This is a genomic window from Devosia aquimaris, from assembly GCF_020169335.1.
GTDB classification, from domain to species: domain Bacteria; phylum Pseudomonadota; class Alphaproteobacteria; order Rhizobiales; family Devosiaceae; genus Devosia; species Devosia aquimaris.
On the sequence record NZ_JAIEZN010000002.1, the window covers coordinates 1,013,931 to 1,128,585 of the forward strand.

Annotated in this window: 106 protein-coding genes, 1 other RNA gene, 1 pseudogene and 1 riboswitch (2 of these 109 only partly in view); of the genes and pseudogenes, 70 read left to right on the forward strand and 38 right to left on the reverse strand. The window is 64.1% G+C overall.

The annotated features are described in order from the left end of the window. Positions 1-418, forward strand: the 3' portion of a protein-coding gene (locus tag K1177_RS17660) for an FAD-binding oxidoreductase (RefSeq protein WP_224705443.1). It extends 320 nt beyond the left edge of the window; only the last 418 of its 738 coding nucleotides appear in the window; its start codon lies off the left edge, out of view; it ends in the stop codon at positions 416-418. Positions 419-576: 158 nt separating this feature from the next. Further along, positions 577-1,506: a VOC family protein gene (locus K1177_RS17665; RefSeq protein ID WP_224705444.1), complete on the forward strand. Its 930-nt coding sequence runs from the start codon at positions 577-579 to the stop codon at positions 1,504-1,506. 115 nt (positions 1,507-1,621) lie between these two features. Here the strand turns inward: K1177_RS17665 and uca are convergent, their stop codons facing one another. From uca to K1177_RS17695, 6 genes are all read right to left on the reverse strand, one after another. Continuing rightward, positions 1,622-5,146 carry an urea carboxylase gene (gene uca / locus K1177_RS17670; protein ID WP_224705446.1) on the reverse strand — a complete coding sequence of 1,175 codons (3,525 nt, stop codon included), beginning with the start codon at positions 5,144-5,146 and terminating at the stop codon, positions 1,622-1,624. 41 nt (positions 5,147-5,187) lie between these two features. Then, positions 5,188-5,796 (reverse strand): urea amidolyase associated protein UAAP2, encoded by a 609-nt coding sequence (locus K1177_RS17675; RefSeq protein ID WP_224705448.1) that lies wholly within the window; start codon positions 5,794-5,796, stop codon positions 5,188-5,190. Between the two features lie 14 nt (positions 5,797-5,810). Then, positions 5,811-6,614: an urea amidolyase associated protein UAAP1 gene (locus K1177_RS17680; RefSeq protein ID WP_224705450.1), complete on the reverse strand. Its 804-nt coding sequence runs from the start codon at positions 6,612-6,614 to the stop codon at positions 5,811-5,813. 3 nt (positions 6,615-6,617) lie between these two features. Beyond that, positions 6,618-7,439: an ABC transporter ATP-binding protein gene (locus K1177_RS17685; protein ID WP_224705452.1), complete on the reverse strand. Its 822-nt coding sequence runs from the start codon at positions 7,437-7,439 to the stop codon at positions 6,618-6,620. Beyond that, on the reverse strand, positions 7,439-8,254 hold the full coding sequence (locus K1177_RS17690) for an ABC transporter permease (RefSeq protein WP_224705454.1): 816 nt from the start codon (positions 8,252-8,254) through the stop codon (positions 7,439-7,441). Before K1177_RS17690 ends, K1177_RS17685 begins: the two co-directional genes overlap by 1 nt. Positions 8,255-8,324: 70 nt before the next feature. After that, positions 8,325-9,359 (reverse strand): putative urea ABC transporter substrate-binding protein, encoded by a 1,035-nt coding sequence (locus tag K1177_RS17695; protein ID WP_396120251.1) that lies wholly within the window; start codon positions 9,357-9,359, stop codon positions 8,325-8,327. Positions 9,360-9,469: 110 nt separating this feature from the next. Continuing rightward, positions 9,470-9,575, reverse strand: a riboswitch (guanidine-I (ykkC/yxkD leader). Positions 9,576-9,825: 250 nt separating this feature from the next. Here K1177_RS17695 and K1177_RS17700 point away from each other — a divergent pair. Then, on the forward strand, positions 9,826-10,914 hold the full coding sequence (locus tag K1177_RS17700; protein WP_224705458.1) for a FecR family protein: 1,089 nt from the start codon (positions 9,826-9,828) through the stop codon (positions 10,912-10,914). Positions 10,915-10,945: 31 nt separating this feature from the next. Then, entirely contained in the window at positions 10,946-13,252 is a 2,307-nt protein-coding gene (locus tag K1177_RS17705; protein WP_224705460.1) for a putative bifunctional diguanylate cyclase/phosphodiesterase, read from the forward strand. A 12-nt stretch (positions 13,253-13,264) separates the two neighbouring features. On the opposite strand, the gene K1177_RS17710 is transcribed toward K1177_RS17705, so the two are convergent. The 5 genes from K1177_RS17710 to K1177_RS17730 form a co-directional block, all read right to left on the reverse strand. Then, entirely contained in the window at positions 13,265-14,350 is a 1,086-nt protein-coding gene (locus tag K1177_RS17710) for an ABC transporter ATP-binding protein (protein WP_224705462.1), read from the reverse strand. Between the two features lie 36 nt (positions 14,351-14,386). Continuing rightward, on the reverse strand, positions 14,387-15,214 hold the full coding sequence (locus K1177_RS17715; protein WP_224705464.1) for a carbohydrate ABC transporter permease: 828 nt from the start codon (positions 15,212-15,214) through the stop codon (positions 14,387-14,389). Then, positions 15,211-16,095, reverse strand: coding sequence for a carbohydrate ABC transporter permease (locus K1177_RS17720; RefSeq protein ID WP_224705466.1), 885 nt, complete (start codon positions 16,093-16,095; stop codon positions 15,211-15,213). Before K1177_RS17720 ends, K1177_RS17715 begins: the two co-directional genes overlap by 4 nt. A 75-nt stretch (positions 16,096-16,170) precedes the next feature. Continuing rightward, complete coding sequence (locus tag K1177_RS17725) at positions 16,171-17,460, reverse strand: ABC transporter substrate-binding protein (RefSeq protein ID WP_224705474.1); 1,290 nt, start codon at positions 17,458-17,460, stop codon at positions 16,171-16,173. A 37-nt stretch (positions 17,461-17,497) separates the two neighbouring features. Beyond that, positions 17,498-19,858, reverse strand: coding sequence for an alpha-L-rhamnosidase (locus K1177_RS17730; RefSeq protein WP_224705854.1), 2,361 nt, complete (start codon positions 19,856-19,858; stop codon positions 17,498-17,500). Between the two features lie 158 nt (positions 19,859-20,016). On the opposite strand from K1177_RS17730, the gene K1177_RS17735 reads away from it, so the two are divergent. Beyond that, complete coding sequence (locus K1177_RS17735) at positions 20,017-21,069, forward strand: LacI family DNA-binding transcriptional regulator (protein WP_224705476.1); 1,053 nt, start codon at positions 20,017-20,019, stop codon at positions 21,067-21,069. Positions 21,070-21,107: 38 nt separating this feature from the next. On the opposite strand, the gene K1177_RS17740 is transcribed toward K1177_RS17735, so the two are convergent. The 3 genes from K1177_RS17740 to K1177_RS17750 all read right to left on the reverse strand — a co-directional run bounded on the left by K1177_RS17740 (position 21,108) and on the right by K1177_RS17750 (position 24,396). Then, a complete protein-coding gene (locus tag K1177_RS17740) occupies positions 21,108-22,541 on the reverse strand; it encodes a M81 family metallopeptidase (protein WP_224705486.1) in 1,434 nt (477 codons plus the stop codon). Then, the gene (locus K1177_RS17745; protein WP_224705488.1) at positions 22,541-23,734 is read right to left on the reverse strand and encodes an MFS transporter; all 1,194 of its coding nucleotides are present in this window, start codon (positions 23,732-23,734) and stop codon (positions 22,541-22,543) included. The genes K1177_RS17740 and K1177_RS17745 overlap by 1 nt, the downstream gene beginning before the upstream one ends. A gap of 185 nt (positions 23,735-23,919) precedes the next feature. Beyond that, positions 23,920-24,396, reverse strand: a complete 477-nt coding sequence (locus K1177_RS17750; RefSeq protein ID WP_224705490.1) for a hypothetical protein — start codon at positions 24,394-24,396, stop codon at positions 23,920-23,922. A 395-nt stretch (positions 24,397-24,791) separates the two neighbouring features. Between K1177_RS17750 and K1177_RS17755 the strand changes: the two genes are divergently transcribed. The 7 genes from K1177_RS17755 (at position 24,792) to K1177_RS17785 (ending at position 33,435) form a co-directional block, all read left to right on the forward strand. Next, positions 24,792-25,946: a Gfo/Idh/MocA family protein gene (locus tag K1177_RS17755; protein WP_224705492.1), complete on the forward strand. Its 1,155-nt coding sequence runs from the start codon at positions 24,792-24,794 to the stop codon at positions 25,944-25,946. Between the two features lie 14 nt (positions 25,947-25,960). Next, the gene (locus tag K1177_RS17760) at positions 25,961-26,848 is read left to right on the forward strand and encodes a carbohydrate ABC transporter permease (protein ID WP_224705493.1); all 888 of its coding nucleotides are present in this window, start codon (positions 25,961-25,963) and stop codon (positions 26,846-26,848) included. 92 nt (positions 26,849-26,940) lie between these two features. Further along, positions 26,941-27,783: a carbohydrate ABC transporter permease gene (locus K1177_RS17765; RefSeq protein WP_224705856.1), complete on the forward strand. Its 843-nt coding sequence runs from the start codon at positions 26,941-26,943 to the stop codon at positions 27,781-27,783. 86 nt (positions 27,784-27,869) lie between these two features. Next, entirely contained in the window at positions 27,870-29,087 is a 1,218-nt protein-coding gene (locus K1177_RS17770) for an extracellular solute-binding protein (protein ID WP_224705501.1), read from the forward strand. Between the two features lie 217 nt (positions 29,088-29,304). Beyond that, on the forward strand, positions 29,305-30,381 hold the full coding sequence (locus K1177_RS17775; RefSeq protein ID WP_224705503.1) for an ABC transporter ATP-binding protein: 1,077 nt from the start codon (positions 29,305-29,307) through the stop codon (positions 30,379-30,381). A gap of 32 nt (positions 30,382-30,413) precedes the next feature. Continuing rightward, complete coding sequence (locus K1177_RS17780; RefSeq protein WP_224705506.1) at positions 30,414-31,280, forward strand: MurR/RpiR family transcriptional regulator; 867 nt, start codon at positions 30,414-30,416, stop codon at positions 31,278-31,280. Positions 31,281-31,422: 142 nt separating this feature from the next. Next, a complete protein-coding gene (locus K1177_RS17785; RefSeq protein ID WP_224705508.1) occupies positions 31,423-33,435 on the forward strand; it encodes a beta-N-acetylhexosaminidase in 2,013 nt (670 codons plus the stop codon). A gap of 92 nt (positions 33,436-33,527) precedes the next feature. Here the strand turns inward: K1177_RS17785 and K1177_RS17790 are convergent, their stop codons facing one another. Beyond that, a complete protein-coding gene (locus K1177_RS17790) occupies positions 33,528-34,988 on the reverse strand; it encodes a M81 family metallopeptidase (protein WP_224705509.1) in 1,461 nt (486 codons plus the stop codon). 183 nt (positions 34,989-35,171) lie between these two features. Between K1177_RS17790 and K1177_RS17795 the strand changes: the two genes are divergently transcribed. From K1177_RS17795 to K1177_RS17870, 16 genes are all read left to right on the forward strand, one after another. Continuing rightward, positions 35,172-35,555: a RidA family protein gene (locus K1177_RS17795; protein WP_224705510.1), complete on the forward strand. Its 384-nt coding sequence runs from the start codon at positions 35,172-35,174 to the stop codon at positions 35,553-35,555. Between the two features lies 1 nt (position 35,556). Then, entirely contained in the window at positions 35,557-36,333 is a 777-nt protein-coding gene (locus K1177_RS17800) for an SDR family oxidoreductase (RefSeq protein ID WP_224705511.1), read from the forward strand. Next, positions 36,330-37,391 (forward strand): D-TA family PLP-dependent enzyme, encoded by a 1,062-nt coding sequence (locus K1177_RS17805; RefSeq protein ID WP_224705513.1) that lies wholly within the window; start codon positions 36,330-36,332, stop codon positions 37,389-37,391. Before K1177_RS17800 ends, K1177_RS17805 begins: the two co-directional genes overlap by 4 nt. Positions 37,392-37,421: 30 nt before the next feature. After that, positions 37,422-37,991, forward strand: coding sequence for a DNA-3-methyladenine glycosylase (locus tag K1177_RS17810; RefSeq protein WP_224705515.1), 570 nt, complete (start codon positions 37,422-37,424; stop codon positions 37,989-37,991). Between the two features lie 93 nt (positions 37,992-38,084). Beyond that, positions 38,085-39,914 carry a DNA helicase RecQ gene (recQ, locus tag K1177_RS17815; RefSeq protein WP_224705522.1) on the forward strand — a complete coding sequence of 610 codons (1,830 nt, stop codon included), beginning with the start codon at positions 38,085-38,087 and terminating at the stop codon, positions 39,912-39,914. Continuing rightward, positions 39,911-40,894: a DUF1624 domain-containing protein gene (locus tag K1177_RS17820; protein ID WP_224705524.1), complete on the forward strand. Its 984-nt coding sequence runs from the start codon at positions 39,911-39,913 to the stop codon at positions 40,892-40,894. Before recQ ends, K1177_RS17820 begins: the two co-directional genes overlap by 4 nt. A gap of 151 nt (positions 40,895-41,045) precedes the next feature. Next, positions 41,046-42,902 (forward strand): ABC transporter ATP-binding protein, encoded by a 1,857-nt coding sequence (locus K1177_RS17825; RefSeq protein ID WP_224705526.1) that lies wholly within the window; start codon positions 41,046-41,048, stop codon positions 42,900-42,902. Further along, complete coding sequence (locus tag K1177_RS17830) at positions 42,899-44,797, forward strand: ABC transporter ATP-binding protein (RefSeq protein WP_224705528.1); 1,899 nt, start codon at positions 42,899-42,901, stop codon at positions 44,795-44,797. The genes K1177_RS17825 and K1177_RS17830 overlap by 4 nt, the downstream gene beginning before the upstream one ends. A gap of 71 nt (positions 44,798-44,868) precedes the next feature. Continuing rightward, the gene (locus tag K1177_RS17835) at positions 44,869-46,167 is read left to right on the forward strand and encodes a hypothetical protein (RefSeq protein WP_224705530.1); all 1,299 of its coding nucleotides are present in this window, start codon (positions 44,869-44,871) and stop codon (positions 46,165-46,167) included. A 102-nt stretch (positions 46,168-46,269) separates the two neighbouring features. Next, positions 46,270-47,007, forward strand: coding sequence for a TSUP family transporter (locus tag K1177_RS17840; RefSeq protein WP_224705532.1), 738 nt, complete (start codon positions 46,270-46,272; stop codon positions 47,005-47,007). Positions 47,008-47,039: 32 nt separating this feature from the next. Continuing rightward, entirely contained in the window at positions 47,040-47,951 is a 912-nt protein-coding gene (locus K1177_RS17845; RefSeq protein ID WP_224705542.1) for a LysR family transcriptional regulator, read from the forward strand. 64 nt (positions 47,952-48,015) lie between these two features. Then, positions 48,016-48,399 carry a hypothetical protein gene (locus K1177_RS17850; RefSeq protein WP_224705544.1) on the forward strand — a complete coding sequence of 128 codons (384 nt, stop codon included), beginning with the start codon at positions 48,016-48,018 and terminating at the stop codon, positions 48,397-48,399. A 50-nt stretch (positions 48,400-48,449) separates the two neighbouring features. After that, positions 48,450-48,932 carry a copper chaperone PCu(A)C gene (locus K1177_RS17855; RefSeq protein ID WP_224705546.1) on the forward strand — a complete coding sequence of 161 codons (483 nt, stop codon included), beginning with the start codon at positions 48,450-48,452 and terminating at the stop codon, positions 48,930-48,932. Between the two features lie 7 nt (positions 48,933-48,939). Beyond that, entirely contained in the window at positions 48,940-49,527 is a 588-nt protein-coding gene (locus K1177_RS17860) for an SCO family protein (RefSeq protein WP_318153305.1), read from the forward strand. Between the two features lie 122 nt (positions 49,528-49,649). Beyond that, complete coding sequence (locus tag K1177_RS17865) at positions 49,650-50,048, forward strand: VOC family protein (protein ID WP_224705548.1); 399 nt, start codon at positions 49,650-49,652, stop codon at positions 50,046-50,048. Positions 50,049-50,063: 15 nt separating this feature from the next. Continuing rightward, positions 50,064-50,534, forward strand: a complete 471-nt coding sequence (locus tag K1177_RS17870) for a GNAT family N-acetyltransferase (RefSeq protein WP_224705558.1) — start codon at positions 50,064-50,066, stop codon at positions 50,532-50,534. Here the strand turns inward: K1177_RS17870 and K1177_RS17875 are convergent. Continuing rightward, positions 50,531-50,947: a winged helix-turn-helix transcriptional regulator gene (locus K1177_RS17875; protein ID WP_224705560.1), complete on the reverse strand. Its 417-nt coding sequence runs from the start codon at positions 50,945-50,947 to the stop codon at positions 50,531-50,533. The genes K1177_RS17870 and K1177_RS17875 overlap by 4 nt on opposite strands. Before the next feature lie 102 nt (positions 50,948-51,049). On the opposite strand from K1177_RS17875, the gene K1177_RS17880 reads away from it, so the two are divergent. Next, positions 51,050-51,802: an SDR family oxidoreductase gene (locus K1177_RS17880; protein WP_224705562.1), complete on the forward strand. Its 753-nt coding sequence runs from the start codon at positions 51,050-51,052 to the stop codon at positions 51,800-51,802. Between the two features lie 48 nt (positions 51,803-51,850). Here K1177_RS17880 and K1177_RS17885 read toward each other — a convergent pair whose 3' ends face one another. From K1177_RS17885 to K1177_RS17895, 3 genes are read right to left on the reverse strand one after another with little or no spacing between them, the layout of a single operon-like run. Then, entirely contained in the window at positions 51,851-53,398 is a 1,548-nt protein-coding gene (locus tag K1177_RS17885) for a coiled-coil domain-containing protein (RefSeq protein WP_224705564.1), read from the reverse strand. Positions 53,399-53,402: 4 nt separating this feature from the next. Next, on the reverse strand, positions 53,403-54,341 hold the full coding sequence (locus tag K1177_RS17890) for a DUF6384 family protein (protein WP_224705565.1): 939 nt from the start codon (positions 54,339-54,341) through the stop codon (positions 53,403-53,405). Positions 54,342-54,372: 31 nt separating this feature from the next. Continuing rightward, positions 54,373-55,599 carry a cell surface protein gene (locus K1177_RS17895; protein WP_396120242.1) on the reverse strand — a complete coding sequence of 409 codons (1,227 nt, stop codon included), beginning with the start codon at positions 55,597-55,599 and terminating at the stop codon, positions 54,373-54,375. A 250-nt stretch (positions 55,600-55,849) separates the two neighbouring features. On the opposite strand from K1177_RS17895, the gene K1177_RS17900 reads away from it, so the two are divergent. From K1177_RS17900 to K1177_RS17965, 15 genes and pseudogenes are all read left to right on the forward strand, one after another. Continuing rightward, the gene (locus K1177_RS17900; protein ID WP_224705567.1) at positions 55,850-56,332 is read left to right on the forward strand and encodes a CoxG family protein; all 483 of its coding nucleotides are present in this window, start codon (positions 55,850-55,852) and stop codon (positions 56,330-56,332) included. 105 nt (positions 56,333-56,437) lie between these two features. Beyond that, entirely contained in the window at positions 56,438-56,560 is a 123-nt protein-coding gene (locus tag K1177_RS18455) for a hypothetical protein (RefSeq protein WP_263574999.1), read from the forward strand. Positions 56,561-56,744: 184 nt separating this feature from the next. Further along, positions 56,745-57,746, forward strand: a complete 1,002-nt coding sequence (locus tag K1177_RS17905) for a BMP family lipoprotein (protein ID WP_224705569.1) — start codon at positions 56,745-56,747, stop codon at positions 57,744-57,746. Between the two features lie 22 nt (positions 57,747-57,768). Further along, positions 57,769-59,328: pseudogene (locus K1177_RS17910) on the forward strand (ABC transporter ATP-binding protein); the annotation flags it as partial. Between the two features lie 101 nt (positions 59,329-59,429). Continuing rightward, the gene (locus K1177_RS17915; RefSeq protein WP_224705571.1) at positions 59,430-60,530 is read left to right on the forward strand and encodes an ABC transporter permease; all 1,101 of its coding nucleotides are present in this window, start codon (positions 59,430-59,432) and stop codon (positions 60,528-60,530) included. Next, a complete protein-coding gene (locus K1177_RS17920) occupies positions 60,530-61,501 on the forward strand; it encodes an ABC transporter permease (RefSeq protein WP_224705573.1) in 972 nt (323 codons plus the stop codon). The genes K1177_RS17915 and K1177_RS17920 overlap by 1 nt, the downstream gene beginning before the upstream one ends. A gap of 20 nt (positions 61,502-61,521) precedes the next feature. After that, positions 61,522-61,932, forward strand: a complete 411-nt coding sequence (locus K1177_RS17925; protein ID WP_224705575.1) for a cytidine deaminase — start codon at positions 61,522-61,524, stop codon at positions 61,930-61,932. Continuing rightward, positions 61,929-62,723, forward strand: coding sequence for a purine-nucleoside phosphorylase (locus K1177_RS17930; protein ID WP_224705577.1), 795 nt, complete (start codon positions 61,929-61,931; stop codon positions 62,721-62,723). The genes K1177_RS17925 and K1177_RS17930 overlap by 4 nt, the downstream gene beginning before the upstream one ends. Then, positions 62,720-63,709 (forward strand): deoxyribose-phosphate aldolase, encoded by a 990-nt coding sequence (deoC, locus tag K1177_RS17935; RefSeq protein ID WP_224705579.1) that lies wholly within the window; start codon positions 62,720-62,722, stop codon positions 63,707-63,709. Before K1177_RS17930 ends, deoC begins: the two co-directional genes overlap by 4 nt. A 212-nt stretch (positions 63,710-63,921) precedes the next feature. Next, the gene (locus K1177_RS17940) at positions 63,922-66,288 is read left to right on the forward strand and encodes an aldehyde dehydrogenase family protein (protein WP_224705581.1); all 2,367 of its coding nucleotides are present in this window, start codon (positions 63,922-63,924) and stop codon (positions 66,286-66,288) included. Between the two features lie 2 nt (positions 66,289-66,290). Further along, complete coding sequence (locus tag K1177_RS17945; protein WP_224705583.1) at positions 66,291-66,590, forward strand: DUF6958 family protein; 300 nt, start codon at positions 66,291-66,293, stop codon at positions 66,588-66,590. Next, positions 66,591-67,925: a thymidine phosphorylase gene (gene deoA / locus K1177_RS17950; RefSeq protein ID WP_224705589.1), complete on the forward strand. Its 1,335-nt coding sequence runs from the start codon at positions 66,591-66,593 to the stop codon at positions 67,923-67,925. 3 nt (positions 67,926-67,928) lie between these two features. Next, positions 67,929-69,146, forward strand: coding sequence for a phosphopentomutase (locus K1177_RS17955; RefSeq protein ID WP_224705591.1), 1,218 nt, complete (start codon positions 67,929-67,931; stop codon positions 69,144-69,146). A gap of 15 nt (positions 69,147-69,161) precedes the next feature. Then, on the forward strand, positions 69,162-69,791 hold the full coding sequence (gene upp, locus K1177_RS17960) for a uracil phosphoribosyltransferase (RefSeq protein ID WP_224705593.1): 630 nt from the start codon (positions 69,162-69,164) through the stop codon (positions 69,789-69,791). 75 nt (positions 69,792-69,866) lie between these two features. After that, the gene (locus K1177_RS17965) at positions 69,867-70,262 is read left to right on the forward strand and encodes a VOC family protein (protein WP_224705595.1); all 396 of its coding nucleotides are present in this window, start codon (positions 69,867-69,869) and stop codon (positions 70,260-70,262) included. 6 nt (positions 70,263-70,268) lie between these two features. On the opposite strand, the gene K1177_RS17970 is transcribed toward K1177_RS17965, so the two are convergent. From K1177_RS17970 to K1177_RS17985, 4 genes are all read right to left on the reverse strand, one after another. Further along, a complete protein-coding gene (locus K1177_RS17970; RefSeq protein WP_224705597.1) occupies positions 70,269-70,889 on the reverse strand; it encodes an HAD family hydrolase in 621 nt (206 codons plus the stop codon). Positions 70,890-71,004: 115 nt separating this feature from the next. After that, on the reverse strand, positions 71,005-71,577 hold the full coding sequence (locus tag K1177_RS17975) for a TadE/TadG family type IV pilus assembly protein (RefSeq protein ID WP_224705599.1): 573 nt from the start codon (positions 71,575-71,577) through the stop codon (positions 71,005-71,007). Continuing rightward, positions 71,577-72,143: a TadE/TadG family type IV pilus assembly protein gene (locus tag K1177_RS17980; protein ID WP_224705601.1), complete on the reverse strand. Its 567-nt coding sequence runs from the start codon at positions 72,141-72,143 to the stop codon at positions 71,577-71,579. Before K1177_RS17980 ends, K1177_RS17975 begins: the two co-directional genes overlap by 1 nt. Before the next feature lie 120 nt (positions 72,144-72,263). After that, positions 72,264-72,719, reverse strand: a complete 456-nt coding sequence (locus K1177_RS17985) for a pilus assembly protein N-terminal domain-containing protein (protein ID WP_224705602.1) — start codon at positions 72,717-72,719, stop codon at positions 72,264-72,266. A gap of 391 nt (positions 72,720-73,110) precedes the next feature. Between K1177_RS17985 and K1177_RS17990 the strand changes: the two genes are divergently transcribed. From K1177_RS17990 to K1177_RS18025, 8 genes are all read left to right on the forward strand, one after another. Continuing rightward, positions 73,111-73,293 (forward strand): Flp family type IVb pilin, encoded by a 183-nt coding sequence (locus K1177_RS17990; protein ID WP_224705609.1) that lies wholly within the window; start codon positions 73,111-73,113, stop codon positions 73,291-73,293. 125 nt (positions 73,294-73,418) lie between these two features. Then, positions 73,419-73,943, forward strand: coding sequence for an A24 family peptidase (locus K1177_RS17995; protein WP_224705611.1), 525 nt, complete (start codon positions 73,419-73,421; stop codon positions 73,941-73,943). A gap of 258 nt (positions 73,944-74,201) precedes the next feature. Continuing rightward, positions 74,202-75,179 (forward strand): Flp pilus assembly protein CpaB, encoded by a 978-nt coding sequence (cpaB, locus tag K1177_RS18000; protein ID WP_224705613.1) that lies wholly within the window; start codon positions 74,202-74,204, stop codon positions 75,177-75,179. 13 nt (positions 75,180-75,192) lie between these two features. Beyond that, on the forward strand, positions 75,193-76,596 hold the full coding sequence (locus tag K1177_RS18005; RefSeq protein ID WP_224705614.1) for a type II and III secretion system protein family protein: 1,404 nt from the start codon (positions 75,193-75,195) through the stop codon (positions 76,594-76,596). A gap of 120 nt (positions 76,597-76,716) precedes the next feature. Beyond that, on the forward strand, positions 76,717-77,988 hold the full coding sequence (locus tag K1177_RS18010; RefSeq protein ID WP_224705616.1) for an AAA family ATPase: 1,272 nt from the start codon (positions 76,717-76,719) through the stop codon (positions 77,986-77,988). Between the two features lie 33 nt (positions 77,989-78,021). Then, positions 78,022-79,515, forward strand: a complete 1,494-nt coding sequence (locus tag K1177_RS18015; RefSeq protein ID WP_224705861.1) for a CpaF family protein — start codon at positions 78,022-78,024, stop codon at positions 79,513-79,515. Beyond that, on the forward strand, positions 79,516-80,493 hold the full coding sequence (locus K1177_RS18020; protein WP_224705633.1) for a type II secretion system F family protein: 978 nt from the start codon (positions 79,516-79,518) through the stop codon (positions 80,491-80,493). 19 nt (positions 80,494-80,512) lie between these two features. After that, positions 80,513-81,517: a type II secretion system F family protein gene (locus K1177_RS18025; RefSeq protein WP_224705635.1), complete on the forward strand. Its 1,005-nt coding sequence runs from the start codon at positions 80,513-80,515 to the stop codon at positions 81,515-81,517. Positions 81,518-81,592: 75 nt separating this feature from the next. Here the strand turns inward: K1177_RS18025 and K1177_RS18030 are convergent, their stop codons facing one another. Further along, positions 81,593-82,363 (reverse strand): tetratricopeptide repeat protein, encoded by a 771-nt coding sequence (locus K1177_RS18030; RefSeq protein WP_224705637.1) that lies wholly within the window; start codon positions 82,361-82,363, stop codon positions 81,593-81,595. Between the two features lie 198 nt (positions 82,364-82,561). On the opposite strand from K1177_RS18030, the gene K1177_RS18035 reads away from it, so the two are divergent. Together K1177_RS18035 and K1177_RS18040 are read left to right on the forward strand one after the other, a co-directional pair. After that, complete coding sequence (locus K1177_RS18035) at positions 82,562-83,905, forward strand: leucyl aminopeptidase family protein (RefSeq protein ID WP_224705639.1); 1,344 nt, start codon at positions 82,562-82,564, stop codon at positions 83,903-83,905. 55 nt (positions 83,906-83,960) lie between these two features. Further along, positions 83,961-84,890 carry a bifunctional helix-turn-helix transcriptional regulator/GNAT family N-acetyltransferase gene (locus K1177_RS18040; RefSeq protein WP_224705641.1) on the forward strand — a complete coding sequence of 310 codons (930 nt, stop codon included), beginning with the start codon at positions 83,961-83,963 and terminating at the stop codon, positions 84,888-84,890. Positions 84,891-85,059: 169 nt separating this feature from the next. Here K1177_RS18040 and K1177_RS18045 read toward each other — a convergent pair whose 3' ends face one another. Together K1177_RS18045 and K1177_RS18050 are read right to left on the reverse strand one after the other, a co-directional pair. Further along, complete coding sequence (locus tag K1177_RS18045; RefSeq protein ID WP_224705643.1) at positions 85,060-85,995, reverse strand: 2-hydroxyacid dehydrogenase; 936 nt, start codon at positions 85,993-85,995, stop codon at positions 85,060-85,062. 77 nt (positions 85,996-86,072) lie between these two features. Next, positions 86,073-86,846 (reverse strand): c-type cytochrome, encoded by a 774-nt coding sequence (locus K1177_RS18050; RefSeq protein WP_224705644.1) that lies wholly within the window; start codon positions 86,844-86,846, stop codon positions 86,073-86,075. Positions 86,847-87,105: 259 nt separating this feature from the next. Here K1177_RS18050 and K1177_RS18055 point away from each other — a divergent pair, with 259 nt between their 5' ends. The 6 genes from K1177_RS18055 (at position 87,106) to K1177_RS18080 (ending at position 91,675) form a co-directional block, all read left to right on the forward strand. Continuing rightward, positions 87,106-87,933, forward strand: a complete 828-nt coding sequence (locus K1177_RS18055; protein ID WP_224705652.1) for a prephenate dehydratase — start codon at positions 87,106-87,108, stop codon at positions 87,931-87,933. A gap of 80 nt (positions 87,934-88,013) precedes the next feature. Then, the gene (dapD, locus tag K1177_RS18060; RefSeq protein ID WP_224705654.1) at positions 88,014-88,856 is read left to right on the forward strand and encodes a 2,3,4,5-tetrahydropyridine-2,6-dicarboxylate N-succinyltransferase; all 843 of its coding nucleotides are present in this window, start codon (positions 88,014-88,016) and stop codon (positions 88,854-88,856) included. A gap of 14 nt (positions 88,857-88,870) precedes the next feature. Further along, positions 88,871-89,368: a DUF805 domain-containing protein gene (locus K1177_RS18065; RefSeq protein ID WP_224705656.1), complete on the forward strand. Its 498-nt coding sequence runs from the start codon at positions 88,871-88,873 to the stop codon at positions 89,366-89,368. A 27-nt stretch (positions 89,369-89,395) separates the two neighbouring features. After that, complete coding sequence (gene dapE / locus K1177_RS18070) at positions 89,396-90,553, forward strand: succinyl-diaminopimelate desuccinylase (RefSeq protein WP_224705658.1); 1,158 nt, start codon at positions 89,396-89,398, stop codon at positions 90,551-90,553. Then, positions 90,550-91,092, forward strand: coding sequence for a hypothetical protein (locus tag K1177_RS18075; RefSeq protein ID WP_224705660.1), 543 nt, complete (start codon positions 90,550-90,552; stop codon positions 91,090-91,092). The genes dapE and K1177_RS18075 overlap by 4 nt, the downstream gene beginning before the upstream one ends. A gap of 16 nt (positions 91,093-91,108) precedes the next feature. Then, positions 91,109-91,675, forward strand: coding sequence for a hypothetical protein (locus K1177_RS18080; RefSeq protein WP_224705662.1), 567 nt, complete (start codon positions 91,109-91,111; stop codon positions 91,673-91,675). On the opposite strand, the gene truA is transcribed toward K1177_RS18080, so the two are convergent. Further along, the gene (truA, locus tag K1177_RS18085) at positions 91,669-92,412 is read right to left on the reverse strand and encodes a tRNA pseudouridine(38-40) synthase TruA (protein WP_224705862.1); all 744 of its coding nucleotides are present in this window, start codon (positions 92,410-92,412) and stop codon (positions 91,669-91,671) included. The genes K1177_RS18080 and truA overlap by 7 nt on opposite strands. A gap of 11 nt (positions 92,413-92,423) precedes the next feature. On the opposite strand from truA, the gene K1177_RS18090 reads away from it, so the two are divergent. Then, entirely contained in the window at positions 92,424-92,657 is a 234-nt protein-coding gene (locus tag K1177_RS18090) for a methionyl-tRNA formyltransferase (RefSeq protein ID WP_224705664.1), read from the forward strand. Here K1177_RS18090 and fmt read toward each other — a convergent pair. Both fmt and def read right to left on the reverse strand, forming a co-directional pair. Continuing rightward, positions 92,650-93,570 carry a methionyl-tRNA formyltransferase gene (fmt, locus tag K1177_RS18095; protein ID WP_224705674.1) on the reverse strand — a complete coding sequence of 307 codons (921 nt, stop codon included), beginning with the start codon at positions 93,568-93,570 and terminating at the stop codon, positions 92,650-92,652. The two genes, K1177_RS18090 and fmt, sit on opposite strands and share 8 nt — an antisense overlap. Before the next feature lie 129 nt (positions 93,571-93,699). Continuing rightward, complete coding sequence (def, locus tag K1177_RS18100; protein ID WP_224705676.1) at positions 93,700-94,215, reverse strand: peptide deformylase; 516 nt, start codon at positions 94,213-94,215, stop codon at positions 93,700-93,702. 148 nt (positions 94,216-94,363) lie between these two features. Here def and K1177_RS18105 point away from each other — a divergent pair, with 148 nt between their 5' ends. Beyond that, positions 94,364-95,791: a DNA recombination protein RmuC gene (locus tag K1177_RS18105; RefSeq protein ID WP_224705687.1), complete on the forward strand. Its 1,428-nt coding sequence runs from the start codon at positions 94,364-94,366 to the stop codon at positions 95,789-95,791. Here the strand turns inward: K1177_RS18105 and recR are convergent. The 4 genes from recR to ffs all read right to left on the reverse strand — a co-directional run bounded on the left by recR (position 95,788) and on the right by ffs (position 98,658). Further along, positions 95,788-96,384 (reverse strand): recombination mediator RecR, encoded by a 597-nt coding sequence (gene recR, locus K1177_RS18110; RefSeq protein WP_224705689.1) that lies wholly within the window; start codon positions 96,382-96,384, stop codon positions 95,788-95,790. The two genes, K1177_RS18105 and recR, sit on opposite strands and share 4 nt — an antisense overlap. A gap of 12 nt (positions 96,385-96,396) precedes the next feature. Continuing rightward, positions 96,397-96,720, reverse strand: coding sequence for a YbaB/EbfC family nucleoid-associated protein (locus K1177_RS18115; protein WP_224705691.1), 324 nt, complete (start codon positions 96,718-96,720; stop codon positions 96,397-96,399). After that, the gene (locus K1177_RS18120; protein ID WP_224705700.1) at positions 96,717-98,489 is read right to left on the reverse strand and encodes a DNA polymerase III subunit gamma/tau; all 1,773 of its coding nucleotides are present in this window, start codon (positions 98,487-98,489) and stop codon (positions 96,717-96,719) included. Before K1177_RS18120 ends, K1177_RS18115 begins: the two co-directional genes overlap by 4 nt. A 73-nt stretch (positions 98,490-98,562) precedes the next feature. Next, positions 98,563-98,658: signal recognition particle sRNA small type (gene ffs / locus K1177_RS18125), an RNA gene on the reverse strand. A 122-nt stretch (positions 98,659-98,780) separates the two neighbouring features. Here ffs and K1177_RS18130 point away from each other — a divergent pair. The 3 genes from K1177_RS18130 (at position 98,781) to K1177_RS18140 (ending at position 102,619) form a co-directional block, all read left to right on the forward strand. After that, the gene (locus K1177_RS18130; RefSeq protein WP_224705702.1) at positions 98,781-99,641 is read left to right on the forward strand and encodes an LOG family protein; all 861 of its coding nucleotides are present in this window, start codon (positions 98,781-98,783) and stop codon (positions 99,639-99,641) included. 100 nt (positions 99,642-99,741) lie between these two features. Then, positions 99,742-101,157, forward strand: a complete 1,416-nt coding sequence (sthA, locus tag K1177_RS18135; protein WP_224705704.1) for a Si-specific NAD(P)(+) transhydrogenase — start codon at positions 99,742-99,744, stop codon at positions 101,155-101,157. A 67-nt stretch (positions 101,158-101,224) separates the two neighbouring features. Next, positions 101,225-102,619, forward strand: a complete 1,395-nt coding sequence (locus K1177_RS18140) for an FAD-containing oxidoreductase (protein ID WP_224705706.1) — start codon at positions 101,225-101,227, stop codon at positions 102,617-102,619. Here the strand turns inward: K1177_RS18140 and K1177_RS18145 are convergent. From K1177_RS18145 to K1177_RS18155, 3 genes are all read right to left on the reverse strand, one after another. Then, positions 102,616-104,346: a diguanylate cyclase domain-containing protein gene (locus K1177_RS18145; protein WP_224705716.1), complete on the reverse strand. Its 1,731-nt coding sequence runs from the start codon at positions 104,344-104,346 to the stop codon at positions 102,616-102,618. The genes K1177_RS18140 and K1177_RS18145 overlap by 4 nt on opposite strands. Before the next feature lie 70 nt (positions 104,347-104,416). After that, positions 104,417-105,250: a sugar phosphate isomerase/epimerase family protein gene (locus K1177_RS18150; RefSeq protein ID WP_224705718.1), complete on the reverse strand. Its 834-nt coding sequence runs from the start codon at positions 105,248-105,250 to the stop codon at positions 104,417-104,419. 109 nt (positions 105,251-105,359) lie between these two features. After that, positions 105,360-106,181 carry an amidohydrolase family protein gene (locus tag K1177_RS18155; RefSeq protein ID WP_224705720.1) on the reverse strand — a complete coding sequence of 274 codons (822 nt, stop codon included), beginning with the start codon at positions 106,179-106,181 and terminating at the stop codon, positions 105,360-105,362. A 186-nt stretch (positions 106,182-106,367) separates the two neighbouring features. On the opposite strand from K1177_RS18155, the gene K1177_RS18160 reads away from it, so the two are divergent. Beyond that, positions 106,368-107,099: an SDR family oxidoreductase gene (locus tag K1177_RS18160; RefSeq protein WP_224705722.1), complete on the forward strand. Its 732-nt coding sequence runs from the start codon at positions 106,368-106,370 to the stop codon at positions 107,097-107,099. 63 nt (positions 107,100-107,162) lie between these two features. Here the strand turns inward: K1177_RS18160 and K1177_RS18165 are convergent, their stop codons facing one another. Then, positions 107,163-108,395, reverse strand: a complete 1,233-nt coding sequence (locus K1177_RS18165; protein ID WP_224705724.1) for an aminopeptidase — start codon at positions 108,393-108,395, stop codon at positions 107,163-107,165. Between the two features lie 155 nt (positions 108,396-108,550). Here K1177_RS18165 and K1177_RS18460 point away from each other — a divergent pair, with 155 nt between their 5' ends. The 3 genes from K1177_RS18460 to K1177_RS18175 all read left to right on the forward strand — a co-directional run bounded on the left by K1177_RS18460 (position 108,551) and on the right by K1177_RS18175 (position 111,813). Further along, positions 108,551-108,682 carry a hypothetical protein gene (locus K1177_RS18460; protein WP_263575000.1) on the forward strand — a complete coding sequence of 44 codons (132 nt, stop codon included), beginning with the start codon at positions 108,551-108,553 and terminating at the stop codon, positions 108,680-108,682. Between the two features lie 80 nt (positions 108,683-108,762). Continuing rightward, the gene (locus K1177_RS18170) at positions 108,763-109,656 is read left to right on the forward strand and encodes a lipid kinase (RefSeq protein WP_224705726.1); all 894 of its coding nucleotides are present in this window, start codon (positions 108,763-108,765) and stop codon (positions 109,654-109,656) included. A 348-nt stretch (positions 109,657-110,004) separates the two neighbouring features. Next, the gene (locus K1177_RS18175; RefSeq protein ID WP_224705727.1) at positions 110,005-111,813 is read left to right on the forward strand and encodes an ABC transporter ATP-binding protein; all 1,809 of its coding nucleotides are present in this window, start codon (positions 110,005-110,007) and stop codon (positions 111,811-111,813) included. A gap of 61 nt (positions 111,814-111,874) precedes the next feature. Here K1177_RS18175 and K1177_RS18180 read toward each other — a convergent pair whose 3' ends face one another. After that, complete coding sequence (locus K1177_RS18180) at positions 111,875-113,800, reverse strand: methyl-accepting chemotaxis protein (protein ID WP_224705728.1); 1,926 nt, start codon at positions 113,798-113,800, stop codon at positions 111,875-111,877. Positions 113,801-114,064: 264 nt separating this feature from the next. Here K1177_RS18180 and K1177_RS18185 point away from each other — a divergent pair, with 264 nt between their 5' ends. Continuing rightward, positions 114,065-114,655, forward strand: partial view of a VOC family protein gene (locus K1177_RS18185; protein ID WP_224705736.1) — the 5' portion only. The gene runs 330 nt beyond the window's last position; 591 of the gene's 921 nt are visible here — the first part of the coding sequence; its start codon is at positions 114,065-114,067; its stop codon lies beyond the right edge, outside the window.

Below are 114,655 nucleotides of genomic sequence, written 5' to 3' on the forward strand. Positions count from 1 at the left end.
CTGGCGCCCCACCGACGCCGGCCCGTTGCTGCTGCTCGGCGGCGGTTCCGGCCTTGTGCCGCTGATGGCCATGCTGCGCCAGCGGCGGCAACAGGGTGTTGCCACGCCCACCCTGCTGCTGCAGGCCAGCCGCAGCTGGGACGATGTGCTCTATCGCGACGAACTGCTGGCCGATGCCGCCCGGCCCGATGGCCCGCTGTTGCGCTTTGCGCTCAGCCGCAGTGCGCCTCTGCGCCCCGAGGATTATGGCCGCCGCATCGATGCCGCCATGCTGAGCGAGGCGCTGGCACTGCTGCCCGCGCCGCCGGCCATGAGCTTCATCTGCGGCAGCAATGGCTTCGTCAACACCGCCGCCGATGCCCTGGTCGCCCTGGGCGTCCCGGCCGACACGATCCGCACTGAGCGCTACGGCGGCTGATCTGGCTGACCTGCCGCATCTCCCGATCAATCCGCGGCGTGTGTTCAGAAATCGACAACAATCCGTTGTCCGCGCCTCTGCTTCTGTTGTGCAGGCGCTTCCCCCATCTTGAGGGCAAGCAAACACACGGTCCCTGTGACCGGCATCAGGAGATTGCCATGCTCAACCAGATCAACGGCCTGCACCACGTCACGTCGATGGCTGCAGATGCGGCGGTCAACAACGACTTTTTCACCAACACCCTCGGCCTGCGCCGGGTGAAGAAGACCGTCAATTTCGACGAGCCCAGCGTCTATCACCTCTACTATGGGGATGAGGTCGGCTCGCCCGGTTCGGTGATGACCTATTTCCCCTTCCCCCACATCGCCCGCGGCCGCTTCGGCACCGGCGAGGTCGGCACCACCGTGTTCTCCGTCCCCAAGGGCAGCCTGGGCTTCTGGGCCGAGCGGTTGGAGGCTCAGGGCGTCACCGGTGTCGGCCGCGACGAAAGCTTCGGCCAGCAGCGGCTGACCTTCCGCGGCCCCGATGGCGATTTCTTCGCCCTGGTCGAGACCGAGGATGATGGTCGCGCCGCCTTCGTGGGCAATGGCATTGCCAGCGCCGAGGGCATCCGTGGCTTCCATTCGGCCTCGCTGCGCCTGCGCGACAGCGGCGCCACCGAGGAACTCCTGGGCTTTATGGGCTATCAGCCCGTCGACACCCATGAGGGCATCAAGCGGCTGGCGATTCCCGGCGGCAATGGCGCCGATTTCATCGATATCGAGACCATTCCCGATCTCGGCCGTGGCCAGCTCGGCGCCGGCTCGGTGCATCATATCGCCTTCTCGGTGAAGGATCGGGCTGCCCAGCTGGCGGTGCGCAATGCCCTGCTCGACACCGGCTATCAGGTGACCCCGGTCATCGACCGCGACTACTTCTGGGCCATCTACTTCCGCACCCCCGGCGGCGTGCTGTTCGAGATCGCCACCGACGAGCCCGGCTTTGATCGCGACGAGGATACCGCGCACCTGGGCCAGGCGCTCAAGCTGCCGACCCAGCATGAGCATCTGCGTGGCCGGCTCGAAGCCAGCCTCCAGCCTTTGGCCTGAAGCAACGCAAAGGCGGGGTCATCCCCAATGCCGCCGCCCTTGCCCTCCCTCCCCCTTGAGGGGAGGGCCGGGGAGGGGGGCTTTCAGTGGCCACGTCCTCCCGCGACCCTGCTGCTCAGCCCCCCTCCAACACCAGGATCACATCGCCGGTCCGCACATTGCGGCCCGGTCCGGCCCTCACCTCGCGCACCACGCCGGCCGCCTGTGCCGAGACGGTGATTTCCATCTTCATCGATTCAATGATCGCCACCGCATCGCCCTCGGCCACGCTGTCGCCCGGCGCCACCAGGATCTTCCAGATATTGCCCGGCACGCTGCTGGCCGCGCCAAAGCAGCCCGGCGGCATGTCGCCTTCCACCGCCTGATTGCCGGCATCATCGGCCACAAAGCTATCCAGCCCCTCGGCAGCCCAGCGACTGCGCTCGGCCTCAAAGGCCGCCTGCTGCCCCGCCTTGAACGCGGCAATGCTCTCCGCCTCGCGCTTGAGCGTCGCGGCATAGTCGGCATAGGAGAACTCGGTCTCCTCGATGCGGATCGGATAGGCGCCATGCGGAAACGCTGCCCGCGCCTCGGCCAGTTCCGCCGGGCTCACCGGAAAGAAGCGGATCTGGTCGAAATAGTTGAGCAGCCAGGGCTTGCCCGGCGCAAAGGCCGGCGTGCTGCGCCAGGTGTTCCACACCTGGATGGTGCGCCCGAACAGTTGATAGCCGCCCGGTCCCTCCATGCCATAGATGCACATATAGGCGCCGCCGATGCCCACCGCATTCTCCGGCGTCCAGGTCCGCGCCGGATTATACTTGGTGGTCACCAGCCGGTGGCGCGGATCGATCGGCGTCGCCACCGGCGCGCCGAGATAGACGTCGCCCAACCCCAGCACCAGATAGCTGGCATCAAAGATGGTCTGCCGCACCGCTTCGATGCTTTCGAGCCCGTTGATGCGGCGAATGAACTCGATATTGTCCGGGCACCAGGGCGCATTGGGACGCACCAGCTCCTGATATTTGCGCATCGCCAGCTGGATGTCGGGGTCGTTCCACGACAGCGGCAGATGCACGATGCGGCTGGGCACCACCACATCCTCCGCCGCCGGCAGCCCGGCCTCAATCTCCCCCAGCACGGCCAGCAACCGCCGCCGGCTCAGCTTGCCGCTGTCGTAATGCACCTGCAGCGAGCGGATGCCGGGGGTGAGGTCGATAATGCCCTCGAGCGGCGCCGCCTCCAGTGCCTGCATCAGCAGATGCACCCGCAGCCGCAACGCAATATCGAGCGCCATCGGGCCATATTCGACCAAGAGATTATCGTCGCCCTGGCGGCGATAAACCACCTCCACCGGCCCATCGCTGCGCTGGCCCACAATCGCCGCGCCGCCGCTCGCCAGCGCCGGGCCCGCGATGGGGTCGTCCGGCCGCGCCACCGGGTGGAAGGCAATGGTATCGCCGGGCTTGAACTGGCCCATCTTCCACTGCTCGTCCGCCGCGATCACCGCCGGGCAGACAAAGCCGCCCAGGCTCGGCCCATCCGGCCCCAGGATGATCGGCATGTCGCCGGTGAAGTCGATGGCGCCGATGGCATAGGCATTGTCATGCAGGTTCGATGGATGCAGCCCCGCCTCGCCACCATCGCGCCGCGCCCATTTCGGCGCCGGCCCGATCAGCCGCACGCCCGTGCGGGCGCTGTTGAAATGCACCTCATAGTGCGTCGAGAACAGCGTCTCGATATCCTCGTCGAGGAAAAAGTCCGGCGCGCCATGCGGGCCATAGACCACCCCTACGTCCCAGTGCCGGCTCAGCGGCGCCGGCGCTTCGGCCGCCCGCACATCGCTCTGCGCGGCCCGCGCCAGATGCAGCACTTCGCCGGCCTTGAGCGCCCCGGTGGCATGGCCGCCGAATTGCCCCAGCCCAAAACTGGCCCGCGAGCCCAGCGTCACCGGCGCGTCAAACCCACCAGCCACCGCGAGATAGGCCCGCTGCCCGGCACCATCCACGGCCCCGATGCGCAACACCTGTCCAGCGGCAATGGCAAAGGCCGCGCCATGCGCCACCGGCGCACCATCGAGCGTCATCGGCATGGTCGCGCCAGCCAGCGCCACGGTCGCGGGCGCATGGAAGCGCAGGCTCGGCCCGGCCACGGTCAGTTCCAGCGCAGCGGCGGTGTCACCATTGCCCACCAGCCGATTGGCATGGGCAAAGCTGCGCGCATCCATCGGCCCGCTCGGCGGCACGCCCACATGCCACAGGCCCAGCCGTCCCGGCAGTTCCTGCAGGCTCGATTGCGCCCCTGGGGTCAGCACCTCCACCACATCGGGCACAAAGGCAAAATCGCGCAGCGCCGTCGTTGCCACTCTGCCGCTGGCAAACAGATCCGATGCGGCAATGGCCCGCAGATAGCTCAGATTGGTCTCGATCCCGGCGACGCGCGTCTCGGCCAGCGCCTGGCGCAGGGCGGCAATCGCCGCGGGCCGGTCGGGGGCCGAGACGATGATCTTGGCCAGCATCGGGTCATAGAAGCTGGTGACCTCCGTGCCGGTGGCAATCCAGCCATCAATGCGCGCCGTCTCTGGGAAATGCACCTCGGTCAGTCGCCCGGCGCTGGGCTGAAAATTGGCATGCGGGATTTCGGCATAGAGCCGCACTTCGATGGCCGCGCCCTTGGGCGTCAGCACCCCGGCTGCGCCGATCACATCCTCGCCTGCCGCCTGGCGGATCATCCATTCGACGAGGTCAATGCCGAACACCGCCTCGGTCACCGGATGCTCCACCTGCAGCCGCGTGTTCACCTCAAGGAAATAGAAGTCCGCCCGCACCGGGTCATAGATGAACTCCACCGTGCCGGCCGAGGCATAATTGACGGCCTTGCCCAGATCGGTTGCCGCCTTGTGCAGCCTTGCCCGGGTGTCGTCACTCAGGCCCGGGGCCGGGGTCTCTTCCACCACCTTCTGGTTGCGCCGCTGCAGCGAGCAGTCGCGTTCGCCCAGCGCAATCACCTGGCCCTGGCCATCGCCAAAGATCTGCACTTCCACATGCCGGGCATCGCTGACGAAGCGTTCGACATAGACGCGCGCATCGCCAAAGCTCGCCGTGGCCGTGCGCTGCACGCTGGCAAAGGCCGACTCCAGCGCCTGGGCGTCGGCACACAGCGACATGCCGATGCCGCCGCCGCCCGCCGTGCTCTTGAGCATCACCGGATAGCCAATGGCCTCGGCCGCCGCCAATGCCGCGGCGCTGTCACCGAGCAGCCCACTGCCGGGCAGCAGCGGCACGCCGCTGCTCTGCGCCAGTTCGCGCGCCGTATGCTTGAGCCCGAAGGCCGCGATATTGGCCGCCGTCGGCCCGATGAACACAATGCCCTCGGCCGCCAGCCGCTCGGCAAAGCCGATGTTCTCGCTCAAAAAGCCATAGCCGGGATGCACCGCTTCGGCGCCGGTCGCCTTGCAGGCGGCAATCACCGCCTCGACATCGAGATAGCTCTGGCTGGCTGGCGCTGGCCCCAGCCGCACCGCCTCGTCGGCCAGCGACACAGCGGGGCTGAACCGGTCGGCGTCGGAATAGATGGCCACCGAGGCAATGCCCATCCGACGCAGGGTCGTGATGACCCGCACCGCGATCTCGCCGCGGTTGGCAATCAGGATCTTGCTGAACATGGTCTAGATCTCCCCGCCGGGACGGAGGCTCGACATCGCGCTCATACGGCGTCCCCCGAAATCACCACCCTGATCGGCGTGGGGTTGAAGCCATTGCAGGGATTGTTGATCTGCGGGCAGTTCGAGATCACGCAGAGCACGTCCATCTCGGCCACCATGCTGACACGGTCGCCCGGCGCCGACAGGCCATCGACAATGGTCATCTGCCCGGAGGGAGCGATCGGCACATTCATGAAGAAGTTGATATTGGGCACGATATCGCGCTTGCCCATGCCGTGCTTGCTGACCTCGAGCAGGAAATTGTCGCGGCAGGCGTGCAGATACCGTGTCTCATGGCCAAAGCGCACCGTATTGCTTTCGCACGAACACGCTCCGGCAGACGTATCGTGCCGGCCACAACTGTCGGCGGTCACGGTCAGCATCACCCGGCCTTCGTTGGAGACCAGCCTGGTTCCGATCCCGACATAGGCGCTGCCCTGGGTCCGCAGCGTGTCCTGCGAACTATAGCGCTCGGAAAAATCATCGGCGCGGTAGAACAGCGTATCGACCGCCTGCTGGCCCTCGACATCGATGATGGTGATCGTCTGGCCCTTGCGAACCAGCCCCGACCAGGGCTTTTCGGCGGGGATGAAGTGTTCGGTCGTCGTCATGGCGTTCTCCCCCCTCACGCGATCTGCAGGGCATTGTTGGCAAAGCCGCGCACGGCTTCGGCAGTGGCAGTGCGGCAGAGGTCGTCGGCAGCCACCGGCAGGCGGAAGCGCGTCACGCTCACCGGCTGGGGCGCATAGTCCGGATTGGGGTCGAGCGGATGCGGACAGTTCGACAGCGCGATGGTCAGGTCCATTTCTGCGCGCAGATCGATGAAGTCGCCGGGCCTTTGCAAATCGCTCTGCCAGCTGAACTGGCCCGTCTCGTCCACACGCACCGGTGCAAACAGCGTCAGCACCGAGCCAATGTCGCGCCGATCCAGCCCCAGCTTGCCCGCCACCAGCACCAGATTGTCCCGCGTGTTCCGCGTCTCACCGGGGTAGCGCGCATTGCTCGCCGCGGTCGATCCGCCCATCAAGCCATCATGCCCGCTCGACCCCGCCTCGGTGATCGAGACCATCACCCGCCCCATGTCACTGAACAGCACCCGGCCGCGCTCGATGGCGGTGGTCCACTGCACCTTGATGGTGTCCGGCAGGTTCAGTCGCTCGCTGGCATCGGCCAGGCTCCAGGCCGTCAGGGCAACGCTCGACGCGCCCGCGTCCTGGCTGATGCGCAGGCTCTCGCCCGCGCGCAGCCGGCTCCACCAATACCAGCCGCCCGGCACCGTTTCGCGATGGATCACGGCATCCTCGGCAATCGGCGCCGGCGGGATGGCGCTGGGGCCGGGCAGGGCGCGCGGCGCATTCTCGAGCCCCTTGCGCTGATGCTCCTCATAGCGGGCGCGGTCGGCAGCAATCTGTTGTTCAGTCCGGCTCATGGCCTAACCTCCTTGCGTAGGCGCCAGGTCGTCCTGGCCATGACCCAAGGGTGCGACCAGGTCGTCCTGGTCCGGGGTATTGGAAAGCGGCGCGCCGGCAATGCGCGGCGGCCAGATGTCGATGTCGCGGCTCAGCAGCGCCCCATAGCGCTCGCGCTCCTCCGGCCGGTCGCGCGGCCGCTCGAAGGCGATCACCCGCGTGCCCAGCGTAAAGGCCTCGCGCATGTCATGGGTCACCATCACCACGGTCAGCTCGGTCTCGTGCCACAGCCGCTTCATCAGCACATGGATATCGGCGCGGATGCCGGGGTCGAGCGCGCCGAACGGCTCGTCGAGCAACAGCACTTTGGGCCGCATGATCAGCGCCTGCGCCAGCGCCAGCCGCTGCTGCATGCCACCCGACAGCTGCGCGGGATATTTGTCCTCCGATCCGGCAAGGCCCACCTCGGCAATCAGCGCCATGGCCTCGTCCCGTGCAGCCCGCCGCGCCGCGCCGAACAGCCGCGCCGTCACCGGCGCCGCTCTGAACACCTTGCCCAGCATCACATTGCCCAGCACGGTCAGGTGCGGAAACACCGAATAGCGCTGGAACACCACGCCGCGGTCCGGACCCGGCTCGGCCACCAGCGGCACGCCGTCGATGGTGATCTGCCCCTGCGTCGGCGCCTCTTCGCCTAGCAGCATCTTGAGAAACGTCGTCTTGCCGCAGCCCGATGGCCCCACCAGCGCAACGAACGCGCGCGAGGCGATGCTCAGGCTGATTTTCTCCAGCACGATCTGGTCGCCATATTCCTTCCAGACATTGTCGAAGACGATCTCGCTCATCAGCGCGCCTCCAGATTGGACCAAGGGAAGACGGCGATGCGCAACCGGTCGAGGGCAAAATTGGCGATCACCGCCAACAGCGTGATCCAGGCGACATAGGGAAAGATCACATCCATCGACAGGTAGCGGCGGACGAGGAAGATGCGATAGCCCAGCCCGGAATCGGCCGAGATCGCCTCAGCTGCAATCAGGAACAGCCAGGCCGGCCCCAGCTGCAGCCGCAGGCAGGTGATCAGCCGCGGCAGGATTTGCGGCAGCACCACGCGCAGCGCAATCTGCCAGGACGACGCGCCCAGCGTCTCGGCCTTGGTGATCTGTTCGCGCGGCAGCTCCTGCACCCGCAAGGCGAGGTCGCGGATCATCGCCGGCGCGACGCCGATCACGATCAGCGCAATCTTGGCCGTCTCGCCCAGGCCCAGCACGATGAAGAGGATCGGCAAGAGCGCCAGCGGCGGCACCATCGATATTGTGGCAATGAACGGGGCCAGCAGCGCCCGAACATAGGGCAACATGCCCACCACCATGCCGGTCACCAGCGCGATCAGCGTGGAGAGGCCCAGCGCGATGGACAAGCGCCCCAGGCTCGCGCCGGTGTCGCTCCACAGCACGTACTCGCCGGTGCGCACATCGGGGACAAAGGCCATGCGGTTGATCGCATCGACCATGGTCCCCAGCGCCGGCAACAGCTTGTCGCTGGGGTTGTCGGCCAGCCTCGCCATCGAGCCCAGGCCATAGGCGATCACCAGCAGCACGAACGGCGCCAGCATCAGCAGCGTCCGCACGCCCGGGCTGGGCTTTCGATTGATCCAACGCATCAGGGTTCCCCTCCGGGGCACGCACTCTGGTGCGCCGCCCATGGGCGGACGCACCAGAACTAGCTTGGGACTAGAGCGCGCCGTCCGCCGCCATCTGCATGTAGCTGGTGGTGAAACGCAGCTTCACATTGTTGGCGTCGCCCAGAATGGTTCCATCGGGCAGTTCGATGCCGATCACATCGGCCGACGGCGCACCACTGCCCAACAGGCCCTTGTCGAACAGGAAGGTGCGGACATGGTCCATGGTGGTGCCCAGTTCGGGTGCAGCCGTGAAGGCGACGGCATCGGACGGCGTTGCGAAGAGCTTGGTCGCGGCCAATTGCGCTTCAAAGCCGGCCTGGTCCGTGCCCGAGGCAGCACCCATGGCCGCACGCGCCGCAGCGCCCTCGGGGGTATCGGCGGTCATCACTGCCATGGTGTCATACCAGATGCCCACCAGCGCCTTGCCGAAGTCGGGGTTGTCGGCCAGCACTTCGGTATTGGCCGCCATCAGATCGATGATTTCGCCGGGGATCTTGCTGCTGTCGAACACATTGCTGGCGCCGGGCAGGGCCAGGATTTCCGACACCATCGGGTTCCAGGTGACCATGGCAGTCACATCAGGGGTCTGGAAGGCGCCCACCATGTCCGGGTCCGACGTATTGACCACATTGACGTCGCGCTCGCTCATGCCGGCGCTGTCCAGCGCCCGGGCCAAGAGGTAATGGCTCACCGAGAATTCCACCAGATTGACCGGTTGCCCCTTGATGGCGGCCAGATCGGTCTGGTCTTTCAGGATCACCGCGTCATTGCCATTGGAATAGTCGCCAACGATCACCGCCGTCGTGTCGACGCCACCAGCCGACGGGATGGAGAGCGCATCCATATTGGTCAGCGTCACCGCATCATAGGCGCCGGCGGTATATTGGTTCATCGACTCCACATAGTCGTTGAACTGGGTCACCTCGATGGTGATGCCATATTTGTCGGCCCATTTCTGGACGATGCCGGTGTCGGCGGCATAGCCCCAGGGCATCCAGCCGACATAGATCGACCAGGCGACCTTGAAGTCAGTCTTGGTCTCGGCCTGAGCCACAGGGGCGAGGGCCAGCCCAATCAGGCCCATCAGCGCGGTGTTGGCGAGGAGTTTGGTAAGCTGCTTCATCTCTAGTCCCTTTTGCGCGTTCACAAAAAGGGATCAGCAGAAACCGTCGTGCCAATCCCTTGGCTATCGAGGTCTCCCGGGCTTTTGTCCCGCCGTGCATCCGTCCGGCTCTCCCGGAGGCCGGGTGCTCTCGGACCAGACATATCTTGCGATACCGGAACCCTAGCACCCTACTCGCCCCCTACAATGCAAGGCACATGCCAAGTCCAATCGCCGCCTTTTATGCTGCTCCGGCAGCAGCTCTGGCCGTTGGCTGAATAAATTCTGGGCATTCTGCTGCAATGCTGGACAGCGTTCCTGTTTATCTTTGCTTCACCTTAGGCACATTTCAGTCCGCCGTGGATTGAAAACGCGCGGGCGTCGTAAGGCCTTGGCAACCACCCTGGCGCAGGGTCTCCCCTTGGTATGACACTGCGTGGTGGTCACGATGAAACTCTGGTTTGCCCTCCTGGTCCTGTTTGCGTCCATTCTGCCCGCTGCCGCGGCCGACTGGACCATCGAACGACTGCGTGGCTCCGTCGTGCAGCAGGTCAATGGCAGCTGGCGACCCGTCGCGCGCGGTGATGTCATCCCCAGCAATCGCATAATCCGCACGGGCGCCGATGGACGCGCCGAGCTGCGCCGCAATGCCGAGACGATCGCGCTCTCGGCTGACACCCAGATCCGCCTGGGCGACGCTGGCGATGCCCTGATGACCACGGTCTATCAGGATTTCGGCGTCGTCGCGGTTGAGGCCGAGCGCCGCAATGTGCAGCATTTCTCCGTGCAGACGCCCTATCTCGCAGCAGTCGTCAAGGGCACGCGCTTTGTCGTGCGCGCCGATGAGCGTGGCGCCACGGTCGACGTCCAGCGCGGCGTCGTTCAGGTTCAGGACAAGGAAAACAGCCTCGTCACCGACATCCGCCCGGGCCAGGAAGCCACCGTCGGCCAGGATGAGCCGCTGAGCGTATCTGGATCAGGCAATGTCGCCGTTTACCGCTTCAGCGGCGAGCCCGTCATTCCTGGTACCACCGAGGACTTGCCGGTTGCCGACGAGAGCACGTCTGTTGCCTCCCCGGGCCGCAGCAATGGTGCCGGTAAGAGCGAAAACAGCGCCGCTGCAGACTTCACCGTCGAGAAATCGAACAATGGCAACGGCCGTGGCAGCAGCGGCGACAATGGCAATTCCGTCAATGCCAGTGCCAATGCCAATGCGGGCGGAAACGCCGTATCCGTCAGTGTCAGCCCCGGCAATTCCGGCAACAGCAACGCCGGCGGTAACGGCAATGGCAATTCCGGCGGTAACGGCAATGGCAATTCCGGCAACAGCAATGCCGGCGGCAACGGCAATGGCAATGCCGGCGGCAACGCGCACCTGAGCGTGGACGCGGGGGCATCGGTGGACGTGTCTGTCGACCTTGGCTTGAGCGGTCCAGTCAGCAATGCCGGTGGCAACAGCAATGGCGCTGGCCGAAGCGAGTTCAGCAACGCGGGCGGCAGCGTCACGGGCATTCTCAACCGCAACAAGGATAAATGACCGGTCTCCCAGACCGCCATCGATCAATCCCATGAGCCTCACCCAGCGCACCCTTGTGTTCATCTGCCTGCTGCTCGTCGGCCTGGGCAGCAGCACGCTGGGTTGGTTCCAGCCGGTGGACCAGGCTCTGAAGTCCTTTCGCTACGAACTGGCCTCCAGCCCGGCCAGCGGCGACATCGTGTTTGTCGAAATTGATGCGCCAAGTCTGGCCGAAGTGGGCGTCTGGCCATGGCCGCGCAGCGTCTATGCTGACCTGCTGGATCGGCTGATGGACATGGGCGCCAGCGATGTCGCTTTCGACATTGATTTCAGCGCCGCCTCGACCCCTGCCCAAGACGCCGCTTTCGCCGCCGCGCTCGATCGTGCGGGCGGCTATGCACGGCTGGCTGCCTTCGCCCAGACCACCGCCAGTGGCCAGTTGATCCTCAACACACCGCTGCCTGAATTCGCGCGCCTCGCCGAACCGGTTCTCGTCAATGTGGATGGCGACGGAACCGCGCTTGTCGAGAGCTTTCCCGCCTTCATTCCTGGCGTGGCCATTCCGCCGCTGGCCCTGGCGCTGGCGCACGGCGCGGTGCCCCGCGCGCAATCGATCGGCATCGATTTTGCCATCGATCTGTCGGGCGTTCGGCGGATCTCGGCGCAGGATATCCTGGCCGGCACGCTCGATCCCGAAACCGTGCGCAACCGCCAGGTGGTGGTTGGCGCCAGCGCCGTCGAACTCAAGGACAATTTCCGTGTTCCGCGCTTTGGTGTGCTGCCCGGGGCGCTCATTCAGATTGCCGCCACCGAAACCCTCAAGGCCGATCGCCAGATCGTCGATGCCTCCATCGCGCCGGCGAGCCTTGTCGCCAGTGCGGCCCTGGCCATGCTGCTGCTGCTCGGCCGTCGCCTGTCCCTTGGCAAATTGTCGGCGCTCGGTCTTGCCGTCGGGCTGGCGCTTGAAGTCGTGGCGCTCCTGGCGCTCAAGCTCGACGCCGTCGTCTTCGATACGGTTGTCGTTCACGTGATGATCTTTGCCGGGCTCGCCGTGCTCATGCTCGACGAGCGCGCACTGCGCTGGCGCCAGAGCCGGCAGCAGCAACAGCGCCTCACCTATCTCGCCCATCACGACGCTGCCAGCGGCGCCCTGTCGCGCCAGGGTCTGATTGATGCGCTGGCAGGGGCAGGCGCCCCCACCGAGCCCTATGGGGTCGTCGCTGTGCAGCTGCCCCGCCTCGCCCAGGTTTCGGCAACGCTGGGCAACGAGATTGCCGAGCTGGTGGCCCGTGAAGTGACCCACCGTTTGCAGGCGCTGGGCAATGTACTGCCCAGCCGGTTGAGCACCGATGTCTTTGCCTTTGTGCTGCCGGTCAGCGAGAAGCCCCGGCTGCTCGACTGCGCAACGCGCACGCTCAACGAGCCATTCCTGGTGGATGGCCACACGGTTGTCGCCGATCCGGCCTTTGGCATCACCTCGTCCGAAAATGTCTACAGTGACAGTGCCGAACTGCTGCGCCAGGCCGAAGTCGCCCTTCGTGTCGCGCGCAAGCGGCGCAACGGCATCGCGCGCTACGAGCCGGCCATGAGCGAGCAGATCAAGTCCACCCGCCTGCTGGATCTGTCCCTGCGCAGCGCACTGGATCGCAATGAGCTGCAGCTGATGTTCCAGCCCCAGGTCTGCTTGCGCACCGGCGCGCTGATCGGCACCGAAGCCCTGGTCCGCTGGCACAACACCGAACTGGGCGATGTCTCGCCGGCCCAGTTCATTCCCTTGGCCGAGGAATCGAGCCTGATCGCCCAGATCGGCAACTGGGTGATCAGCGATGCCTGTCACCAGGCCGCCAGCTGGCCCTGGGACGGGCGCCTGTCGGTCAATGTGTCAGCCATGCAGTTCCGCCACGGCGACCTGCTCGCCAGCGTGCGCGAGGCGCTCGCCAGCTCCGGCTTTCCCGCCAATCGACTGGATATCGAGATTACCGAAAGCCTGTGCGCGCACAACGATCCCAAGACCCTGGCAACGCTGGAGGCCCTGCGCGAACTGGGTTGCGCCATTGCGCTGGATGACTTCGGGACGGGCTATTCGTCCCTGAGCTATCTGGCCAAGCTGCCGGTCGACAAGATCAAGATCGACCAGAGCTTTGTGCGCGGCCTGCCCAGCATGGACAGCCAGATCCTGCTCGAGACCACCGTGAGCCTGGGGCGTCGCCTGGGCAAGACGATGGTGGCCGAAGGCATCGAGACCGAAGAGCAGCGTGCCTATCTCGAACGGATCGGTTGCGATGTCGGGCAGGGCTATCTGTTCGGCCGCCCCGGCCCGGCATCGGATTTGCAGTTTGGCGCCCGCGCTGCGGCCTGATGGCCGCCGCGCCTAGCGCGGGGCCAGCAGCGACTGCCCGGTCTTGTCGAACAACACCACCGTTGAACTGTCGACCGCCAGTTGCAGCGCCTGCGAGCCGCGCAGATTGTGATCGCCATCGAGCACCACCAGCCAGGTTGCGCCCGAGGGCAGCTTGAGGCTGACATTGGTTTCATTGCCCAGCCGCTCCACCAGGCTCACCCCGCCCACCAGCGTGCCGCTGGCGTCCAGCGTCAGATGGTGCGGCCGCACGCCCAGGGTCAGCGTATCGCCGACCGACATGCGGCTGGTGTCGGCTGCCACGCTCACCGAGCTGATGTCCTTGCTGGTCACCGTTGCCATGGTGCCGTCGATCGATTGTACGGTCACTTCGGCAAAGTTCATCTTGGGCGAGCCGATGAAGCCGGCAACAAACAGATTGGCCGGGCGCTGGTAGAGGTCGATCGGCGCGCCGACCTGTTGCACCACGCCGCCATTGAGCACCACGATCTTGTCGGCCAGCGTCATGGCCTCCACCTGGTCATGCGTCACATAGATCATGGTCGCGCCCAGGTCCTGGTGCAGCTTGGCCAGTTCCATGCGCATGTCCACGCGCAGCGCCGCGTCAAGGTTGGAGAGCGGTTCGTCGAACAGGAACACCTCGGGCTGGCGCACGATGGCGCGGCCGATGGCGACGCGCTGGCGCTGGCCGCCCGAGAGCTGACTGGGCTTGCGGTCGAGCAGGGCCTCCATCTGCAGGATGCGCGCCGCGTCGCGGATCTTGCGGTCGCGCTCGGCCTTGTCGGTGCGCGCGAGCTTGAGCCCGAAGCCGACATTGTCATAGACGGTCATATGCGGATAGAGCGCGTAGCTCTGGAACACCATGGCGATGCCGCGGTCGCGCGGCTCGACGTCGTTGCACAGCTTGTCGCCGATCCACAGTTCGCCCGAGGTGATGTCTTCCAGCCCGGCAATCATGCGCAGCAGGGTCGATTTCCCGCAGCCTGAGGGCCCCACGAACACAACGAACTCCCCGTGGTCGACGCTCAGGTCAACGCCCTTGATGACGGGTACGGAGCCATAGGTCTTGTGCAGCGCTTTGAACTCGAGTCCGGCCATCTTGCCGCCCTCCCTTGAATTGGATTGGTGTTCCGGTCAGCCCTTGACGGCGCCTGCCGTCATGCCGGCGACGATCTGCCGGTTGAAGAACAGGAACACGATCAGCGGCGGAACGGTGATCAGCAGGATGTTGGTGAACAGCAGATTGTAGGACGTGTTGTACTGGCTCTGGAAATTGTAGAGCGTCAGCTGCACCGTCGCGTTCTGGTTTCCCGGCAGGTAATAGAGCGGGTTGGTGAAGTCGTTGAAGATGCCCACTGATTGCACCACGATATTGGTGACCGTCACCGGCCAGAGCATGGGCAGGATGATGCGGAAGAACACATCGAGCGGCCTTGCGCCATCGATGATGGCCGCCTCATCGAGATCGCGCGGGATGGTGGCGACGAAGGCGCGGTAGAGGATGATCGAGAAGGGCAGGTTATAGGCCACCTCGATCAGGATCATGCCATGCAGCGTGCCGAACAGCTTGAGGCCCTGCATCAGCCAGATGGTCGGCACCACGGCCGGCGGGATCATCAGCCCGGCCAGGATCAGGAACTCGATCAGGCCGTTCATGCGGGTCTTGCGCCGCGCCAGCACGAAGCCGACCATGGCCGCGAGCACCACCAATAGCGTCACGCTGATCACCGTGATCAGCGCGGAGTTGATGAACGCGGTGATCATCATCCAGTTTCGCGTCGTGACGACCTGCACCAGATTGTCCCACAGGTGGAACCCCTGCGGCCAGGAGAAGTCGCGCAGTGCAGACTGCGGCTTGTCCTTGAAGGCCATCAGGATGATGAAGATGAAGGGGATGACGAAGACGACAAAGGAACCGGCGATCGCCGCCACCCCGCCGATGATGGATGCGCGGCGCTTCATTCGTGGCCCTGCTTGCGATTGAGGAACATGGTGAGCGGCACCACGATGATGCCGATGAGCACGAACAGCACCACATTGCCCGCGGTCGACAGGCCATAGAAGCCGGCCTGATATTGCTTGTAGATCACCGAGGCGACGGTGTCCGAGGCAAAGCCGGGCCCGCCCTTGGTCATGGCCCAGATCAGGTCGAACGTGCGCAGGCCGCCGATGAACGACAGGGTGATGACGGTTGCCGTCGCCGGGCGGCTGAGCGGCAGCGTGACATGCCAGAAGTTCTGCCAGGCGGTGGCCCCGTCGATGCGGGCGGCCTCGTAATAGTCGCGCGGAATGGCAACGAGCCCGGCGATATAGATGACCGTGGCCAGGCCCACGCCTTTCCACACGTCCACCAGCGCCACCGAATAGAGCGCCAGGCGCGGGTCGGTGAGCCAGCCGGGTCCCTTGATGCCGATCAGGGCGAGACCCTGGTTGATCATGCCCTGGGTGGGATGCATCAGCACGGTAAAGGTGATGCCGACGCCCACGGTCGACACCAGCACCGGAAAGAACACCACCGAGCGCAGGTAGCCACGGGCGATGATATTGCTGGTCAGCAGCAGCGCCAGCCCCATGCCGAGCACCACCTTCAGGCTCGATGTCACCACCGCGTACATCACGGTGTTCATCAGCCCCTGGATCAGGAACGGCTCCCGGAAGAACTGCGCGAAATTCTCAAAGCCGATGAACACGGAATTGAACAGCGTCCACCGTGTCAGGCTGAAGTAGAGCGAGGCGAAGGTCGGCGCCAGAAACAGTGCGCTATAGATGATCGCCGCCGGCAAGAAGAACCAGACGGGATAGGTCGAAGGGCGGGAGCGCGCCGTTGTGGGGGCACTGGCCATCGCAAAATCCTCTCATGCAACAAGGCCAGTTCCGGGCAGCCAGGCCGCCCGGAACCGAAACAAGGGATCGTCGGCTTACCAGCCGGCAAGGCCGAGCTGCTGGGCCTGCTTGCGCACGTCCTCGTCATAGAGCGCAGCGCCATCGGCGGCAGAGCGGATGCCCGAGCCGACTTCGACCGTGATCTGCTCGAGCGCCGGGCCCTTGATGGGCGAGAGGAACTCGAGGGCAGGGCCATTGTTGCCGCCGTCAGCGAAGTACGGCAGCATGTCCGACACGGCGGGCGGCACTTCGGCGGGCAGTTCGCAGCCCTTGACCAGGTAGGGACCGGTCGGGTTCACCGTTGCATTGCGCACTTCGCACGCTTCGGGGCTGGCAACGAAAGCGACGAACTTCTTGGCGGCTTCCTCATTGCTGACGGTCTTGGGAATATAGACAGCGTCCGGCATCCAGGTGGTCAGGCCATTGGCATCGGCGCTGTTGCCCGGCTGGGCGAAGAAGCCGACATTGGCCGTATTGCCCGGCGAGATTTCCTCGATGGCGCCAACCGCAAAGGTCAGCATCGGGTAGTGCGCGCCTTCGCCGGTGGCCACCATGCGGATGCCGTCGTTGTAGTTGGCGGCGCCGAAGTCTTCGTTCAGATAGCCGGCGTCGTGGACCTGCTGCAGGCGTTCAAAGCCCTGCAGGGCTGCCGGGGTGGACGCATACTTGGCCTCGCCGGCGGTATACTTTTCGGCAAAGTCCGGCACGGCGGCCATGACGTTGTAGAAGTCGGCCAGAACGAACAGCTGGCTGGTCCAGGTGTCCGCATAGGTCTGGATCACGGCAACCTTGCCGGCTGCCTTGATCTTCTCGTTGTTGGCCATGAACTCATCCCAGGTCTTGGGCGGGGTCAGGCCAAGTTCCTTGTAGAGCGGGATGTTGTAGAGGATGCCGCCACCCATGGCCGAGGCATAGGGTGCGCCATAGACGTCGCCGGCCGAGGTCACCACGCTCTTGAAGCTGTCCTGCACATTGGCCTGCCAGGCTTCGTTGGTGAGCGGCAGCAGGTTCTGCTGCGGGTTGATCGCCTGGAACAGCGAGCCCGAGTTATAGGTGAAGATGTCGGCCATGGCGCCGGTGGCCAGGCGCGTCTTGACGATGTTGTCGCCTTCGCCGCCACCCGGACGGGTCTCGATCTCGATATTGATGTCGGGGTTCGCCGCTTCGAACGCCGCCACATAGGCTTCGAACACCGGCACGGTCTGCGGGCCGTTGTCGATCAAAAGCGTCAGCGTGGTCGACTGCGCCTGTGCAGCGCCGCTGGCCAGAAGCACGGCAAGCGCGCCCACCCCGGCCAGTGCCATCGATTTCAGGTTCAGTGTCATTGGTAGTCTCCTCCCTTGGGTAAGGTCACCGGCCCCGTTATGGGGTCCGGGTATGGGCATTGTGCGTGATCGCCTCGCGGCGCTTCGGCACGGCATAGGTGAAGGTGATCTGATGCTGGCCGGCGCTCAGGGCGTGGTCGGCGCCGCTGGCCACCGCTGCGCCGTCCAGCGTGGCCTCGCGATAGGCCGGGTTGAGCCGCAGCGTGCCGCGTGTGCCCTCTGGCACGTCGATGTCATAGACCACCTTGTCGCCGTTCAGTGTCCAGGCGGCGCGAATGGTGCCCGCCGGGCTGTCGTGATGCGCCTTCACGGGCGACAAACCGTCCAGGATCACCGGCTCGAAGATGATCGACTTGAAGCCCGGCGCATCCGCATCGGGCCGGAAGCCTGCCACGGCCTCCAGCAGCCACTGGCACACCGCCCCATAGGCATAGTGGTTGTACGAGTTCATCTGCGGATTGTAGATCGATCCATCCGCCTGGATGGCGTCCCAGCGCTCCCAGATGGTCGTGGCGCCCATCTTGACCTGGTAGAGCCAGCCGGGCACCTCTTCCTGCAGGAACACTTCAGCCGCTAGTCCCAGCTCGCCGATCTTGACCAGCGCCGGCAACAGCGCCGGCGTGCCGATAAAGCCTGTGCCGATGCGGCCATCGCTGCGGGCGATGGCATTCTTGAAATAGGCCTTGGCGCCGTCGATCTTGTCGGCCGGGATCAGGTCATGCAGGAACGCCAGCGCATAGGACGTCTGGTCGTCGCCGGCCACGCGGCCCGATGGCGTGATGAATTCATGGCCAAAGGCCGCCTTGACCTTGCCGGCCATGGCCTCCAGGCGCTCTGCGGTCGCAATGTCCCCGGCGATGCGGGCAATGCGCGCCACCAGCGTCGAGGTGATGAACAGATAAATCGTTGCCGAGGCATCGTCGCTGATGGTCGGCAGCGGCTTGGCGCTGGGCCCGCTCGGCTGCAGCCAGTCGCCGAACGAGAAGCCGCGGGCGCCCCAGACGCGCGGTGGCTTGACGATCGGGCCCTCGCTGATCGACCAGACGAAGTCGACCCATTTGGTCATCGCGGGCAGCGTTTCCGCCAGAACATCGGTGTCGGCATAGTGCAGGTAGACCTGCCACGGCACCACGGCGATGGCATCGCCCCAGCCGGTGCTGCCATAAAAGCCGGGATAGTTAGCCGGCTTCTGCCGGGTCGGATCGGGCACGACATGGGGCACCGCGCCATCGGCGCGCTGGTCGGCCATCACGTCGCGCAGCCACTTACGGAAGAAGCTCTGTGTTTCGGCCAGGTAGCAGGCCGTGCCGGCAAACACCTGGGCGTCGCCCGTCCAGCCCAGGCGCTCGTCGCGCTGCGGGCAGTCGGTGGGCACTTCGATGAAGTTGGAGCGCTGCGACCACACGGTGTTGAGGAACAGCCGGTTGACCAGCGCATTGCCCGAGGTGAACCCGGCCTTGAGTTCGGTCACCGAGCTGATCGGCACCAGCGCGATCTTGCTGATCTCGGCCTTGCCGGTAATGGTCACGCGCGCATAGCGAAAGCCCTGGAAGGTGAAGTGCGGCCGATAGGCCTCGTCGCCTTCGCCCTTGAGCGTATAGTCGATGCGGCATTCGGCGGTGCGCAGATTGCCATTGTAGAACACGCCATCCTTGTCGAGGATTTCGGCATGTTCCACCGTCACGCGGGCACCGGCTTCACCGCGCACGGTAAAGGCAACATAGCCGCCGCAGTTCTGGCCGAAGTCATGCACCGTGCGGCCTTCGGCATCGGTCCAGCTCTTGACCGGTGCCAGTTCGGGCAGTTCCTGCACCGGCGTGGTTTCATGCGCCACCAGTCGCGCCGTGTCGAAGCTGATCGCTTCGCTGCCCGCCGTCACCTGCGGCACGATGCGCGCGTCATAGGTCTCGCCGAAATAAATGCCTGATTTCAGGATCGGCAGCGTGCCGCTCTGCCAGCTGGCGTCGGTGGCCAGCAGCAGTTTGCCCGTGCCGCTGCGCAACTCGGCAATGGCAGCGATCTCGTCGCCCCAGGTGTTGAAGATGGGCGCCTGGCCCCACATCATCTGCGAGCGTAGCCAGCCGTCAGCCAGCCAGATCTCGATGGTGTTCTCGCCCGCCACCAGCAGGTCCGCAACGGCATAGGTCTGGTAGCTCAGCCGCACGTCATAGCTGGTCCAGCCCGGCGTCAGGATATCGTGCCCCACTCGCTTGCCGTTGATGAAGCAGATGTAGAGGCCCAGCGCGCTGATGCGCAGCGTTTCGTCGCCGGCGACATTGGCCAGGGTAAAGCTCTTGCGCAGGAAGGACGATGGGGTGCCGACGCCTGCATCGCTTTGCGGGCGCACCATCTGCGCTTCCCACTGTACCGATGCCATCTGTGTGGATGCGCCATGCATCACTGCTGCGTCGTTCACGCCAAGTCCTCCCAAAAGAGCCGGTTTATCCGGCTGTAGACTGTTCTACGTATATCGTTCTACAAAATCTTCGGCTTGGCAATATGCCCGGCGACAAAAAGATGCGAGACGTTTTCGAGCAATCAGGATATCTCGGGGCCATGAGCGAAAAAGACACCCCCGCCACCCGCCCGGGCGAGCGCATCACCATCCGCGAAGTTGCCCAGGATGCGGGCGTGTCGGTGGCCGCCGTCTCCAAGGTGCTGCGCGATGCCTATGGCGTCAGCGACGCGCTGCGGACAAAAGTGCGCGCCTCCATGGCCAAGCTCAACTACCGGCCGCGGGCGTCGGCGCGCGGCATGCGCGGCCGCACCTATACCATCGGGCTGATCTTCCCCGATCTGCGCAACCCCTTCTTTGCCGACATCTATTCGGGCGTGAACGCCGCGCTGGAGCGGACGCAGTATCAGGCCATGCAGGGCATCAACACCACCTCGGGCGCGGTCAACACCACCTCGAGCGCGCTGATCGAGGCCATGATCGACCGGCAGATGGATGGGCTGATCGTTATCGGTCCCAATATCGACATGCAGGCGCTGATCAATCTCGGCGAGCGCGTGCCGCTGGTCGTGGTCGGCCATCACGACAGGGGCGGCGACGCCTTCGATACGGTCAACAATGATGACCAGCTCGGCGCACGCCTGGTGGTTCGCCATCTGGTGGCCAAGGGCTTCCGCAGGCCGGCCATGCTCAGCCTCACCCCGGCCACCTCATCGATCATCCAGCAGCGCGAAGTCGGCTACCGCCTCGAGATGATGGAGCTCGGCTGCGGCGAGGCGATCAACATCGTTCGCGCCAGCCAGGTCGTGCGCGACGTGCAGGTTGCCGTGCGCCGCCTGTTGTCCGATGCCAACCGTCCCGACGCCATCTTCTGCTGGACCGATTTGATGGCCTTTGAGGCCATTAGCGTCGCCACCGAGATGGGCCTGTCCATTCCCGAAGACCTGGCCATCGTCGGCTATGACAACACCATCTTCTGTGATCTTGCGCAGAATAGCCTCACCAGCGTCGATCAGTCTGGCGAACTGCTCGGACTACAGGCCGCGCGCATGCTGATCGAGCGTATCGACGGCCGCACGAGCGCCGAGCACTTCATCGTGCCGCCGCGCATCGTGGCGCGCGGCAGCGCCAGCGCGACATCGGAGGCGGAGTAAACGGGCCGGACACGCCGCCGGCCCGCCTGTGGTGTTGATCAACCCGCCAGCTTGGACCACTTGACCTCTGGCGACCAGGCAAAGTCCTTGTCGAACGGATATTGCGGCACGCTCTTGTGCTTGCGCTCCAGCCGCTCGACAAACTGGTCCACCACGCCCGGCGACAGCGCCATCAGGCTGGGATTGGCGATGGGGCCGAGGTCGGGCGACAGATAGCCCGATTTGACCACCACGATGCGCGCCGCCTTGGGATCGAGCCCGAGCTTCTTGAAGTCCACCAGATTGTGGAACGGTCGCCGCCGCGCCGTCAGGACCAGGTCGATACCGCCGATGCGCACCACGGCCTCGCGCAGATGCGCGTCCTCGGTCTCGAGCAGGAAGATGACCTCGGCCTCGGTTTCCACGACACTGCTGGATGGGTCGAGCGTGCCGCCGATGCTGAGCTCGACCGTGGCACCGACGCCCGCCGCATAGGCCGCCTCGGTCGCCGGCTTGTCGGCAATACCGGCAAAGATCACCCCTTGCGCGTCATTGGCCATCAATTCGGCCAGCACTTCGGCGCGGTCGCCCACACCACCGCCGGTGGGGTTGTCGCCCGATTCCGCCAGCACCACCGGCGCTGTCTCCGCCTCGATCGCCCAGTCGACGCACTCCTCGATGCTGCCGGTCTTGGTGCCAAACACGAACTGCTCGCGAATGTCCCAATAGTCCTGCGCCAGATGCCGCGCCGCAGCCGCCATGGCGTTGCGGTCCGTCCCGGTCACCACGGCACAGGCCGTGGCGCGCGGCTCGTCGGCCCAGACATAACCCACCTGGAAGGACGCATCCCAGATGCCCGTGGGGTCTTCCACGGCCTGCAACTGGGTGTAGAAGCTGCGCGCCGGCTCGTCCTGCGTGCTGGTGCGTTCGCCCGGCAGCAGCACCGGCACGGGTGCCCAGGCCACGGCCGGACGCTGGCCCGTGCGCAGCGCGCGCACCAGCATGGTCACGGCGCGCCGCATGGTGTCGGGCACATCGATATGCGGCGCCGTGCGATAGGTGGAGAAGATGTCGAGGCTGTCCACAATGGTCTGGCTGACATTGCCGTGCAAATCATAGCTGGCGGCAATCAGCACGTCGGGCCCCACCAGCGCGCGCACCGCGCTGATGAAATCGCCCTCGGCATCGTGCATGCCTTCCACGAACATCGCGCCATGCATGGCCAGATACACGCCATCGAGCGGCAGCGCGGCCTTGATGCCATCAAGGATTTCGCTTTTCCAGCGGGCATAGAGTGCCTGCTCCACCGGCCCGCCGGCAATGGCGCGGGCGTGCAGCACGGTGACGAACTCGGCCGGAAAATGCGTCAGGAAATCGAAATAGGCATCCTTGAGCATGGCGGGGCCACGCAGCACGCGGAAATCGGCCTCGCGGGCCAGCACGGGATTATAGGTGCTGCATTCGGTATGCAGGCCAGCAACAGCAATGCGCATCAGAGTACTCCAGCAATATCGGATTGGGGATTATGGTCGAGCCGACGCCCACGCGCCGGATCGAGCCGCTTGGTCAACGCCAGGCTGGCGATCAGCACCGGCACGAGGCAGGCGATGCCCAACCTTATATCGGTGTGTTCGGCCACAAAGCCGATGACCGGCGGGCCGACCAGAAAGCCGAGCAGGGCCACAAAGCTCAGCACAGCCACATTGGATGCCGCGCTGCGATCGGTCAGGGCGGCAGCGGCCGTCACGGCCAGGGGAAACCCCACCGACACGCCGATACCGATCGTGGCAAATCCCAACAGGGCCACCGGCACAGTCGGCGCGACATAAAGCAGGCCAGCGCCCAGCACGGCCAGCACGCCACAGATCCGAGCAGTCACAACGGCCCCGAAACGACGCTTGAGGCTATCGCCGCCAAACCGCCCCGCCGCCACCAAGGCAGCAAACACGGCATAGCCAAGCCCCACGGTTCCGGCATCGGCCGCCAGCGCGTCGCGGAGGAAAATGGCCGACCAGTCCGCCATCGCGCCCTCGGTCATGGTGATTCCGAACACAAAGCAGCAGATGCCCAGCAGCGCCCAGCTGGGCGGCGTCCAGCGCGGGCGCTCGGTCTTTGACTCAAGTGCCGGTTCGGGCGCAGGCGGCGGCAACCGGCTCGCCGCCAACAGGGCCAGTGGCAGGATGCACACCCCCACCAGGGGAATGGCCAGTTGCGGCGCGAGCCCGATCGCTGCCATGCCTGAGCCGACAAGACTTCCCGCCATGATGCCCACCGACCAGCAGCCATGGGCGGTCGTCATGATGACCGTACCGGTCGCCTTCTCGACGGCGTCTGCCTGCACGTTGAGCCCGAGTTCGACAAAGGAGATCGTCGAACCGGCCAGCATCAGCGCCACAAACAGCAGCGTCGGGTCAGGGGCCAGCGCCGGCAGGCACATGGCCAGCGTATAGAGCACATAGCCGATAAGGATCGCCGCGCGCGGGCCGATCCGGCCCACCAGCGGTCCGGCAAAGGGCAATGTCAGCAAGGTGCCGCAGGGCAGGCCCAGCAGCGCCAGCGCCAGCCCGGATGGTCCCAGTCCAAGCGAAAGCTGCACATCGCCAATGCGTGGCAACCAGGAGCCGAAGGCAATCGGCTGCAGGAAGAACACCATCATGGTCAGGCGCTGCGGGGTGAGAAGAGACATCTTTGCTCGGATCATCCTCAAAGAGATTGTCGGCTCCGGATGACCTCTCCCCTGGGGGGAGAGGTCGGCGCGCAGCGCCGGGTGAGGGGTTCAGCGTTGCCGCTTCTGCCGTGGGCCGCATGTGCCCCACACACTCGGTGTCATCCCGGCCCGAGGCCGGGGGGACATCGTGGTCTGGGCGGCACTCAGCCCATGGAATAGGGCAGGTAGCCGGCAAAGCCGGTCAGCTTCCAGACGCCATCGACCTTGCGGCAGAAGTAGAGCGTCTGCCAGTGCAGCACATCCTTGCCGCCGTTCTTGAGGGCGATCTCACCGTCGAACTTCTTGTGCGCGATGGCGATGTCGCCATTGATCTCGATCTCGGTCAGCGAAGTGGCGCGGTGAATGCCTTCCAGCACATCTTCGGCATATTCCAGCGCCTGGCTTTCCCGGGCCTGGCGGATCCAGTCGTCACGATAGGCCTCAAGCGTCGGGAAGCTGATCTTCCAGTCGTCCGGATTGCCGGACTTGCCGCCGTTGATGCCCAGGAAGCCCTCCTTGATGAAGTCGCCATCCACTTGTGACCAGTCCGCGGCAACGAAGGCGGCGATGTCGCGCTCCACCAGCATGGTCCAGATGGCGCTGCGGTCGGGATCATTGGGAAAGGGGTTCGTCCGGCTCATGAAACTCTCGTCAGGTAAAGTGTTGCTGCTGGCTCTGGCTGCGCCTGGTGTGATCTGCGCCGGTTGCCGCCCCCTCTGTTTGCGATTTTCAGAGTTGTTGTTCCACGGCAGGGGGAAAGGTGAGGCCAGATGAATACCAATTGCAACATGCTGCCCGCTTTTGGCGGGTTTGTCCACAAGCCCTAAGCGTCAAAACCACCGGAAACGCCTAGAAATTTGGCAAAATGGCGCCCGTTTGGGCAAAGTGCGAAAGTGGCTTATATTGGTATTGTTATTGTGTCGGATTCGTGTTGACATTGCTTTCAGAACGATCCTAATCTTGAAAATCGTTTACAAAAAGCACCGACTGACCCGGTAGAGGTTGGCGGCTTCAGAGACAGGGTAACGGGCGGACTATGCGGGTTGGTATCATTGGCCTTGGGTATCGTCTTGGCTATCTGGCGCGGGTGTTTTCCGCCGCGCGCAGCGATTTTTCCATCGCCGGCTATGTCGATCCCGCGCCTGCCGGCCTGCCCTATGCCACCCAGCATGGCGTGTCGCTCGGCACCCAATTTGACTCGCTTGAAGCCATGCTCGACAGCGAGAAGCTTGATCTGCTCATGGTTGGTTCGCCCAACCACCTCCATCTCGATCACATCCGCATCGGCCTTGAGCGCGGCCTGAAGATTTTCACCGAGAAGCCGGTGGTCACCTCGGTCGAGGACACTATGGCTCTGGCCAGGTTGATTGCTCAATATGGCTCGGACAATGTCATGGTCGGCCTGGTGCTGCGCTATGCGCCGCTCTATGTCGATCTGCGCAAGGCTCAGGCCGAGGGGCATCTGGGCGACATCACCTCCATCGAGGCCTCCGAGCACATTCCGCCCTATCACGGCGCCTTCTTCATGCGCGACTGGCGCCGCTACGAGCGCTATTCGGGCAGCTTCATGCTCGAGAAGTGCTGCCACGATCTAGACCTCTACAATGGCGTCATGGGCTGCCGCCCGCAGTATGTGTCCAGCTTCGGCGGTCGCCGCACCTTCATTCCCGCCAATGCGCCCGCCAATGTCGGCATCAACGACATGGAAGTCTATCATCGCAAGCCCAGCGGCTGGCAGGGCAGCGACAAGGTGTTCGACAGCGATGGCGACATCATCGATTTCCAGACCGCCATGGTGCAGTACGAAAATGGCGCGGCGCTGACCTTCCACACCAATCTCAATGTCCCCGACGATTTCCGCCGTTTCGCGGTCCTGGGTGCCAAGGGCATGGCCGAAGGCGACTTCATCCGCAATTTCCTGCGCGTCACCGATAGCCGCACCTCCGACCGGCTGATCGACACCACCTACAAGATGAGCGAGCTCAGCCAGCACTATGGCGCCGACGAGCAGATGGCCGAGGATATCCTCAAGCATGTGCTGGAGGGTGTGCCCCTGCCGGTATCGGTCACCGACGCGCTCGAGGCCGGGCTCCTGGCGCTGACCATGGACGAGGCGATGCGCACCAAGACGGTCATCGACATGACCCCCATCTGGCAGCAGTTCGATAGCGCCCTCGGGCGAGCCGGCTGAAGGAGAACAGGCCAATGACCAGCAACAGAAGCGCCGTCCTTTTTGCTCTCGCATTGCTGGCCCCCGCGCTGGTCTACATCCTGGTCATCGTCGCCTATCCCCTGTTCGACACCATCGTGCTGTCGTTCACCAATGCCGCCCTCAAGCCAACCTATGACTGGGTCGGCTGGGCCAATTACCAGCGCATCTTCACCGCCGGTAATTTCACCGAGGTGATCCTGCGCACCTTCGTGTGGACCTTCTTTTCGGTGAGCTTCAAGATGGTGATCGGCATGGCCGGCGCCGTCATGCTCAATGCCGCCATTCCCGGCCAGACCGTGTTCCGCATCCTCACCATGCCGCCCTGGATCGTGCCCATGGCCATCGGCATCTTCATGTGGGGCTGGATGTACAATGGCCAATTCGGCATGATTTCCGGGCTGCTGCAGAACTTCGGCATCACCAATGGGCCCGTCGCCTGGCTCGCCTATGGGGACACCGCCTTCTGGGCCACCATCATCACCGACGTCTGGATCGGCGTCCCCATGGTCACCATCTATTTCCTGGCCGCCATGCAGTCGATCCCCAAGGATCTCTACGAGGCCGCCTGGACCGATGGGGCAGGCCGCTTCTATCGCTGGCGCCGCATCACCCTGCCCATGATGGTGCCCGCCATCATCACCATGAGCCTGCTCAGCCTCATCGCCACCTTCAATTCCTTCGACATCATCTGGATCCTGACCCAGGGCGGCCCGTCCGGTTCCACCACCACGATGATCATCGATACGTTCAAGACCGCCATCGGCAGCCGCAAATATGGCGAAGGCGCCGCCCGCGCCGTGGTCATCTGCATCTTCGTGTCCATCTTCTGCATCGTCTACTTCCGTGCCGTCCGGAAACTGTCGCAGGGAGAAGCCAAATGAGCCAACTTGCCCGCACCGCCGCGCCCGTCGCCGTCGAAACAGGCGCCATATCCAAGGCAGCGCCCAAGGCGAAGTCGCGCTCGTCCAAGCCGATGATCGACCGCTACAAATGGTATGAGGTGGCGAGCCTTTATGCCGGCATTGCCGTGTTCCTGTTCTTCGTGCTGGCGCCCTTCATCGAAGGCTTCCTGGTCTCGCTCAAGCCCTTGGCGCAGCTGTTCTCCACGCCCTACAGCTTCATCCCCAAGAACGGCTCGTTCGACGCCTATATCAACATGTGGACGTCGGTCCCCATGCTGGGCATGCACATTTTCAACTCCTTCTTCATCTCCACTGTCGTCACCGCCATCGTCGTGGTCATCGTGGTGCCGGCGGCCTATGCCTTCGCCCGCTTCAGCTTCTCGGGCGCCAATGTCATGCTCGGTGGCTTCCTGGCGGTGAACATGTTCTCGGGCGCCGTGCTGCTCATCCCGTTGTTCCGCCTGATGCGCTCGATGGGCCTGCTCAACACCTATTGGGCCATGATCGTGCCAGGCGCCGCCTTTCTCATCCCGTCCTCCATCTGGCTGCTGCGCACCTATATGCTGCGCATTCCGCGCGAGCTGGACGAGGCCGCATGGGTCGATGGTGCATCCCGCCTCTACACCCTGCGCCGGGTCATCCTGCCGCTGGCCATGCCGGGCATCGTGGTGGTCGCCATCATGACCTTCATTGGCGCCTATGCGCAGCAGTTCATCTTCGCGCTGACCTTCAACTCCAAGACCGAGTTCATGCCGCTGCCGATCGGGCTGTTCGCCTTCTTCGGCAAGCAGGAGGTGATCTGGAACGAGCTGATGGCGGCGTCCTTCGTGGGCATCCTGCCAGTCATGATCGTGATCGTGTTCTTGCAGCGCTATCTCGTTGCCGGGCTGACCGCGGGGGCGATCAAGCAATAGACCGGCCATATTGAATTCGGCGCGGATCTGGGATCCGGGCCGTTGGGAGCGCCATCCCCAAAGGCGCAGACAAGGGAGACTACAATATGAGAACAACGACAAAACTGGTTCTGGCGTCTCTGGCGGCGCTCTCCAGCACGACCGCCTTCACGGCCGTTACCCAGGCTGAAGAAATCAGCTTCATCCTGTGCGGTGACGCCATCGAACCGCTGTACCAGGGCTACATTGACGAGTGGGACAAGGCTAACCCTGACTACAAGATCGCCACCGAAGTGGTCGGCTGGGGCCAGTGCCAGGACAAGGTGACCACGCTGGCTGCCGCCGGCACGCCGGTCGCCCTGGCCTACGTCGGTTCGCGCACGCTCAAGCAGTTCGCTGAGAACGATCTGATCGTTCCCGTGCCGATGACCGATGAGGAAAAGGCCGCCTACTACAACTTCGTTCCCGACACCGTGACCTTCGACGGCACCCAGTGGGGCATCCCGGTGGCCTTCTCCACCAAGGCGCTGTTCTGGAACAAGGACCTGTTCGAGGCCGCTGGCCTGGATCCGGAAACCCCGCCCAAGACCTGGGAAGAAAAGATCGCTTTCGCCAAGCAGATCACCGAGAAGACCGACGCTGCCGGCTATGGCCTGGTTGCCAAGACCTTCGACAACACCATGCACCAGTTCCTCCACTGGGTGTACACCAACAACGGTCAGGTCATCGACGCTGACGGCAACATCGTGCTCGACAGCCCGCAGAACCTGGCTGCGCTGCAGGCGGTCAAGGACATCGTTCCCTATTCGGAAGAAGGCCCGACCGCTTACGAGCAGAACGAAGTCCGCGCCATCTGGCTGGACGGCGGCGTTGCCATGATCGAAGCCTCGGCTGGCGCTGCCAACCGCGCCGAAGAAGCCGGCATGAACTGGGGCGTTGCCCCGCTGCCGACCGGTCCGGATGCCAAGGGTCCCGGCACCCTGCTGATCACCGACTCGCTGGCCGTCTTCAAGGGCACCGGCGTCGAGGACAAGGCAATCGAGTTCGCCAAGTTCCTGACCGCGCCCGAGCGCCAGTGGGAATATGACATCTCGCAGGGCCTGACCCCGCTGCGTCCGGTCCACGTCGATGCGCTGCTCGCCGAAAAGCCCTACTGGAAGCCCTTCCTGGACGGCATCGAATTCGGTGGTCCCGAGCCCCTGCTGACCGACTATGTCGGCCTGCAGAACGTGATGATCGAGCTGGTCCAGTCCGTCGTGACCGGCCAGGCCGAGCCCGCTGCCGCCCTCACCAAGGCTGCCGGCGAACTCGAGCAGTACAAGTAAGATCACAGTCACCTCTCCCCTGAGGGGAGCGGTCGACCCGAAAGGGTCGGGTGAGGGGTTCACAATTGCGGTTTCATCCGCGACGGCGCCACCGCGCTGAATCCCTCACCCCAACCCTCTCTCCCGACAACTCGGCCGTCGCTCCATCGAGCGGCGGCCACCCCCAAGCCCCAATGCCTGCCCGCGGGTATCAAGTCCCGCCGACCGGAGAACGACGATGTCCCAGCTCAGCCTCAAGCGCCTGGAAAAATCCTTCAACGAGGCCCGCATCATCAAGGGCATCGATCTGGACGTGTCCGAAGGTGAATTCGTTGTCTTCGTCGGCCCGTCCGGCTGTGGCAAGTCCACCCTACTGCGCATGATTGCTGGCCTCGAGGATGTCTCGGCCGGCGAAATCGAGATCGGCGGCAAGGTCGTCAACGATCTCGCGCCCGTCGAGCGCGGCATTGCCATGGTGTTCCAGAGCTACGCGCTCTATCCGCATATGACGGTGTTTGAGAACATCGCCTTCCCTCTCCGCGTCGAGCGCCTGGCCAATGACGAGGTCAACACCCGCGTCCACGCCGCCGCACGCGTGCTGCAGCTTGAGCCGCGCCTGCAGCACCGGCCCGGTCAGCTCTCGGGCGGCCAGCGCCAGCGCGTTGCCATCGGCCGCGCCATCGTGCGCGAACCCAAGATTTTCCTGTTCGACGAGCCGCTGTCCAACCTGGACGCCGCATTGCGCTCCGAAATGCGCATCGAGCTGATGGAGCTGCACAAGCGCCTGGGCACCACCATGATCTATGTGACCCATGATCAGGTCGAAGCCATGACCATGGCCGACAAGATCGTGGTGCTCGATGCCGGCCAGATTTCCCAGGTCGGCTCCCCGCTCGAGCTTTACCACAAGCCCGACAACCTGTTCGTGGCCGGCTTCATCGGCAGCCCCAAGATGAACTTCATCTCGGGCACGGTTTCGGCCGCTGATGGCACCACCATCACGCTCGACCTGGGCGCTCTGGGTACCATTGCCCTGCCGCGCAGCGCCACGCGCCCCGTGGGTGAAAAGGTGACCCTGGGCATCCGCCCGGAACACCTCAACCTGGGCCAGAGCGACTTCATGCTCAATGTCTCCCCCAACATCGTGGAACATCTGGGCATTCACACCGTGGCCTATTCCAGCCTGCCGGCCGGCGAGAGCTTCATTGCCCTGTTTGAAGGCGCGCCGGACATCAGCGAGGGCGTCACGGCGCCGATCGGTTTCAATCTCGATCAGGTTCATCTGTTCGACTCGGCGGGTCTGGCGATCTACTGACCGCCAACCCGCACGGTGGAGGAGATGTGGACATGCTGGACATCGTTGGACTGCTGCAGACCGAAAAGAACGAGTTCACCCGTTCCGAGCGCGCGCTGACCGAGATCGTCCTGGCCGACGTCGAGGCCGCGCTCAAGCTGTCCATCGTCGATCTGGCCGCCCAGGCCGATGTCTCCCCGCCGACCGTCACCCGCTTCTGCCGGCGGCTGGGCTGCGACTCCTATGCTGATTTCAAGGTGCGCCTGGCCCAGTCCCGCTTTGTCGGCCAGCGCTATTTTGCGCCGGCTGCCGGGCCCTCGAGCGTGCACGAGATTGCCCAGGGCGTCGTCAACGGCATCCAGTCGATCATCTACGAAACCTTTGATCACCTCGATTTCGCCGCCGTGGAGCGCGCGGCCGAGAGCCTGGTCAAATCCAGCTTCGTGCTGGCCTTCGGCTCGGGCGGTGCATCATCGATGATGGCTGGCGAGGTCGAGGCGCGCCTGTTCCGCCTGGGCCTCAAGGTGGCCTCCACCGATGACCATCAGCTGCAGATGATGCGCGCCGCTGCCGCGCCGGCCGGCACGGTCATCGTCGCCTTTTCGCTCTCGGGCAACAATGCCCAGCTGGCCAAGACCCTGGCCGTGGCCGGCGAATACGGGCTGACCCGCATCGTCGTCACCCGCTCGGCCTCGCTGGTCTCGGCGCAGTCCGACATCTTGCTGCCGGTCAATTGGCACGAGAATTCCGACATCCTGCGCCCCACCCCGGGCCGCTATGCTTTCCTGGCCACCGTCGACGTGCTGGCCCAGACCGTGGCCACGCGTCTCGGCCCACCCGCCGTCGCCGCCATGCGCCGCATCAAGCACCAGCTGGTCGTCAACCGCGACGGCGACGATGGCCAGCCCCTGGGGGATTAGCCCACCAAGCCATCCGTCACCCTGACCTCTGCCAAGAACCACCAGTCAGCCTTCCCTCCCCCTTGAGGGGAGGGGTCGAGGGTGGGGGTCGACAGTTTTGCCCCCGTACCCGCCAAGCCAGCAATCACCAACGAGACCATCCATGCCCATGTCCTTCTCTTTCGTCACCACCTGGTCTCCGGCCACCGCCGATGAGCCGCTCGGCTATGGCATCGAGCTGACCAATACCGGCGACACCCCTGTCAGTGACTTCCAGCTCGGCTTTTCCGGTCCGGCCCGCATCGATCCCCATGCCACGCTGGAAAACGGCGTGCTGCTGCGCCGCCTGTCCAATCACACCCTGATCGCGCCGCCCGAAGGCTTCGTCCTCGAACCCGGCGCGACATGGACCGCCGTGGCCCGCGGCCTGTCCTATGGCCTGCGCCATTGGAGTGATGGCGCCAACGCCGCCTATGTCGTGCTGAGCGACGGCAGCATCATCCCGCTGGCCACCGCCCCCACGCGCGGCAAGGGCAACAATGCGCCGCTGCTCAAGGGTGCTGCCCGTTTCCCGGTTCCGGCCAAGGCGCCGGTCGCCGTCTCCATCATTCCCTGGCCGCAGTCGGTGGCCACCACTGGCGCCCGCATTGCCCCGCCCGGCCTCGATCTCAAGCCCGAGGGTAATGACGCCGGCCGCGCCGCGGCTGCCTTTGCTGGCCTGGTCGATGATCTCTTCCCGGTCGAGGCGCTGGTGCGCCCTTCGGCCGAGGGTGGCATGCCCGTCGCCATCTCGCACAAGCCGGGCCTGGGTGATGAAGCCTATGAGCTGAGCTTTGCCGAAAACGCCGCCACGGTCGCCGCCACCACCCGCCAGGGCATGGTCTATGGTCTGATCACCCTGGGCCAGATCCTGCGCGGCGCGCGGCTGCACCCGCAGACCTTCGTCTTCCCCACCGGCGGTGTCATCACCGACGCGCCCGGCTTTGCCTATCGTGGCAGCCATCTCGACGTGGCGCGTCAGTTCTACACCACCGCCGAAGTCAGCCGCTTCCTCAAGATCATGGCCTGGAACAAGCTCAACAAGTTCCATTGGCACTTAAGCGAAGACGAAGCCTGGCGCCTGGAGATCGACGCCTATCCGCAGCTCACCGAGATTGCGGCCTGGCGCGGCCATGGCAAGGCGCTGCCGCCGCTGCTGGGTTCGGGCCCCCAGCCCACCGGCGGCTATTACACCAAGGCGGCCGTCCGCCAGATCGTGGCGCTGGCCGATAGTCTGGCGATTGCAGTCATTCCCGAGATCGACATGCCCGGCCATTTCTATGCCGCGCTGCAGGCTCTGCCCGAGCTGCGCGACCCACAAGAAACCGGCGAATACCAGTCGGTGCAGGGCTTCCCCAACAACAGCCTCAACCCGGCCCATGAGCCGGTCTATCGCTTCGTCGAGACCATTGTGGACGAAGTGCTGGAGCTGTTCCCGGCCGGCATCTTCCATCTCGGTGCCGACGAAGTGCCTCTGGCGGCCTGGTCCGGTTCGCCCCTGGCGCTCGACATGATCGAACGCCTCGGTGGTCCCGAAATGCGCCGCAAGCACGAGAAGCAGTTCAACCAGCTCGGCAACCATCACGGCGCCGATGAGATCGAGGGCTCGCCCACCGCGCTCATCCAGGCCGCCTTCATCCGGCGCGTGCATGACTATATCGCTTCCAAGGGCGCCATCACCGGCGGCTGGGAAGAGGCGGCCCATGGCGACGCCGTCGACAAGACCAAGGCCTTCGTCATCGGCTGGCGCAATGTCGAGATCAACGCGGCCCTCGCCGAGCGCGGCTTCGACATCGTCGTCTCCCCCGGCCAGCGCTACTACCTCGATATGGCCAATGGCGTGCAATGGACCGAGCCGGGCGCCGGCTGGGCCGGCTGGTCCGGCCCGCAGGAGACCTATGAGTTCGAGGCCCGCGCCGGCTTCTCCGAACAGGGCCTCAAACACCTGCTCGGCATCCAGGCCTGCATCTGGAGCGAGTCCATGACCGACCGCGCCATTTTCGACCGTCTGGTCTTCCCGCGCCTGTCGGCCATCGCCGAAGCCGGCTGGACGCTCCCCGAGCGCAAGAGCTGGGATCGCTTCAAGGCGCTGGTCGGCACCATGCCCATTCTCTATGGCCACTGGGCGGCCGATTGACCGTCAACGACCCAACTGCGCGATGCAAAAAGGCCCCGTTACAAAACGGGGCCTTTTCTGTTGTCACCATGTCAGCACTTGGCTGCGAAGTGTCACGCCGAAAAGGGTGACATGTGCATGGGCCAGATGTCCTTGCGCGCCTTGCGATAATGGGTCTCCGCCGGCCGGTTTGGATAGGGTTTCCCGGCCGAGCAATAGACGATCTCCGAGGCGATTTTGCTGAAGCTGTCATAGAAGTGGTTGGTCGATTTGATCAGCAGGATCTTGCGCGATTTCGGGTCGATCCCCATCGCTGAAAACAGTGACGGATCAAAGCTTTGCGCCCGGGTTGAGTTGAGGATCACATCGATCCCGTCAAAGCTGATCCAGGCGGCATCGCCAAAGGGCGCAAAGCTGTCGCCAAAGCGCATCTGCGCATCCCGCACCAACCGTTTGACCGTCACCAGCCGGTCGATCGGATTGCCGGTATCGGGGGCCGATTTGGCCCCAAAACGCAGTGGAATTTCAGCACCTTCGCCGGCCGCCATGCAGATCTGCACCGCAATGGGGTCCCAGATGGTGCCCACCGCCACGTCACTTATCCCCCGGTCCATCAGCTCTGCCAGAATGACCGTTGCATCGCCTGCCGTGCCGCCACCGGGATTGTCCCACACATCGGCGATCACCACCGGCCCCTTCGGCGCTGCCACCGCCATGTCCACGGCGGTTTTTTCGTCCACCTGGGGCACCATGAAGGTGCCGCGCAGGGCAAACAATTCGCGGCCCAGCCGCTCGGCCAGCGCCGCGCCGGCATCGGCATGGCCATCGGTGACGGCAATGACCTTGGTGCCCATTTCCGGCACGTCGCCGGCCATGAAGCCGTGGATCACCGACAGCGACAGCACATGCGGCTCGCTCTTCTCAAGGTCATAGAGCCGGTCGACAAAGCCGCGCATCGGCTGGCGCGAGGTGGGGAACACATCGATCATGCGGCAATCAAACACGCTCATCACCGGCGTGATCTCGCCCTTGAGCGCCCGCACCGCGATGGCCCACAGGTCGCGCGCCCGGTCGACAAAGTCGGTATGGGGGAACTCTTTGAAAACAACAAAGAAATTGGCCGCCGCTGCCCGCTTTGCCGTCAGATGGCTATGCGGATCGAGCTCGGCACAGACCAGCACGTCGGGTCCGACGATGGCCCGCACCCGGCTCAACAGATCCCCCTCGGGGTCGTCATAGCCCTGCGCCACCATGGCGCCATGCAGGCCCAGCACCACGCCATCGACCGGCATCGCCGCCTGCAATTGGGTCAGAATATCGTCGCGCAGCTCTTCATAGGTCGACCGTGCGATCAACCCTGCCGGATCGGCCCAGCTGGCGCTGCCCTCGATCAGCGTCCAGCCCAGCCCGGCACAGACCTCGCGGCCAACGGTGATGGGCGCCGTGCACAGTGTCGGCGTTGCAGGATGCTCTCCGGGCCCGGCGTGCAGCGAGGCCTCAAAGGCGCGCTTGTCGATCGCGATGGGGGAAAATGTATTGGTCTCGGTGGCCAGGGCGGCGGTGAAAACGCGCACGGAAGGTCTCGCAGGAAGGGGCATGCCAGGCAGGCGACTGTGCGGACGTTAGCACGGACACATGGGGGCGATCACGTAACAAATTTTCACTGAAACTGAAAAACTGTCGACCGCCAGCCCGATTTTACGCCATATAATGCTCTCAACCGAAACTGGCTTTCAGAAACGACCTTGGAGTGCGTCATGTCCATCAAACGTTATGGTGCTGAAAAATCGGGTGCGGGCGGACAGAACCTGCCCTTCGCGCGTGCCGTCGAGGCGGGGGGCTGGCTCTATGTTTCCGGCCAGGTGGCCATGAAGGACGGCGAGATCGTGCGCGGTGGCATCGTCGAGGAAACCCACCTCACCATCCAGAACATCATCGCCATCCTTGAGGAGGCTGGCTACGGCCTCGAACATGTGGTGCGTTGTGGCGTCTGGCTCGACGATCCGCGCGACTTCTGGAGCTTCAACGGCGTCTACAAGAGCTATTTCGGCGAGCATCCGCCGGCCCGCGCCTGCGTCCAGAGCCATATGATGGTCGACTGCAAGGTCGAGATCGAATGCGTCGCCTATAAGGGGCCCTGAGATGAGCGCTTCGCCCTTCCGCCTGGACGGCAAGACCGTGCTGATCTCTGGCGCCGGCGGCGGCATTGGTCGGTCGCTGGTTGCCGCCTTCCGGGCGGCAGGCGCCGGTGTCATCGGCGCTGACCGCAGCGCCGAGCTGATGGACGGGCTGGAACTGGCCGGGCAGGTGCTGTTCGACCAGGCCGACGCCAGGGGCACACGCAGCGCCATCGAGCATCATCTCAAGGCCTTTGGCGCCCCCGATGCCGTGGTTTCCAATGCCGGTTTCACCCGCGCCGAAATCCTCGACCACCTCGACGACGACGCCTGGGCCTCCGAGCTCGCCATCAACCTCAATGGCGCCTATGCCATGACCGACCCGATCGTTGCCGCCATGGCCGCGCGGGGGTCGGGGAGCCTCGTCTTCATCGCCTCGGTCAATGCCCTGGGCCACTACGGCAACCCCGCCTATTCGGCCGCCAAGGCCGGCCTCGTCGCCTATGCCAAGGCCATCGCCGTCGAGCGCGGCGGGCGGGGCGTGCGGGCCAATGTGATCTGCCCCGGTTCGGTGCGCACGCCGGCCTGGGATCATCGGCTTGAGGCCGATCCGACCCTCCTCGACAATGTGCTGCCGCATTATCCGCTCGGCCGCATGGTGCTGCCCATGGAAGTGGCCAATGCCGCCGTGTTCTATTGCTCCGATGCCGCTTCGGGCATAACCGGCACGGTGTTGCCGGTCGACGCTGGCCTCACCGCCGGCAATCTGGTGTTCGTTGACGAGGTCCTGAGGGGCAAATGACCGATATTTCTGCGCTCGATACCCCTGCCGTGCTGATCGACATCGACCGGGTCGAGGCCAATCTGGCCCGCGCCCAGAGCTATGCCGATAGCCATGGTCTCAAGCTGCGTCCCCATATCAAGACCCACAAGCTGCCGCGCTTTGCCAAGCGCGCCATGGAACTGGGCGCCGTGGGCATCACCGTGCAGAAGCTGGGCGAAGCCGAGGTGTTTGCCGATGCCGGCATCACCGAAATCTTCCTGCCCTACAACATCATTGGCGCTGCCAAGCTGGCGCGGCTGCGGGCGCTGGCCGAGCGGGTCAATATCAGCGTCACCGCCGACAGCGTCACGACCGTGGCCGGCCTGTCGGACGCTTTTGCCGATGCGGGCAAGCCGCTCACCGTCCTCGTCGAATGCGACACCGGCATGGGCCGCTGCGGCGTGCAGACGCCCGAGGCTGCGGTTGCCCTGGCGCAATTGATCGCCGCCTCGCCTGGCCTGGTGTTTGGCGGGCTGATGACCTATCCGGCTGCCGGCCAGGTCGAAGCCAATGCCGCCTGGCTGGCCATGGCCAAATCCGAACTGGCTGCCGCCGGCCTGCCGGCCGCCGTGATCTCCAATGGCGGTACGCCCGACCTTTGGCGCGCGCACGAGGTCACAGCCGCTACCGAGCATCGCCCCGGCACCTATATCTATATGGACCGCTTCCAGGTGGCCAAAGGCGTCGGCGGGTTCACCGATTGCGCGCTGACCGTGCTGGCCACCGTGGTCAGCCGCCCCACCGAAGACCGCGCCATCATCGATGCCGGCTCCAAGGCGCTGACCAGCGATACGCTGGGCATGACCGGCTTCGGCCTTATCGAGGCCTATCCCGAGGCCGTCATCACCGGGCTCAGCGAAGAGCATGGCACCATTGATCTGTCCAAGTGTGCCACCAAGCCCGTGATCGGCGAGACCCTGCGCATCATTCCCAACCACGCCTGCGTGGTCAGCAATTTGTTCGACACCGTGCATCTGATTTCCGGTGAACAACTGGTCGAGACGGTGGACGTCGCTGCGCGCGGACGGGTCGGGTGACGATCCGGGCATGGCGGCTGGAGTGAGGCCATGCAGGACCTCACCTTCTTTGATCGTCCGCCAGCGGTCGTCGCGCCCGAGCTGATCGGCGCGCGCCTGCTCGTCGACGGTGTCGGCGGGGTGCTGGTGGAAGTTGAAGCCTATGACGAGGCCGATCCGGCGTCGCACAGCTTTCGCGGGCCCACGCTGCGCAACGCCGCCATGTTCGGCCCGCCCGGCCATGTCTATGTCTACAAGATCTATGGCATCCACTGGTGCCTCAATATCGTCTGCCAACGCGGCAGTGCGCTATTGCTGCGTGCGCTTGAACCAACCGACGGGCTGGCCCAGATGCGCGAGCGGCGCGGCGGTGTGCCCGACCGTCACCTGTGCTCGGGGCCAGGAAAGCTTTGTCAGGCGCTGGCGGTGGATCGCGGGCACGACGGGCTGTCGCTGGCGGGCGCGCCCTTTGCTCTGGAGCTGGCCAATCAGCCCGCTGCCATCCTGACCGGCCCACGCATCGGCATCACCAAAGCCGTCGACACCCCCTGGCGCTTCGCTTTGGCCAGCTCGCGCTTTCTCAGCAAGCCCATGTCCGCGGTGGAGAGCCATCAGCGTTGACGCCATGCCGCCTTGCGGCGCACCCCGTGCCTGTGATCCAAGAGCGGCGTGAGCACACTTGAATCGGCATGGGATCTTTTCACGAGTGGCGCGATGGCCCAGCAGCGCGACGCGCTAGCAACGGCACGCGATCCGCTGGCCGTGCTGCGCGAAGTGTTTGGCCACAAGAGCTTCCGGGGTCAGCAGGACCAGGTGGTGCGCCATCTGGTCGATGGCGGCGACGCCGTTGTGCTGTTCCCTACCGGCGCCGGGAAATCGATGTGCTACCAGATCCCGGCCATCTGCCGGCCAGGGGTAGGAATCGTCATCTCGCCGCTGATTGCCCTGATGCGCGACCAGGTCGAGGCGCTGCGCCAGGCTGGCGTCGCCGCTGCCGCGCTCAACTCCTCGCTCAATGCCGAGGAATCCGCCGATGTGCGCCGGCAATTGCGCAATGGCGAGCTGGACCTGCTCTATGTGGCGCCCGAACGCGTGGCCACCCCCGGCTTTGCCAACATGCTGTCGGGCATCGACATTGCCCTTTTCGCCATCGACGAGGCGCATTGCGTGAGCCAGTGGGGTCATGATTTCCGCCCCGAATACCGTGAACTGAGCAAGCTCACCGAACTCTTCCCCGGCGTGCCGCGCATTGCCCTGACCGCAACGGCAGACCCCACTACGCGCGAAGACATCATCGAGCGCCTGGGGCTCGAAACGGCCGAGGTCTTCACCACCAGTTTCGACCGCCCCAATATTTCCTATTCCATCGTCGAGCGCGACAAGGCCCGCGACCAGTTGCTTGCGTTTCTCGCCGCGCACAAGGGCAGCTCGGGCATCGTTTACTGCCTGAGCCGCGCCAAGGTTGAGGATACCGCCGATTGGCTATCCTCCAAGGGCATTCCGGCTTTGCCCTATCATGCCGGCCTGCCCGCCGAGACGCGCAGCGCCAACCAGGATGCCTTCCTCAAGGAAGACAACATCTGCATGGTCGCCACGGTCGCCTTCGGCATGGGGATCGACAAGCCCGACGTGCGCTATGTCGCCCATATGGATCTGCCGGCCTCCATCGAGGCCTATTACCAGGAAACCGGCCGCGCCGGGCGCGACGGCCAGCCCGCCGACGCCTGGATGAGCTATGGCATGGCCGATGTGGTGCAGCGCCGCCGCATGATCGACGAGGGCAATGCCCCCGACGAGGTCAAGCGCCTCGAACATGGCAAGCTCAATGCCCTGCTGGGCGTCTGTGAAACCGCCGAATGCCGCCGCAAGGCGATCCTCAACCACTTCGGCGAGGCCCATCCAGGCAATTGCGGCAATTGCGATACCTGCCGCTCGCCGGTGGAATCCTGGGACGGCACCGAGGCGGCGATCAAGGCGCTGGCCGCCATTTATCGCACCGGCATGCGCTTCGGTGCCGCCCACATCATCGATGTGCTGATGGGCAAGTCGACCGAAAAGGTCGAGCGCTTCGGCCACCACAACCAGAAGGTGTTTGGCGCCGGGGCGGATCTCGACGCCAAGGTGTGGCAATCGGTGCTCCGCCAGCTCACCGCCTCGGGCCTGATCGTGGTCGACCATGCCAATCACGGTGCACTGACGCTGGGGGAGGGGGCGCACGCGGTCTTCAAGCGCGAGCGGCAGGTCATCCTGCGCAAGGACCGGCCCAAAAAGACCGTCGAGGTCCGCCGCTCGCTCGAACGCGCCGCCAATGTGCCGCCCCATGCCCAGCCGCTGTTCGAGGCGCTGCGCGAGGCGCGCACCCGCATTGCCAAGCAGCAGGGCGTGCCGCCCTATGTCATCTTTCATGACGCCACGCTGCGCGCCATGGCCCTGGCTGTGCCGCGTCACCCGCACGACATGCTCAACCTGCCCGGCGTCGGCCAGGCCAAGCTGGATCGATACGGCGAGGCCTTCCTGGCGGTGGTGGCCGAGGTGGCCGCGTGACGGACGCCACAGTCTCGAGCCGCCCGCGCTTTGCGGCAATCGACATTGCCCGTGGCGTCGCCATCATCGCCATGATCGCCTATCACCTGTGCTGGGACCTGAGCTATTTCCGCTTCATCGCACCGGACGTCGGCTATGATCGCGAATGGGTGGTGATCGCCCGCTCGATCCTGGCGGTGTTCCTGTTCCTGGTGGGCGTTGGCCTGGTCCTTGGCCATGGTCGCGGCATCCGCTGGCGCGCCTTCTGGCGGCGCTGGATGTTCGTGGTGGCCGGCGCCCTTGCCATCACCCTGGGCACCTGGATCGTCTTTCCCGAGAGCTTTGTCTATTTCGGCGTGCTGCACGCCATTGCGCTGTTCAGCCTGATGGCCCTGCCGTTCCTCGCCGCGCCCATCTGGGTGGCTGGCCTAGTCGCCGCCATTGTCATTGCCTTGCCCTTCGGCTTCAGCGACGCGCTGTTCAACGAAAAGCCCTACTCCTGGCTCGGCTTCTGGGTGGTGCCGCCACCGACCAACGATCTGGTGCCGGTCTTCCCCTGGTTCGGCGCGGTACTGATCGGCGTGATTGCCATGCGCCTGCTGCTGGCGAGCCGTTGGGCCGCGCGATTGGCCGCCATCCAGCCGCAGGGTCGGTTGCCCCGGCTGCTGGCCACGCTGGGGCGCTGGAGCCTGTTGATCTATCTGCTGCACCAACCGATCCTGCTCGGTATCATTGCTCCGGCGGCGGCCCTGCTGCATCCCGAAATCGCCATGCGCCAGACCGATTTCCTCGCCTCGTGCCAATCGACATGTGTCGATTCCGGCACCTCGGCAGACCTCTGCACCACCTATTGCCAGTGCGGCCTTGAGGGCGTTGAGGCCAATGATCTCTGGCAGGCCATCTATTCGGGTCTGGTTTCCGCCGATGAGCAGGCCAAGCTGGATGCCAGCAATCGCCAATGTTCGGCCCTGATCTATCCCGAACTCAACAGCCCGCAGTAACCGCGCAAACTTGCGTTTTTTGCTCAGATTCCGTCTTGAATGGTAGGGCGAATGGGCATTGAATAATTGTACTACTGATTTGTCCGCACCGCTGTGACGCCTGCCGCACGGCCAGGTCGGACCCCACATTTTTTGACGTCTGGATACTGCCTTGACCCCCCACACGGCTGGCCGCGACCGTTCGCGCGGCGATGCAGGTGCACATCTGGCTGCGGCCCATGCCGGCAAAGGTCAGACCGCCCTGGTGCGGATCGCCATTTTCTCGCTGCGACACCCCTGGCAGGCCTCGGCGGCCATTCTGGCCACCATCATTGCCTCGGTATTGCAACTGCTCATTCCGCGCCTGCTGGGCCATGCGGTCGATCAGGCGCAGGGCATTTTGGCTGTGGGCGCGCCGGGCGCCGAGCAGGCGCTGTTCTGGAGCGCAATGACGCTCCTGACCGTGTCGGTGGCGCGCGGTGTCTTCACCCTGATCCAGAACTATTTCTCGGAATCGGTGGGTCACCATGTCGGCTACGAGCTGCGCCTGGCCTTCTACGACAAGGTCCAGAAGCTCTCCTATTCCTACCACGACAAGATCCACACCGGCGATCTGATCACCGTGGGCCTGCTCGATCTGGACGGCGTGCGCATGTTCTTTGCCACCGGGCTCATCCGCGTGGTGCTGCTGTCCGTCCTGATCGGCGTGGGCGCCTATATGCTGCTCACCACTGATCTGCTGCTCGGCCTCCTGGCCCTGAGCTTTGTGCCCTTCGTCGCCTGGCGCTCATCGGTGGCGCAGCTGACCCTGCGCGCCACCTGGATTGTGCTGCAGCAAAAACTCTCTGGCCTCACCCGGGTGATGGAAGAGAACCTGGGCGGCATTCGCGTCGTCCGCGCCTTCTCCGGCCAGAAGTTCGAGCTGGACAAGTTCGACGCCGCCTCGCGCGAGGCCCTTGCCCTCTCGCATGATCGCGTCGACATCCGCGTGCGAAACACCAGCGCCATGACCCTGTCCTTCTTCGCCGCCATGGGCCTGGTGCTCTGGTTTGGCGGCCTCAAGGTCATCGCCGGCGAAATGAGCGTGGGCACGCTGGCGAGTTTTCTCACTTTCATGACCATCCTGCAGATGCCGGTGCGCCAGCTCGGGCTGATGGTCAATTCCTTTGCCCGTGCCTCCATCTGTGGCGACCGTCTGTTCGCCTTCTTCGATGAGCCCCTGGCCATTGACGATGCCCCCGGCGCCACGGACCTGGTGGTGACCGAAGGCACGCTGCGCTTTGAGGATGTGCACTTTACCTATCCCGGCGCGACCCACGCCACGCTCGACGGCGTCAGTTTCGAGGCCCGCGCAGGCCAGACCATTGGCATCGTCGGCGCGCCTGGCGCCGGCAAGTCGACGCTGGCCCATCTCATTCCGCGCTTTTACGATATCGACTCCGGCCGCATCACCATTGATGGCCAGGACGTGAGCAAGGTGACGCTCCAGTCGCTGCGCCGCGCGGTCGCCGTGGTGCAGCAGGACAGCTTCCTGTTCACCACCACCATCGAGAACAACATTGCCTATGGCGATCCCTGGTCCAAGGAGACCAAGATCGAAAAGGCCGCCGAAAGCGCCCAGCTGCACAATTACATCATGGGCCTGCCCGCCGGTTACGACACCGTGGTGGGCGAACGCGGCATCTCGCTCTCGGGCGGCCAGCGCCAGCGCCTGTCGATCGCGCGCAGCCTCGTGCTCAAGCCCGCCGTCATGGTGTTTGATGATTCCACCGCCGCCATTGACGCGGGGACCGAGCATCGCATCCGCAGCGCCATCCGCCGCTATGCCAAGGATCGGGTCACCCTGGTCATCTCCCATCGCCTGAGTTCGCTCCTGCACGCCGATACCATCCTGTTCCTCGAGAACGGCAAGATCGTTGAGCAGGGCACGCACGAGGCCCTGTTGGCCAAGGGCGGGCGCTACCGCGCGCTCTACGACCTTCAGACCCGCCCCGCCGAAGACATCGACATCGGGAGTGCCGCCCAATGACCAGCATTCAGGATGATGATCGCGACGTCGCCGCCTTCCCCGGCCAGCGCCCGCCGCGCGCCAGCGTGGGCAGCCACCGCATCGAGGAAGAGATCTTCGGCAAGGCCTATGACCCCAAGACGGTGCGCCGTATCTGGGCTTTCGTGCGCCCCTATCGCCTGCGGATCTACCTGTCAGTCGCCGCTGTTTTGGTCTTTACCGCCACGCAACTGGCCATCCCGCTCATCATCGGGCGGGCCATCGACAGCGGCATGACCCAGGGTGGCAATTCGACCAATCTCTTGTGGGCCGTTGCTGCCTTTGCCGTGGCCGTCATTCTGAATTTCGGCGCCTCCTTTGTGCAGGAGACCGAAGTGGGCAAGGTTGCCGAGCATGTGTTGTTCGACATGCGCCGAGCCATGTTCGCGCAACTGCAGCGGGTCTCGCTCAGCTTCATGGACAAGACCGAGGTCGGCCGGCTGATGAGCCGGCTGCAGGGCGACGTCAATTCCATGCAGGAATTCCTCGAAACCTCCGTGATCTCGGTGGGCGACATGGTGCTGCTGGTCGGCATTGTGGTGGTGCTGCTCACGCTCGACTTCCGCCTGGGCCTGTTGACCCTCTCGACCATGCCTATCCTGTTCGTGGTGCGCATCTTCTGGCTGCCGCCGGCCAAGCGCGCCTTCTGGGCAGCCCATGAGACCAATTCGATCACCGCCGGCGCGATGGCCGAAGGCATCAATGGTGTACGCACCGTGCAGAACCTGGATCGCCAGAAGGTCAACTTCGACCTCTTCGACGACAAGGCCTATGCCAATCTGCGCACCCAGCTGACCGGTTCGCGCTATGCCCAGGTCATGGTGCCCATCGTCGATAGCCTCACCGGCATTGCCATGGCCATCGTTGTGGTGGTGGGCGGCTCGCTCGTGCTCAATGGCAGCCTCGAGATCGGCGTCATCGTCGCCTTCCTGTTCTACATTCAGCGCTTCTTTGATCCCATCCGCTCGCTGACCATGCAATATTCCATCATGCAGCGGGCCATGACCTCGGGCCGCCGCATCACCGAAGTGCTCGACATCCCGACCTCGATCACCGACAAGCCCGACGCCATCTCGCTGACGCGCGACATGGATGGTTCGGTCGAGTTCCGCAACGTCAACTTTGCCTACGATCCTGACCGCCCCGTGCTGCGCAATGTCAGCTTCAAGGTGCAGCCGGGCGAGACCGTGGCCCTTGTCGGCCCCACCGGTTCGGGCAAGACCAGCGCCATGGCGCTGGTGCATCGCTTCTACGAAGTGCAGTCCGGCGCCGTGCTGGTCGGCGGGCACGACGTGCGCGATGTGACCCAGGAATCGCTGGGCGAGCAGGTCGCCATGGTGCTGCAGGAGGCCTTCCTGTTCACCGGCTCGGTGTTCGACAACATCCGCTACAACAAGACCTCGGCGACACGCGAGGACGTGATTGCTGCGGCCACTGCCGTGGGCGCACATGAGTTCATCAGCCGCCTGCCACAGGGCTATGACACCATCCTTGAGCAGCGCGGCTCCAATTTGTCCGTGGGCCAGCGGCAGTTGTTGAGCTTTGCCCGCGCGCTGGTTGCCGACGCCAAGATCCTGGTGCTCGACGAGGCCACGGCCAATATCGACAGCTATACAGAGCGGCAGATCCAGAAGGCGCTGCTCATTCTGCTCAAGGGGCGGACGGGCATGGTCATCGCCCATCGCCTGGCGACCATTCGTGGCGCAGACCGCATCATTGTGCTGCAGAATGGCGAGTTGATCGAGACTGGCAACCACGACCAGCTCATGGCGCAGGGCGGGCTCTACGCCAAGCTCTACAACATGAACTACGCCAGCTTCGATGACATTCCCGACGAGCTGGTGGCCCAGGTCAACGCGCGGGCCGCCTCCACCTGAACCGACCCTGATGAACCATCTCGCGGCCGGGCGTACGGCATGCTAGCAAGTTGAAAACTTGGAGATATGTAATGCGCCTCGCCGCCCTTGCCTTGACGAGCCTGAGCCTTGTTTCGCCGGCACTGGCAGTGGATGCCGTGACCTACAAGGGCACCTTGGGCAAGTTCGACATCATCGCCGAACTGGTGGCGTCGCCAGAGGGGGCATTGGCGGGGCGCTACAGCTATCTCGGCAAGGGCGGCGATATACCGCTCGATGCTGCGGGCACCCCGGGCGCCATGGTCGAAGAGGCGCCCTGCACCGAAACGACCTGCATTCAAAATGATGATGGTGTGGTGACCGACCCGCCCATCGGCGCGCACTGGTCCCTGCAGGCGAGCGCCGACGGCGAAACCCTGGCCGGCACCTGGAAAGCAGCAGGCAAGTCCGGCAAAGTCCTGGACGTCAATCTCACGCGTATTGGCCAGCGGTCGCTCCCCGAAGACACGGAGCTGACGCCCTACGGCATCTATGACAGCGTGTGGCAGCTGACCTATGCCGACGGGTTTACCCCCGAGGCAGCGCCCTATGACTTCGCCAAGATGGATGTGGCCCTGGGCGCTAGCCCCGACGAGACGATCGAGGGCTCGCGCTTCCACTACCTCACCGATCCGCGCAGCAAGTTTCCCTTTCCGCGCATCGTTGCGCTCAGCGACGGCAGTTCGCCCAACCTGGCCAATCAGGAACTGGCGCGCCGGCATGCCCAGATCAATTTCTACGCCTTCGATTGCCTGGCCCAGATCTATGCCGGCTTTGGCGCGAACCAGTATAGCGCCGGCCTGGGGCCCGGCACGCTGGGCGATTTCGATAGCGAGTTGATCACCGTGTCATCGTTGACGCCGACGGCGATGAGCTGGGTCCAGTCCGGCAGTACCTTCTGCGGCGGCGCCCATCCCAACAACCACAGCGACAGCTACAATCTCGACGTCAAGGCCGGGCACAGGCTGCCGCTGGCCAAGGTGTTCAAGGACTGGATTGCGATCTCCCGGGCAACCGACTTCGACAATCCAGACCCGATCGATCAGGCGATAGCGGCGGAAAATCCCGATGACTATTATTGGAGTGCCGGCCAGCCCCTGATCGATTTCGCCATTGCCCATCGCGTCCATGACACTGACGCGCAGTTTGAGAGCGATTGCGGTATCGACGAGCTGATCGGCACCAATCTCAATTTTCGCTTTGCGCCTGGGGAGGCGGTTGTCTTTTCGCTCGAGGGCCTGCCCAATGTGGTCGCGGCCTGCGGCGGCGATCTGCTGACCGTCAAGCTCGAAACCATCCCAGAACTGCTGGCGCCGACAGCCGTCGACTATTTCCCCGGCCTGGCTGACTGACGTCATCGCTTCGTCATATCCGGCACCCCGCCTTGCCGGATTGATGATGGCGCCGGCGCTACCGTCAGTCCATGACTGCCTGGACAAGCAGGAGTGAATGGCATGGCGGTTTGGGTCGGTATCGTCCTGGTAGCAGCGGTTTTTTGCACCTCCATGCTGTCGGGCATATTTGGCATGGCTGGTGGGCTCGTGCTGCTGGCTGTACTGCTGGCCATCCTGCCGGTCGGCACGGCTATCGCCGTCCAGGGCGCCATCCAGATCATCTCCAATGGTTCGCGCGCCGTGCTGTCGCGGGCCTATATCGACTGGCCCATCCTGGGGACGATCTGCCTGGGCCTGCTGACGGCTGCGGGCCTGCTGTTCGTCATCCGCTACACGCCCGATCTGGTCACGGTCTGCATCGCGGTGGGGCTGATGCCCATTCTGGTCTGGATCCCCAGGAGCTGGCTGGAGCTGGACGCCAGCAAGCCGCTGCATGCCTTCATCTGCGGCTTCCTGGGCGGCGGGCTCAATCTGGCCATTGGCGTCTCCGGCCCGACGGTCGATATCTTCTTCATTCGCACCCAGATGGATCGGCGCAAGGTGATCGCCACCAAGGCGGCCACCCAGGTGCTCTCCCACAGCGCCAAGGTGGTGTTCTACTGGCAGGCGACCATGGTGCTGACGCCTCTCGAATGGGGCGCAGTCGCTGTTGCCGCGCCCTTTGCCATCGCCGGAACCAGCGCGGGCTATTGGGTCCTGCAACGGCTCACCGATGTGCGCTTCCGCGAACTGACGCGCTGGGTGGTCACCGCCATCGGCATTTTCTATCTGGCGCGCGGCATCAGCTTGCTGATCTGAGCGCGATCAGTATGGTGCCATCAGGAGACACGATGACACCGTTCGACAGCGTTACTGCCCGCCTGATCCTGCTTTTGGCCGAAACCGGCTCCATTGGCCGCGCCGCCGAGCGCGAGGGCATTGCGTCCTCGGCGGTCAGCCGCCGGGTGTCCGACCTGGAAAGCCGTCTCGGCGTGGTGCTGTTTGATCGCTCAGCCCATGGTGTGCGCCTCACCACGGCTGGCCAGGCCTATGCCGAAGGTTGCCGCACCGTGCTGCGCGCCATCGCCGACCTCGATGCCGTCATGGCCGATTTCGGCAGTGGCCAGCGCGGCGCCCTGCGGCTGGCCTGCACCAGTTCGGCCTTGACCGGACGCTTGCCCGAATTGCTGGCCCGCTACACACAAAAGCATGCTGGCATCGACCTCGACGTGCAGGAGATGGGCGCCGCCAAGGCCCTGCTGGCGCTCGATGAGGGACGGGCGGACGTCGCCATCGTCTCGGACAATTACGATTTCAGCCGCTTCGAAATCCGCCCCTTCGAGGACGATCGGGTCTGGGTGCTGGTGCCGCCCGATCACCCACTGGCGGCCAGCATCGAGCCGCGCCGGGATGTTGCCTTCGACGCCGTGCTCGACCATGCCATCGTGGGCATCCATCATGCCGGTTCGCTGGATCGCCTGCTGGGCGATGCGGCGCGCGCGGCCGACAAGCGCCTGCTCGAATCGCTGCGCGTCGAGAGTTTTCCGGCCCTCGTGCGCATGGTGGAGGCCGGTTTCGGCATCGGCTTCCTGCGCTCCACCAGCCTGCACCTGCTGGCTGGCACCGACCTGGTCTGCGCGCCGCTCGCCGAACCCTGGGCACTGCGACAGCTCCTGGTGGCACGGCGCAAGTCGACGCCGTTGTCCGCGGCTATCAAGAGCTTCATAGCCCTGTGCGCCGAGACCTACGTGCCCTCGACATAGGCCGGGCCCAGATTGCGACAATGCAGCCCTTTCGCGCCGCCGCGTCTCGTCCTATCAATGCGCCATGACCCACACCGATAGCATCGCCAGACATATCGGCACGGCCCTGGCCGTGCTCGCGATCTATCTGTTGACGGTGCTCTCGCCCATGCACCAGGCGCGCGCCAGCCAGCTGGCGTTCGAAGCTGTCGGCTACAGCACCATTGCGCCGGGCTGGGCCCTGTGCAGCCAGGCCGGCGACATCGACCAAGATGGTCAAGTGAGCCTGGCCAAGTGCCCCGCTGCTGGCGCCGGCAAGCCGCTGGCCATTGCACCTGGCCTCAACCCGGTCGTGCTCGAAGCCCGCACGCCACTGACCGTGGCCGACTTGCCCTGGCAGGGGCCGGCTAATTTGCCTGACGCCGAGGCTCCGCCCGGCGGCCCACGCGGCCCCCCGTCACGCGCCTGACGCCTCGGGCCCCCGGCTCAAACCTGTCCTGCTCATTTCCGGAGATCATCATGATCGCTCTGTTTCGCGCCGCCCTTGCGGCCAGCCTGCTGCTTGTCGCCCCCGCCTTCGCTCAGGAGGACGCTACCCATGTCGGCGACCTCGCCATTACCCAGCCTTTCGTCCGCGCCACATTGCCAAACGCACCAGTGGGCGGTGGCTTTATGACCATTGAGAACACGGGCAGCGCGGCTGACCGCCTGGTCTCTGCCAGCTCGCCGGCCGCTGCCGACGTCCAGATTCACGAAATGGCCATGGCCGGCGACGTGATGAAGATGCGCCAGCTGCCAGACGGGCTGGAGCTGCCAGCCGGCCAGTCCATCGAGCTCGCACCCGGTGGCTTCCACCTGATGTTCATGGGCCTCAAGCAGGCCTTCGTCGAAGGCGAGAGCGTGCCGGTGACGCTGGTGTTTGAAAAGGCCGGTGCTGTCGATATCGCCGTGCCCGTGCTGGGCGCGGCCGCCAGCGCCGCCCACAGCGCACACAAGATGTAGCCTGGCCATGAACCTGCGCTCCATCCGCATCTGGCTCTGGGTGGCGGTCGTCGCCCTTGGCCTCACCGCCATCACTGCCGCCGCCCTCTTGCGCCAACCCGGCCAGGCCGGCTTTGGCAAGGGCGTCTATAGTCTGGTTGACCAGAATGGCCAGCCGGTTGATCAGTCCATGCTGGTTGGCCATCCCTCGGCGCTGTTCTTCGGTTTCACCCATTGCCCGGACGTTTGCCCCACCACAATGGCCGAGATGTCGTCCTGGTTCGAGAGCCTGGGCGATCAGGGCAAAGACCTGCGCGCCTATTTCGTCACCATCGACCCGGAGCGCGATACGCCCCAGATCCTGGGCGACTATGTCAGCTGGGTGAGCGACCGCATAACCGGCGTCACCGGGACGCCCGAGGAGATCGCCAAGATCGCCAAGGCCTGGGGCATCTACTATCAGAAGGTGCCGCTTGATGGCGGCGGCTACACGATGGACCACACCGCCTCGGTGTTCCTGGTTGATCGGCAGGGCGAATTCCAGGGCACGATTGCCTATGGCGAAAGCCAGGCAACGGCGCTCGAAAAGCTGCGCAACCTCCTGGCCAAGTCCTGATCTCGTGCCCGGCCCGGCGACCGCCCGGCCGGGCATGCGCATTGGTGAAAAACGGCAGTGACAAGGGGTGACGCGGCGGCCGGCAATTGACTACCCTATGCGCCACTGCACAGGAGCCTTCCATGAAGCCGTCGATTTCCATCATCACCATTGGCGTGGACGATCTGGAGCGCGCCTTTGTGTTCTATCGTGCCCTGTTCGAGATCGAGGACGAGCAGATCGCGCCGGGCGAGGATCACGTCGCCTTCTTTTTTGACGACGGCTTTTCCTTCGTGCTGTTTCCCCGCGAGCAGATTGCCCAGACCGCCGGCAAGGATGTTGCCATCGCCGGCACGCCCGGCTTTGTGCTGAGCCACCAGGCTGGCAGTCCGTCCGAGGTGGACGAGATCCTGCGCAAGGTGCTGGCAGCCGGCGGCGGCATCATCACCGCCGGTACGCAATCGGAATGGGGCTATTCGGCCTATTTCGAGGACAGCGAAGGCAATGTCTGGGAACTGATGGCCCAGCCGCCGGCCAACTGAGCCAGGACCTTGCCGATGGTTGAAACCGCGCAGCCACGCTGGCGCCAGGCCACGGCCAGTGACGCGCCCGCCATCACCGCATTGGTGCGTGCCGCCTATGCGCGATGGGTTCCGCTGATCGGTCGCGAGCCCATGCCCATGCGGGTGGATTATGCCGAGGCGCTGACGCGCCACCGTATCGACTTGCTCGTCGTCGATGATGGGCTCGTCGGGCTGATCGAGACCCTGCAGCATCCCGATCATCTCTGGATCGAGAATATCGCCGTTGAGCCCCAATGCCAGGGCAGGGGGCATGGCCGCATGCTGCTGGCGCACGCCGAGCAGCGCGCCCGAGAGGCCGGCTGTGGCGAGCTGCGCCTGCTGACCAACGCTGCCTTTGCAAGCAATGTTGCACTCTATGAGCGGACCGGCTTTCACGTTGGTCGCAGCGAGCCCTTCATGGGCGGTACCACGCTCTACCTCAGCAAGAGACTGGTCGAGGCCTAGTCCTGGCGGGCTCGGAAGGCCGCGCGGCTGGCTTCGATCGCCGCGTGATGCGCCTCGGCCCACAGCCAGACACCGCAGAAGGCGGCGCCCAGGCTCTGCCCCATCTCGGTCAACTGATAGTCGACATGGGGTGGAATAACCGGATGCACGGTGCGGGCAACCAGTCCGTCAGCCTCCATCTGGCGCAGCGTCTTGGTCAGCATCTTCTGGCTGATGTCGCCCAATTTTCGGCCGACATCGGTGAACCGCAGGGTGCCGTGCTCTTCCAGCGCTTCCAGGATCAGCATGGTCCATTTGTCGGCGACCTTGCCGATGATGTCGCGGACCAGCGCTTCAAGCTTGGGATCGACGGGCTTGGCTGCTTGGTGCCCTTCCCAGCGATAGAGAGCCGGCGCGCTGCTGGCATCTGACATCTCTTACTCTCCTTTTGGTGCGTACCGAACTTTCGGGAGCCTACTTTCCAAAGGAGAGCATGAGACATAGGTCTGCATTTGGCAACATCAAAGGAGCCTTCCATGCAGACAACGGGCAATACCATTCTCATCACCGGCGGCGGTTCCGGCATCGGCCGCGGCCTCGCCGAAGCCTTTCATCGGCAGGGCAATCAGGTGATCATCTCGGGTCGCCGGGCAGAGGCGCTGGCCGAAGTCACGGCGGCCAACCCCGGCATGGCCGCCCTGACCGTGGACATGACCGATCCGGCCAGCATCAATGCACTCGCAGCCCAAGCCATTGCGGCCTATCCGGCGCTCAATGCCGTAATCAACAATGCCGGCATCATGGCCGATGAGAACATCCTGGCCGCGCCTGACTATCTCGATACCGCCGAGGCGACCATCGCCACCAACCTGCTTGGCCCGATCCGCCTGACGGCAGCCTTGCTGCCGCATCTGCTGGCCCAGTCGCGGGCCAGCGTGTTGACGGTGTCCTCAGGCCTTGCCTTCGTCCCCATGGCAGCCACGCCCACCTACAGTGCAACCAAGGCGGCCATCCACAGCTATAGCCAGGCGCTGCGCCACCAGTTGCGCACGACCAGTGTGGAGGTCATCGAGATCGCCCCGCCCTATGTTCAGACCTCTTTGCAGGGCGCACACCAGGCCAGCGATCCCAATGCCATGCCATTGGCCGCGTTCATCGAGGAAACCATGGCCCTGCTGGCTGCTGTGCCCGAGCACGGCGAGGTTCTGGTCGAACGCGTCGGCATGTTGCGCTATGCCGAGCAGCGCGGCATGGCTGCCCAGGTCTTTGCCGCCATCAATCCGAATTGATCGGCCCGGGCGCGCCGCGCCAGCGGGGCGCCCACACCAACCCGGAGGCTAGAAGCCGCCGCCGGTCTTGAACCCGCCGGTCTTGCGGGTGCCGCTGCTGCCGGTGCGCGGACGCGAGAAGCCGCCGCCCGAACCACCCGAGGGGCGTCCGCCGCCCAGCCCGCCGCCAAAACCGCCACCGGAGCGATTGCCAGAACCGCCACCAATGCTGCTGTCCGGCCAGGTGAAGCCGCCGCCGGGGGGCCATGGACTGTCGTTGCGCTGCCGCCCGTTGTTGGGCAGGCCCACGCCACCGCCCCAGTCCGATGTGCCGGCGCTCCAGTTCTGGCTGCGCTGCCAACGATCCCAATAGCTGGCAGCAGAAATGCCGCCGCGCAGGAAGTCATTGAGCAGATCGCCCACCAGACGGTCTTCGCGGAAAGTGGAGCGCGGGTCATCGAACCGCTGCTTCTTGAATTCCCACTGGATGTCTTCAAGCTCGCGGCGGCGGGCACCCAGGGTCTTGAGCCGCTCTTTCTGCTCGCGCGTCTCTTCCTCTTCCTCGCGCACCCGCGCTCGGGCATCGTCGATCTGGGCAACGATGGTATCGTCCTGGCTGGTTCGCGTGCGCCGGGCATCGGCAAGAAGCGTCTGGATGTCTTCCCGGCTCAGGGCCGTAGCCAGATCCGCCAGGGCGCCCTCAAAGGCCGGGTTCTGCCCCTGCGACAGGCTTGCCAGGGTCTTGGCCGCGGCGTCGCGCGCATCTTCGCTGGCAACGATCTGCCCGTCCAGCGCGTCGATGCGCTGCTGGGCAGCCATCATGGCCTCGCGCAAAGGCTTGCCGCCCGCTGCGTCGATGGCCTGGGTCTCCAGTTCATCCACCTCGGCCTCGGCGGCCTGGGCAATGGCGATCTGCCGCTCGGCATGTTCGCGCAGGCGAAGCGGGATCTCGTTGAGCATGGCAAAATTGGCGCGCGCCTTCTGGAACCCCACCAGGCCGGCGACCAAACCGTCCAGATAGCGGACCAGATTGTTCGCGCGGTAGTTCGAGGTGCCGTAGCCGGATTCCCACAGATACATGAACAGCGGATCGTCGCGATAAGGCTTGCCCTTGCTGTCGCGGTCGGCCTCGGCCTGCTCCGTCTTGCGCATGGACTGGTTTGCCACCTCGGTGAGCGCAGTGGCGCTGTCGCGCTTGGCGGCAAACGCAGGGTCGCGCGCAATCGAGGCCCCGAGCTTTGCGGCCAGGGCCTTGAGCTCGGCCTGGTGGCCCTCAAACTGCTTGAGCGCCTCGGCCCGCTCGGCATTGAGCCGGGCGACGACCGCGTCCTGTTCGGCAACGGCCTTCTCGGCGGCGCTCAGATCCTTGGAATGGGCCTTCAGCTGCGCCCGTGCCTTGGCTTCGGCGCTGGATATGGCCACATCCAGCTCGCCCTGCACAGCCGGATCGAGCCGGAACTGCGCCAGCTGGCGGAACAGCTCGGCTTCGCCCTCACGGATCTTGCTGATGCGTTCGGCCGAACGCGCCAGGCGCTTGGAGATTTCATCTTCCTCGCGCCGGATGTCGCGCATCGCCTCGTCCAGGCTCGCCAGCGCTTCGGGTCCGCGGATACTCATAGCTCTACCACCGCGTTACCGCTCCGCCGGAGACCGGCACATTGTATTCGACATCCAGGAAGCCGAAGGATTTGCGGCCGATCTCATTGTTCTCGATGATGCCATCGTCCTGCTTGTCGGCAACGACAGCGTCGTACACGGCCTCAGAGACGCGCACGCCCCACACCGAAACCGTTTCGGTCTCGCCATTCTCTTCGTTGAGGATGGGCAGGCTGAGCGCATTGCCGTCGCCGTCCAGCGCCTCCACCACCAGATAGTAATTGGTGGCGTCGGTGTTGATTTCGGGGAAGGTCCAAAAGCCCGAGCGCTCGCCCTGCCTGTTGACGATGCGTAGCGTATAGTCCTGCCGGATGCGGTCGCGCAGCGCCGTCAGGTCGGCCAAGGCCTTCTCGGCTCCGGCGCGGTTGCCCTCGGCGGCCAGCGTCTTGCCACGCGTACGGATGGCCTCGGCGTCGATCACGCCCTGCTGGACCTTGGTTTCTTCGAAAATGGTCTGGTAGAGCGCATCCATCTGCGCCGGCAGGCCTTCGGCCAGCTCCACGCGCGCCTGCTCGGCCTGGCCACGCTGATAGGGCTGCCACACGCCGAAATAGCCCACGCCCAGCGCCAATAGTGCCAGCAGAACGACGCCAACCGGCCGGCCCCAGCGCTTGCGCCCCACATAAAGCCTGGCCAGCGTCCGGCCAAAGCCGGGCGCCGGCGGATCATAGGTGAACCGGCTCTGCGCCAGCGCGGCAACGCCCTCGCGCAGGATCGCATCGGGGACCTCGATACCCTGCTGGCGATAGATGCCGCGCAGCTTGTCGATCAGCTGCTGCTCCTTGGCATCAGTGTCCAGCTCGCGCACGGCCAGGCCCTGCTGGTGACGGAGGGTATCAACCACATCCATCGCCAGCATCACTTCGTCCAGCGGTGCAGCGGCTGGCGCTGTCACGTCACTCATGGTTGGCGTTCACCCGTATGCGTCAGTCGACCTACTTGCTCGTGTCCAGCAGCAGAGCATTGCCCTCGGCAGCCAGCGCCGCCAGGCGCCGCTTGCCATCTTCGACCGCATCGCGGATCTCGGCCGAATTCTTGGTCGAGGCCACGCGCATCTCGTTGATGATCGTGCGGCTCTTCTCCTGGAAGTTCACCACCGAATCCACCAGCTTCTTGACCGCATCGGCGCGCACGGTCGGACCATAGCCGGCCCGCACGGCCTCCTCGGTGACCTTGTCGCCGATTTCCGAAAGGGTCTCGAGGCTCTTGCTCATCCCTTCCTTCATCGCGTTGAGCGTTTCCGTAGATTCATGCAGGCCGAACATGCCGGTAAACGAGGCGCTCAGGGCGGTCAGCACGGTCTCATTGGTGGAGAAGAACGAGATCGACTGCTGATACACCCGCTCCTTGGCATTGGTGGTCTGCATCAGCCGCGCCATCACCACCTCGGAGGTGTTGTAGGAAATCGTCAGATTGTCCGACAGATCCTTGGCGATCTGGTAGCGCGCCTCTTCATTCTGCATCTCGCGCAGCTTCTCGTCGCGGTCCATCTCCAGACGGGCGCGGTCGGCCGGCACGGTGCCGGCATAAGCCGAGACTGCAGCAGACGCAGCCTGCAGCGTGTTCTTCTTGTCATTGAGGCGCTGCTCGGCGGTCTGCAGCACTTCAAGGGCCATCACTTCGGCCTGCTTGAGCGCGCCACGGAAGTCGCGATAGGCCTCCAGAATGGTATGTTCGCGATCGATCTGGTCCTTGGTGTCGGCAGTGACCGACAGATAGGTGTCGCGGATCTTGTTGAAGCGCTGGGCGATGTCGCCGCGGCTGACCTTCATCCACACATTGGATGCGCGCTCGAGCAGGTCCAGCTTGTTGTCGGCCAGCTGGTCGACCATGCCCTTGGCGTCGTCGCGGATCGAGTCGAAGCCCTTGGTGATCTCTTCGTAGCGCTCGCCGATCTTCATGGCGGCGATCTGCTCGCGCACCACCTCGTTGAAGGCGCTGGCCTGGCTCAGCGTGCGGCCGATGAGAATGACGCGGGTCTCGTCCAGCTCGGTGATCTTCTGCAGCAGCCCGGTGATGGGCGCTTCACCCTGCTGTTCGGGCCAGATGCCCAGGTCGCGGATCGCATTGACGGCCTTGTCGAGATACTGGAGCGGCCGTTCCGCCACTGTGGCCGCTGGCGCCATCTGCGTGGGTGTTGCGGTGACAACTTCTTCGGCCATATGTTCGCTCCCGTTTGCCGGCGCCCATCGGCGCGCGCGCCTTGTGTTACGCTAAAGATTGCTGCTGCGCTGCACCCTGACAATTGCAACGGCCTGCCCAGACAACTATTTAGCCCATATTGGTGCGAAAAAGCCGCACGTAAAGGGCCGCGCCGCGGCCTGATTGAAAGCGTGGACACGGGCGCGGGGCTGTATCGCCGCCCGGGTCACGCAGCGCCGCCGCATGTCCGGCAAAGCAGGGAGCCTGTCGATGGATTTTGGTGGACGCTATATCATTGGGGCGCCACGCGTTGCCGTCTGGGCTGCACTCAACGAGGCGCCCATGCTCAAGGCTGCCATACCCGGTTGCCATCGCATCGATTGGACCGGTCCGGATACGCTCGAGCTCGAGATCAAGGTCAATCTCGGCGTGGTCCATCCGGTGTTCAAGGGCGATCTGGCGCTGAGCAATATCGTGCCTGCCGAGCGATACACGCTCTCGGGCAAGGGGCGCGGTGGACTGTTGGGGCTGGCCGAGGGCTCGGCAGACATCGTGCTGTCCGACCAGGGTGACGAGACGCTGCTGGTCTTTGCCGCCCAAGGGGGCGCCTCCGGGCAGTTGATCAAGCTGGGCAAGGCCATGATCGGCAATGCGGCGCAGAAAGTGATCGACGGCTTTTTTGAGCGCTTCGGCGCCGCCATGGGCGCCAGCGTTACCCCCCTGCCGCCACAGGCGCCGCAGGAGCCTGCTTAACCTTTGCTTTACCACGCCGCGTTCGGCCTCACGCCGATCACAACAAAGGCTAAATCGGGCATGATTGGATGGGTGTCCAAACCGGCGCATTTGAAGCAAATTGTCATGACCACCCAGACCCGCGACACCATTGCCCTGTTCTCCATCGCTGCCACTGCCGTGCTGGCAGTGCTCTATGCCGATGTCGATCTCAGCGAGATTTTCCTGCGTCTGCTGGCGCGCCTCTAGGCCCGCATCCGCTGTCATGAGCCCGTCGTAACAAAGCCCGGGGAAATTTGACCATTCGGAAAAATTTCCCCGATTCCCTCTTGCAGCCTCCGCATTTGCACGATTGTATCGTCCGCTAGAGCACGCAGAGTGGGCGCCAAAGCCAGGCTTGAGCGCAGGCGTGTCACACAGGGAGACGACCTCGATGACATTTTCTACCTTCACCAAGGCCATTGCCGGCGGCGTTGCGCTGAGCGCGATCCTCACCGGTGCCGCGCTCGCCGATCCCGCGCTGATCTATGATGGCGGCGGCAAGTTCGACAAATCCTTCAACGAAAGCGCCTACACCGGCGCCGAAAAGTACAAGGCCGAGACCGGCGGCAGCTACTCGGACCTCGAAATCACCGGCGACGCGCAGCGCGAGCAGGCCATCCGCCAGTTCGCCACCAAGGGCTTCTCGCCCATTCTGGTCCCTGGCTTCTCCTGGGCAACGGCGCTGCAGACCGTGGCTCCCGAGTTCCCCGACACCAACTTCGTGATCATCGACAGCGTTGTTGACCTGCCGAACGTCCGTTCGGTGGTCTTCAAGGAACAGGAAGGCTCCTACCTCGTTGGTATCCTGGCTGCCATGAAGTCGGAAACCGGCAAGATCGGCGTTGTGCCGGCGTTCAACTTCGAGCTGCTCGAGAAGTTCGCTTGCGGCTACAAGGAAGGCGCAAAGTCGGTCAATCCCGATATCGAAGTGCTTGAGACCTATGTCGGCGCTGGCTTTGAGGCCTTCAACGATCCGGCAAAGGCCGCTGAAGTGACCCGCTCGCAGCTCGATCAGGGCGTCGACGTGGTGTTCCAGGTGGCTGGCGGCGCTGGCGCAGGCGTCCTGCAGGCAGCTGCCGACGCTGGCAAGTTCGGCATCGGTGTCGACAGCAACCAGAACTATCTGCACCCCGGCAACGTGCTGACCTCGATGCTCAAGCGCGTCGACGTCGCCACCTACAATGCCTTCATGGATGAGAAGAACGGCACCTTCACCCCTGGTGTTGTCACCCTGGGTCTGGCCGAAGCCGGCGTTGGCGCTGCCTTCGACGAATTCAATGCCGACCTGATCACCCCCGAAATGAAGGCAGCCGTCGAGGACGCATCGGCCAAGATCGCCTCCGGCGAAATCGTCGTGCACGACTTCATGTCGGACAAGGCCTGCCCGGTCTGACGGCGCACAGAACGCAGCCATAATGGCGACGCTCACCCCAAACTCGGAGCAGCGGCTGAATTCAGCCGCTGCTCTGCCCGCCGCCATCGAGCTTGATGGCATCAACAAGCATTTCGGCCCCGTGCATGCCAACCGCGATATCCACCTGTCGGTGACGCGCGGCACGGTGCACGGAATCGTCGGCGAAAATGGCGCCGGCAAGTCGACGTTGATGTCCATCCTCTATGGCTTCTATACCGCCGACAGCGGAACCATCCGCGTGGGCGGCAAGGCCGTGACCATCACAGACAGCCGCCATGCGCTGGCCCTGGGGATCGGCATGGTGCACCAGCATTTCATGCTGGTCGACAATTTCACTGTCATCGAGAACATCGTGCTGGGCGCCGAGGATTCCGCGCTGCTCGGCCGCACGCTCAGCAAGGCCAGGGCGCAGCTCAAGCAGCTGGCGACCGACTATGGCCTGGAAGTCGACCCCGATGCGCTGATCGAGGATCTCTCGGTGGGGCAGCAGCAGCGCGTCGAGATCCTCAAGGCGCTCTATCGTGGCGCCGACATCCTTATCCTGGACGAGCCCACGGGCGTGCTGACGCCGGCCGAGGCCGACCATTTGTTCCGCATCCTGCGCAAGCTGCGCGATGAGGGCAAAACCATCATCCTGATCACGCACAAGCTGCGCGAGATCATGGCCATTACCGACGAGGTGTCGGTGATGCGCCAGGGCGCCATGGTCAAGACATTGACCACAAGCCAGACCAATCCGGGCGAACTGGCCGAGCTCATGGTCGGTCGCCGCGTGCTGCTGCGCGTGGAAAAGGGCCCCGCCAACCCCGGCAAGGTCATGCTGGCCGTCGACAAGCTGGTCGTCACCGACGATCTGGGCGTGGAGCGCGTCAAGTCGGTGAGCTTTGAGGTGCGTGCCGGCGAAATCGTGGGCATCGCCGGTGTGGCCGGCAATGGCCAGTCCGAACTGCTCGAAGCCATTTCCGGCATGCGCGATCAGTCCTCGGGTCAGGTGCTCGTCAATGGCCAGCCCGTCTCGGCCTTTGGCGACGACGGCGCGGCGCGCCTGCGTGAAGTCGGTCTCGCCCATGTCCCGGAGGACCGGCTGCGCATGGGTCTGGTGACCAATTTCCTCGAGTGGGAAAACGCCATCCTGGGCTACCAGAATGACTATGGCCAGGGCCTGGGGCTCGACATTGGCAAGGCCAAGGCAGAAGCGCGCGAGCGCATCGCCCAATATGATATCCGCCCGGCCAATACCGACCTCAAGTCGGCCAATTTCTCGGGCGGCAACCAGCAGAAGATCGTGCTGGCCCGCGAGATGGAGCGCAACCCCGATGTGCTGATCGTCGGCCAGCCGACGCGCGGCGTCGATATCGGCGCCATCGAGTTCATCCACAACCAGATCATCAAGATGCGCGACGCGGGCAAGGCCATCCTGCTCGTCTCGGTGGAGCTGGACGAAATCCGCGCCCTGTCGGACCGCATTCTGGTGCTGTTCGATGGTGAAATCGTCGGCGAAGCCGATCCGGCCACCGCCGACGAGGGCGAGCTGGGCCTGCTGATGGCCGGCGTGCACGAGGGCCACGAGCCCGATGCCGCTGCGCGCCTGCCTGAACATGTGACACCGGTGGAGAAGACCCTGACCGAAATGTCGCCTAAGACCGATAGGGATATTCGCTGATGAGCGCCCGCGTGCCCTTGCCCCGCTGGGTCGATATTGCCCTGTTGCCGCTGCTCAATGTGGTGCTCGCCTTTCTGATCGGCGGCATCGTGGTGGTCATGGTCGGCCAGAACCCGCTCGAAGCGGTCGGCATCATGCTCTATGGCGCCTTCGGCTATGGCAGCGGCTTTGGCTATACGCTCTACTACACCACCGACTTCATCTTTGCTGGCCTCGCCGTCTCGCTGGCCTATCATGCGGGCCTGTTCAACATCGGGCCGGAGGGGCAGGCTTATGTTGCCGGCCTCGGCGTGATCCTTGTGGCGCTGGGCCTCAATGGCCAGCCCTGGTTGATCACGGTGCCTGCCATGATCGTTGCCGGTGCGCTGTTTGGCGCGGGCTGGGCGTTCATCCCCGGCTATCTGCAGGCCAAGCGTGGCAGCCACATCGTCATCACCACGATCCTGTTCAACTTCATCGCCGTCTCGATGATGGGCTACATCATCTCCAAGATCTTGAAGCCCGCCAATGTCGGCTCCGACGAGAGCGCGCCCATCGACGCCGTCAGCCGCGTCCCGCAGCTGCGCCTGTTCTGGGACCTGTTCAAGAACTCGCCGGTCAACATCTCGTTCTTTCTGGCGCTGATCGCACTGGTCGCCGTCTACTGGCTGATCTGGCATTCCAAGTTCGGCTTTGCCATGCGGGCGCTGGGCCATAACCCGACGGCCGCACGCTATGCCGGCATTTCCAATGCCAAGGTGATCATGATCACCATGGCCCTGGCTGGCGCGCTCGCCGGCATGGTCGCGGTCAACAATGTGGGCGGCGTCCAGGGTCGTCTTATCCTCAATTTCGTGTCCGGCGCCGGTTTCGTGGGCGTCGCCGTGGCCTTCATGGGCAAGGGCCACCCCATCGGCGTGGCGCTCTCGGCGCTGCTGTTCGGCGCCCTCTACCAGGGAGGGCAGGAGCTGGCTTTCTCCATGCCCGGCATCACCCGCGAGATGATCGTCACCATCCAGGCGCTGGTCATCCTGTTCACCGGTGCGATGGGCGACATGCTGCGCCCGCCGCTGGAGCGCATCTTCGGGCCGCGTGCCCAGGCCAGGGCAGGGGACGTCTGATGGGCTATTATACCGATCTCATCCTGATCCTGGATTCCACCGTCCGGCTGGCCATTCCGCTGATCCTGGCCTGTCTGGCCGGGCTCTATTCGGAACGCGCCGGCATTGTCGACATCGGGCTTGAAGGCAAGCTGCTGGGCTCGGCCTTTGGCGCTGCGGCTACGGCGGCCGTCACCGGCTCGGCCTGGATGGGTCTGTTTGCCGGTGTTGGCGTTGCCCTGGGCATGTCCGCCATCCACGGTATTGCCTCGATCAATCTCAAGGGCAACCAGACCATTTCGGGCGTGGCGCTCAACTTCCTTGCCGCGGGCCTCACCACATTCCTCGGCCAAAGCTGGTTCCATCGCGGTGGCTTCACGCCCCAGCTGAGTGGCGACCAGCGCTTTGGCCCCATCACGCTGCCATTTGCCCCCGAACTGGCCAATGTGCCGGTCATCGGCGGCCTCTATTCCGAGCTGATCTCGGGCCACAATATCCTGGCCTATGTCGCCTTCATCGCCGTGCCGGTGACGGCCTGGGTGCTGTTCTCCACGCGCTTCGGTCTGCGCCTGCGCGCCGTGGGTGAAAACCCCAAGGCGCTCGATACTGCCGGCATCTCGGTGACGCTGCTGCGCTATCAGGCGCTCATTATCACCGCCGTGCTGGTCGGCATCGGCGGCACTTACCTCTCGATCGCCCAGTCGGCGGGCTTTAACAACAACATGTCCGCCGGGCGTGGTTACATCGCGCTGGCCGCGCTGATCTTTGCCAAGTGGAAGCCCTGGCCGGCGCTGGCGACCTGCCTGCTGTTCGGCTTCCTGGACGCGCTGCAGTTCCGTCTGCAGGGCGTGCAGTTCCCCTACATCGGCGAGGTGCCGGTGCAGGCCATACAGGTCCTGCCCTATCTGCTCACGATCATCCTGCTGGCCGGATTTATTGGCCGCGCTGTCGCGCCCAAGGCCAGCGGCATTCCCTATACCAAGGAGCGCTAGCCACGGCTGGCGTCACACAGATGTCGAACACAGTCACCGACCAGGCCCTCTACGAGGCCGCCGAAGCCATTCGCGCCAAGGCCTATGCGCCCTATTCCCGCTTCTCGGTGGGGGCCGCCATTCTCGCCGACGACGGCAAGATCTATTCCGGCTGCAATATCGAGAACGCCGCCTATCCGCAGGGCAATTGCGCCGAGGCCTCGGCCATCGCCGCCATGATCGCCGGCGGCGCCCGGCGCATCACCCGCATCTATGTCACCGGCCCCGGCGCGGCACCCGTCACCCCCTGCGGTGGTTGCCGCCAGCGCATCCGCGAATTCGCTGACCTTGACGTCACGGTGATTTCCCATGGTGTCGAGGGCGCGCCGCTGGCCTGCACGCTCGAACAGCTGCTGCCCCATAGCTTTGGCCCGGAGTACCTGCCGAAATGACCAAGGCCGCCAAGATCATCCAGAAGATCGCCGGCAAGGAGCCCGTGGCCGCTGCCATCGTGCTCGGTTCGGGCCTGTCGGCCATCGGCCACCTGCTCGCCGACAAGCTGACCATCCCCTATTCAGAGCTCAAGGGCTTTCCCGGTGGCGGCGTGTCCGGCCATGGGCGCGACCTGTTGATCGGTACGCTCGGCGGCAAGCGCGTTGCCGTGCTCACCGGGCGCCAGCACTATTACGAACACGGCAATGCTGCCGCCATGCGCCCGGCTCTGGAGGCCATGGCCGAAATTGGCGCCGAGACGCTGCTGCTGACCAATTCGGCCGGCTCGCTTGATGAGCGCTTCCAGCCGGGCGATCTGATGATGCTGTCCGATCACATCAACTACGCCGGCATGAACCCGCTGATCGGCGAGCCCACCGACCGCCGTTTTGTGAACATGGTCAATTGCTATGACCCTGAACTGCGCGACAAGGCGCAGCGCCGTGCTGCCGCGCTCGACATCAAGCTCGGGCAGGGCATCTACCTGTGGTATTCCGGCCCGAGCTTTGAGACCGTGGCCGAGATCCAGATGGCGGTGCGCCTGGGCGCCAATGCGGTCGGCATGTCCACCGCGCCCGAAGTGATCCTGGGACGGTTCCTGGGCCTCAAGGTCTGGGCCTGCTCGTCCATCACCAATATGGGCGCGGGCCTGTCGAGCGAGAACATCAGCCATGAGCATACCAAGATCATGGCGGTACAGGGCGCCGAGAAGCTGAAAAGGCTCATACCGGCGCTGGTGGAGGAGCTATGAGCCTGCGAGTCGTCGATACCAGCCAGACCCACACGCCGCACAAGCGCAATCCCGGCTTCCCGCTCGATCTCGACTGGGTCGAGCGCGTGCGCATGAACCGCTCCGCTCTGGAGCGCCGCGCCGGCGGCATCGGTGCGCGCCGCACCGTCAAGAAGGATTACCAGCTCGCCTGGCTGCTCAAGGCCATCACGCTGATGGACCTGACTACCCTGAATGCAGACGACACCGATGGCCGCGTCGAGCGCCTCTGCGCCAAGGCCCGCCATCCGCTGCGCCAGGATATTCTGGATCGGCTCGACGTGCCCGGCCTGCGCATCCTGCCCGGCGCCGTCTGCGTCTATCATAGCTTCGTCAAGACGGCGGTGAACGCGCTCGAGGGCACCGGCATTCCGGTGGCCGCGGTGTCCACCGCCTTCCCGCATGGCCTGGCGCCGATCGAAACCAAGCTCAAGGAGATCGAGATGTCGGTCGCCGATGGGGCGCAGGAGATCGACATCGTCATCGAACGCGGCATGGTGCTGCGCCAGGACTGGCAGGGGCTCTACGACCAGATCCGCGCCTTCCGCAAGGCCTGCGGCAATGCCCATATCAAGACCATCCTGGGCACGGGCGAGCTGGCCACCCAGACCAATATCGCCAAGGCGAGCCTGGTCTGCATGTTGGCCGGCGCCGACTTCATCAAGACCTCGACCGGCAAGGAAAAGGTCAATGCCAATCTGGTCACCAGCCTGACCATGATCCGCATGATCCGCTGGTTTGCCGAAGAGACCGGCATTGAGATTGGCTACAAGCCCGCCGGCGGCATCGCCAAGGCCGCCGATGCCCTCAAATACATGGCGCTGATGAAGGAAGAGCTGGGGACGCATTGGCTACAGCCCCATCTGTTCCGTTTCGGCGCCAGCTCGCTGCTGACCGATATCGAACGGCAGCTCGAGCATGGGCTGACCGGCCACTACGCGGCAGATTATCGCCAGCCGATGGTGTGATGAGTGTTGGGCGCCGTGCGCCCACAAAACAGTCCGGTGGACTGTTTTGAACGAAGAACGCCCGGAGAGCTATGCTCGTAGGGCCCAGACACGCCGCAGACGCGATCCTTCTCCTTTCTCCCCATGCGGGAGAAAGTGCCTGAAGGGTCACCGAAATCGCGACAGCGAACTTCGGTTGGATGAGGGGGCGCCTGACGGCGCAGGAGAACCAGATGAACAAGATCGCGCAAATCTTCGAAAGTCTCGACTACGGCACGGCGCCCGAAGGCCCAGAGCAGGCCAATGCCTGGCTCGATAGCCACGGTCGCAAGTTCGGCCATTTCATCGATGGCGCCTTCACCAAGCCGGGCAAGACCTTCGCCAGCGACAATCCTGCGACGAGCGAGACCCTGGCGCAGATCAGCCATGGCAGCGCCGATGACGTCAACGCGGCGGTCAAGGCTGCCCGCACAGCCTTCAAGGGCTGGTCGGCCCTCTCGGGCTATGAGCGCGGCAAATATCTCTATGCCATCGCCCGCGCCGTCCAGAAGCATGCGCGCCTCTTCGCCGTGCTCGAGACCATGGACAATGGCAAGCCCATCCGCGAAAGCCGCGATGTCGATATTCCGCTGGTCGCGCGCCATTTCTACCACCACGCCGGCTGGGCGCAGCACCTGAGCCGCGAATTCCCCGATGCCGTGCCCTATGGCGTCTGCGGCCAGATCATCCCCTGGAATTTCCCGCTGCTGATGCTGGCCTGGAAGATCGCGCCGGCCCTCGCCGCCGGCAATACCGTCGTGCTCAAGCCCGCCGAATTCACCTCGCTGACCGCGCTCCTGTTCGCCGAGATTTGCGACCGCGTTGGCCTGCCCAAGGGCGTGGTCAATATCGTCACCGGCGAGGGCGACACCGGCCAGGCCATCGTCGGTCATGAGGGCATCGACAAGATCGCCTTCACCGGCTCCACCGAAGTGGGCAAGGCCATCCGCGCCGCCACCGCCGGCAGCGGCAAGGGATTGAGCCTCGAGCTGGGCGGCAAGAGCCCCTACATTGTCTTCGAAGATGCCGATATCGACAGCGCCATCGAGGGCCTGGTCGACGCCATCTGGTTCAACCAGGGCCAGGTCTGCTGCGCCGGCTCGCGCCTTCTGGTGCAGGAGAGCATCGAGGAGCGCTTCATCGCCAAGCTCAAGCTGCGCATGGCGAGCCTGCGCGTCGGCGATCCGCTCGACAAGTCCATCGACATTGGCGCGCTCGTTGCCCCGGTGCAGGTCGAACGCATCCGCGATTTGATGAAGCGCGGCGCCGCCGAAGGCGCGGTGATCTATGAGGCCGATGGTCCGGTGCCCGCCAAGGGCTGTTTCCTCAAGCCGGCGCTGGTCACTCATGTCTCGCCCGCCAATACGCTGGTGGCTGAGGAGGTTTTCGGGCCCGTGCTGGTCGCCATGAGCTTCCGCACGCCCGAAGAGGCGGTGGCGCTGGCCAACAACACCAAATATGGCCTCGCCGCCACCATCTGGAGCGAGAACATCAATCTGGCGCTCGACATCGCGCCGCAGATCAAGGCCGGCGTGGTCTGGATCAATGGCACCAATAATTTCGACGCCGCCGTCGGCTTCGGTGGCTACAAGGAATCCGGCTTTGGCCGCGAAGGTGGCCGCGAGGGCATGAGCGCCTATCTCAAGCCGGCCTGGGAAAAGGATCTCAAGCCCGCGCCAGCGGCCAAGCCCTTGGCCGCCAAGCCGGCCAATCCGCTCGATGCCGGCCATCTCGACCAGACTGCCAAGATGTATATCGGCGGCAAGCAGGCTCGCCCCGATAGCGGCTATTCCCGGCCGGTGCTGGGTCCCAAGGGCGAACTGGTCGGCGAAGTGGGCGACGGCAATCGCAAGGACATCCGCAATGCCGTGGAAGCCGCCCGGGCAGCGCTCGGCTGGTCCACCACGGCCGCACACAGCCGCGCGCAGATCCTCTATTTCCTGGCCGAAAACCTTGACTATCGCCGCGACGAATTTGCTGCCCGCATCAAGGCGCAGACCGGTCAGGATGGCGCCGAGGAAGTCGCGCTCTCCGTCGAACGCCTCTTCGCCTTCGCTGGCTGGGCCGACAAATATGATGGCGCCGTCCACAATCCGCCGCTGCGCGCCGTCGCCGCCGCCATGGTCGAGCCGCTGGGTGTCATGGGCATTGTCGCGCCGCCCTCGCGGCCGCTGCTCGGCTCGATCGCCCTGATCGCCCCGGCCCTGGCCATGGGCAATACCGTGGTGCTGGTGCCGTCCGCGCAGTCGCCGCTCTCGGTCACCGACCTCTACCAGGTCATCGAGACCTCGGACGTGCCCTCTGGCGTGATCAATATCGTCACCGGCGACAGCGTGGCTCTCGCCAAGACGCTGGCCGAGCACGATGGGGTCGATGGGCTGTGGTTTGCCGGCAATGCCGAAGCTTCGGCCATGGTCGAGAAGGCCTCGATCAGCAATCTCAAGCAGACCTGGACCAGTCGCGGCCTCTACTACGATCTGGCTGATCGCCGCTTTGAGGGCGACTATTTCCTGGCCAAGGCAACGCAGGTCAAGAACGTGTGGATCCCATACGGAGCCTGAGCATGGACGATAAGCTCACGGTGGAAAATGTCGGGCAGCCCGGCAAGACCTACCGCGTGGACGCCGCCAAATACCAGGCCATGCGCGACGCGATGCTGATGGTTCTGCCCCAGCAGGCGCCGGGCATGCCGGTCGCCGTGGTGATTGCCGCCGTCCGGCCGAACCTGCCCGATGCATTGTTCCCGGGCGGCGACACCGCCGGTTGGTGGGTCAAATGCGTTCAGCTCGATCTCGAAGCCAAGCGCGTCATTGCGCGCACCCCTTCTCCCGTCAGGCTCTACCGCCTGCAGTCAGGACACTGAATGGTCTTTCTCCCCCAGGAAGTGATCGCCCGGAAACGCGACGGCAAGACGCTGTCCGAAGCCGAGATCGCTGCCTTCATCGATGGCTTCACCCATGGCACGGTGTCCCATGCCCAGGCCGCAGCCTTTGCCATGGCTGTCTACTTCCAGGATATGACCATGCCCGAGCGCGTGGCGTTGACGCTCGCCATGCGCGACAGCGGCGACGTGCTCGACTGGTCCGATCTCGATGGCCCGGTGGCCGACAAGCATTCCACCGGCGGCGTCGGCGATAATGTCAGCCTGATGCTGGCGCCGATCCTGGCGGCCATGGGCATCTATGTGCCCATGATTTCCGGGCGCGGCCTTGGCCACACCGGCGGCACGCTCGACAAGTTCGACGCCATTCCGGGCTACCAGACCCAGCCCGACAATGCGCTGTTTCGCCAGGTGGTGCGCCAGGCCGGCTGCGCCATCATCGGCCAGACGGCCAATCTGGCTCCGGCCGACAAGGCGCTTTACGCCATCCGCGATGTGACCGGAACGGTCGAATCCATCCCGCTGATCACCGCCTCCATTCTGGCCAAGAAACTGGCGGCCGGGCTGGGCGCGCTGGTGCTCGACGTCAAGACTGGCTCGGGCGCCTTCATGCCGACGCTGGATGCCTCGCGTGCGCTGGCCGAGAGCCTGGTGTCCGTTGCCAATGGCGCCGGGCTCAAGACCGGCGCGCTGATCACCGACATGAACGAGCCCCTGGCCAGCGCGGCCGGGAATGGGCTTGAAGTGCGCAACGCCGTCGACTTCCTCACCGGTCGTCACCAGGACAGTCGGCTCCGGGAGGTGACGCTGGCACTGTGCGCTGTGGTGGCCGAGATGACGGGCACGGCTGCCACCATCGAGGCCGGCCGCCTTCTGGCCGAATCCGCGCTCGACAGCGGCCGTGCGGCCGAGCGCTTCTCGGTGATGGTGCATGCCCTGGGTGGGCCAGGTGACTTCATCGACAATATCGATACCCATCTGGCGCCGGCGCCCATTGTCCGCGACGTCTTCGCCGATTCCGAGGGTCTGGTGGCCGAGATCGACACCCGCGGCGTCGGCATGGCGGTGGTGGCCCTGGGCGGCGGCCGCACCATGCCCACGGACAGTATTGACCATCGTGTCGGTTTCGACCGGTTGGCGGGTCTGGGCGCCACGCTCGATCCCACCCGCCCCATTGCCCGACTGCATGCTCGCGACCACGACAGTGCCGCCGAAGCCGAACGCCGCCTCAAGGCGGCTTATCGCCTGGGTGGCGCGGCCACCGTCCATGCGCTGATCGCCGACAGCGTCGTCCCCCTGGCGTCACAGAAAGCCTGATCCATGCCACGTGCCATTCTCTGCATTCTTGATAGCGTCGGTATCGGTGGCGCACCCGATGCTGCCAGCTATGGCGACGTTGGTTCCAACACAGTGGGCCATATCGCCCAATGGGCGGCCGAGGGCCGCGCCGACCGCGATGGCCTGCGCGCCGGCCCCTTGCAGATTCCAAATCTGGACGCGCTGGGCATGGGTGCCGCCATCGGGCTCTCGACGGGCACTGTCCCGCCAGGCCTCTCCAGCACCCCCAGGGGAGGGCGCTTTGGCGTGGGTCGTGAGGTCAGCCGCGGCAAGGATACGCCATCGGGCCATTGGGAAATTGCCGGTGTGCCGGTACCCTTCGATTGGGGCTATTTCCCCCAGACCGAGCCCAGCTTTCCGCCCGATCTGATTGCCGAATTCATCAAGCGGGCCAGGCTCCCCGGCATACTGGGCGACAAGCACGCCTCGGGTACCGATGTCATCGCCGCTCTGGGCGAGGAGCACATCCGCACCGGCAAGCCCATCTGCTACACCTCCATCGACTCGGTGTTCCAGATCGCGGCCCATGAGAGCCACTTCGGGCTCGACCGGCTCTATGAAATCTGCCAGATCGCCTTTGAGCTCACCGCGCCGCTGATGATCGGCCGCGTCATTGCCCGGCCGTTCGTGGGCGAGGACTCAGCCAGCTTCAAGCGTACCGGCAATCGGCGTGACTTCGCCATTGCACCGCCCGAGCCGACGCTGCTCGATCGCAACGCCGCCGCCGGCCACCAGGTCTATGCCATCGGCAAGATTTCGGACATCTATGCCGGCCATGGCGTGACCCACAAGATCAAGGGCACCGGCCTGGCCCAGCTGTTCGACAAGACGCTCGACGCCATGGAAATGGCCGCCGACAACGCCTTCATCATGACTAACTTCGTCGACTTCGACAGTGAATACGGCCATCGCCGCGACGTGCCGGGCTATGCAGCGGCGCTGGAATTCTTCGATGCGCAATTGCCCCGCATTATTGCCGCCATGCGACAGGACGATCTGCTGGTGCTGACCGCCGACCACGGCAACGACCCGACCTGGCCGGGAACCGACCACACGCGCGAACAGGTGCCCATCCTTGTCTTTTCCCCAAGCCTGGTGACAGCAGAGATTGGCATTCGCCCCACCTTCGCTGATATAGGTGAAAGTATCGCCCATTGGCTGGGGCTCGCGCCCGGACGCCATGGCAAGTCCTTTCTCTGAACCACGGGTGTTTTCATGAGCAACGTCACCGTCATCGATCACCCGCTGATCCAGCACAAGCTGACCATCATGCGCAACAAGGAGACCTCCATCGCGGGGTTCCGCCGGCTGCTGCGCGAGATCGCGCATCTGATGTGCTATGAGGTGACGCGCGATCTGGAACTCGAGATGATCCCGATCGAGACGCCGATGTCGCAGATGGACAGTCCCGCCATCAAGGGCAAGAAGCTGGTGTTTGCCTCCATCCTGCGCGCCGGCAATGGCCTGCTCGATGGCATGCTTGACCTGGTGCCCGCCGCCCGCGTGGCCCATATCGGCATCTACCGCGACCACGAGACGCTCGAGCCTGTGGAATACTACTTCAAGGCCCCCAGCCAGCTCGAGGATCGCCTGATCATCGTCGTCGATCCCATGCTGGCCACCGGCAATTCGGCGACGGCGGCGATCGAGAAGCTCAAGGAACGCGGCGCCAACAATATCCGCTTCCTCTGCCTGCTCGCCGCGCCCGAGGGTATCGAGAACTTCTCGGCGGCCCATCCTGACGTCCCGGTGTTTACCGCCTCGATCGACAGCCACCTCAATGAGAAGGGCTATATCGTTCCGGGCCTGGGCGACGCCGGTGACCGCATGTACGGCACCAAGTAAGCCATCCCGCGCGCCGGCCCCGCATCGGGTGAGGCGCTGCCTCTCCCGTCACGATCCAATCACAGGCGGAACGCCATGACCAAGTTCGTCCATTCCATGCTGCGCGTGCTCGACGAGGCCCGCGCCATCGATTTCTACACCCGGGCCTTCGGCCTGCGGATCGCCGACCGCTTGGTCTTCGCCGATTTCACGCTGGTGTATCTGACGGCACAAGATGGCCCGTTCGAGCTGGAGCTGACCATCAACCACGGTCGCACCGAGCCCTATGCGCTGGGTGACGGCTACGGCCACCTGGCGCTTGTGGTCGATGACCTCGATGCCGAGCATGCAAGGCTGGCCGGGCTGGGTCTGGCGCCCGGCAAGCTGATCGATTTCAAGAATGGCGACACACCGGTCGGCCGCTTCTTCTTCATCACCGACCCCGATGGCTACAAGATCGAGGTCATCCAGAAGGGCGGCCGCTTCGGTTAGGGGTGGCTACTTCGCCTTGAGTGGCAGGCCCAGGGCAATCAGCTCCTTGCGCAGCATCACCGGATCCTTGAAGTGGATGCCATGCATGCCGAACTTGCGCGCCGAGATGATATTGGGCTCGCTGTCGTCGATGAACACGCAGTTTTCCGCGGCAATGCCATAGCGCTCGCAGAACACGCGGTAGAGGCGCGGGTCGGGCTTGACCAGGTTTTCCAGGCCCGAGACGACCACGCCGTCGAACTTCTCCAGGAACGGCCATTCGCCCAGGCAGCTCACCCATTTCTCCCAGGAGAAATTGGTGATGGCAAAGGTCGGGATCTCCTGCTCGATCAACTCGTCATGGATGTCGATCGTGCCCTGGATGAAGCCGCCCAGGGTTTCCTTCCAGCGCAGGTCGAAGGCCTGGATTTCGCGCCAGTATTTGGGGAAGCGCGTGATCAGCTTGGCCACGCCCTCGGCATAGATTTCGCCGGCGTCGAATTCGAGGTTCCAGTCCAGCGTGCAGATGTTCTGCTGGAACCAGAGCGCGTCCTCCTCGCTGTCGAACAGCTTGCGGAACAGGTACATCGGGTTCCAGTCGACGAACACGCCGCCAAGATCGAACACGGGGACAAGCGTATCGGTCATAATGCTTCTGCCGCAAATAGGAGGGATCGTGCGCGGCTTTTGGCATGGGGGCACAAGCCGCGCAAGCCTGGCTCAAGCAGGGCTGCCGCGCTTTCGGGGCGAGGCGCGCCGCCGGTCAGTTCAGCACGATCTTCTCGCGGAAGCGGGGAATGAAGAAATTCTCCCGATACAGGGTCACCTTGTCGGTGAACACGATCCCATAGAGCGGTGGATAGCTGTAGCGGCTCTCGGCCACGATGACATAGAGCCCCTTGGAGATGGACACCACATCGGTCGGCAGCGCGTAGGCCGAGCCGACGGCGTGCTCACCCCCCGACACCAGGGACTGGTTCACATAGCGCTTGGACCAGTCCACCTTGGGATTGCCATTGCCATCGACATAGATCTGGCTGACGATCTGTTCGAGCGGTTCCACCGGATAGGGTGTCATCATGCCGCCGGCCACGCGCACGTAGTCGTTCAGCGTCGTCTGGGAAATTTCCCCGTCAGAGCGGGAAACCAGGTCGCCCACCGCGCCCGAAACCGACTGCACCTTGCGGTCCATGGCGATCAGCGAACTGCCCTCCATCATGCCGATGTAGACCAGCAGCATGATGGGCAGGATGAGGGCGAACTCGACCGCGGCGACGCCGCTGCGCTCGGCAGCAAGGCGGCGGAAGCAGCGCTGGAAAGCCTTGAGCGCCCGCATCAGTAGGGCTCGTTGCGGAACACGGTCGCCGCCGACAACAGGCGCTTGCCGTCGGGCAGATTGGCCAGCGACAGCCCACCCAGGTTCAGGATGATGGGCCACTTGTAGTAGACCTCCACCAGCATGATGCTCGAACCTGTGCCGGCCCCATATTGCTCGCTGCGCGTCCAGCCGCATTCGCTGGTACAGCTGTAGTCGATTGGCGGTGAGATGGTGGCCGAAGCAAAGTCCGAGATGGTCTTGACCTCGATATGCAAGCCAGAGCAGTCCGGGAACAGACCATAGAGGCGGTCGCATATGGCGTTGCGGAAGTCGGCCGTGTTCGACATGGTGGTCTTGGCCACGCCGGTGCGGACCAGCCGGCTGGTATCGGCCACGGCACTATCCAGAAACTGGCTGGCCAGGAAGACCACCGAGGTCTCCAGGATTGCGCCCACGATCATGAAGAAGGGCAGGGCAAGCAGGCCCATCTCGACCGCCGTCGCGCCGCTCTGGTCGCGCCGGAACCCGCGCCACCGACGCGGTAGCACGGCTCGGCCGATCAGCGATCCCACAGTGATGGCCATCGATGCCCCTTTGCTTGTGGGGCGAGGCTAGCGGGACATGGCTAATTGAGTGTTATTGCGTCCAATTCCGGTGGAGCGGACTTTTGGCTTGGTTAGCAGCAGGTTAACGCCAGACTGGCGCTAGTTGCCCATATTACTCACGATCTGGGACGAGGCAACGGCGCGCCCCGAGAAGCCCGGATCGTCACCCATCATGATCGTATCCTGGCATATGGGCGCGCAGGACAGCGTGGTGCGCGACTGCCCCTGATAGACCGTGGTCAGGCCCGCCTGCATCTGGATCACCTCGATAAGCGTATCGGCGATCGGATTGCCGGCGGCGTCCAGAACGATCAGATTGGTCTGGCCGTAGCTCTTGCCGGTCAGGATCAGCGTCTGTGGATCCTGGATCGTCACATCGGCGATGCCCGGGTTACCCACAATCACCGTGGCGGCCGAAGCGTTGATCCGCAAGATGCGCGCCATGTTCACGTTCACATTGATCGGGGCGCCGTCCACAGCCCAGGCCGGCGGCGCCATCAGCAGGGGCGCGCACACAAGACCGATGGCAGCGAAGGCAGCGAGAATGGGACGCATGGTACTGTTCCGGCGACACGGGAAATGACCACGCCATTTTCTGCGCGAATGGTGAAGAAAGAGCAAACGTCCCCAAGCTGCCCAAAGCGCGTTACATCTAGACAGAATTTAGTAAAATGTGAAATTCTTCGTCGGCGATTTGCTTGATTGAGCAAGATCTGAAGTTCAAAGCCGGATTTACCAAATAGTAACCATAAGATATAGTTAATAGAGAGATGTAGATTTTCTTGATCAGTTGCTCTATATATCAGAGTGTCTGTCGCTATATGCTTGGGCGGCATTCTAAATTAACGCCTTGTCAATAAATCGGGCATAGCCTCGCTCTCATGTTCGATGTGTCACGTGTCGAACGATGGCGTCACCATGTGGCGTATTTTAATGGAGCCTGGGAATGAACCTCTTCGCACGTTTCGCAAAGGACGAGTCCGGCGCGACCGCTATCGAGTACGGCCTTATTGCCGCTCTCATCTCTGTCGGCATCATCGTTGCCGCTTCCGCTCTGGGCAACAGCCTGAGCAACCTGTTTACCGGTATCTCCGGCAAGCTGAACAACTCGACTTCCGGCAAGCTCTAATCGAGCTGTCGACTGTCCCATGAAGGCAGGGCCCGCTGTTGCGGTCCCTGCCTTTTTCTTTTTTGTTAACCCTTCGACAGCACTATCGCGCCGACCTGAAGCAGCCTTCCGAACTGGACGAGACAATGGACGCGGCGACCATGGGAGTCCTGGCAACTCTGGCCCTGTTCATCTTCCCCTTCGGCATGGCGGTGTCGGCTGCCTATGACCTGCTCACCATGACCATTCCCAACCGGCTTGTGCTTGGGCTGGTTGGCGGCTTCTTTGTCGTGGCGCTGCCAACAGGCGTGCCCTTGCCGGAAATTGGCGTCAACATCCTCATTGCGCTGGCTGTGCTTGTGGTGGGTTTCATCTTTTTTGCCCGGGGCTGGATCGGCGGCGGCGATGCCAAGCTCGCGGCGGCCACCACGCTCTGGCTCGGGCTGCATCTCACAGTGCCCTATCTCGTCTATGCTGCCTTTGGCGGTGGCATTCTGACACTGGCCATCCTGGGTCTGCGCCAGATGCCCATGATGCCGATCATCAGTCGCTATGCCTGGCTCGAGCGCCTGCATGATCGCTCTTCGGGCGTGCCCTATGGCATTGCCCTGGCCGCGGCAGGCCTGCTCACCTTTTCCAGCACCACCATCTTTGAACGCCTCACCAGCTGAACTGGCCTGGTTCGGGCCGCCGATCGCGCTGCACCATCAAGGCAGCGATGGCGCGACGCGCGTCACGCTTTTTTGTCCATCCTGCCGGCGCCAAGCAGACTCCAACCCAATATGTCCAGCATGCTTTCGCAAATCGCGAGAGTTCACAACTTGTTAACCGAAGTTGAAAAGCCCCGGTTAACCAAACTTTGACCCTTTGAGTCCAGAGTTGCCCCGGTGAAGTTGGGCCCTTGCGCCCCAGTGCAACCGGAGTAAGTCATGAAGCCGGCCCGGATGATATTGTTGCTGGTTGCCCTCGTCGCTGGCGGGCTGGCGGCATTTCTGGTCACGCGCGGCGGCGATCCGGTTACCACCACCCAGGTTGTCACCGAGGTCGTGCCCGAGAACAAGACCCAGGTCCTGGTTGCCAAGAGCCCCATCGGCATGGGCGAGCGCCTCTCACCGGAAACCGTCGAATGGCTGGACTGGCCCGAGGGCGCCCTGCGCACGGACTATGTCACCATCTCCGCCATGCCCGAAGCGCCAGCCCAGCTGGCTGGCGCTGTGGCCCGCTACGAGTTCTTCCCCGGCGAACCTATCCGCGAGGCCAAGCTGGTCCGCGCCGATCAGGGCTATCTCTCCGCAGTCCTGTCCGAAGGCATGCGTGGCGTCTCGGTGGGTGTCAGTGCTGTGTCCGCGGCAGGTGGCTTCATCGTGCCCAATGACCACGTCGACGTGGTGCTCACCAGCCAGTCGGAGCTGGGGTCGCGGTCCGAAGTCGTGCTCGCCAACGTCCGTATCCTGGCCATCGGCAAGCGCCTGGGTCAGGTCGGCGCCAGCGGTGGCCAGACCGAAGAAGAGGTCAAGGCCGGTGCAACCCCGGCGGCCGTGACCTTCGATGACGTTGCCATCGCCACTCTTGAGCTCGATCCCACCCAGGCAGAAACCCTGATCAATGCCTCCACACGCGGCCAGCTCTCGCTGACGCTGCGTTCGGTCGCCGATTTTTCCGCCAGCGCCACCATCGCCGAACAGCCCAACAGCAACCAGACGGTGCGCGTCTTCCGCTTCGGCCGCGAACAGAGCGTGCTGTCGGGCAAGGCCACCCAGACCGAGACGATGACCGAAGCCGCACCGGCTGCCGTCGTGACCCCGGTGGTCACCACCTCAAGTTCCACCCCAACCCAATTGCCTTCGGTGTCCGCGCCTGCGTCCGGTCCGGCGCCGGCCGCATCCAATGGCAATGTGCCCCTGTAGGGCGGAGAAGACCATGAACCCGTTTGTGACCATTCTCTCCCGTCCTGCCCGGCTCAGCCTGGGTGCGCTGGTCCTTGGGCTGGCCATGGCCAGTGCCGGTCTGAGCGCCCAGCCGGCGCTGGCGCAGGAAACGCATCTGACAATTTCTCCGGCAGCCTATGGTGCGACCAAAAGGGTCGAACTTGAGCTCAACAAGACTATGCTCGTTGATCTGCCGGCGGGCGCCGCAGAAGTGGTGGTATCGCAGCCCAGTGTTGCTGCGGCGATCATGCGAACCCGGACTCGCGCCCTTGTTCAGGGCGTCACAGGCGGCGATACGAATATCTTTTTCCTCGATGACAATGGCCGCACCATCGCCGTGCTCGACGTGAAGGTGATAAAGGAGCCATCCCAGGTCGGCAACGCGCTTGAGGCAACACTGGCCCGCGTCATCCCCGGATCGCACATTTCCGTCGAGTCCGTCACGCTTGTTGGGGAGACCAATCGCGTCGTGATGACCGGCACAGTCTTGTCGGGGGACGACAAGGACAAGGCCACCCTGGTCGCCGAGCAGTTTGCCGGAGGCATCGGTAATGTCGCCAATATCATCGAGGTGTCGGGAACCCAACAGGTCATGTTGCAGGTCACCGTGTCGGAAGTGAAGCGCGACGTTGCCAAGCAGTTCGGCATCAACCTTTCGGGCACTCTGAGTGTCGGCTCGACCAATCTGAGCTTTAACAACACCACCACCAATGGCACCAATGGCGTGGCGGGCAACTTCGGCCTGGGTGACCTGCAGATAAATGCCGCCATCCGGGCTCTCGAGACGCGCGGCGCACTGCGCATCCTGGCACAGCCGACGCTGACCGCCATTTCCGGCCAGCCGGCCAAGTTCCTCGCGGGTGGCGAACTGCCTTATGTGATGGTCGATCAGACCACCCAGCAGCGCACGGTCATCTTCAAGCCCTACGGTGTCGAGCTGGACTTCACCCCCGTGGTCAAGTCCAACGGCACCATCTCGCTCAAGGTCGACACCTCGGTGTCCGATCCCCAGAGCGATGGCTCGCTCACCAAGCGTCAGGCCAATACTTCGGTGGAACTGGCCGCCGGCACCACGCTGGCCATCGGCGGCCTGCTGCAGGAAACCACGCGCCAGCAGATCAACCAGCTGCCTGGCCTGGGCAATATCCCGATCCTGGGGGCCCTGTTCCGCTCGCGCGATTTCCAGACCCAGCAGACCGAGCTGGTCATTCTGGTGACGCCATATCTGGTGCAGCCGAGCCCGGCCAATGCCATCCCCGTGCCCACGGACAAGATGGCTGTTCCCAGCGACGCTGAGTCCATCTTCCTGGGACGGGTGGAGAACATGTACGGCGTGGCCGGCAGCGGCGAAATCCGCGGCTCCATCAAGGGGTCAGTCGGCTTCGTTCTCGACTAGGCGGGGCCACGCCAGCGTGGCCCCGCGACATATTTGGCAGCGGCGCCCACAGGCAGACTGGATCTGCGACTGCGGGAGCCAGGGGCGGTTTGCCGGCCCCGACGAAGGAGTTTAGGTACGATGAGTTTTCTGACCCCAGATACCAAGAAGGCTGAAGAGCCTGCGGCCGAGATCTCGTCGGGCGCGCGGTTGATTCCGCGCATCACTATCCAGGCCTTTTGCGAGCACTCCCAGACTGCCCAATTGGTGGAGAGCGCGATCCACGATCGCCGCATGTCCAAGGTTGCCCTGACCACCCACAACGGCGGCATCGATGGCGCTGTCGAGACCTACAAGTCCAACCCCACGCCGAACCTGATCATCGTTGAGTCCACCGCGACGCCCGAAGCCCTGCCATTGGAGCTGGAGCGTCTCGCAGAAGTCTGCGACGCCACCACGCGCGTGGTTGTTCTGGGCCATGTCAACGACGTGCTGCTCTATCGCGATCTGATCCGCTCTGGCATCTCCGAATATATCGTGCTGCCGGCGACGGCCAGCCAGATCGTCTCGGCCATCACCGAGCTGTTCGCATCCGAAAATGCAGCCCCCATCGGCCGCACGGTTGGTTTCGTTTCGGCCAAGGGTGGCGCGGGCGGCTCCACCATTGCGCACAATGTCAGCTGGGCCATCGCCAGCGCCCTGCGTCAGGACAGTCTGATCCTGGACATGGACCTGGCCTTCGGCACCGCGGGTCTCAACTTCAACCAGGATCCGCCGCACGGTCTGGCCGATGCCCTTGCCGTGAACCAGAAGGTCGACCAGACCATGCTGGATCGTCTGATGAGCAAGGCGGCCAACCACATCAACCTGCTGACCGCCCCGGTTATGCTGGATCGCACCTATGATTTCGAGGAACGCGAGTTCGAGCAGATCATCGAGCTGTGCCAGAAGTCGATGCCCGTGGTGGTGCTCGATATCCCGCACGCCTGGAACGCCTGGATCCGCCAGACGCTCGCCACGATCGATGAAGTGGTGATCGTGGCCGAGCCCGATCTGGCCAATCTGCGCAATGCCAAGAACCTGGCCGACACCATCAAGTCACTGCGCCCCACTGAGAGCGCGCCGCTCCTTGTGCTCAACAAGGTGGGTGTGCCGCGCCGGCCCGAGATCAATTCGGCCGAGTTCGCCACCTCGGTCGAATGCGAACTTGTCGGCCAGATCCCCTTCGATGCGGCGCTGTTCGGCACGGCCGCCAACAATGGCCAGATGATTGCCGAGGTCGCAGCCAACAACAAGAGCAACGAGGTGTTCCGCTCGATCGGCATGCGGGTGACCGGGCGCCAGGCCAGCCATGCCGGCAATCGCTCGGCCGGCCTGATCAAGCTGCCCGCGTTTCTCAAGAAGCTGGCATGACCGCCCCGGGCGATCTGAAACGGTAGGATGACCATGTTTGGCAAGCGCACTACATTTGGCGGCAATACACCGGGCGTCGGTGAGCCGGCGCGGCCGGTGCAAAGCCCGCCGCGCCCGGCTGCCCCTGCGATCCCCGCCCGCCGTGCCTCCGACACCGACAGCATGGCGGCGCGTATCCGCACGCCGGAGGAAGTGGTGGACGTGCGCGCCCCGGCTCAGGCCCAGCGCGACAAGGAATATTTCCAGACCAAGTCGGCCATCTTCAATGCGCTGATCGACAGTATCGATCTCAGCCAGCTTGCCACCATGGAGCAGGTGGCGGCGCGCGAGGAAATCCGCGACATCGTCGCCGAGATCATCGCGCTCAAGTCGATCATCATGTCCATTTCCGAGCAGGAAGACCTGCTCGAGGACATCTGCAACGACGTGCTCGGCTATGGGCCGCTCGAGCCGCTGCTCGCGCGCGACGACATCGCCGACATCATGGTGAACGGTAGCCAGAAGTGCTACATCGAAGTCGGCGGCAAGGTGCGGCTCACCAATGTCCGCTTCCGCGACGACGCGCATCTGATGAACGTGTGCCAGCGTATCGTCAGCCAGGTCGGTCGCCGTGTGGACGAGAGTTCGCCCATCTGCGACGCCCGCCTGCCCGACGGTTCCCGCGTCAACGTCATCGCCCCGCCGCTCTCGCTCGATGGCGCCACGCTCACCATCCGCAAGTTCAAGAAGGACAAGCTGACCCTCCAGCAGCTGGTCAAATACAACTCCATCTCGCCCGAGGGCGCCGAGGTGCTGCGCATTCTGGGGCGCGTGCGCGCCAATGTGCTGATCTCGGGCGGTACCGGCTCGGGCAAGACCACGCTGCTCAACTGTCTGACCGGTTTCATCGAAAAGGACGAGCGCGTCATCACCTGCGAGGACTCGGCCGAACTGCAGCTGCAGCAGCCCCATGTGGTGCGTCTTGAAACCCGGCCCCCCAACCTCGAGGGCGAAGGCGAGATCACCATGCGTGATCTCATCAAGAACTGCCTGCGCATGCGGCCTGAACGCATCATCGTCGGCGAAGTGCGTGGACCGGAAAGCTTTGACCTGCTGCAGGCGATGAATACCGGTCACGACGGCTCCATGGGCACGTTGCACGCCAACAGCCCGCGCGAAGCTCTCAGCCGTCTTGAATCGATGATCACCATGGGCGGCTATTCGCTGCCCAGCCGCACCATCCGCGAAATGATCACCTCGTCGATCGATGTTGTGGTCCAGGCCGCCCGCCTGCGCGATGGTTCGCGCCGCATCACCCACATCACCGAAGTGCTGGGGATGGAAGGCGATGTCATCGTCACCCAGGACATCTTTGTCTACGACATCCTGGGCGAGGACGCCAATGGCATGCTGATCGGCCGCCACCGCTCCACGGGCATCACCAAGCCCAAGTTCGCCGAGCGCGCCCGCTACTTCAACGAGGAGAGCAATCTCGTCGAGGCGCTCGAGAAGTCCAACGTCGAACAGCGCGAACTACTGGATTCCTAAATGCTCGGTCCGATCCTCATCGCACTTCTGGCCATGCTCTTCGTCGGTGCCCTGGGCTTTGCCCTGGTGCCGTCGACGCTGAGCGATGGCCGGGCGGTGAAGCGGCGCAAGGCCTTCCAGGGCGACATTCGTGTCAATCGCCTTGAGACCGACAATTCCCGTGTTCGCGAGCAGCGTCGCAAGGAAGTCCAGCGGGCCCTCAAGGCGCAGACCAATGCCCTCAATACCAAGCGGCGCGTGACCCTGTCCCAGCTGCTGTTTCAGGCCGGCATGTCCATCAAGCCGGCCGCATTCATCCGCAACAGCGTGATTTTCGGCATCGTGCTGTTCCTCGTCCTGGTCCTGATCCAGGTGCCGCTTTACTTCGCTCCCATATTTGCGCTCGCCGGCGCCTACCTGCTGCCGCGCATGTATGTCGGCCGCAAGCGCAAGAAATACCAGTCCCGGTTCCTGGACGAGTTGCCCAACGCCGTCGAGGCCATTGTGCGCGGCGTCAAGACGGGTCTGCCGCTCAACGATTCCATGCGCGTGGTGGCCAAGGATGCCAAAGAACCGGTCAAGTCCGAGTTCGCCCGTGTGCTCGATCAGCAGGCGGTCGGCATGAGCATGACCGAGGCGGTGACGGTGCTGCTCGAGCGGGTGCCGCTGCCCGAGGTCAATTTCTTCGTCGTCGTGATCACGGTCCAGCAACAGGCTGGCGGCAACCTCAGCGAGGCGCTGACCAACCTGGCCAAGGTGCTGCGCAACCGCAAGAAGATGAAGCAGAAGATCAAGGCCATGTCGTCCGAGGCCAAGGCTTCGGCCGGCATCATTGGTTCGCTGCCCTTTATCGTCGCCATCATGGTCAGCGTGTTCTCGCCCAGCTATCTGGCGCCCCTGTTCTTCACGCCGCTCGGCAACATCTTCCTGGGCATCGCTTTCCTGATGCTGGCAACCGGCGTGTTCATCATGAGCAAGATGGTCAAATTCGACTTCTAGTCCGAAAGGAGAGCTGGCCATGAATCTCATCGAACTGCTGACGCAGCGGGAATTCCTGATCGCCGTGCTGGCTGCGGTGTCGGCCGCCGCCGTGGTTTTCACCTTCGGCTCCAGCTTCATCGTCAAGTCGCAGATGCAGGATCGCATCAAGCGCGTCGCCCTGGAGCGCGAAAAGCTGCGCGCCGAGGAAATGGCGCGCCTGCGCGGTGGCGGCACCACTGTGGCCCCCGGACGCGGCATCCGGCGTGCGGCCGAGACCAAGACCTATATGCGCAACGTCGTGGAGCGCTTTGACCTGCGCAAGGCCTTTCAGGACGATGCGACAGTGGACAAGCTGGCCATGGCCGGCTTCCGCGGGCAGGGGCACCTGACGACCTTCCTCTTCATGCGCCTGGCGACCCCGATCGGCCTGTTTCTGCTGGCTGCGTTCTATCTGCTGCTTCTAGCGCCCGCCGACCGCCCGCTCTATCTCAATCTGACCTATGCCGTGGGCCTGGGCCTTGTCGGTTCGTTCCTGCCCAACCTGATCCTCAAGAACAATATCGACAAGCGCCAGGCCTCGATCCGCCGCGCCTGGCCGGACTGTCTGGATCTGCTGCTGCTCTGCGTCGAGTCGGGCATGTCGGTGGAACACGCCTTCAAGCGCGTCTCCAAGGAAATCGGCGCGCAAAGCCCCGAACTGGCCGAGGAGCTGACCCTGACCACGGCAGAACTGGCCTTCCTGGAGGATCGCACGCGCGCCTACGACAACTTCTCGCGCCGCAGCGGCCTTGATGGCGTCAAGTCGGTGATGACGGCCCTCATCCAGGCAGACCGCTACGGCACCTCCGTGGGCCAGGCGCTGCGCGTGATGGCCGAAGAAGGCCGCGAAACGCGCATGATGGATGCCGAAAAGAAGGCCGCTGCGCTGCCCCCCAAGCTGACGGTACCGCTGATCGTGTTCTTCCTGCCGGTGCTGTTCATCGTCATCATTTCCCCGGCCATGATCGAGGTCTTTGGCCCCGGCGGCGTCATGAACCGCTAGCCGGCTGCGGGGCGACAACGACAAAAGGCGCTGCCCACCGGCAGCGCCTTTGTTCATTTCGATTGGGGTTCGGGCCTAACCCTTGGCGATCATGTCCCAGCGGTTCTGCTGGGTCAGCAAGGCGCGCACATAGGCCATGTTGTTCTCGACCTGCTCGGGCGGCAGTTCGGCCGCATAGATGGCGCGACATTCCTCGAAGCGTCCCTGCAGCCCCACGATCAGGGCCAGGTTCTGCCGGATCTGGCTGGTTGCGCCGCGCATCTGCACGGCGCGGCGCAGATGCTGCTCGGCGGCAGGCAATTCATTGGTCATGGCATAGCTCAGGCCGAGATTGGCTTCGACCGACGCCTCGCCGGGTGCAATCACCAGCGCTTGCGCATAGATCTGGCGCGCCTCGCCGCTGCGACCCATCTGGTCGAGCGTGGCGCCCTTGACCAAAAGGGCGTTCCAGTCCGGCACGTCCGGACGGATCACATTGTCGAGCACCGTCAGCGACTGCTCGAAGCGCCCGTCGGCGGTCAACGCCTTGGCATAGGCCACCGTGATGTCGACGTCCTTGGGAAAATAGCCGATGCCCGCTTCGAGCACCGCGACGGCCTGGCCGCTCTGGCCGGCGGCGCGCAGCGCGGCGGCAAAATGGATCAGATTGAGCTTGTCCTTGGGGTTGGCCTTGTAGCGGGCCGCAAGCTGGGCAATCGTCTGCTTGCCCTGGCTGGCCGACACGCCCGTATAGTCCGGCGACGGCATGCTGCCGCGATTGGAGGCACAGGCGCTCAGGGCCATCGCCGCGACACCCGCCAGCAGCAGGCTGCGCATCCAGGCATGTCGGGGTTTGGGCAAACTCACGGTCAACTCCCAGTGCGGGGCCGGTGTGGACAGCAAATTGCTCCAGCGGTCACGCGACAGACTTTTTGGGGCACGGCCCCATGCCATTGGAATAAATCATTAACCCTAACACCGCGTTAAAGCCCGCGCTGGCGCTGTTGCGGCGCTCCCGACCCACCGATACAAGCGAGGGACAAACCAGCCCAATCGGAGTCGTCCATGCCCGCCGCATTGCCCGTCATCTGCGTGTCTGAAAACGGTCTGGCGGCAGCCGGCTTGACGCCGGACCAGGTCGGCTGGGCGGAGGCCAATGGCTTCTCCGGCCAACGCGGCCGATTGTTGCCGCTGCCGGACGGGCAGGCGGGTCTGGGCGGCTATCTCTTCGGCATGGGCCCGGCGGAAGGGCGCCCGACCATGGTCCTCGGCCTGGCGGCCGCTGCGCTGCCGGCGGGCGACTATGCGCTCGAAGGTGCTTTTGGCGATCCCGGCTTTGCCGCTCTGGCCTTTCGCCTGGGCGCCTATCGCTTCGATCGCTACCGCGCGGCCAAACCCGGCCCGACACTGGTGCTGCCACAGGGTGCCGATGCCGATGAGGTCGATCGCCTCGTCGAGGCGGCTGGCATCGCCCGGGACCTCATCAACACCCCGGCCAATGATCTGGGCCCCGATGCCCTCGAAGCCTTCATTGCCGAATTCGCCGCCGCCCGCGGCATGGATTGCGCCGTGACGCGCGGCGACGACCTGCTGGCGGCCGGATTTCCCATGATTCACGCTGTTGGCCGCGCCGCTGCCGAAGCCCCCCGGCTGGTCGACCTGACATGGGGCGATCCCGCTCACCCCAAGGTCACCCTGGTGGGCAAGGGCGTCACCTTCGACACCGGTGGGCTCGACATCAAGCCGTCCTCGGGCATGCTGCTGATGAAAAAGGACATGGGCGGCGCCGCCAATGTGCTGGGTCTGGCCCACGCCATCGTCTCGGCCGGTCTCAAGCTGCGCCTGCGCGTGCTCATCCCCATTGTCGAGAACGCCATCTCCGCCTCGGCCTTCCGTCCGGGCGACGTCCTGCGCTCGCGCAAGGGCCTCACGGTCGAGATCGGCAACACTGATGCCGAGGGCCGCCTGATCCTGGCTGATGCCTTGGCTCTGGCCGACGAGGAAGCGCCCGAACTGCTGCTCGACATGGCAACGCTGACCGGCGCCGCCCGCGTCGCGCTCGGGCCCGAGCTGCCCCCCCTCTACAGCACCGACGACAGCCTCGCCGCCGCGCTGATGGCCTCCGGCCTGCGTAGCGATGATCCGCTCTGGCACATGCCCCTGTGGTCGCCCTATGACGCCATGATGAATTCGAAGGTTGCCGACGTGAACAACGCGGGCGCCGGCGGCTTTGCTGGCTCTGTGACAGCCGCCCTGTTCCTGCGCCGCTTTGTTGCCAACGCCGCAGCCTGGGTCCATCTCGACATTTATGGCTGGGCGCCCGAGGCTCGCGCCGGGCGCAGCCATGGCGGCACCGACCAGGGCATCCGCGCCGTCTTTGGCTTGTTGTCGGACCGCTATGGAAGATAGTTGACTTTGGCAACTATAATGTTGACCATGTCAGCAAATGGCATGGGGCAACATCATGAGCGACACGACCGGGCAGATCGACGAAATCCGTGCGTTCAACCGCTTCTACACACGCCAGATTGGCCTGCTGGAGGAGCATTTTGCCGACGGGCCGCTCAGCCTGCCAGAGGCGCGGGTGATCTACGAGATCAATGCCAAGGGGTATGTGACAGCCCGGGATCTGGTGCAGGAACTGCGCATGGATGGCGGCTATTTGAGCCGCATGCTGACCAAATTCGTTGAAGCGGGCCTGACCGCCGTATCACCCACGCCCGGCGACAGGCGCAGCAACACCATTGCCCTCACCCCTGATGGCGATCTCATCGCGCGGCGCCTCAATACGCGCTCCCACGATGCGGTTGCCAGTCAGATTCACGGCCTTGCCGACAGCCAGAAGCGCGAACTGGTCGATGCCATGCGCACCGTCCGTCGTCTCCTGCGCGATAGCGCGCTCACGCGCGGGCCGGTGGTGATCCGCGACCACCGCATTGGCGACCTGGGCTGGCTCATCCATCGCCAGGGCATCATCTACAACGAGCAGTTCGGCTGGAATATCGCGTTCGAGGCCCTGATCGCCGGCATCTACAGTGAATTTGAGCGCGCGCCGGATGCGCCGGCCAAGCGGCTGTGGATTGCCGAGCAAGATGACGCCATCATCGGCTCGATCTTTGTCATGCCCTCTGAAGGTCTGGCCGGGTCTGCCCAACTGCGCATGCTCTATGTCGAGCCGGTCGCCCGCGGCCAGGGCGTCGGCGCAGCGCTGGTCGCCCAGGCCGTCGGCTTTGCCCGCCAGAATGGCTACCAGCGCATGCGGCTGTGGACGCATGCCAACCAGGCATCGGCCCGCAAGCTCTATGCCGGCGCTGGCTTCCGTATCGTCGAGACCATGCCCGAGACCAATTTCGGCAAGGACCTTGAGGGCGAGATCTGGGAGCTGACCCTCTGAGCACCAGGCCAGTCCGCTCCGCAGTGGATTTGCGCCTCCTTTGCATCCCTCCCCCTTGAGGGGAGGGACCGAGGGAGGGGGTCCATCGGCGGCGTACAGGCCTCCCAGCCTGCCTTTTCCTCAAGGGAAGGGCGACGATGCAACCCGATCAGTCTGACCTCGAAACGACCTAATAGCCGCGCTGGCGATCCACGACATTGATCAGCGGCTTGCCGGCCTCATGGTCGCGGATCATCTGGCTGAAATAGCGGACGCCGGTCGTCTCGCTGCTGATCGCGGCAATATGGGGCGTGATGTAGCAGTTCTCGATGGCCCACAGCGGGCTGTCCTGCGGCAGTGGTTCGGTCTCGAACACATCAAGGCTCGCAGCGCCCAGCGTGCCGTCTGTGAGGGCAGCGACGATGTCGGCCTCTTTCTGGTGTCCGCCCCGCGCGGCATTGACGATGGCCGGGCCCCCATCGAGCTTGCGCCTTAGCTTGCGGAATGTTTCCAGGTTGAGAATGCCCGTCGTCTCCGGCGTCAGCGGCAGCAGATTGACCAGGATATCGGTACCCGCGAGGAAGTCGTCAAAATTCTCCTGCCCGGCGAAGCCGGTCACGCCGTCGATGGTCTTGGGCGTGCGGCTCCAGCTGCGCAGGGTGAAGCCGAGCGGCAGCAGGCGCTTGGCGGCGTCCTGACCCAATACGCCCATGCCCATGATGCCCACCGTGGTTTCGCTGGCTGCCGGCGGATAGAGCTGCGTCCAGCGCCGCGCCGTCTGGTCCGCCCGGAACCGGGTATAGAGCCGGTGATGCATGGTCACATGGGCCACCACATAGTCGCTCATGCGCTGGCTGAGGTCGGCATCGACAAAACGCACGATGGGTGCGTCGGGCAGGGCCTTGTGCTTGAGCAGGGCATCTACGCCGGCCCCCAGCGACAGGATGGCCCTGAGCCCGGTGAGCCCGTCAAAGGCATCCGCCTTGGGCTTCCATACAAAGATGTAGCGCACTTCCCTGGGGTCGAAATCATCGCCGCGTTGCACCACACGGTAGCCGCCCAGCGCGTCGCGCAGCTTTGTCGCCCAGCTGTTTTCATCGACATCGGACAGGTGCAGCAGCAGCATGATTGGTCTCCTCAAACAACAAAGAGCCGCGCCGTATTCGGGCGCGGCTCTGAATTAAGCTCAGACGACGAACTGTCTTATTGGGCCGTGGTTGCCGGCGCCGCAGCAGCGGGTGCGGCTTCGGTGGTCGCGGCCGGCGCAGCTTCGGTCGCGGCCGCAGGCTCAGCCTCGGTGGTGGCTGCAGGTGCAGCTTCCGTGCTGGCAGCGGGGGCGGCTTCCGTTGCGGCAGCCGGTGCGGCCTCCGTCGTTGCAGCAGGGGCAGCGGCGTCAGCGGCCGGCGCAGCTTCGGCGGCCGGTGCGGCTTCCGGCGCAGGGAACGGCACCGGATTGGCCGACAGGGTCTGCAGATAGGCCAGGATATCGGCGCGCTCTTCGGCAGTGCGGATACCGGCAAAGTTCATCTTGGTGCCCTTCACATAGGCGCTGGGCTTGGTCAGGAAGGCGTTGAGGTTCTCATAGGTCCACACATCGCCATTGGCATTGTGCTCTTTCATGCCATCGGAATAGGCGAAATCGGGAACGCTGCCTTCGGCGCGGCCAACCACATCATACAGATGCGGGCCCTGCTTGTTCGGCTCGCCCTCGCCAAAGTTATGGCAGGACTGGCACTTCTTGACGTCATTGGCGCCCTTGGCCGGGTCGGCGCTGGCCAGCAGCACGGCCAGCGGCACTTCGGCAGGCGCTTCCGTGGCGGCACCGGCATCGGCGACTTCGGGCTCGGGCAGGGCATAGCCCGGGCCGCGGCCTTCAATGGGGTGATACACGGCCTCGGCAACGAAGCCGACACCCATGACAAACAGTAGAGTGCCCAGAACGGCGCCCATGATCTTGTTTAGTTCGAACGAATCCATTTGGTCTCTCTGCCAGTCCATCCCGCCAGGACGATAGCCGAACACCGCCCAACTTTCGATTGTCCAAACGGAAAATCGCCTCAACAGCGGTGCACGACGCGCGCGGAAGATAGTCGCAAGGTCGTTGTGGCGCAACCGTGCAAAGCCGTAGTGCGACAATTCCCCCACAGGCACCTGCATGCCATGGGTTTCAGCTGCGAATTGACTCCATCAGGTGCCGGGTTCAAAAGCCAACGGCCATTTACGAACGGACCTGCAGATGACCCACAAGATTGCCTTCCAGGGCGAGCCCGGCGCTTTCAGCAATGCCGCCGCCAACAATGTCTTCCCCGGACAGGAGATGCTGGGCTGCGTCACGTTCGAGGAGACCATCGCCGCTGTGCAGTCCGGCCGCGCCGACTATGCCGTGGTGCCGGTCGAGAACTCGCTATATGGCCGCATCACCGATATCCACCACCTGCTGCCCGAAAGCGGGCTCTTCATCATCGGCGAAACCTTTCTGCGCGTGGAGATGACCCTTCTGGGTGTGCCGGGCGCGACGCTGGACGACATCAAATCCGTGCAGTCGCTCTCTGTGGCCCTGGGCCAGTGCCGCCGCTTCATCAGCGAAAACGGCTTCCGCACCATCAATGCCGTCGACACCGCGGGCTCCGCGCGCGAAGTCGCCGAAAAGGGTGACAAGTCGGTTGCCGCCATCGCCTCGCGCCTGGCTGGCGAGATCTACGGGCTGAACGTGCTGGCGACCAATATCGAGGATGCCGCCCACAACACCACGCGCTTTTTGGTGCTGTCGCCCCACGAGAAGCGCGCGCCGCAAGGCAGCAAGGTCAAGACCACCTTCGTCTTCCGCGTCCGCAACGTCCCTGCCGCGCTCTACAAGGCCATGGGCGGATTTGCCACCAATGGCATCAACATGACCAAGCTGGAGAGCTATATGGTCGACGGCAATTTCACCGCGACCCAGTTCTATGCCGACATCGAGGGCCATCCCAGCGATGCCGGCGTCATCCACGCCTTTGAGGAACTCGATTTCTTCACCGATTCCATGCGGGTGCTGGGTGTCTACCCCGCCGCGGACAATCGCTAGGCCTGCCCCAAACCCGCCGCCCAATTGACACCGGATGGGCCACCGCTATGGTCCGCCCGCAACGCACTAAGGAAACTGTCATGTCGCACGCCGATCTTGCCAAGATCATTGATGACGCCTTCGAGGCCCGCGCCGAGATCAACTTCGGCACCACCGGTGCCGTGCGCGAGGCCGTGGAAGAGGCGCTGAGCCTGCTCGATTCCGGCAAGGCCCGTGTCGCCGAAAAGGTCGATGGCGCCTGGCAGGTCAACCAGTGGCTCAAGAAGGCCGTGCTGCTGTCATTCCGCCTCAACGACAACAAGCTGATCGAAGGCGCGCCGGGCGGCTCGTCCTATTGGGACAAGGTGCCCACCAAGTTCGAGGGCTGGAGCGAGAACACGTTCCGCGGGGCCGGCTTCCGTGCTGTCCCCGGCGCCATTGTCCGCCACTCCGCCCATATCGCCCGCAATGTCGTGCTCATGCCCAGCTTTGTGAACCTGGGCGCCTATGTGGGCGAGGGCACTATGGTGGACACCTGGGTCACCGTCGGCTCCTGCGCCCAGATCGGCAAGAATGTGCATATTTCGGGCGGCGTCGGCATCGGCGGCGTGCTCGAGCCGCTGCAGGCCGGTCCGGTCATCATCGAGGACAATTGCTTCATTGGCGCCCGCTCCGAAGTGGTCGAAGGCGTCGTGGTGGGTGAGGGCTCGGTGATCTCGATGGGCGTCTTCATCGGCGCCTCCACCAAGATTGTCGACCGTGCCACCGGCGAGATCCACATCGGCAAGGTGCCGCCCTATTCCGTGGTGGTCTCCGGTTCGCTCCCCGGCAAGCCGCTGCCCAATGGCCAGCCCGGCCCGAACCTTTACTGCGCTGTCATCGTCAAGACGGTAGACGCCCAGACCCGCTCCAAGACGGGCATCAACGATCTCCTGCGCGACTGATCGGGATCAGGCCCATGCTCAAGCTGCTGTTTTCACTCGATGGTCGCATCAACCGGCAGCGGTTCTGGCTGGGGCTCCTGCTCGTCGCCGTTCTTAACATCGTGCTGTCCGTGTTGCTGATGAACCTGGGGTTCGGCAACAGCCAGACGCAGTCGGGGTCTGTCGAGGTCGACGGCCAGCTCCAGCAGCAGTTCATGCGCACCGTCTTCGTGCTGGCGCCGCTGCCCTCGCTGCTGCTCAGCCTGCTCTCGGCCGTGCCCATGACCATTCTGGCCATCAAGCGCCGGCGCGATCGCAATGTCTCCGGCATCGACGTCGTGGTGTTCACGGCGCTGGCCATTGTTACGCAGCTGCTGGTGCTGGCCGGGCAGGGCGGCACGCTGCTCACAGGCATCCTGGGCACCGTCCAGGGCATCTGGAGCCTGGTGCTGCTGGTGCAGCTGGGCTTTCTTAGCGGCACGCGTGGCCCCAACAGCTATGGCCCCGATCCACTGGGCTATGGTGACGCCTGAACCACCCAAACAGGGGAGCAATTGCCGATGACAGATGTTTCAGGTCGGGCCATTGCGCTGCTCAAGCAATTGATCGCCTGCCCGTCGGTCACCCCGCATGAGGCCGGTGCGCTCGATGTGTTGGAAACCGAACTGACAGGCCTGGGCTTTGCTGTGACCCGCCTGCGCTTCGACGGTGACGGCTCCTATCCGGTCGACAACCTCTTTGCCACCCGCGGCAATGCTGGGCGTCGCCTGCTGTTCGCCGGCCATACCGACGTTGTGCCGCCCGGCGATCTGGCGACCTGGACCAGCGATCCCTTTGTCCCGCGCGAGGCCGACGGCAAGCTGTTTGGCCGCGGCGCCGCCGACATGAAGTCGGGCATCGCCGCTTTCGTCGCCGCTTGCGCCGCCATTCCGCCCGAGGCGGGAACCATCCAGCTCGCCATCACCAATGACGAGGAAGCCGACGCCATCAATGGCACCGAAAAGCTGATGGCCTGGGCGAGCGCGCAGCAGCACCATTTCGATTTCGCCATCGTCGGCGAACCCAGTTCGGCCAGCACGCTGGGCGACAGCATCAAGATCGGCCGGCGCGGTTCGCTGTCGGGCCGCATCACGGTCTCAGGCACCCAGGGCCATGTCGCCTATCCCGACAAGGCCAACAATCCCCTGCCGGTGCTGGCGCAGCTGGTGACCGCGCTCGACACCACCATTGATACCGGCACGGCGCACTTCCCGGCCACCAATCTCGAAGTTAACTCCATCGATGTCGGCAACGACATCTCCAACGTCATCCCGGCCGCCGGTACCATCCGCTTCAACATCCGCTACAATGATCTGTGGACGCCCCAGACTTTGGCCGACTGGGTGCGGCAGCGCATTGCCACGGTCGATCCCCGCGGAACACGCGTCGAGTTTGCCGTGGCCGGCGTGCCGTCCCGCTCGTTCCTCTCACCCCTGAGCGCCGATGTCGACGTGCTCGCCAGTACCATCGCTGATGTCACCGGCAAGCGCCCTGAGTATTCGACAGGCGGCGGCACGTCGGATGCCCGCTTCATCGCCCAATATGGCCCGGTGGTGGAATGCGGCCTTGTCGGCCCCTCCATGCACAAGGCCGATGAGCATATTGCCCTCAGTGACCTCGAAGGTCTCGCCGAGATCTATCGGCGTTTCATGCAGGGCTTTTTCGCGGTGCAGCCATGAAAAGCCTGAGCATTCTTTCGCGCGCTGCAACCGGCTGGCGGCTGATCGTGCAGGGTCATCCGGGCTGGCGTAGCCAGTTTGCGCTCACGACCCCGGGCCTGGTCACGGCGCTGCTGCTCTATGCCTTTGTTGCCTTCCTGGCGGTTGCGCTCACCTCGATGAGCATCGGCATGCCCGGCATTGGCGGCGTCATCGCGGCCATGGCCGTGCTGGCCCTGCCCATCCTGGCCTTCGTGCTGGTGCTACTGGGCACGCGCAAGATGCTCAACGACACCCAGCCGTTGCTGCCGGCCCTGGTGCCCGGTGTCTATGCGCTCACGGCCTTGCTGCTCGCCGAAGGCTTGCTGGCGCTGTTTGCCGGGCCGCTCGTCATGCTGGCCTGGGTGGGCGTTGCCTATCTGCTCTATTGCCTGATGCGTGTTGCAATGGGCTGGCATGCGGCTATTTCGGCCGGTTCTGCAGTTTTGACCTTCGTGCTGCTTGTCGCCCTGCGCATGGCGCTCTACATGGTCTCCAACTTCGCTGCTTCCCTTGTCTGATTGATCGAGATGCGCCTTGGCCCAGCCGACCCCGACCTTCCTCGATGAATTGACGGCCGCAGCGCGTGGCTGCGTGGCCCTGTTGACCGGCAAGCGCAACGCCCCCGATTACTTCGACTTCAGCCAGCGCGGCCTTGTCGGGAGCCTGATCGCGGTGTTGCTGGCCGTGGCCCTCGCCGGCTTTGGCCCGATGCTGAGCGGCATTCAATCCCCGCCGGGCGCCTCGACACAGGCCATCCTGGTCAACCTGCTGCTCTATGTTGCCCAAGGCGGCACCGCTTTTCTGGCGCTGCGCCAGATGGGGCGCACAGACGGCTTCGTGCCCTATCTGGTGGCGTCCAACTGGGTGACCCTGGCGACCGCGGTCCTGATGCTGATCTCGGCCATTCTGGGCCCACTGGGCAGCCTCGTGCTGATCCTGGTGGTGATCCTTGCCATCGCCAGCTTCATCAATGTGGGGCGTTTCGTGGTGACGCTGAAGCCGATGCAGATCGGCATCCTCTTCCTGTCCCAGGCTGTCGGCGTGTTCCTGGCCCTGGTGATCGTGTCGCTCTTTGTGGGCGTTCCGCCCATGCCTCAGTAGTCCACGCGCGTCAGATAGAGCCCGTCGGGTGGCGCCATGGCGCCGCAACGGCTGCGCTGCCGCGCATCGAGCGCGGCACGGAAATCGTCAGGCGACCATTTGCCTTCCCCGACGAGCTTGAGCGAGCCAACCATCGAGCGCACCTGGTGATGCAGGAAGCTGCGGGCGCTGGCCGTCACCACGATATGGTCCAGTTCCCGCCGGACGCCGAAGACATCGAGCGTCCGCACCGGTGAATTGGCCTGGCATTCCGCAGAACGGAAGGTGGTGAAATCATGCTTGCCCAGGATCATCCCGGCCGCGTGGTCCATGGCATCGGCATCCAGCGGCATGGGCACATGCCACACCTGCTGGCGCTCCATCACCGCCGGCGCCCGACGATTGAGGATGCGATATTCGTAGTGACGGGCGGTGGCCGAGAACCGCGCTTCAAAGCGCTCGTCCACCGCCTCCACCTGCAGCACTGCGACCGGATCGGGCCGCAGGTGGTAGTTCAGCGCCTCGCGGATACGGAACGGGTCCCAATCCTTGCTGAGGTCGACATGCACCACCTGGCCCAGGGCATGCACACCCGCGTCCGTGCGCCCCGCCGCCTGGATGGTGACAGTCTCGCCTGACATGCGGCCGATGGCTTCTTCCAGCGCCTGCTGCACGCTGGGCCGATCGGCCTGGCGCTGCCAGCCGGAAAACGGGGTTCCGTCATATTCGATGGTGAGCTTATAACGGAAAGTAGAAATAGGAGGTCCCTTTGGTCTTGTTGCGTAAATTCGAGAGGCTCGATGCCGAAAGATACCAGCTTCAAGGAGAGGTAGAAGCGAAGTACGCCGTCTTTGAACGAGATGGCAGGGGGTTCGTGCAAATTAACACCTACGGCAGTCCCGACAGGGAGATGCCAGGCAAGCTCTCGCAAACTATCCAGCTGGACCGAGAAGGAGCCATTGAGCTGGTGGCAATCCTTCGCAAGGCTTTCGCCATCACCTAACGCTGGCAGGCAACGTGCCGGCGCCGCGCAGGAACGTCGCCGCATCCATGGCGCCTTTGCCCTCGCGCTGCACCTGCGTCAGGCGCACGGCGCCGCTGCCGCAGGCAATGGTCAGATCCTTGCCCAGCGTACCGGGCGCGCCGCTGCCGCTGGCGAGCGTCGAGCGAAGGGCCTTGACCCGCACCGGCTTGCCGCCCAGCTCGATTTCGAACCAGGCGCCGGGGAAGGGGGAGAGGCCGCGGATATGGTTGTGCACCGTCTCGGCCGGCAGCGACCAGTCGATCCGGCTCTCGGCCTTCTCGATCTTCTTGGCATAGACCGTTCCGTCTTCAGCCTGCGGCGTGAAATCGAGGCTGCCGCGCTCCAGGGCCGCCAGCGCCCGGCCCATCAGGTCCGCGCCCACCCGCATCATGGTGTCGTGCAGCTCGCCGGCCGTCATGTCGGGGGTGATGGCAATCACTTCGCCCAGGCCGATCGGTCCGGTATCGAGACCTTCTTCCATCTGCATCACCTGTACGCCCGTCTGGGCATCGCCAGCCATCACGGCGCGCTGGATGGGCGCTGCGCCGCGCCAGCGCGGCAGCAGCGAGCCATGCAAATTGATGCAGCCCAGCCGCGGCGCATCCAGCACCGGCTTGGGCAGCAGCAGGCCATAGGCCACCACCACGCCCAGATCGGCATCGAGTGCGGCAAAGGCTGCCTGTTCGTCCTCGCCCTTGAGCGAGCGCGGCGTGAACACGGGAATGCCAAAGCCCTCGGCTGCGACATGCACGGGCGACTTGCGCTCTTCTTGCCCACGCCCGGCGGGCTTGGGCGCACGCGTATAGACGGCAACCACCTCATGGCCCGACGAGACGATCTCGGTCAGGGTCGGAACGGAGAACTCCGGCGTTCCCATGAAGACGATGCGCATAGTGGCGGCTCCTCGGTCAGGGCCTTTTGCCCTCAGTCATTCCGAATAGGCATGGCGTGATGCCGGCCAGAAATGGATCACCGGGACAAGCCCGGTGATAATGGTCGTCAACGCTTGTGCGGCGCGGGCCTAGCCGGCAGCGCGCTTGGCGGCCTTTTCGAACTTCTTGATCACCCGGTCGCGCTTGAGGCGGCTGAGATAGTCGATATAGAGCACGCCATCGAGGTGATCGAGCTCATGCTGGATGCAGACGGCCAGCTTGCCCTCGGCTTCCAGCGTAACCTCTTTGCCTTCGAGGTCGGTATAGGTCACCGTCACCTCATTGGGGCGCTCGACTTCATAGTAGAGCTCGGGGATCGACAGGCACCCTTCCTCGGTCACCTGCATCTGCTCGCCGAAATGGGTGATCTCGGGGTTGATCATCACCAGCGGCGTGGGGGTCTCATCCTCGCCGGCCAGATCCATCACCACGATGCGCTTCATCACGCCGATCTGCGGCGCGGCCAGGCCGATGCCGGGCGCGTCATACATGGTGTCGAGCATGTCCTTGGCCAGTTCCTTGATGGAGTCATCGACCGTATCGATCGGATCGGTGACGGCCCGCAGGCGCGCATCAGGAATGACAAGAATGGGGCGGATAGCCATGTGTGTTGGTCCGGCGAAAGGGGAATTGCCTCTCGATATGGTATTTCCGCGCGCCGGGTCAACTGTCGTGGCCATCTCGACCGCCCGATGCGCCCTGTCATGTCCCCGGAACATTATGGCAACGCCTCGAATCGGCTAGTGTGTCGGGATGGACACTCAGCTCTTCATGCTCGGCGACTGGCCGATCACCACCGCCACGGCCGCCCTGGCCGCCGGGCTCCTGCTCGCCCTGGGCCTTGGCATTGCCGTGATCTCAACCATGCGCGCCAGTGCCGCGCGGGCTGAGGCCGCCGCCCAACAGGCTTCCGACCAGCTGCGCAGCAATTTCCAGGCCCAGATCGCCGAACGCGACCGCCGCATCGAAGAGCTGGTCCGCCAGATCCAGCAGGAGCGCCAGCGCGGCGAGGGCCTGCTCGACGCCGAACGCAGTCGCAATGCGGATCTTCTGGGCGAAGTCTCGGGCCTGCGCGCCCGCATGGCCGAGCAGGAAAAGCAGTCTGCCGAAAATCTCCAGCGCTTCCTCGAGGCGCGCCAGCACATGACCGACGAGTTCAAGGCCATTGCAGGCGACGTGCTCAAGAGCCATGGCGAAACCTTCTCCAAGCAGAACCGCGAGCAGGTCGACAATCTGCTCAAACCGCTCAATGACAAGATCGTAGCATTTCAGAGCGAACTGCTACGGGATCGTGCCACCATGGGTGAACAGATCCGGGCTTTGAGCGCTAGCAATTTGCAGATCACCACCGAGGCGCAGAACCTCACCCGTGCGCTCAAGGGCAATTCGCAAACCCAGGGCGCCTGGGGCGAAATGATCCTCTCCACCATCCTCGAAGGCTCGGGCCTGCGCGAAGGCGAGGAGTTCGTCACCCAGACCAGCCACACCGCCGAGGACGGCAGCCGGGTCCGCACCGATGTCGAAGTGCTGATGCCCAACAATGACCGGCTGGTAATTGATTCCAAGGTCTCGCTGACCGCTTTCGAGGCCTATGTGAATGCCGAGGACGAGGCAAAAAGCCAGCATTTGCAGGCCCATATCGTCTCCATTCGCAGCCATATCCGCACGCTGGGCGAAAAGACCTATCAGCGCCATGCGCGCAGCAGCCTCGATTATGTGATGATGTTCGTGCCCATCGAATCCGCCCTAGCCACCGCTATCCAGGCCGACGCCAAGCTGGTCGAATATGGCATGAGCCAGGGCGTCATGCTGACCACGCCCACCACGCTGATGACCGTGCTGCGCACGGTGCGCAATGTCTGGGATATCGAGAAACGCCACCGCAACGCCGAGGAAATCGCCAGCCGCGCCGGCGCGCTCTACGACAAGGTCGTGGGCTTTCTGGGCAGCATGGACAAGCTCGATGGCCATCTCGAAAAGGCGCGCAGCAGCTTTGACGACGCGCGTGGCCAGTTGGTCAGCGGCAAGGGCAATGTCGTGCGCCAGGTGGAAATGCTGCGCGAACTGGGCGCCAAGTCGAGCCGGGCGATCCCGGCCGGCTGGGAGAGTTCCGAGGGCGGCTCACCTGCCGACGCGCCCACGCTGCGCCTGGTTGCCGATGATCCCGGCGATCTCGCCTAGAGGCTGGTGCGGGCCTTGAGCGCCTGGCTGAGCGTGCCTTCGTCCAGATAATCCAGCTCGCCGCCCATGGGCACGCCATGCGCCAGCCGGGTGATGGTCAGGTTCTGCCCGCTGAGCCGGTCGGTGATATAATGCGCCGTGGTCTGGCCTTCGACGGTGGCGTTGACGGCCAGCACGATCTCGCGGAACTCCGGCGCCCGCCGGATCAGGGCATCGATGCTGATGTCATCGGGACCGACGCCATCTAGCGGGGACAGCACGCCGCCCAGCACGTGGTAGCGCACGGCGCCAACGCCGGCCCGTTCCAGGGCCCACAGGTCAGCCACATCCTCGACCACGATCAGCATGCCACTCTCGGCCCGCCGGGGATCGGCGCAGATGGTGCAGGGGCTGACCGTATCGACATTGCCGCACACTTCGCAGGTGCACACCGCTGCCACGGCGCGGTCCAGCGCCGCCGACAGCGGGATCATCAGCTGGTCCTTCTTCTTGATCAGCTGCAGCACAGCCCGCCGCGCCGAGCGCGGGCCAAAGCCCGGCAGGCGCGCCATCAGCTGGATCAGCTGTTCAATCTCGGGTCCACCATTGGCCAATTGAGCGGCAGCCTAAAACGGAAACTTCATGCCGGGCGGCAGGGGAAGGCCTGCCGTGACCTCGGCCATCTTGCTCTGCATCTCGGCCTCGCTCTTGGCCTTGGCGTCGTTGTGCGCGGCAATGATCAGGTCTTCGAGCACTTCGACATCGTCGTCCTTGAACAGGGACGGATCGATTTTGATGCCCTTCATTTCACCCTTGCCGCTGAGCGACACGGTGACCATGCCGCCGCCGGACCGGCCTTCCACAACCAGCTCGGCAAGCTGGGCCTGCATGGCCTCCATCTTGCCCTTCATTTCGCTGGCGGCCTTCATCATACCCATGATGTCTTTCATTCGTCGTCCTCTTCGGGTGGTGGGGGCGGCAGATCGTCAACCACGGCAGCGGCCTCGTCGCGCACCGTCACATTGACGACCTTGGCGCCCGGAAATGTCTCAAGAATGGCCTTGACCAGCGGGTCGGCATGGGCGGCTTCGTGCGCCGCCTGCTTGCGCTGCTCGGTCTCCTGGCGCAGCGTCAGCCCTTCCGGCGGCTTGGTCGAGACCATGACGAGCCAGCGCTCGCCAGTCCACAGCTGCAACCGTGCTGAAAGCGTGGCGATGATGCCGGGATCGGTGCCATCCATCAGCGCCACTTCAATACGGCCCTGTTCAAAGGAAATCGGCCGCATCGAGCCTTCGAGCGCGAGCTTGACCAGCACGTCGCGCTTGGCGCCGGCCAGGGCAATCAGATCCTTGTAGCTGGTCACCGTCGCCAAAGCCGGCTTGGGCACGGCGACTGCCTGCGGCATCTGGGGCGATGCCGCCACCGCATCGACCGTCTCGGGCTGTTCGATGCGCATGGCCGAGGCGCTGGACGCGCCGCCACCCGACGGCCCCGAGGGGCGATCATTACGCGGCGGCAGGGCCATGCTGGGCATGGCAGGGGCCGGCGCCGGCTGGTTGGCCAGCTTGGCGATGAGATCGTCCGGGCTTGGCAGATCGGCGGCATAAGCCAGCCGGATCAGTGCCATTTCGGCCGCCTGCAGCCCATTGTTGGCCCGCGAAACTTCCTCATGGCCCTTGAACAGGATCTGCCAGGCGCGCGTCAGCGCACGCATCGGCAGCTTGCCCGCCAGTTCGGCACCGCGGCGGCGCTCGTCCGGCGTCAGCGAGACATCGTCGGCAGCCGCCGGGACGACCTTGATGCGGGTCACCAGATGGGTGAAGTCGGCCAGGTCGGCCACCAGCGTCTGCGGATCGGCGCCCAGATCATACAGATTGCGCATGGTGCTGATGGCGTCGCCAATGCGGCCGCCCATCAGCTCTTCGAACAGATCAATGATGCGGGCCCGGTCGCCCAGGCCCAGCATGGCCTTGACCGTCGCGGCTGTCACCGTGCCATTGCCATGCGCAATGGCCTGATCGAGCAGGCTCAGATTGTCGCGCGCCGACCCTTCGCCGGCCCGCACGATCATTGCCAGCGCCTCTGGCTCAAAACCGATCCCCTCCTGGTTGAGGATCGATTCGAGATAGGCCGACATGATCTCGGGCGTGATGCGCCGCAGGTCGAACCGCATGCAGCGGCTCAGGATCGTCACCGGTACCTTGCGGATTTCGGTGGTGGCAAAGATGAACTTCACATAGGGCGGCGGCTCTTCCAGCGTCTTGAGCAGCCCGTTGAAGGCCGCCGTGGAGAGCATGTGCACCTCGTCGATGACATAGACTTTGTACGGCGCCGAGGAGGGCGCGTATTTCACCGAGTCGATGATCTCGCGGATGTCGCCAATGCCGGTATTGGAGGCCGCGTCCATTTCGATCACGTCGACATGGCGGCCTTCGATGATGGCGCGACAGTGCTCGCCCTCCACGCTCAGGTCGAGCGTAGGATGGGGGCCGCTGGCATCTTCATAGTTGAAGGCACGGGCCAGGATGCGGGCGGTGGTCGTCTTGCCCACGCCGCGCACGCCGGTCAGGATAAAGGCGTGGTGAATACGGTTCTGCGCAAAGGCATTGCCCAGCGTCTGCACCATGGCGTCCTGGCCGACGAGCGTGGTGAAGTCGCGCGGGCGATACTTCCGCGCAAGCACGAGATAGGGCGATGATGCAGAATCGGAGCCAGCCATTTCGCTTTCTTACCACATCGGGTGGGAAAGCCTCTGCCTGGGCTGTGCAAACCCTGTGATGGCCAAAGGCTGCAGTAGGAGGCTGGCAACGACCCGTGAAGGTCTCGTTGGGGCTGCTTCCTTCCGGACCTGACCCGGTTGGCGAGGAACACGTCCGCGCCAACCTCCCGATGCGCTATATGCGAATTAATTGGCGCGATGGCAAGACCCGCCGCCACCCAGATCGCGGCAGCGTGTTTCCCCGCCTTGCCGCAATGCTCTAGAAGGGGACGACTCATCTGGAGCCCAACAATGGCCAAACGCCGCCCCACCCCTTTGCGCACCTCCGGCGAGGATGTCGCCGCCAGCAAGCGCGCGCCACAGACTCCCCAGACCGAATCGGCTGCCTTTCGCCTGGCTTTTGCCGACGACGAATTTCTGACGTCCGAAGATACTCGCGGCATCCGCTTCCAGCTTGAATACCTCAAGCCGGAGTTCCGCCTGCGTGAGCGATCCATCAATTCTACGGTGGTTTTGTTCGGCGGCGCCCGCATTCCCGAGCCCGGCAAGGCCGCCTGGGCAGCGCGCAACGATATCCAGCGCGCCAATCTTGAGGCGGCTTCGCACTATTATGACGAGGCGCGCCATTTCGCCCAGCTCGCCTCAGCGACCGCCAAGGCGCTCGATTTCAAGGACTATGTGGTCGTCACCGGCGGTGGGCCCGGCGTGATGGAGGCGGGCAACCGCGGCGCGGCCGATGTCGGAGCGCCTTCGATCGGGCTCAATATCGTGCTGCCGCACGAGCAGGCGCCCAATCCCTATGTGACGCCGGAACTGAGCTTCAACTTCCACTATTTCGCTACGCGCAAGATCCATTTCCTGATGCGGGCCAAGGCTGTGGCGGTGTTCCCCGGCGGCTTCGGCACGCTGGACGAGTTCTTCGAGACCCTGACCCTGATCCAGACCGGTCGCATGGCGCGCATTCCGCTGTTGCTGTTCGGGGCAGGGTTCTGGAGCAAGGTGATCAATTTCGAGGCGCTGGCGGAGGCTGGAACCATAGCCCCCACCGATCCGGACCTTTTCACCATCGTCGAGACGGCCGAAGAGGGCTGGGACGTGATCCGTCGCTTCTACAACCTGCCCAAGATCGATGAGGTGTTGCGGGGTGACTAGGGCTGCAACCCAGCCCTCACATCCCAAACATTGCGCGATGCGCAATGGCAGTGTCACAGTCTGCCGGTAGGCGTCGCTGGCGTCGAATCGGGGGCAGCAGTTGAACACATACAATCTCGTCGTCATCGGCAGTGGTCCGGCCGGCCGTCGTGCCGCCATTCAGGCCGCCAAGTTGGGCAAGTCGGTCCTGGTGGTAGAAAACCGGCTGCGCCTGGGCGGGGTGTCCGTGCACACCGGCACCATTCCGTCCAAGACGCTGCGTGAGACCGTGCTCAACCTGTCCGGCTGGCGGGAACGCGGGTTCTACGGCCTGTCCTATCGCGTCAAGAAGGACATCGAGGGCAAGGACCTCGGCGCCCGGCTGCGCATGACCCTCGACTATGAGATCGAGGTGCTCGAACACCAGTTCGCCCGCAACGGCGTGCGCACCTTTGCTGGCAAGGCACGCTTCATCGACGCCAACCACATCAGCGTCACCGACCCGACCGGCGATGTGCACACCTTTGGTTTTGAACATGCCGTGATCGCTGTGGGCACGGCGCCCTATCGTCCGGCCAATATCCCTTTCAACGACCATTCGGTGGTCGATAGCGACAGCCTCGTTTATGAGCCGCGTGTGCCGCGCAGCCTGACTGTGGTGGGCGCGGGCGTCATCGGCATCGAATATGCAACCATCTTCTCGGCCCTCGATGTGCCCGTCACGATCATCGAGCCGCGCGACACCATCCTTGATTTCATCGACCGCGAAATCATCGAGGAATTCACCCATGACCTGCGCAAGCGCGGCATGACAATCCGGTTCGGCGCCAAGGTCGATACGGTTGAACTCGACGAGCAGGGCTGGCCCGTGGCCATCCTCGCCGATGGCCGCCGCATCCGCTCCGACATGCTGCTCTACGCAGCCGGACGCAGCGGCGCCACGGCCGATCTGGGGCTGGAAAACTGCGGCATCGTCCCTGCCGACCGCGGTCGGCTCAAGGTTGATCCCATCACCTTCCAGACCACCACGCGCAACATCTATGCTGCCGGCGACGTCATTGGCTTTCCGTCCCTGGCTTCGACCTCGATGGAACAGGGGCGTATCGCCGCGCTCCATGCCTGTGGCGCGGCCATGCCGCCGGCGCCGGCCTTCTTTCCCTATGGCATCTATGCCGTGCCCGAGATCTCCACCGTCGGCCTCACCGAGCAGCAGGTGCGCGAACAGGGCATTGCCTATGAGAGCGGCGTCGCCCGTTTCCGCGAGACCTCGCGCGGTCACATCATGGGTCTGCAGTCTGGGATGATGAAGATGATCTTCTCGCTCGAGACCCGCAAGCTGCTGGGCGTCCACATCGTGGGCGAGGGCGCCACAGAGCTGATCCACATCGGTCAGGCGGTGCTCAATCTGGGCGGTACGCTGGACTATTTTGTGGAAAATGCCTTCAACTATCCCACCCTGGCCGAGGCCTACAAGATCGCCGCGCTCGATGCCTGGAACCGCATGCCGCGCCATGCCTCCAGCGTTCCCGGTCAATAGTGCAGGCTGGCGCAGGACGGCTCGGGGCACTAGGTTCGGTGCTTTCCGATGACGAAAGCCTTCCGCCATGCCCAATCCAGCCCAGCCTGATTCCTTTGATGCCATCGTCATTGGTGCCGGTCAGGCTGGTCCATCCCTTGCGGCCCGCCTGGCTGGCGCCGGTCGCCGTGTTGCGCTGATCGAGCGCAGCCATCTGGGCGGCACGTGCGTCAACGATGGCTGCACCCCGACCAAGACCCTGGTGGCCAGCGCGCGGGCGGCCTGGGCCGCGCGGCGGGCGGGCGACTACGGCGTCGTGGTCAAGGGATCGGTCAACGTCGATATGGCCGCTGTACGGGCGCGGATGGACGCCGTTGTCTCGGCATCGGTGTCCAGTCTGACAGACTGGCTCGCGAGCTACGAGACACTCGAGATTATCCGTGGGGAGGCAAGCTTTGTCTCGGCCACCGAGGTTGCGGTAAACGGTCGACAGCTCCGGGCGCCGCAAATCTTCATCAACACCGGCGGTCGCGCCAGCATTCCCGATTGGCCGGGCCTGAACAAGGTGCCGTTCCTCACCAACACTTCCATTCTGCGGCTCGACAGCCTGCCCGGCCATCTGGTGATCGCCGGTGCGAGCTATATCGGCCTGGAATTTGCGCACATGTACGCCCGTTTCGGCGCCAAGGTGACCGTGGTTGAACGCGGCCCGCGCGCCGCACAGCGCGAGGACGCCGACATCTCCCAGCATATCCGCCAGATCCTGGAGGCGGAGGGCGTCACCTTCCTGTTCAACACCACCATTGAATCAGTGGCGCGGGCCGGCACCGGTGTCCTTGTCTCGTTCAAGACCGGGGATCGCCGAGCGTCGGTGGAGGGCAGCCATCTGATGGTCGCGCTGGGCCGCACGCCCAATACCGAAGCGCTGAACCTGTCCGCGGCCGGCGTCGCCACCGATGCGCGGGGCTATATTGTCACCGACGAGCACCTGCGCTCCAATGTGCCGGGCATATGGGCCATGGGCGACGTCAATGGCCGCGGCGCTTTCACCCATACGTCCTACAATGACTTCGAGATCGTAGCCAACAATGTGCTCGATGGCGGCACGCGCTCGGTGGCCCGCCGCATTCCGGTCTACGGCCTCTTCATCGACCCGCCTCTTGGCCGCGTCGGCATGACCGAAGATGAGGTTCGCCGCAGTGGTCGCAAGGCCCTCATCGGGACGCGGCTGATGAGCAATGTCGCGCGCGCCAGGGAACGTGGCGAAACGCAGGGCATGATGAAGGTGCTGGTCGACGCAAAGGACAAGACCGTGCTTGGTGCCGCCGTACTGGGCATCGGGGGCGACGAAGTGGTGCACAGCCTCTTGCAGCTGATGGCAGCCGGCACGCCCTACACCACCATGCGGGACACCGTTCATATTCATCCCACCGTGAGTGAACTGATCCCAACCATGCTGGGCGCACTCGAGCCGCTCGACTAAAGCGTCTGGAACACCACTGCGGTGCCGCGGCCCCGGGCCTTGGCGGCATAGCAGGCCGCGTCCGCTTCGCCCATGAAGCCCAGTGTGGAAGCTGGCGTTGAGGTGATCGTGGTGACACCCACGCTGGCGCCGACACGATAGGTTCGGCCAGCCCAGTCAAACAGCAATGCGCCGATGGAGCGCACGATCTTGTCTGCCAGCGCCTTGCCGCTGGCAAGCGGGCAATCGAGCAGCAGGACGGCAAACTCGTCGCCCCCGATGCGGGCGGCAAGGTCATGCCGGCGGCAACTCCCGCGAATGGTCTGGCCAATCTGGCGCAGCAGGGCATCACCGGCGGCGTGGCCTGCGGAGTCGTTGACGGGCTTGAAGCGATCTAGGTCGATGTAGAGCAGGCAATGGGTGGTCTGTCCGCCCCGGGCGCTGCCGATAGCCGCGCTGAGGGCGCGCTCGAAGGCCGCCCGATTGGGCAGGCCGGTCAGGTCGTCGTGTGCTGCCGAATGCGCCAGCTCGCGCTGCATGGCCCGGCTTTGCGTAACGTCCTGGAACACCAGCACTGCGCCGTCCAGTCGCCCGCTCTGTGCCTTGACGGGTGCAGCGGTGCAGCGAATGTCGCGTTCTATTCCGTTGGGGCCGACAAGAACCATGTCACCATCGACAACGGTCACATTGCCCGACGTCAGGCATCTGCCAACCACACAATCCTGCCGTTGCCCGGTTTCGCCATTGAACAGCGGGAAGATGTCTCGGACGGGACGCCCCAGCGCTTCTGCGCTGTTGACCCCCGTCAGCAGCTCCGCTGCCGAATTCATCAAGATCACCTTGCCTTCCGCATCGGTCGAGATCATGCCGTCGGCGATCGACTCAAGTGTAACGCGCAGGCGTTCCTTTTCCGCGGCCAGCTCGATCTCGGCTGTCTTGAGCCGGGTAATGTCCGTGTCCGTTCCCAGCGTCCGGGTCGGCTTGCCGTTCTCGTCCCACTCGACCGGCCGGCCACGGCTCAGGATCCAGACATAGCTGCCGTCGCGCTTGCGCTCGCGGTATTCCAGGGAATCGAAGTTATCATCGCCACGATCCTGGCGCGGCACATTCTCGAGCAGATAGGGCACGTCATCGGGATGCACGCGGCTGAGCCATTCTTCCTGGTCGCCGCTCACCGGCTCGCCCGCAGGAATGCCACGCATCACGCGCCACATGCGTGAATAATACATCGTGTCGTTGACGATATCGTGGTCCCAGACGCCCTGGCGGGCGCTCTCGAGGGCAAAGTTGAGGCGGCTCTCCGACGCGGCAAGCGCGGCTTCAGCCGCCTTCTGCCGCTCGATGCTGGTCATCTGCAGAATGAGACACTCGGTCCCTTCGACAAAGTCTGCCCGCAGCAGGGATATGGCAAGCATGACCCAGACCTGCGCCCCATCCGCGTGCCGGACCTGGTATTCACCGCGATAGCTGCCGACCTCGCCCCGAATGAGCCGCTGCACATGCAGTGTGACAGCGTTCTCCCCTTCAGCGTCATCGCGCACCAGATCGGTTAGCTTGCCGCCAATGGTCAGGGCCGCCGAGTGGCCCAGCATCGCCTTGATGGCGGGATTGGAATAAAGCACAACCCCGGTGAGGTCGCAGACCACCATGCCAACAGGCGCCGCATCCAGGACCCGGTCCAGGATGTTGTCGAGCCGCGCAAGGCGACCCGGCTTGGCAGTGGCAGTATTCGGCGACGCACTATTCATGCCTGTAGTGTGCGCCAATGGCCTTAATAGCTCATTGAACTGATGGCTGAATATGCGAGTCGTGATTCAGCTATATTCCGAATGACTTAATAAAGTCTCGCTCTATTGCTAAACCATTCCATTCGCCCGGAATTTCGCTGTCGAAGATCAGCGTGTAGGGACCTTTGTAGCCGGCTTCCTCGGCCAGTGCGACGCAGGCACCGAAATCGGCCTCGTCCAGATCACCGTCAAGGAAGGTCGCCTTGGCGTGGCACAGCTCGGCACGACCAAAGATCGATTTGAGGTCGGAGTATTTGTCCGGCCCGCCCCAATTGCCGAAATCGCCCAGCAGGCCCACCCGACCGTCCAGCTTGTCGAGCAGGTAGTGAACATGCGCCGGCTCGGCCAGCAGGTCGAACCAGTTCTCCGTCACCAGCCGGACGTTGGAGCCGGCATTGCTGTCGGCCAGCGCCGTCAGCGCCTTGACCGAGCGGTCCAGCGCATCGCGGGTCGGCTTCTGCTTGCCGGCAATGATGCGGGCATTCTCGGCGCCCAACTCATTGGCGACTTCGATCCAGCCGGCAATCCAGGCCTGGTCACGGGCGCCATGTTCGGGATGGCTGATATCGCCGGCATCGATCAGCAGCGTCTGCAGCCGCACATTGGCGATCCGCAACTGGTCGCGGAGCTCGCCCAGGTAGATCGGATCACGGCTGCGCATGTGGAACGACACGATTTCCAGCCGATGGTAGCCGTGGTTGGCCAGCACCGACGGCAGGCCGAGCAGGGACTCCTCACCTTCGCCATAGGTCTCCTGCATGGGTCCGACCTCTGATGTCGTCAGGTCATGCGGATAGGTGGCGCCGAGCAGGCGGTGCAACGACCATGTGGATACCGCGATACGGTCGGGGCTGATCTGAGCCATGGAGTTCCTCTTTGGTTTTGACGCGGACACTTTCACGCCGGTCCTGCCGGTTCAACCGGTATTATCGTTCAAACTATGGCAGGTTCAGTGTTGGTCCTGCCGCCTGGCACTAGAGCTTGTAGATGCGTTCTGCATTGCGGTGCAGCAGCTTGGCCTGTTCGTCCGCGCTGGCATGCTGGATGATCTGCCTGGTCGCCTCGACCCACCGCGTCAGCGTTCCGGTGAGCATGACCACCGGATAGTCCGAACCCCAGACCACACGGTCCCAGCCGAAGCATTCGATGATGTGTTCGACATAGGGGCGGATCGTCTCGACAGTCCAGTCCGCGCCGGAATAGGCGACAATGCCGGAAACCTTGGCCATCATATTGGGCAGCCGGGCGATCGAGCGGATATGGTCCCGCCATGGGTCGAGACCCTCCCCGGTGACGTCGGGCACGCCGCAGTGATCAAGGATGAAGGTTACGTCGGGAGCCTTTTCGGCGAGCATCTGGCCGATCGGCAATTGGTCATGACGCACGCACAGATCAAAGCTCAGATCAAAGTCGGGCAGGTGGCGCAGGTTCTCCACGAACAGGTCTGACTGGCTGAGATCGTCTGGCGCCTCGTGCAAAATACGGCGGACGCCTTTGACATGGGCGTGCTCGCTGAGTTGCTCGATGTGGTCGACAAAGCTCATGCTTTCCGGGCGGCACGCGGCGATGGCGCCCACGATTCCCGGCTGGCTGAGCGCGAACTCGGTTTCCGCCGGCATGAACTGGTCGGCGACGTCGGCTTCCATATGCAAGGCGGCCTCGACTCCAAGCGCTTTGGCTTCGGCGAAGTAGGTTTCCACGCTCCAGGGCTTGTTGATGCTCGGGCGCCGGCTGAGCCAGGGATAGGTGAAGCGCTCGGGGTAGATCAGATGCAGGTGGGTATCAACGATGCGCAATGAACAATCCTCACTCAGACGTCTCGATGCAGGCTAGCAGACTGGCTGCAGGACGCGACAGCCCTTGCATGCCACAACTGACATGTTAGTTCTTGCCAGCATTCGGCAATTGTGGTCACGCTCTGCGACAAGCAGGCTCGCTCAGCGCCGGCACATGCACTATCGGATACAGTACAGGATCAAGCCATGGCCGATCTCGCCGGCAAAATCGTTCTCATCACGGCCGCCGCCCAGGGCATCGGCCGGGCATCGGTTGAAGCTTTTGCGCGGGCCGGCGCCAGGGTCGTCGCAACCGATGTGAATGCGGCCAAGCTGGCTGAACTCAATGGCGTCGCCAATGTCACGACCCGCGTGCTCAATGTGCTGTCCGAAGAGGCGGTGACAGAGGCGGTGGCCGACATCGGCCATATCGACGTGCTGTTCAATTGCGCCGGCGTGGTGCACTCGGGCACCGTGCTCGAGATGACGGATGCCGAAATGGATTTCGCCTTTGATCTCAACATCAAGGCACAAATCCGCACCGTGCGGGCCGTGCTGCCGCAGATGCTGGCCCGCAAGGATGGCGCGATCATCAACATGGCCACGGTCGCCAGCTCGGTCAAAGGCGTGCCCAATCGAGCCGCCTACACCATCTCCAAAGCCGCTGTGATTGGCCTGACCAAATCCATCGCGGCGGACTACACCGCCCAGGGCATTCGGGTGAATGCCATCTGTCCCGGTACGGTCGACAGTCCCTCGCTGCACGAGCGTTGGCATGCCACAGGCGATTTCGAGGCAGCGCGTGCGGCCTTTATCGCGCGCCAGCCAATCGGCCGCATCGCCCAGCCCGAGGAAGTGGCCGACCTGGCCGTCTATCTGGCCGGCGCGACCTACACCACCGGGCAGATCCACATCATTGATGGCGGCTGGACCGCCTGACGTCTTGTGCGTTGGTTGACCCGGGACGCACAGAGCATCCCGGGTCGCTGTCGCTAGACCAGCCTAGAACGCCCATTCGCCCTTGCGCATCACCGGCTCGACGCTGCCATCGGCATGCACACCGTCGATGTCGATCTTGTCGCTGCCGATCATCCAGTCGATATGGATGTTCGAGCTGTTGCCGCCCTGGGCATTGATCTGGGCCTGGGTGAGATCCTTGCCGCCCACGAAGCAGTCCGAATAGCACTGGCCCTGCGCGATGTGGCAGGAGGCATTCTCGTCATAGAGCGTGTTGAAGAACAGGATGCCCGAGGCCGAGATCGGCGAGGAATGCGGCACCAGCGCCACTTCGCCCAGGTGCCGGCCGCCCTCGTCGGTGTCGAGCACCTTGTTGAAGATATCCTGGCCCTTGGATGCCTTGAGCTCGACCAGGCGACCGCCTTCGAAGCGTGCCTGCATCTCTTCGATCAGCGTGCCATTGTGGCTGAGCGGCTTGGTGGCCGCCACATGCCCCTCCACGCGCAGGCGGTGCGGCGTGGTGAACACTTCTTCGGTGGGGATGTTGGGATTGCAGGTGATGCCGTTCTTGGCTTCCGACGCGCCGCCCTTCCAACGGTGGCCATCGGCAAGGCCCACCGTCAGGTCGGTGCCGGGGCCGGTATATTTGAGCGCCGAAAAGGCCTTGCCATTCAGCCAGCTCCAGCGCGCCTTGAGATTGGCATTGTGCTCGGCCCAGGCGGCGATGGGATCATCCACATCCACGCGGCTGGCCTTGAAGATGGCATCGGCCAGCTTGCCGACCGCGACCTCTTCGCTGTCATTGGGGAAGACCAGCTTTGCCCAGGCGGCGCTGGGGTAGGAGACGATGTTCCAGTTGATGTCAAAGCCGGTGATCAACTGCAGCGCCGGCTTGTAGGCTGCCGAATTGGCGCGATTGGCGCGGCTGACCTTGTCCGGGTCCTGTCCAGCCAGCATCATCGGATTGTCCCCGGCGATGGCCAGGCGCGCCGCATTGCCCTTGAAGGCTTCTGCCATCCCTGAGTAGAGCCAGCCGGCAGCTTTGTCGAAGCTCTTGTCATTGGCATGCTTGTAGCGCGCCAGCGTCGCTTCCTCGTCTGAGTAAATGGTGGTCACCAGCCCTGCGCCGGCCTTGTAGGCATGCTCGGTGATGCGGCGAACCAGCGGCGCGGCCGTCATCGGCGCAGTCATCACCAGGTCCTGGCCCTCGGCCAGTTGCAGGCCCACCTTGATGGCAACCTGGGCGAGCTTGTCGAGCTTGATGGGATCAATGGTCATGGCGGCACTATCTCTTGGTCCTGAATCGGTGCCGGGAGCCTAGTCCCGCGGCCCGCCATGCGCCACCCCGTGGCAATTGCAAAAATGCTTGACCCAGATCAAGGGCGGGTCTGCCGGCGGCATGGCATCCATCGGGCAACAAACCGGAGGCCCAAATGGCTGAAAATCTGCACCTTGTCCTGATCGCCATCGTTGCATTCTTTGGCGTGTTCACCCTCGGGCTCGCCTACGCCCAGTGGCAGACCCGCAACATCGAAGTCTATCGCAAGGCTCAGCCGACCCCTTGACTTGATCATGATGCAGCGTTGTCTTGAGACCGCCTTAGTGCTCCGCCATTCCGGTGGCTTGCACTCGAGACCGGATCATCATGACAGACGCACCACCTCCCTCCCGCCGGCGCGCCCTGATGCTGGTCAATCCCAATTCGCGCCGGGGCGACACCGCCCTTGATACTGTTCAGGAGCGATTGAGCGCCGGCGGGGTGGATGTCACCGTCGAACACCTCGGCACCCCCGACCAGGTGCCCGGCCAGATCGTGGCGATGCGCCACCAGGCCGACCTCGTGATCGTGTGTGGTGGCGACGGCACGCTCAACGCCGCTGCCGATGGCGTCGTCAAGACCGGGCTGCCCATGGGGATTTTGCCCATGGGCACCGCCAACGATCTGGCACGCACACTGCGCATCCCGGAAAACCTCGATCTTGCGGCCGATATCATCATTGCCGGTCGGCAGACCCGCATTGACCTGGGCGAGGTCAATGGCCATCCCTTCTTCAATGTCGCCAGCATGGGGCTCTCGGTCGATCTGGCCCGCGGCCTGACACCGGAGGTCAAGCGGCGCTGGGGCAAGCTTGGCTATGCGCTGGCCGCCTTTCGCGTTCTGCGCCAGGCCAAGCGCTTCCGCGCCGAGATCATCAGCGAAAACGGTCGCGTCCGCGCGCGCACGTTGCAGATCGCGGTGGGCAACGGCGTCCATTATGGTGGCGGCACGGTGATCCAGGCCGATGCGACCATCCAGGACGGGCGGCTTGACCTTTATAGTCTCGAACTGCGCAATGTGTGGAAATTCGGTCTGATGCTGGGGGCCTTCCGCCGCGGTCAGCATGGATTGTGGGACGAGGTGCGTACCGATCAGGGCACTGACTTTGAAATCCGCACCAGCAAGCCCATGGACATCAATACCGACGGGGATATCGTGACCCAGACCCCTGCGCGCTTTACTGTTCATCCCGGCGCGGTCTCGGTGTTCGTCCCCGAATAGCGGGGCACGGCCGCGTGCATCTCGCCTGTGGCTTTTTCGCATCACTTGTCATGCCTGTTGTCCTGCGCCCGTTGGCAAATCCGAACGCTTTGCGTACAGCTTGCACACCGCTTCAGATCAAAAAACAGGGAGGCGTTGTATGACAGTGACATTCATCGATCTCCCATCGGGCAAATATCTGGCTTAGCCATTTGTTTCCCGCGGCCAGCCGTTCCGGCCCGCCGCATGCGGTTTTCTCACCACAGCCAATTCTGATCTGACGGGAAATTTGCGCCCCGTTCCGGCTGTGCCTTTCTCCCCTGTTCTTTTGAGGGCCGGCCACCGGATAACGGCGCCGGAATAGCCATAATGAGTCGCAAGAAACTCGATTTCCGCGCTGACGCATTCCGCGACGTGCTCGGCTACACTTTCCGCCACTGGGCCAAACAGCCCATGCGGGCCACTGCGATTGCCCTGACGGTATTGCTCACAACGCTGGCAGAAGCGTTCAGCCCCATCTTTGCCGGGCGTCTGGTTGATGCCGTTGCCGCCGGCAGCGGCACCAACGAAGCCAATTGGCAGCCCGCCATCATGGCCTTTGCCGTCATGGTCACGCTGTTCCTCGCCTCGGTGGTGCTGCGTCAGCTGGTGTTTCTCAATCTGATCGGCTTCACGCTGCGCATGATGAAGGACGTCATTGCCGACGCATTCCATCGCGTGCAGCGCTTCTCCACCGATTGGCACGCCAATAGCTTTGCTGGCTCGACCGTCCGCAAGATTACGCGCGGTTCGGGCGCACTCGACCTGCTCAATGACACGCTGCTGATTGCCCTCTGGCCCTCCATCGTCATGCTGGTGGGCGCCACCGTGATCCTGGGCTCGGTCTGGCCGGTCATGGGCCTGGTGGTGGGGCTGGGCTCGCTGATCTATGTCGGGCTGACCCTGTGGATGCAGGTGGGCTTTGTCGCGCCTGCGGGCACCCTTGCCAACGCCTGGGACACCCGCATGGGTGGTGCCCTGGCCGATGCCGTCAGCTGCAATTCCGTGGTCAAGGCCTTTGGCGCCGAGACGCGCGAGGAGGCCATCCTTGAGCGCGTGGTCGGCAAGTGGCGCAAGCGCACCCGCCGGCTCTGGCAGCGCGGCACCCTCAGCGGTGGCGCGCATGGCCTGATGCTGGGCATCATGCAGGCAACGATCCTGGGCACCGCTCTCGTGCTGTGGCGGCAGGGGCTGGCGACGCCCGGTGACATCACCTTTGTGCTCACCATGTTCTTCGTGCTGCAGGGACATCTGCGGGACGTGGCTCAGCACATCCGCAACCTGCAGCGCTCGGTCAACGACATGGAAGAACTGGTGGCGCTCGACAGCCAGAAGCTGGGCATTGAAGACAAGCCCGGGGCGCTGCCGATCCGTATCACCGACGGCGCCATTGCCTTCGATCATGTGACGTTCCAGTACGGTTCCCATCCGACCCCTCTCTACAGGGATTTCTCGGTGCGCATTGCGCCGGGCGAACGCGTGGGCCTGGTTGGCCATTCGGGTTCGGGCAAGACAACATTCGTCAAGCTCATCCAGCGTCTCTACGACGTCAACGATGGCACGATCACCATCGATGGCCAGGATATCTCAAAGGTGCAGCAGTCCAGCCTGCGCGGGCAGGTTGCCATCGTGCAGCAGGAGCCGATCCTGTTCCATCGCACCCTGGCCGAGAACATTGCCTATGCTCGCCCCGGCGCCAGCCGCGCCGAGATCGAGCAGGCGGCAATGCAGGCCAATGCGCATCACTTCATCGTCGATCTGCCCAAGGGCTATGAGACGCTGGTAGGGGAGCGCGGGGTCAAACTCTCGGGTGGTGAGCGCCAGCGCATCGCCATTGCCCGTGCGTTCCTGGCCGATGCCCGCGTGCTGATTCTGGACGAGGCGACCTCAAGTCTGGACAGCGAGAGTGAGGTGCAGATCCAGCAGGCCATGGAGCGCTTGATGGTCGGCCGCACCACTCTGGTGATTGCACACCGCCTGTCCACCGTCAGGGCGCTCGACCGCCTCTTGGTGTTCGATCACGGCCGCATCGTCGAGGAGGGCGACCACGCCTCGCTCATCGGCCTCAAGGATGGCATTTATCGTCGTCTCTTCGAGCGCCAGGCACTCGAGCTCACCAAAGGCTTGCAGATCGCCTGAACATGGAAACGCCGGGGCAGGGCCCCGGCGTTTTCGCATTGTGCTGGCCTGTACCGGTCGCCTAGGCGGCGCGGGAATAGCCCTTTCGGCCGGATGCGCCTTCGTTGACCTTGAAGATCTCCACGATCGCATCGAGCTGGGTCGCCTGATTCTCGGTCTGCTCGATGGCCGCATTCATCTCTTCGACAAGCGCGGCATTGTGCTGGGTCATTTCGTCCATCTGGCGCACGGCGATGCTGACTTCGGTGATGCCGGTGGACTGTTCCTGGCTGTCGCGCGAAATGCCTTCCATCAACGTCGAGCTGGCCCGCACGCCTTCCAGCATGCCATTGAGACGCTCGGCCGCATCGGCCACAAGGCGGCTGCCGTCGTTGACCTCGCGGGCGCTCTCTTCAATGAGCAGCTTGACGTCGGCCGAGGCGGAAGCGGCCGACTGCGCCAGGCGCCGCACTTCAACGGCCACCACAGCAAAGCCTTTGCCGGCGTCGCCGGCCCGCGCGGCTTCCACCGATGCGTTCAGCGCCAGCAGATTGGTCTGGAAGGCGATGTCGTCGATCAGCCCGATGATGTTGGAAATCTTGGCCGACGAGGAGGTAATGCGTTCCATGGCGCCGGTAGCTTGAGCCATGACCTCGCCACCCTGTTCCGCCGACACGGTGACACGGGTGGCGTTGCCATTGGCATCCTGGGCGCGCTTGGCGTTTTCCATCACGGTCGAGGCCAGCGTTTCCATGGCAGCCGACGTTTCTTCAATGGTCGCAGCCTGGCGGGTGGTGCGTTCGCTCAGATCATTGGCACCGGCAAGGATTTCGCTTGTCGCCGTCTTGAGCGAACGCGAGGTGCCGCGCAACTGCGAGACGATATCGGCCAGCTTCTCGGCCACCGCATTGGTATTGTCCTTGAGCGCGCCGAACGCGCCTTCGTAGTGGCCGGTAACACGGTGGGTCAGGTCGGTATTGGCAATGGCCGACAACACGCTGCCCGTCTCGGCCAGGCCACGGTCCACGGTCTCGACCAGACCATTGACGCTGGCGGCCAGCCCATTGAGCTCGGCATCACTGAAATCGGTGGGGACGCGCTGGGCGAAATTGCCGGCGCTGGCGGCCTTCATCACCGAGGCGAGCTCGGACTGCAGCAGAGCCATCATGTCGGCGCGTTCCACGATCGCCAGATTGTGCGCGGCTTCCTCGGCGCTCAGGGCTGCCACGCGCTTGGCATTCTGGCGGAACACTTCCACGGCACGGGCCATGGCGCCGATCTCGTCCTTGGCGTCGGCATTGGGGATTTCGACATCAAGCTTGCCGTCAGCCAGCTCGCTCATCGTGACGGTCAGCGCCCGCACCGGGTTGACGATGCTCTTGCGGCCCACCAGCATGCTGACGGCGACGCCCAGCACAATGCCCAGGCCGGCCGAAACGGCCAGGGTCAGCATGGCAGTAAAGGCCGAGGTTTCTGCGGCGCTGCGCATGCTGGCCATCTGCTCGCCCGAATAGGCGCTATAGACCTTGATGGTGTCGGTCACGACCTGCTGGGCGGCCAGTGTTTCAGCCAGGGCAGCATCGAGCGCAGCCGCGTCGAAGGGCTTGGCTGCTGCCACCTCCAGCATGGTGTTGATCTCGGCAAAATAGGCATCCATCACCGGCTTGACCGCATCGAGCTGGCTGAGCTCGGTCTGGTCGGCAGCCGCTTCGATGATGGGGAAGCGTGCCTTCATTTCAGTCATGCGCCGGTCGGCCTGGGTCACGAAATCGGCCACGGCATCCGGATTGAGCACCAGCTGGTAGGTCATGCGGCTGATGGCCACCACGTCCATGCGAAGGTCCATGGCTTCGCGGGCGGCCACTTCCTTCTGGCCGACCTGGTTCATCACGGCGCTGAGCGAACCCAGCTCACGCCAGGCGATGCCGGCAATGGCTGTGGCGACCACACCCATCAGGAGGACGGTCAAGATCAGCTTTTGCAGAATAGGGAGGTTTTTGAGCGACATGGGGCGAATTTCCGGCGGTCAACTGGGCGTGCGCAGCACGGGTGATACTGTCCACTACTAGGTACAGAACTGCTTAAATTTGCATGAAATTGCTTCGCCGCCGGCAGTTAAGCATGGCCTCTATGCTGTTTTGGTGGATCTGAAATGTCGCTCGCACCATGGCATTGGCGAGCATTCGCCGAACGATGACTTCGCCGCAGCTGGCGTAGTAGCGCCTCCGGCAGCGGCCTATATCTGAGCCAACAGATATTTGAGGAACGCGCCATGATCGATGCCTCCGTCCAGACCAATGTCAAATCCGCGCCGCTGATCCCGCTCACCACCAAGCTCGGACCAGTCCATCTTGCCGTCACTGATCGCGCCAAGGCCCTGGCCATCTGGCAGGATGTGGTCGGGCTCGACCTCATTGAGGAGAGCGGCAACGTACTCACGCTAGGAGCCGGCGGCACGCCGTTGATCGTGCTTGAGACGGGCGCGCTGCGTCCCGTCGTGCCGCGGAGCATCGGGCTCTACCATGTTGCCATCCACGTGCCGCAGCGCGCCGACCTGGCCCAGATGGCCGTGCGCGCTCTGCAGCGCAATGTGCGTATTTCGCCCACCGATCATCTTGTCAGCGAGGCCATCTACCTGTGGGACCTGGACGGCAATGGCATCGAGATCACCTTCGAGACGCCCTGGCGCGGTACACTGGGTGATCCGGACAAGGGACAGACCTATGCCGTGACGGCCGATGGCAAGCCCCATTCCGGACGGGAACCCATTGATCTCAATGGCCTGTTGGCCGAGCTGGGCACCAATCCTGTGCTCGCGGCACGCATGCCCGCCGGCACCCGCATTGGTCACGTCCATGTCCAT

Coding starts and splice junctions, on each gene's coding strand:
- K1177_RS17665 (WP_224705444.1), top strand. CDS start 577: ATGCTCAACCAGATCAACGGCCTGCACCACGTCACGTCGATGGCTGCA.
- uca (WP_224705446.1), bottom strand. CDS start 5,146: ATGTTCAGCAAGATCCTGATTGCCAACCGCGGCGAGATCGCGGTGCGG.
- K1177_RS17675 (WP_224705448.1), bottom strand. CDS start 5,796: ATGACGACGACCGAACACTTCATCCCCGCCGAAAAGCCCTGGTCGGGG.
- K1177_RS17680 (WP_224705450.1), bottom strand. CDS start 6,614: ATGAGCCGGACTGAACAACAGATTGCTGCCGACCGCGCCCGCTATGAG.
- K1177_RS17685 (WP_224705452.1), bottom strand. CDS start 7,439: ATGAGCGAGATCGTCTTCGACAATGTCTGGAAGGAATATGGCGACCAG.
- K1177_RS17690 (WP_224705454.1), bottom strand. CDS start 8,254: ATGCGTTGGATCAATCGAAAGCCCAGCCCGGGCGTGCGGACGCTGCTG.
- K1177_RS17695 (WP_396120251.1), bottom strand. CDS start 9,359: ATGGGCCTGATTGGGCTGGCCCTCGCCCCTGTGGCTCAGGCCGAGACC.
- K1177_RS17700 (WP_224705458.1), top strand. CDS start 9,826: ATGAAACTCTGGTTTGCCCTCCTGGTCCTGTTTGCGTCCATTCTGCCC.
- K1177_RS17705 (WP_224705460.1), top strand. CDS start 10,946: ATGAGCCTCACCCAGCGCACCCTTGTGTTCATCTGCCTGCTGCTCGTC.
- K1177_RS17710 (WP_224705462.1), bottom strand. CDS start 14,350: ATGGCCGGACTCGAGTTCAAAGCGCTGCACAAGACCTATGGCTCCGTA.
- K1177_RS17715 (WP_224705464.1), bottom strand. CDS start 15,214: ATGAAGCGCCGCGCATCCATCATCGGCGGGGTGGCGGCGATCGCCGGT.
- K1177_RS17720 (WP_224705466.1), bottom strand. CDS start 16,095: ATGGCCAGTGCCCCCACAACGGCGCGCTCCCGCCCTTCGACCTATCCC.
- K1177_RS17725 (WP_224705474.1), bottom strand. CDS start 17,460: ATGACACTGAACCTGAAATCGATGGCACTGGCCGGGGTGGGCGCGCTT.
- K1177_RS17730 (WP_224705854.1), bottom strand. CDS start 19,858: ATGCATGGCGCATCCACACAGATGGCATCGGTACAGTGGGAAGCGCAG.
- K1177_RS17735 (WP_224705476.1), top strand. CDS start 20,017: ATGAGCGAAAAAGACACCCCCGCCACCCGCCCGGGCGAGCGCATCACC.
- K1177_RS17740 (WP_224705486.1), bottom strand. CDS start 22,541: ATGCGCATTGCTGTTGCTGGCCTGCATACCGAATGCAGCACCTATAAT.
- K1177_RS17745 (WP_224705488.1), bottom strand. CDS start 23,734: ATGTCTCTTCTCACCCCGCAGCGCCTGACCATGATGGTGTTCTTCCTG.
- K1177_RS17750 (WP_224705490.1), bottom strand. CDS start 24,396: ATGAGCCGGACGAACCCCTTTCCCAATGATCCCGACCGCAGCGCCATC.
- K1177_RS17755 (WP_224705492.1), top strand. CDS start 24,792: ATGCGGGTTGGTATCATTGGCCTTGGGTATCGTCTTGGCTATCTGGCG.
- K1177_RS17760 (WP_224705493.1), top strand. CDS start 25,961: ATGACCAGCAACAGAAGCGCCGTCCTTTTTGCTCTCGCATTGCTGGCC.
- K1177_RS17765 (WP_224705856.1), top strand. CDS start 26,941: ATGATCGACCGCTACAAATGGTATGAGGTGGCGAGCCTTTATGCCGGC.
- K1177_RS17770 (WP_224705501.1), top strand. CDS start 27,870: ATGAGAACAACGACAAAACTGGTTCTGGCGTCTCTGGCGGCGCTCTCC.
- K1177_RS17775 (WP_224705503.1), top strand. CDS start 29,305: ATGTCCCAGCTCAGCCTCAAGCGCCTGGAAAAATCCTTCAACGAGGCC.
- K1177_RS17780 (WP_224705506.1), top strand. CDS start 30,414: ATGCTGGACATCGTTGGACTGCTGCAGACCGAAAAGAACGAGTTCACC.
- K1177_RS17785 (WP_224705508.1), top strand. CDS start 31,423: ATGCCCATGTCCTTCTCTTTCGTCACCACCTGGTCTCCGGCCACCGCC.
- K1177_RS17795 (WP_224705510.1), top strand. CDS start 35,172: ATGTCCATCAAACGTTATGGTGCTGAAAAATCGGGTGCGGGCGGACAG.
- K1177_RS17800 (WP_224705511.1), top strand. CDS start 35,557: ATGAGCGCTTCGCCCTTCCGCCTGGACGGCAAGACCGTGCTGATCTCT.
- K1177_RS17805 (WP_224705513.1), top strand. CDS start 36,330: ATGACCGATATTTCTGCGCTCGATACCCCTGCCGTGCTGATCGACATC.
- K1177_RS17810 (WP_224705515.1), top strand. CDS start 37,422: ATGCAGGACCTCACCTTCTTTGATCGTCCGCCAGCGGTCGTCGCGCCC.
- recQ (WP_224705522.1), top strand. CDS start 38,085: ATGGCCCAGCAGCGCGACGCGCTAGCAACGGCACGCGATCCGCTGGCC.
- K1177_RS17830 (WP_224705528.1), top strand. CDS start 42,899: ATGACCAGCATTCAGGATGATGATCGCGACGTCGCCGCCTTCCCCGGC.
- K1177_RS17835 (WP_224705530.1), top strand. CDS start 44,869: ATGCGCCTCGCCGCCCTTGCCTTGACGAGCCTGAGCCTTGTTTCGCCG.
- K1177_RS17840 (WP_224705532.1), top strand. CDS start 46,270: ATGGCGGTTTGGGTCGGTATCGTCCTGGTAGCAGCGGTTTTTTGCACC.
- K1177_RS17845 (WP_224705542.1), top strand. CDS start 47,040: ATGACACCGTTCGACAGCGTTACTGCCCGCCTGATCCTGCTTTTGGCC.
- K1177_RS17850 (WP_224705544.1), top strand. CDS start 48,016: ATGACCCACACCGATAGCATCGCCAGACATATCGGCACGGCCCTGGCC.
- K1177_RS17855 (WP_224705546.1), top strand. CDS start 48,450: ATGATCGCTCTGTTTCGCGCCGCCCTTGCGGCCAGCCTGCTGCTTGTC.
- K1177_RS17860 (WP_318153305.1), top strand. CDS start 48,940: ATGAACCTGCGCTCCATCCGCATCTGGCTCTGGGTGGCGGTCGTCGCC.
- K1177_RS17865 (WP_224705548.1), top strand. CDS start 49,650: ATGAAGCCGTCGATTTCCATCATCACCATTGGCGTGGACGATCTGGAG.
- K1177_RS17870 (WP_224705558.1), top strand. CDS start 50,064: ATGGTTGAAACCGCGCAGCCACGCTGGCGCCAGGCCACGGCCAGTGAC.
- K1177_RS17875 (WP_224705560.1), bottom strand. CDS start 50,947: ATGTCAGATGCCAGCAGCGCGCCGGCTCTCTATCGCTGGGAAGGGCAC.
- K1177_RS17880 (WP_224705562.1), top strand. CDS start 51,050: ATGCAGACAACGGGCAATACCATTCTCATCACCGGCGGCGGTTCCGGC.
- K1177_RS17885 (WP_224705564.1), bottom strand. CDS start 53,398: ATGAGTATCCGCGGACCCGAAGCGCTGGCGAGCCTGGACGAGGCGATG.
- K1177_RS17890 (WP_224705565.1), bottom strand. CDS start 54,341: ATGAGTGACGTGACAGCGCCAGCCGCTGCACCGCTGGACGAAGTGATG.
- K1177_RS17895 (WP_396120242.1), bottom strand. CDS start 55,599: ATGGCCGAAGAAGTTGTCACCGCAACACCCACGCAGATGGCGCCAGCG.
- K1177_RS17900 (WP_224705567.1), top strand. CDS start 55,850: ATGGATTTTGGTGGACGCTATATCATTGGGGCGCCACGCGTTGCCGTC.
- K1177_RS18455 (WP_263574999.1), top strand. CDS start 56,438: ATGACCACCCAGACCCGCGACACCATTGCCCTGTTCTCCATCGCTGCC.
- K1177_RS17905 (WP_224705569.1), top strand. CDS start 56,745: ATGACATTTTCTACCTTCACCAAGGCCATTGCCGGCGGCGTTGCGCTG.
- K1177_RS17915 (WP_224705571.1), top strand. CDS start 59,430: ATGAGCGCCCGCGTGCCCTTGCCCCGCTGGGTCGATATTGCCCTGTTG.
- K1177_RS17920 (WP_224705573.1), top strand. CDS start 60,530: ATGGGCTATTATACCGATCTCATCCTGATCCTGGATTCCACCGTCCGG.
- K1177_RS17925 (WP_224705575.1), top strand. CDS start 61,522: ATGTCGAACACAGTCACCGACCAGGCCCTCTACGAGGCCGCCGAAGCC.
- K1177_RS17930 (WP_224705577.1), top strand. CDS start 61,929: ATGACCAAGGCCGCCAAGATCATCCAGAAGATCGCCGGCAAGGAGCCC.
- deoC (WP_224705579.1), top strand. CDS start 62,720: ATGAGCCTGCGAGTCGTCGATACCAGCCAGACCCACACGCCGCACAAG.
- K1177_RS17940 (WP_224705581.1), top strand. CDS start 63,922: ATGAACAAGATCGCGCAAATCTTCGAAAGTCTCGACTACGGCACGGCG.
- K1177_RS17945 (WP_224705583.1), top strand. CDS start 66,291: ATGGACGATAAGCTCACGGTGGAAAATGTCGGGCAGCCCGGCAAGACC.
- deoA (WP_224705589.1), top strand. CDS start 66,591: ATGGTCTTTCTCCCCCAGGAAGTGATCGCCCGGAAACGCGACGGCAAG.
- K1177_RS17955 (WP_224705591.1), top strand. CDS start 67,929: ATGCCACGTGCCATTCTCTGCATTCTTGATAGCGTCGGTATCGGTGGC.
- upp (WP_224705593.1), top strand. CDS start 69,162: ATGAGCAACGTCACCGTCATCGATCACCCGCTGATCCAGCACAAGCTG.
- K1177_RS17965 (WP_224705595.1), top strand. CDS start 69,867: ATGACCAAGTTCGTCCATTCCATGCTGCGCGTGCTCGACGAGGCCCGC.
- K1177_RS17970 (WP_224705597.1), bottom strand. CDS start 70,889: ATGACCGATACGCTTGTCCCCGTGTTCGATCTTGGCGGCGTGTTCGTC.
- K1177_RS17975 (WP_224705599.1), bottom strand. CDS start 71,577: ATGCGGGCGCTCAAGGCTTTCCAGCGCTGCTTCCGCCGCCTTGCTGCC.
- K1177_RS17980 (WP_224705601.1), bottom strand. CDS start 72,143: ATGGCCATCACTGTGGGATCGCTGATCGGCCGAGCCGTGCTACCGCGT.
- K1177_RS17985 (WP_224705602.1), bottom strand. CDS start 72,719: ATGCGTCCCATTCTCGCTGCCTTCGCTGCCATCGGTCTTGTGTGCGCG.
- K1177_RS17990 (WP_224705609.1), top strand. CDS start 73,111: ATGAACCTCTTCGCACGTTTCGCAAAGGACGAGTCCGGCGCGACCGCT.
- K1177_RS17995 (WP_224705611.1), top strand. CDS start 73,419: ATGGACGCGGCGACCATGGGAGTCCTGGCAACTCTGGCCCTGTTCATC.
- cpaB (WP_224705613.1), top strand. CDS start 74,202: ATGAAGCCGGCCCGGATGATATTGTTGCTGGTTGCCCTCGTCGCTGGC.
- K1177_RS18005 (WP_224705614.1), top strand. CDS start 75,193: ATGAACCCGTTTGTGACCATTCTCTCCCGTCCTGCCCGGCTCAGCCTG.
- K1177_RS18010 (WP_224705616.1), top strand. CDS start 76,717: ATGAGTTTTCTGACCCCAGATACCAAGAAGGCTGAAGAGCCTGCGGCC.
- K1177_RS18015 (WP_224705861.1), top strand. CDS start 78,022: ATGTTTGGCAAGCGCACTACATTTGGCGGCAATACACCGGGCGTCGGT.
- K1177_RS18020 (WP_224705633.1), top strand. CDS start 79,516: ATGCTCGGTCCGATCCTCATCGCACTTCTGGCCATGCTCTTCGTCGGT.
- K1177_RS18025 (WP_224705635.1), top strand. CDS start 80,513: ATGAATCTCATCGAACTGCTGACGCAGCGGGAATTCCTGATCGCCGTG.
- K1177_RS18035 (WP_224705639.1), top strand. CDS start 82,562: ATGCCCGCCGCATTGCCCGTCATCTGCGTGTCTGAAAACGGTCTGGCG.
- K1177_RS18040 (WP_224705641.1), top strand. CDS start 83,961: ATGAGCGACACGACCGGGCAGATCGACGAAATCCGTGCGTTCAACCGC.
- K1177_RS18045 (WP_224705643.1), bottom strand. CDS start 85,995: ATGCTGCTGCTGCACCTGTCCGATGTCGATGAAAACAGCTGGGCGACA.
- K1177_RS18050 (WP_224705644.1), bottom strand. CDS start 86,846: ATGGATTCGTTCGAACTAAACAAGATCATGGGCGCCGTTCTGGGCACT.
- K1177_RS18055 (WP_224705652.1), top strand. CDS start 87,106: ATGACCCACAAGATTGCCTTCCAGGGCGAGCCCGGCGCTTTCAGCAAT.
- dapD (WP_224705654.1), top strand. CDS start 88,014: ATGTCGCACGCCGATCTTGCCAAGATCATTGATGACGCCTTCGAGGCC.
- K1177_RS18065 (WP_224705656.1), top strand. CDS start 88,871: ATGCTCAAGCTGCTGTTTTCACTCGATGGTCGCATCAACCGGCAGCGG.
- dapE (WP_224705658.1), top strand. CDS start 89,396: ATGACAGATGTTTCAGGTCGGGCCATTGCGCTGCTCAAGCAATTGATC.
- K1177_RS18075 (WP_224705660.1), top strand. CDS start 90,550: ATGAAAAGCCTGAGCATTCTTTCGCGCGCTGCAACCGGCTGGCGGCTG.
- fmt (WP_224705674.1), bottom strand. CDS start 93,570: ATGCGCATCGTCTTCATGGGAACGCCGGAGTTCTCCGTTCCGACCCTG.
- def (WP_224705676.1), bottom strand. CDS start 94,215: ATGGCTATCCGCCCCATTCTTGTCATTCCTGATGCGCGCCTGCGGGCC.
- K1177_RS18105 (WP_224705687.1), top strand. CDS start 94,364: ATGGACACTCAGCTCTTCATGCTCGGCGACTGGCCGATCACCACCGCC.
- K1177_RS18115 (WP_224705691.1), bottom strand. CDS start 96,720: ATGAAAGACATCATGGGTATGATGAAGGCCGCCAGCGAAATGAAGGGC.
- K1177_RS18120 (WP_224705700.1), bottom strand. CDS start 98,489: ATGGCTGGCTCCGATTCTGCATCATCGCCCTATCTCGTGCTTGCGCGG.
- K1177_RS18130 (WP_224705702.1), top strand. CDS start 98,781: ATGGCCAAACGCCGCCCCACCCCTTTGCGCACCTCCGGCGAGGATGTC.
- K1177_RS18140 (WP_224705706.1), top strand. CDS start 101,225: ATGCCCAATCCAGCCCAGCCTGATTCCTTTGATGCCATCGTCATTGGT.
- K1177_RS18145 (WP_224705716.1), bottom strand. CDS start 104,346: ATGAATAGTGCGTCGCCGAATACTGCCACTGCCAAGCCGGGTCGCCTT.
- K1177_RS18150 (WP_224705718.1), bottom strand. CDS start 105,250: ATGGCTCAGATCAGCCCCGACCGTATCGCGGTATCCACATGGTCGTTG.
- K1177_RS18160 (WP_224705722.1), top strand. CDS start 106,368: ATGGCCGATCTCGCCGGCAAAATCGTTCTCATCACGGCCGCCGCCCAG.
- K1177_RS18165 (WP_224705724.1), bottom strand. CDS start 108,395: ATGACCATTGATCCCATCAAGCTCGACAAGCTCGCCCAGGTTGCCATC.
- K1177_RS18460 (WP_263575000.1), top strand. CDS start 108,551: ATGGCTGAAAATCTGCACCTTGTCCTGATCGCCATCGTTGCATTCTTT.
- K1177_RS18170 (WP_224705726.1), top strand. CDS start 108,763: ATGACAGACGCACCACCTCCCTCCCGCCGGCGCGCCCTGATGCTGGTC.
- K1177_RS18175 (WP_224705727.1), top strand. CDS start 110,005: ATGAGTCGCAAGAAACTCGATTTCCGCGCTGACGCATTCCGCGACGTG.
- K1177_RS18180 (WP_224705728.1), bottom strand. CDS start 113,800: ATGTCGCTCAAAAACCTCCCTATTCTGCAAAAGCTGATCTTGACCGTC.